This is a genomic window from Vibrio alfacsensis (assembly GCF_019670485.1).
Classification (GTDB): Bacteria; Pseudomonadota; Gammaproteobacteria; order Enterobacterales; family Vibrionaceae; genus Vibrio; species Vibrio alfacsensis.
Genome location: NZ_AP024165.1, coordinates 2,767,237 through 2,882,579, shown reverse-complemented (window position 1 = coordinate 2,882,579; position 115,343 = coordinate 2,767,237). Strand labels below are relative to the sequence as shown.

Genomic DNA, 115,343 nt, shown 5'->3' with positions numbered 1-115,343 from the left:
GGCCAAGCCGAGTACACCATCAACACCAAGCAAAGACATGAGTACGGTTCAGCGTGCGCAAGAGATTTTGATTGTTATTGATCCTGGTCACGGAGGCGAAGACCCTGGTTCAATCGGTCCATCACGACGTAAGTACGAAAAAGATGCGGTACTGAGTATTTCTCATAAGATTGCCGCTCAACTTAATGCGGTTCCGGGTATTAAGACAAAAATGACACGTAAAGGGGATTATTTCGTTAACCTCAATCGTCGAGTGGCAATCGCTCGTGAAAATGACGCGCATTTGTTGATATCGATCCATGCGGATGCCTTCACTTCTCCTCAGCCGCGTGGTGGTTCGGTATTTGTTCTTAATACTCGCCGAGCAAATACGGAGATATCTCGTTGGGTGGAAAACCATGAGAAGCAGTCTGAGTTGCTAGGTGGTTCAGGCACTGCATTCGTCAGCAATACCAGTGATCGTAACGTAAACCAAACGTTGTTGGATTTGCAATTTAGTCACTCACAAAAAGAGGGCTATAAGCTTGCCACTGAGATCCTAGGTGAAATGGGCAAGGTTGCGCGTTTGCATAACTCGAAACCAATTAATACCAGTCTCGCAGTATTGCGTTCACCACAGATCCCATCGGTGTTGGTTGAAACCGGTTTTATTTCAAACCCGACTGAAGAAAAACTGTTGTTCCAGCGTTCACACCAAGACAAATTGGCACGAGCGATCTCCAAAGCGGTGGTGAAATATTTAAAAGATAATCCACCAGAGGGAACCGTGTTCTCATCGTCAGCCAAGCCAGCGGTTCATACCGTGAAACGCGGTGAATCGCTTTCAGTTATTGCTCAAAAATATGGTACGTCAACCAAGGCGATCATGAGTGAGAACAAGCTTAAATCAAGCAGTCTAGCCGTTGGCCAGAAACTGAAAATCCCTGGTTCTGGTGCGGTTTCGGTTTCTATTCCGAATAAACCCAATACGGTTGAAACGGAGACGATCACACACACGGTTAAATCCGGTGAGTTCCTCGGTAAGATTGCTAGCCACTACAAAGTGAAAATTGCCGATATCCGCCGCCAAAATAATCTGAAGTCAGACACGCTTTGGGTCGGGCAAAAGCTTAAAATTACGGTGGCAGTGAAAGATAAGCCGATTCGTAAGCACAAAGTAGCTCGCGGAGAATATTTAGGTAAGATTGCAGCAAAATATGGCGTCAGTGTATCGAGCATCCGTAAGGCAAATAACTTACGTTCTGATGAACTTGCCGTTGGACAAGTACTGATTATTCCTAATAAGTAAGTGAGCGCTTAACTCATCATGACCATTAAGATTTTGCCAGCACGATTGGCAAACCAAATTGCGGCAGGGGAGGTCGTCGAAAGACCCGCCTCTGTCGTGAAAGAATTGGTAGAAAACAGTCTCGATTCTGGCGCTACACGTATCGATATTGATATCGAGAAAGGCGGCGCTAAGCTGATCCGCGTGCGTGATAACGGTAAAGGGATTGTGAAAGATGAGTTAGGTCTGGCGCTCAGCCGCCATGCGACTTCTAAAATACACACTTTGGATGATTTAGAAGCCATCATGAGTTTAGGTTTTCGCGGTGAAGCGTTAGCCAGTATTAGCTCTGTATCTCGCTTGACCATTACCTCTCGCCCCGCAACACAAGAGCAAGCATGGAGTGCCTATTCTGAAGGGCGTGACATGAAAGTAACATTGCAGCCGACGGCGCATCCGATTGGAACGTCGGTTGAAGTTTTAGATTTATTTTTCAACACGCCTGCGCGACGTAAGTTTTTGCGTACAGAGAAAACGGAATTTGCTCACATTGATGAGTTATTGAAGCGCATCGCGTTAAGTCGTTTTGATGTGACTATTAATGTTCGTCATAACGGGAAAATGGTCCGTCAATATCGTGCGGCAAAAAATCAGCTTCAAACCGAAAAGCGCATAGCCGCGGTATGTGGTAATGGCTTCGTACGCCATATGTTACGCATTGAGTTAGAGCATCAAGGCCTAAAACTTCACGGTTGGATCACAACACCAGAGGGCGCAAGACAACAAAGTGACTTGCAGTACTGTTATGTGAACGGACGTATGATGCGTGACAAGCTCATTAATCACGCTATCCGACAAAGCTACGAGATGAGCTTAAAGTCCGATCAATTTGCTGCGTACGTGCTGTTTATTGAACTCGATCCACATCAAGTCGATGTCAATGTGCACCCCGCTAAACATGAAGTGCGTTTCCATCAAGCGCGATTAGTGCATGACTTTATTTATCAAGCTCTAGCGGATGTGCTTGTTCAAAGCTCAGTGATTGATAAACCGCATGTGAATCAATCCGCCTTTCATCATGCAGAGACCGTCGATGATGTTGAGGATTTTGAACCCACTCCGGATCGAGTGAATGAGCCTCAATCTGTCCAACCTCCTGTGCCAGAGCAGGTTTATCAAGCCATTGACAACATTCCTGCTTATCCGGGACGTTCGGATTATGAAGCCGCACCACGCGATCGTGCAACCAGTGACTCCTCAGTGCGAGAAGCACGTGCGACGGATTCGTTCAAGCGAACGGATTGGATTGAGTCAAAACCAGCGCCTAAACCAAGTTCAAACAAAGACCAGCGTCATGCCGAGCCTGCACCGACGAAACAAGAAGTTCGAGCTTATCATGAACTGTTGCAAACTCCGGATTTTAACCCTCAAGCAGAAACGCATAAGGTTCCGGTAAGCACACGTGTAGAAACTGCCTCACCGCCAGTAATGGCATTAAGCAAAGCGTTGGTGGTGGTGGATGATCAGTTTGTGCTGATGAGTAGCGATAGCGGTGTGGCTTTGGTTTCTCTACTAAGGGCTGAATTCTATCGAACGAAAGGTCAGCTCACACCAAGAGATGAGGCCTTAAAGGCTCAGCCTCTTTTAGTTCCGTTGTCCGTAAAACTGGAGCCAGAACTGATTCAGTTTGCTCAGGATTATCAGCAAGATTTTGACCAGTTGGGTATTCAGCTAAAGGCGCGCAATGACAAAGCCTTGATGGTGATGGGGGTGCCCTCGCCACTGCGTCAACAAAACCTACAAATTTTGATCCCAGATCTGCTATCTTACGCGCAAACGCGTGTGAGAGGAGAGAGCGCAGACGCTTCGATGTTATCAGAGCTGATAAATTGGCTTGCTATGCAGGTCACTACGGTTAAGAGCCACTATACTCTCTCCGAAGCCATTCAAATTATTGCGGAACTTGAACAGCTAAGACATGGTCAATTACCACTAGAAGACCTTAAATTTGTCTCTGCTGTTGATTTCTCTGCCACAATTGCCAAATTGAAACCATGACAGACAAACTACCGTTGGCACTCTTTTTAATGGGGCCAACAGCATCAGGTAAAACAGAGCTAGCCATTCGTCTACGCCAAAAGTATCCCGTTGAGATCATCAGTGTAGATTCCGCCTTGATCTATAAAGGTATGGATATTGGAACAGCAAAACCCGATGAACGCGAACTTAGCCTTGCGCCACATCGTCTTATCGATATCTTAGATCCGAGCGAATCTTATTCTGCGGCAGATTTTCGTCGTGATGCGCTTAAGGCAATGAATGATATTGTTTCTGAGGGGAAAATTCCGCTACTTGTTGGTGGAACTATGTTGTATTACAAAGCGCTGCTAGAGGGGTTATCTCCTCTTCCTGCTGCAAATCCTGAAATTCGTCAGCAAATTGAACAAGAAGCATTGACTAAAGGTTGGTCAGTGTTGCACGATGAGCTTAAGGGGATTGATCCTGTATCGGCTGCGAGAATTCATCCTAATGATCCTCAGCGTTTGTCTCGAGCATTGGAAGTTTTTCGTATTTCAGGTCAAACTCTTACTGAACTGACTCAAACTAAAGGCGATAGCCTTCCGTTTAGAGTGAAACAGTTCGCAATTGCTCCCAAGGATAGGGCAGAACTTCACCGTCGAATTGAACTTCGCTTCGAAAAAATGATGTCTTCTGGATTTGAAGATGAAATGAAAACGCTTCACGCGAGGAAAGATCTTCATCCGGATCTGCCATCTATTCGTTGTGTTGGTTACAGACAGATGTGGGAGTATTTAGACGGAGAGTGTACACGTGACGAAGCAATATTTCGTGGCGTATGCGCAACTCGTCAATTGGCCAAGCGACAAATCACCTGGTTACGCAGCTGGAATGATTTAACTTGGTTGGATAGCGATAACATTGAACAAGCATTGGCAACCATGTCAGAAGCAATAGCATCTGATTGAGATTGCTGTGTATAATGTGATCGTTTTGGCGTGAACGCACTCTTAAAGGATCGGTTGTTGGCGGTTTTTATACTATGCTGCTAATTACTTAGAGTGCTTTTTGACTCGTTTAGCTCAGATGCAAAAAAGCAGTACCTTTTGCATTGCACCGCTAGCTAAATAATTACAACTACAAATTAAATAAGGAAAATAAAAATGGCTAAGGGGCAATCTCTACAAGACCCATTCCTAAATGCGCTACGTCGTGAGCGTATCCCGGTATCTATCTACCTTGTGAACGGTATTAAACTTCAAGGTCAGATCGAATCATTCGATCAGTTCGTGATCCTATTGAAAAACACTGTAAACCAAATGGTGTACAAGCACGCAATCTCTACAGTTGTTCCGGCTCGTCCAGTGAGCCACCACAGTGGTGATCGTCCTCAAGGTGATCGTCCACAAGAAAAATCTGAAGATTAATTCTTCATTTAGTATTTCTACAATAAGGAGTTGATTGCTTGTTTGACCGTTATGAATCCGGTGAGCGAGCCGTACTTGTTCATATCAACTTCACGCAAGAAGGTGAATGGGAAGATCTGGCTGAATTTGAAATGCTAGTTTCCTCCGCTGGGGTTGAGGCGCTGCAAGTTGTGACTGGTAGCCGTCAATCCCCACACCCGAAATACTATGTCGGAGAGGGTAAAGCACAAGAAATTGCATCGACGGTGCAATTAACGGGTGCTGAAATTGTGATTTTTAATCACTCCCTCTCTCCTGCCCAAGAACGTAACCTCGAAGCACTGTGCCAATGTCGAGTTCTCGACCGCACTGGTCTTATTCTCGATATCTTTGCTCAACGAGCTCGAACGCACGAAGGTAAGCTACAAGTAGAGTTGGCTCAACTTCGTCACATTTCTACTCGTTTGATTCGCGGTTGGACACACCTTGAAAGGCAGAAAGGCGGTATTGGTTTACGTGGTCCAGGTGAAACTCAGCTGGAAACCGACCGTCGACTATTGCGTGAGAGAATTAAATCGATACTTCGTCGTTTAGAAAAAGTAGCGAAGCAACGTGAACAGGGACGTCGTGCCCGAAATCGAGCAGAAATTCCAACGGTTTCTCTCGTAGGCTACACCAACGCGGGTAAGTCGACACTCTTCAACCGTATAACTGAAGCGGGTGTGTACGCAGCTGATCAGCTATTTGCTACTCTTGATCCTACTTTACGTAAAATAGAGTTAGCAGATGTAGGCCCTGCAATTCTCGCAGATACCGTTGGTTTTATTCGACATTTGCCACATGACTTGGTGGCAGCTTTTAAAGCGACCCTACAAGAGACGCAAGAAGCTGACATTTTGTTACATGTTGTTGATGCCAGTGATGAACGTTTTCGTGAGAATATTCAAGCTGTTCATGAAGTATTAGAAGAGATCGACGCACATGAAGTGCCAAGTCTCGTCGTCATGAATAAGATTGACAATCTAGATGAGCAGAAACCACGCATAGAGCGCGATGAAGAAGGCGTGCCTCGTGCAGTTTGGATTTCCGCCATGGATGGAATCGGTATTGATCTCCTCTTTGATGCGCTGACCGAGCGGTTGGCTTCTCAAATGGTTGAGCATCAGTTGCGAATTCCTCCACAGTATCAAGGACGATTCCGTAGTACATTCTTCCAAATGAAGTGTATTCAACGTGAGGAGTATGACCAGGATGGTAACTTGTTGATCGCGATTCGAATGCAGCAAGTAGATTGGTCTAGACTTGAAAAAAGAGAAGGGGCAGTTTTGACTGGCTTTATAGTCACTTAAAGGACTGCTACAGTATAACGTCATATCAAATGATGGAGCTTTCTAATGGCGTGGAATGAGCCTGGAAATAACAACGGCAATAATGGCCGCGATAATGACCCATGGGGTAATAATAATCGCGGTGGCCAGCGTCCTGGTGGCAGAGATCAAGGTCCGCCAGATTTAGATGAAGTGTTCAGCAAACTGAGTCAAAAGCTGGGTGGTAAGTTTGGTAAGAAAGGCGGCGGTGGTTCACCTATCGGCGGTGGTGGTAGTGCGATTGGCTTCGGTGTCATTGCAGTTATCGCGATTGCAGTTTGGTTCTTCGCTGGCTTTTACACCATCGGTGAAGCAGAGCGTGGTGTTGTACTGCGTTTAGGTAAATATGACCGTATCGTCGATCCTGGTCTGAACTGGCGTCCTCGCTTTATTGATGAAGTGACGCCTGTAAACGTACAGGCAATTCGTTCTTTGCGTGCTTCTGGCACAATGCTAACGAAAGACGAAAACGTTGTTACGGTAGCAATGGATGTACAGTACCGTGTCTCTGATCCATACAAGTACCTTTACCAAGTAACGAATGCGGATGACAGTTTGCGTCAAGCAACAGACTCTGCGCTACGTGCGGTAATTGGTGACTCGCTAATGGACAGCATCCTAACAAGTGGCCGTCAGCAAATTCGTCAAAGCACACAAGAAACACTAAACCAAATCATTGATAATTATGATATGGGTTTGATGATTGTTGACGTGAACTTCCAGTCTGCACGTCCACCTGAGCAAGTAAAAGACGCATTTGATGATGCGATTGCGGCTCGTGAGGATGAAGAGCGTTTTGAACGTGAAGCAGAAGCGTACCGTAATGACATTCTTCCTAAGGCAACAGGTCGTGCTGAACGTCTGAAGAAAGAAGCGCAAGGTTACAGCGAACGTATTACGAATGAAGCACTTGGTCAGGTTGCTCAGTTTGAAAAACTCTTACCAGAGTACCTAGCAGCGCCAGGCGTTACTCGTGACCGTTTGTACCTAGATACAATGGAAGAAGTGTATTCAAGCACATCGAAAGTGCTGATTGACTCTGAATCAAGCGGCAACCTGTTGTACCTACCGATCGACAAACTCGCAGGTCAGGAAGGCGCGACACAAACAAAACGTAAATCAAGCTCGTCTTCGACTTACGACAAAATTGAGTTGGAATCTCAAAGTACTAGCGGTACAACGGATACTCAATCTCGTTCAACTGGTACACGTCAAGGGAGATACTAAGAATGCGTAAGTTAATGATCCCTGTACTGGTCATCGCTCTAGCTTTGATGCTGATGTCACTATTCGTGATCCCTGAGGGGGAACGAGGTATTGTGATTCGCTTTGGTCGAGTACTGAAAGATAACAATGATATTGCTCGTATCTATGAACCGGGTTTGCATTTCAAAATGCCTTTGTTTGACCGTGTAAAAACACTTGATGCACGTATTCAAACAATGGATGGCCGCTCAGACCGCTTTGTAACGTCAGAGAAAAAAGACGTAATCATTGATAGCTATGTTAAATGGCGTATCGAAGATTTCGGTCAGTTCTATCTAGCAACAGGTGGTGGTAATACGCTGACGGCAGAAGCTCTATTGGAACGCAAAGTAACAGACGTTCTGCGTTCAGAAATCGGTTCTCGCGAGATCAAACAGATTGTTTCAGGCCCGCGTAATAACGATGTATTGCCAGAAAGTTCTGACAGTGAAGTCGTCACTACTGAAGCGGCGAAAGAAGCATTAGAGATCGACGGCGAACGCGATAAAATCATGGAAAACGTACTGACAGGCACTCGTGACAGTGCGATGACGGACTTAGGTGTTCAGATTGTTGACTTCCGAATGAAGAAGATCAATCTACCTGACAACATCAGTGATTCTATCTACAAACGTATGCGTGCAGAACGTGAGTCAGTGGCTCGTAAACACCGTTCTCAAGGTCGTGAGAAAGCCGAAGTTATTCGTGCTCAAGCTGAACTTGAAGTCGCGACGGTATTAGCAGAAGCCGATAAAACAGCTCGTGTAACACGAGGTGAGGCCGATGCAGAAGCCGCGAAGATTTATGCAGAAGCGTACAACAAGGATCCTGAGTTCTTCAGCTTCCTACGTTCTTTGAAAGCTTACGAGAAATCGTTCAGTTCTAAGAGCGACATTCTTGTATTGGATCCGAAGAGTGAATTCTTCCAGTACATGAATAACGCGAAAGGTGCGCCAGCACAATAAGCGTGTTGATAAATGATAAAGGCTCCGAAAGGAGCCTTTTTTGTATTTGATGGAATGGTTTCGTAAGTGTGTTAACTCATCATGATTGCAATGACGGCACCCGCAACCACTAAGCAACCCCCAATGCGACGCAGCTGATTATCGGGTTGCTGACTGAGTTGAGCGACCATGTTGCGCCATCCATTGGGCGCGATTAAGGGCCCAATCCCTTCTACAATCAATACGAGCCCGATTGCGAGCCAAATAGACTCAGACATAGTGATTCCTAACTGAATTTAGAAAAGCAAATATTATCAGTGATGTACTGATTTCGAAATGAGCAACGTTGGTGAGATTGCATTCTAGTATCAAGTCTGTGAACAAAAAATGACTGCAAGATGCGAGATTCAGTGCTAGAATCCTTTTTTAACTAGCAATCAGACTTGGAAAGATGGGAAATAACGTAGTCGTTCTAGGCACCCAATGGGGTGACGAAGGTAAAGGTAAAATTGTAGACCTTTTAACTGAAGATGCAAAATACGTGGTGCGCTACCAAGGCGGTCACAACGCAGGTCACACACTTGTAATTGACGGTGAGAAAACCGTTCTTCACTTAATTCCATCAGGTATCCTTCGCGATAACGTAAAATGCGTTATCGGTAACGGTGTTGTACTATCACCTGAAGCTCTAATTAAAGAAATGAAACCTCTTGAAGAGCGCGGTATTCCAGTACGCGAACGTCTTTTCATTTCTGAAGCATGTCCTCTAATTCTTCCTTACCACGTAGCGCTAGACCAAGCGCGTGAAATCGCACGTGGTAAAAAAGCTATCGGTACAACTGGTCGTGGTATCGGTCCTGCATACGAAGATAAAGTTGCTCGTCGCGGTCTACGCGTTGGCGACCTATTCGATATGGAAGCATTCGCTGAGAAACTAAAAGAAGTAATGGAATACCATAACTTCGCTCTAGTGAACTACTACAAAGCAGACGCAGTAAGCTACGAAGAAGTACTTGAGCAAGCTAAAGGCTACGCTGAACTGCTGACTTCTATGGTTATGGACGTAACTGACGAACTAGACGCAGCACGTAAGCGCGGCGACAAGATCATGTTCGAAGGTGCTCAAGGTACACTGCTAGATATCGATCACGGTACTTACCCGTACGTAACTTCTTCTAACACGACTGCTGGTGGTGTTGCTGCAGGTTCTGGTTTTGGTCCTCGTCACCTAGGTTACATCCTTGGTATCGCGAAAGCTTACTGTACTCGCGTTGGTGCAGGTCCATTCCCAACTGAACTATACGATGGTCTAGACAAGCAAGATCCAGTAGGTAAGCACCTTGGTACTGTTGGTCACGAGTTTGGCGCAACAACGGGTCGTCTACGTCGTACAGGTTGGTTTGATGCGGTTGCGATGCGTCGTGCAATTCAAATCAACTCAGTAACTGGCTTCTGTCTAACTAAGCTAGACGTACTAGATGGTCTTGAAGAGCTAAAAATCTGTACTGGTTACAAGATGGAAGATGGCTCTGTACTAGAAGTTTCGCCAATGGCTGCTGATGAGTACGAAAAAGTAACGCCAATCTACGAAACAATGCCTGGTTGGTCTGAAAACACATTTGGTGCTAAATCTATCGATGCGCTTCCTCAAGCAGCTCTAGATTACATCAAGCGTATTGAAGAACTGACTGGCGTACCAGTAGACATTATCTCAACTGGTCCTGACCGTAACGAGACTATCATTAAAGTTCACCCATTTGGTGCTTAATGGATATTCGTTAGAGAATATAAAAACCGGCTTTCTAGCCGGTTTTTTTGTATCTGTGATGTGCTCGTCTCTCTGAGAGATGGTATTCGCCATGGCAACTTATTGCCGTTAAGCTTAAGTGAGGGGCAAAAATTGTCTAAAGCTTAAGTAACCTTTGCCGATAAGGTTTATAAGCAGAAGAGGTCATTCGCTGACCTTTGGTCTCTCAGATACCTTAAAGAGTACATTATGAAGTTACGAACAGTGGCTGCTTCACTGTTATTGATGCTGAGTGCAACATCGGTTAAAGCGAATGTCTCCGATGTAGGTGCACCAGTGCCCATCTACACCGAAGCAGAACTTATTAAGCTTATTGAGCAGAATAAGCACTTAGAACGCGTACGCGCTGACAACTGCCAGTTGGTGGAAGATATCGTAGCTCGTGCGACACGCATTAATTTGCCATCTTATGAATTCCTATATGGCGATATGCTGGCTTGGGGCGTATGCGTTGATCAAGACGTAGAGCTTGGTCTTTACTACATGGAAAACGCGGCACACCAAGGTTTGCCAGCAGCCCTCGAGCAAATTGGTCGCTATTATTCTCGTGGCACATTAGTACAACAAGATAAAGAGCGTGCGATCCCATACTTGCGTGAAGCCGCGGCGATGGGAAATTTAAATGCACGTATTCATCTTGCAGAATTGCTTTTGCGAGATTACGGTAGCCCTCTCGATTATGAAGATGCGTACCGTTGGTTGTATAACTCTGTTACAGCTGACAAACGCCAACATAAACGTATTGCGATGCTGAGAAATGGTCTCGAGCAGCGCATGCCACAGAACATTATTGCGCGTGCAAAGCGACGCGATACATTCTGGTAATTCGTACTCTTAAAAACGGCGCGTCATGCAATCTTGTGACTTCATGATATTCTAAGAATAGACATAACAAAGCCCACATCATGTGGGCTTTGTTGTTTTTCCCGAAGAATTGTCGCGAGCGATTAAACGACTTTGTGTGGACCGAAACACTCGTAGTGGAATTGCTCTTGTGGTACACCGATTTCAAGTAGTTGTTTCGCTACGTGCTGCATAAAGCCAACTGGACCACAGAAGTACACTTGCACGTTGTCTTGTTTTAAGGCGGTTTCAATTTCGCGTAGATTCACAAGGCCCGTGAAGTGGAAGTCTTCACCTAGTCGGTCTTCAGCCATTGGTTGGTTATACCAAACCAGTGAGTTCATGTTTTCTTTTGCGCCAACAAATTGGTTTACATGGTGCTTAAATGCGTGTTGTTGACCGTTTTCTGCTGCGTGTACCCATGTGACCGGCGCTTGGTGATCTGAAAGGCTCTCAAGCATTGAAAGTGTCGGTGTTAGGCCAATACCAGCAGAAATCAGAACCACTGGTGTCTGAGTTTTCACATCCATGAAAAAGTCACCTGCTGGAGCAGCAAGTTGTACTTTATCGCCAATGTTTAGGTCATCATGTAGGAAGTTAGAAACTTTACCGCCTTGTTCTCGTTTTACAGAGATACGATAAGTGTTCTCTTGAACCGCAGAAGATAGGCTGTATTGACGAATCTCTTGGTTTTCGAACTTATTACTGTTGATGTAGATACCAAGGTATTGTCCCGGCTTGTATTCTGCAACCTTTTCACCATCAACCGGTTTGAAAACGAAGCTGTAAACATTTTCACTTTCACGTTGCTTGCCCACCAACTCAAATTCACGTAAACCACGCCAACCGCCTTGAAGTGCTTCGTTCTCTTGGTAAATCTGCTCTTCACGTTGAATGAAGACGTTTGCTAGCACGCCGTAAGCTTCAGCCCACGCATCAATGACATCTTGGCCGGGAGAAAACAACTCATCAATTGTTGCGAGTAGGTGTTTACCCACAATTTTGTACTGATCTTCGGTGATCAAAAAGCTGGTGTGTTTATGTGCGATCTTTTCTACTGCACCGAGCAGTGCTGGTAGATTATCAATGTTGGTTGCGTACGCACAAATCGCATTAAATAGTGCTTCACGTTGGTCGCCATTGCGTTGGTTACTCATATTGAAAATGTCTTTCAATTCGGGGTTATGTGCAAACATACGGTCATAAAAATGCGCAGTTAACTTTGGCCCAGTTTCCGCCAAAAGTGGGGCGGTGGCTTTCACGATATCAATGGTTTGATTGCTGAGCATAATGGCTTCCTATTTAAAGTTGTATTTATAATGCATGTTTAAAGTTGTATCTCAAATGTATCTTTCAATCAAGAAAAGATTTACACTTTTGAGATCAGAGAGGAGCGCATTATGCAGTTAACCAGTTTTACCGATTACGCACTCAGAACCTTGATTTACTTAGCGTCATTACCAAAAGATGAGCTTACCAATATCACTGAGGTAACGGATTTATTTGGTGTGTCACGCAACCACATGGTGAAAGTGATTAATCGCCTTGGGCAACTTGGCTATGTGCATACTGTGCGTGGTAAAAATGGCGGCATACGTTTGATGAAGCCAGCAAAAGCGATCACTATTGGTGGTGTTGTGCGTGATTTAGAACCATTAGATTTGGTGAACTGTTCAGTAGAATTTTGCCATATTACGCCCGCATGTCGCCTGAAAGAAAAGTTAGCTCAAGCGAAAATGGCTTTTTTAGCGGCACTCGATGATTGCACAATTGAAGATCTCATCACCGACAATTCTGATCTATTGATCTTGCTTACGCGTCCATAGTTCTTAAATCTCATTCAGATCGTTCTTTTTTCAAAGCAATTCTGTAGCTTATCAAGAGACTCGGATATACTAGCTCTATACCTTCCTTGCTAGATAGGCACGCCTATGTCAGACAACATTCCAAACGATCCTTTTGCAGATCGTGAATCCCAAAATTACGAAAACCCAATTCCAAGCCGAGAGTTTATTACTGAGTTTCTACAACAAGCCGGCGTACCGATGAATCGTAATGATTTGTTTGAAGCACTAAAGCTTGATGGTGAAGATCAGTACGAGGGTTTGCGTCGTCGACTCCGAGCGATGGAGCGTGATGGGCAATTGGTGTTTACACGACGTCAGTGCTATGCCTTACCAGAAAAGCTCGAAATGGTGAAAGGGTACGTTATTGGCCACAAAGATGGCCATGGTTGGGTACGTCCTGAGGGCAGTGTTGGCAAGGACAATGACATTGTATTACCTCACCATCAGATGAAGCATATCATTCACGGTGATTACGTGTTGGTGCAACCAACAGACAATAGCAAACGTGGTCGTCGTGAAGGGCGTTTAGTTCGAGTGCTTGAAGAGCGTAAGACACAGATTGTAGGGCGTTTCTTTCTTGAATATGGTTACTCATATGTTGTACCGGATGACTCTCGAATCAGCCAGGATATCCTGATCCCCAATGAGCACAAAGCCGGTGCTCGTATGGGTAACGTTGTTGTCATTGAAATCACAGACCGTGGCGCTCGTTCACGTGGCATGATGGGTAAAGTCATTGAAGTTCTTGGTGAAAACATGGCACCAGGAATGGAAACGCAAATTGCAATTCGTACTCATCAAATCCCTCACGATTGGCCAGAAGCGGTTGATAAGCAAATTGCTAACCTAGGCGAAGAAGTGCCAGAAGAAGCAAAAGTAGGTCGTGTTGATTTACGTGATTTACCATTGGTGACCATTGATGGTGAAGATGCACGTGACTTTGATGATGCGGTTTTCTGTGAAAAGAAAAAGAGCGGCGGTTGGCGTTTATGGGTTGCGATAGCTGACGTAAGTTACTACGTACGCACTGACACTGCTCTCGACAAAGAAGCCATCAACCGTGGTAACTCTGTGTACTTCCCATCGCAAGTTGTCCCAATGTTGCCTGAAGTGCTATCGAATGGTTTATGTTCACTAAACCCACAAGTCGATCGCTTGTGTATGGTATGTGAGATGACCATCTCTGAGACGGGTAAACTCTCGGGTTACAAACACTACGAAGCCGTGATGAACTCACACGCTCGTCTTACTTATAGCAAAGTAGGAGCAATTCTAGAGGGGGATGAAGATCTTCGTTTGCGTTATCACAAACTGGTGCCTCATCTAGAAGAATTGCACAGTATGTACAAAGTGCTGAAAGAAGCGCGTGATAATCGTGGTGCGATTGAGTTTGAAACCGTTGAAGCGAAATTCATCTTCAATGCGGATCGTAAGATTGAAAGCATTGAGCCAGTGATTCGTAATGACGCTCACAAGATCATCGAAGAGTGTATGATCCTAGCGAACATCGCTTCAGCGTCTTATGTTGAGAAAGCAAAAGAGCCGGCGTTGTACCGTGTTCACGAATCTCCGGGTGAATTGCGTCTGCAAGGCTTCCGTGATTTCCTTGGTGAGCTGGGCTTAAACTTAGGCGGTGGTTTAGAGCCATCTCCAACGGATTACGCCGATTTGGTTAAGCAAATTGCCGAGCGTCAGGATAAAGAATTGATCCAAACGATGCTGTTGCGTTCAATGAAGCAAGCAGTATACAACGCAGACAATGCCGGTCACTTTGGTTTAGCACTGAAACGCTACGCGCACTTCACGTCACCAATTCGTCGTTACCCAGACTTATTACTGCACCGTGCAATCAAATACCTGATTGCCAAAGAAGAAGGCCGTAATCAAGATCGCTGGACACCAACGGGTGGTTACCATTACTCATTTGACGATATGGACTTCTACGGTGAGCAATGTTCGATGACAGAGCGCCGTGCAGACGATGCAACGCGCGAAGTCGCTGATTGGTTGAAGTGTGAATACATGCAAGATCACGTTGGTGATGAGCTTGATGGCGTGATTGCCAACGTGACGAGCTTTGGTTTCTTTGTTCGTTTAACAGAGCTGCACATCGATGGTTTGGTACACATTTCGACACTAGCCAACGATTACTACCAATTTGATCCGATCGGTCAAAGACTTATCGGTGAAAGCTTCGGTAACATCTATCGCTTAGGCGATGCGGTGAAAGTGAAAGTGCTTGCGGTGAACTTAAATGACAAGCAAATTGACTTTGAATTGATCGAAACAAGTCGTAAGCTACGCGGCAAAGGCAAGACCGCGAAGAAGCGTGTAGCAGAAGCAAAACGCAAAGCGAAAGAGAAAAAACGTACCTCAACGCGCTCTTCAAAAGAGTCAAACGGTACGCGTGCTACACCAGCTATCGAGCCAACTAAGCGACCTGAGCCAAGTGAAAAGGCCGACAAACGCAAAGGTGGATCGAAGCGTGGTGACACTGAAAGCGCGAAAAAGCCGAAAGTGAAAAAGGCACGTAAGAAAAAGCCACACAGTAAGCCGAAGAAAACCACGCGTACTCAAAGTAACGCAGAGTAGGTGAAATCGCTGATTTAACTTGGTGTGAATACGCCAAGTTAAATTGATGTGGGCACTGACCAGAAAAACAGGTTAAATAATGAGTAACGAATTTATCTACGGCATTCACGCAGTGAAAGCGGTACTAGAACGCGAACCAGAACGTTTTATCGAAGCGTATGTTTTAAAAGGTCGTCAAGACGATCGGCTAATGCCAATTCTGAATGATCTTCAGGTTTGTGGTGTGTCTATCCAACAAATGACTCGTAAAACGCTAGACGATAAAGCGCATGGTGCTAACCACCAAGGCATCATTGCTCGTGTGAAGCCAGCGAAACAGCTGAACGAAAACGACATTGATGGCATTTTAGCGCAGCACGAATCTCCGCTGTTATTGGTATTGGATGGCGTGACGGATCCGCATAACCTAGGTGCTTGTCTACGTAACGCAGACGCAGCTGGCGTTGCGGCGATCATTGTACCGAAAGACCGCTCTGCACCAATGAACGCAACGGTAAGCAAAGTCGCTTGCGGTGCTGCTGAAGTCGTGCCATTGATCCGAGTGACCAACTTGGCGCGCACGATGCGTACACTGCAAGAGCAAGGCATTTGGTTTGTGGGCACGGCGGGTGAAGCGACACACGATATCTACCAAGCGAAACTGACCGGCCCTCTGGCTATCGTGATGGGAGCAGAAGGTGACGGCATGCGTCGTCTGACTCGCGAAACCTGTGACGATCTAATTAAGATCCCAATGGCAGGTAGCGTTTCAAGCTTGAACGTATCTGTAGCATCGGGCATCTGTTTGTTTGAAGCGGTTCGTCAGCGTATTGCTGCCAAGTAACTGATAAAAAACGTTAAGATAAATCAGTCACAGTAATAAAAACAAAGGATGGGGTGCCATCCTTTGTTGTTTTCACCGATTTATAAATAAAAATCTTCAGGGAAGTTATGACTCAACAAGACATTAAATTCATCGCCTTTGACCTTGATGGTACTTTGCTTGATAGCGTGCCAGATTTGGCGGTTGCGGCTGACCAAGCAGTACAAGCGCTTGGCTTTCCATCGGTTTCAGAAGAGCAGGTTCGAGATTACGTCGGTAACGGCGCAGATGTGCTGATTGGACGCTCACTGAGCCAAAGCCTGACCATCAATCCTGAACTGAGCGAAGAGCTTCGTGCAAAAGCGCGTGTGCTGTTTGATGATTACTACGAGCAAAGTGGTCACAAGCTAAGCCACCTTTACCCTACGGTAAAAGAGACACTGGAAGAGTTGCACAAGGCGGGTTTTGTTATGGCGTTGGTGACCAACAAACCTTCAAAGTTTGTGCCTGACGTTTTGGAAAAGCACGACATCGCAAAATACTTCGTTGATGTTCTTGGCGGTGATGCATTCCCAGAGAAAAAACCAAACCCAGTCGCACTGAACTGGCTGATGGAAAAACACCAAATCCAACCGAGTGAAATGCTGATGGTTGGCGACTCGAAAAACGACATTCTAGCCGCGAAGAACGCAGGCTGCGCCTCATTTGGTTTAACTTATGGTTACAACCATGGCGAGTCTATTTCAGTATCAAATCCAGATTTCGTTGCTGACAGTTTGGCAGAATTATTGGACGTTGTAGCGGTTTCTGCATAACGGCTATAAAAGAGCTTCCAAAATACTCGTTAATGAGTACACTGAGTAAGCCGTGCGCCTATCGCTGCACGGTTTTTTCATTTAATTAGATTAAGAAGTCAAAGGAATCATTCTAATGAGCAAACCCATTGTATTGAGTGGTGTTCAACCTTCAGGTGAACTAAGTATCGGTAACTACTTGGGTGCTCTACGTCAATGGCAGCAGATGCAAGACGATTATGATTGCCAATACTGTGTGGTAGACCTTCACGCGATTACGGTTCGTCAAGACCCTAAAGCACTGCATGAAGCGACTCTAGATGCACTGGCGATCTGTCTGGCAGTTGGTGTTGACCCTAAGAAGAGCACGCTATTTGTTCAGTCACACGTACCAGAGCATGCTCAGCTTGGTTGGCTTCTTAACTGTTACACCCAGATGGGTGAACTGGGTCGTATGACGCAGTTTAAAGATAAATCTGCACGTTACTCAAAAGACAGCTCGAGCCAGTTTGGTGATGTCAACGTAGGTCTGTTTGATTACCCAGTTCTAATGGCTGCAGACATCCTACTTTACGGTGCGCATCAAGTGCCAGTAGGAAGTGATCAGAAGCAACACCTAGAGCTCGCGCGTGATATCGCGAACCGCTTTAACAACATCTACTCGCCAGAGCAGCCAATCTTCCAAGTGCCAGAGCCTTACATTCCGACGGTAAACGCACGTGTAATGAGCCTGCAAGACGCAACGAAGAAGATGTCTAAGTCAGATGATAACCGTAAGAATGTTATCACGTTGCTGGAAGAGCCTAAGTCGATCATCAAGAAGATCAACAAAGCGCAAACAGACGCTGAAATGCCACCACGTATTGCTCACGATTGGGAAAACAAAGCAGGCATCTCTAACCTAATGGGTCTTTACTCTGCGGCGACAGGCATGAGCTTTGAAGAGATTGAAGCGAAATACAAAGGCGTTGAAATGTATGGCCCATTCAAGAAAGACGTGGGTGAAGCACTGGTTACTATGCTTGAGCCAATCCAAGCGGAATACCATCGTATCCGTGCCGATCGTGCATACATGAACGAAGTGATGAAGCAAGGTGCAGACAAAGCATCGGCTCGTGCGGCTGAAACGTTGAAGAAAGCGTACGCGGCAGTAGGCTTTGTTGCTCGCCCATAATGCAGCTTAAAGTTTGACTTTCTTTAGCCCTCGCATTTGCGGGGGTTTTTTGTATTTGAGTAAATTTATATCGCAAAACCTTGCCTTTCTGATTTTGTATAGCAAAATACCGCCTCAATGGCACTTTTGTGGCATAACCCCTGTCTGAACTGCCAAGAATGGATTGGAGCAATCTAAACACTATGTTGTTGATCATTGATAATTATGACTCGTTTACTTACAACCTTTACCAGTACTTTTGTGAGTTAGGGGCGAACGTTAAGGTTGTGCGCAATGATGAGATTGATATCCAAGGCATTGAGGCGCTCAAGCCGACCCACCTTGTCATTTCACCAGGGCCATGTACACCAAATGAGGCAGGCATTTCTCTACAAGCGATAGAGCACTTTGCTGGCAAGTTACCTATATTAGGGGTGTGTTTAGGTCACCAGGCGATTGCGCAAGTATTTGGTGGTGAAGTGGTACGCGCAAGACAAGTGATGCATGGTAAAACCTCGCCGATCCGTCACAATGGTCGCAGTGTATTTAAAAACCTCAATAACCCACTTACAGTGACTCGTTACCATTCCTTAGTGGTAAAAAATGGCACCCTACCAGACGTGTTTGAATTGACGGCATGGACGGAACTTTCAGATGGCAGCATGGATGAAATCATGGGTTATCAACATAAAACCCTGCCAATTGATGCGGTACAGTTTCATCCTGAGTCTATAAAGACAGAACAAGGTCATGAGCTTCTGGCTAACTTTCTCTCACGTGAAATGATCTGATCAGGATCACTTTTCTTAACAAATTCTTCATCTTTTTCCACTAGGGAAGAGAATGCAAAACTATGCGTTCTACTTTTCTGGCGTGCACTATTCATTTTTATCATTTCTGTTTAAGCCTTGTCATAATTGGCTTTTATTAAATTTTGCTTCTCAATTTATAATTATTGGTGCATAAATAGTCATAGGTAGTGAGTAATAGTGGTTTGCTCCCGATACGAAAAGAATAAATCACTATTGAAATGGTTAATTAAATGTAAATACAATGCCGTGATAGCTTAAATGCAAAACATTATTTGCTGGTGATGAATGCTGGCCAAATTCGCTTATCTGCTCGGCATGCGGTATCAAAAAGGAATATGCAATGACGATGGAAAATAAAGTAGAGCGCGGTTTATTTGATGAGGTCATGGTGCCTTGTTATAACCCGATGGAAATGATTCCAGTAAAAGGAAAGGGTTCACGAGTTTGGGACCAAGATGGCAATGAATACATCGATTTTGCCGGTGGCATTGCGGTGAGTTGCCTTGGACATTGTCATCCTGTCATGGTGAATGCGTTGACTGAACAAGGCAATAAGCTTTGGCACCTAAGTAATGTCATGACCAATGAGCCAGCACTACGACTTGCCAAAAAGCTAACCGAAGTCAGCTTTGCTGAGCGTGTTTTTTTCGCTAACTCTGGTGCTGAAGCGAATGAAGCTGCATTAAAACTTGCCCGTCGTTATGCCGCAGATGTTCATGGTCAAGAAAAGTCTGAAATCATTGCATTTAAACAAGGTTTCCATGGCCGTACGTTTTTTACGGTAACCGTTGGCGGTCAAGCAGCTTACTCGGATGGTTTTGGACCTAAGCCAGGTGATGTTACGCATTTGCCTTACAATGACATTGAAGCGCTGCAATCGCACATTTCAGATCGCACTTGTGCGATTATGATGGAGCCACTACAAGGTGAGGGCGGAATCATTCCACCTACACCAGAGTTTGCTCAAGCCGTCCGTGAATTGTGTGATAAGCACAATGCATTACTTATCTTTGATGAAGTTCAAACGGGTAATGGCCGTACCGGTCACTTTTACGCATATCAAGGTTTGGGTATCACACCAGATATCTTAAGTACCGCGAAATCACTTGGTGGTGGTTTCCCTATTGGTGCGATGTTAACAACTGCAAAACTGGCGGAACACATGAAAGTCGGCACTCACGGGTCTACTTACGGTGGTAACCCACTCGCTTGTGCCGTTGCTGAGGCGGTGGTTGAGGAAGTCAGCAAGCCTGAAACGTTAGCCGGTGTCCTTGAGCGTGAAGCGCTATTCCGTGAGGGGCTAGAGAAGATTAATACGAAGTACAATATCTTTTCTGAGGTGCGTGGCAAAGGTCTCCTATTAGGTGCTGCGCTGAATGATGAATGGCAGGGGCGTGCGCGAGACGTACTAGTCGCTGCTGGTAAACAAGGTCTCATGGTATTGGTTGCGGGTGCCAATGTCGTACGTTTCACTCCATCACTCGTGATCACACAACAAGAAATCGAAGAAGGCTTGGCAAAACTGGATAAAGCCATATCGACGTTAGTTTAAACGCGCCGACCAGTTTATTGTCAACGCAGACGCCCCCATCGAGGATCGCTGATGGGGGAATTGTTCCTACACTATAGTTAGGATCTTCTTGCATCTGGAGGGAGTATTGATGCTAGTTGTTCGCCCTATTGCAATGTCGGATTATGATGCGCTGCACACTTGTGCGGTGGAATCAGGTCATGGATTTACATCTCTGCCGGTTAATGAAGAGCTATTAACCAATCGAATTACACACTCAGAGTACAGCTTTGCTAAAACAGACATAAAAGAGGCGGGGGATGAGGGCTACCTTATGGTCGGCTTTGATTTTGAAACCGGAGAGGTCGCGGGCACGACGGGGATTGAAGCTTCGATCGGATGGGACGTACCGTTTTACTCTTACCACATCAGTAAAGTCGTTCACTCATCGCCAAAGCTTGGCGTTAATAACGTTGTAAAGCTACTGACGTTTGGTAACAACTACACGGGCAATAGCGAAATATGTACCTTGTTTTTGCGCGAGAAGTTCCGTGGTGGTTTGAATGGCCGTTTAATGTCCAAATGTCGTTTTTTAATGATGGCTGAGCACCCTGAACGTTTCTCTGAAACCATTTTTGCAGAGATGCGTGGTGTATCCGACGAGCAAGGTAATTCACCATTCTGGCAGTGGCTACAAGAACACTTCTTCTCTATTGATTTCACTCTGGCAGACTATTTAACGGGGATTGGTAAAAAAGGCTTTATTGCTGACTTGATGCCAAAACTGCCGATTTATGTCAATTTGTTGAGCCCAGAAGCACAAGCTGTCATCGGTAAAGTGCATGATAACACTCGCCCGGCGCTCAAGTTACTTGAAAATGAAGGGTTCACAAATCGCGGTTACGTGGACATCTTCGATGGTGGTCCAACCGTAGAATGTGATTTACGAAATATTGAGTCGGTACGCCACTCATTCCGAGCTCAAGTGAGAATTGCACCGCACACGAGCACACAAGACTTTTTGATGTGCAATTCATCGTTTTCAGATTTTCGAGCCGCAGCGGCAAAGGCGGCGTATGACGCTGAGACACATAGCGTCGTAATTGCGCCTGAATTGGCGGAAGCGCTTTTGGTTAAGGACGGAGATTTTATCCGTCTTCTTCCACAGTAACTGACGACAGATTTTAAGGATAGAAACAATGACGCATTGGATTGCAGGTGAGTGGGTACAAGGTCAAGGAGAAGCCCTAACGTCTTTATCTCCATATAATCAAGAAGTGATTTGGCAAGGCAAAGGTGCAACCGCAGAACAAGTGAATCAAGCGGTAGATGCGGCACGTGAAGCGTTTGTTGAGTGGAAAAAACGCCCATTCGCAGAGCGTGAAGCGATCGTTTTGGCTTTTGCTGAAAAAGTAAAAGAGAACAGCGAAACCATCGCCGAAGTTATCGCTAAAGAAACGGGTAAGCCGATTTGGGAAACTCGCACTGAAGCGGCGGCAATGGCCGGAAAAATCGCCATTTCTATCCGCGCCTACCATGACCGAACAGGAGAGGCGACCCGTGAAGCTGCGGGCAACCAAATTGTATTGCGTCATCGCCCACTAGGTGTGATGGCGGTATTCGGTCCTTATAACTTTCCAGGTCACCTACCAAATGGTCACATCGTGCCTGCATTGCTTGCGGGTAACACCGTTGTATTCAAGCCATCTGAACAAACCCCGTGGACAGGTGAACTCGCAATGAAACTGTGGGAAGAAGTTGGTCTACCAAAAGGTGTGATTAACCTAGTCCAAGGCGCGAAAGAAACGGGTATTGCTCTTGCCGATGCTAAAGGTATTGATGGTGTGTTGTTTACCGGGAGCGCAAACACAGGGCACGTCTTGCATCGTCAATTCGCGGGTCAGCCAGATAAGATGTTGGCGCTTGAAATGGGCGGTAACAACCCGATGGTTATCTCGGATAACTACGGTGATCTAGATGCGACAGTTTACACCATCATTCAATCGGCATTCATTAGTGCAGGCCAACGCTGTACCTGTGCACGCCGTCTGTATATCCCGTTTGGTGACAAAGGCGATGCCGTGATCACGAAGCTGGTGGAAGCGACACGCAATATTCGTGTAGACCAACCTTTTGCAGAGCCTGCGCCATTCATGGGACCACAAATTTCGGTTGCGGCAGCCAAGTTAATTTTGGATGCACAAGCGAACTTACAAGCACTGGGTGGCGAAAGCTTGATTGAAGCAAAAGCAGGTGAAGCGGCGTTTGTTTCTCCGGGGATCATCGATGTGACGAACATTGCGGAGTTACCAGATGAAGAGTACTTCGGCCCACTGCTGCAAGTTGTACGCTACGAAGGGTTAGAAAAAGCGGTTGAGTTAGCCAACGATACGCGATTTGGTCTATCCGCAGGTCTCGTTTCAACTGACGACCAAGAGTGGGACTACTTCGTTGATCATATCAGAGCTGGCATCGTGAACCGTAATCGCCAATTAACGGGAGCAAGTGGTGATGCTCCGTTTGGCGGCCCTGGTGCGTCAGGTAATCTACGTCCAAGTGCTTATTATGCAGCGGACTACTGTGCGTACCCAATGGCATCAATGGAGGGACAAGAAACGATCTTACCTGCAACATTGAGCCCGGGTGTTAGCTTGTAATCAAGTATACGAAGCGGTGACAAAGTATTACTGCTTCTATCGGCCAGAGCTATTTACCTCATTAGAATTCAGGTAAGCGCTGGCAAACGCCAAAGGTGAGCTTAAGACTTTCCAGAGCGTGTTGACTGACTGGCACTTAATGCCACACATACCGTCACAGGTTGATGACCACTCGTTCTTAATTCTGGACAGCCTTTCGGCTGTGAACGAGTGGTCAACTTCTTCTACCTATAACTGAACATTTCGTAACAAGGAGTTGTTATGACGCCCGACCTGCTATTTGAATCGCTGTGGAAAGACTATATTCAACGTCTTTGCCCATCTGCTGCTAAAGTGCATCAACTTCTACAAGAAGATGAACCTCTTATTAATGACCATATTGCGCTGCGTACGTTTAATGTCGCTCCTCTAGGCATTGAAACGTTGGCGAAGCCATTCCTAGCGGTGGGTTACAAAGCCTGTGGTGACTACGTATTTGAAAGCAAAAAGCTGGTGGCAAAACATTTTGAGCATCCAGATCCGAAACAACCAAAAGTCTTCATCAGTGAATTGAAAGTGGATGAGTGCTCACCAGAGCTACAAGGCATTGTTCATAAACTGGTAGAGCAGGTTGATGCTTCTAAACTGACCGGCAGTGACTTTTTGTACGGCGGACGTTTGTGGGACCTTAGCTATGCTGACTTCCAAATTTTAGCGAAAGAGAGTGAATACGCTTCTTGGCTAGCGGCTCATGGTTACGGAGCTAACCACTTTACAGTGAGTGTCAATCAGCTTAATCAGTATGAAGAAGTGAAGCAGGTGAATGACTATTTGCGAGAAGCAGGCTTTATCATTAACGAAAATGGTGGTGAAGTAAAAGGCACTCCAGAAGTACTTTTAGAGCAGTCTTCTACCATGGCAGATAAAGTCCCGGTCACATTCATGGATGGGGCACAAGTCATCCCTGGTGGTTTCTATGAATTTGCGAAACGTTACCCGATGGAAAGCGGCGAACTGTACTCGGGGTTTGTTGCGGCATCAGCAGACAAAATCTTTGAGAGCACGGACAGTAAATAACACGAATCCAAGTAAAGAAAAAGCCACCCGAGGGTGGCTTTATAATTTGAACGTTATTTCGATGAGAAGTTAGTTAATGAATAAACTAACTGATTAAGAAATTAACGAGTCCCGTATACAACGATAGTTTTACCGTGTGCAGAGATTAGGTTTTGTTCTTCTAGCATTTTCAAGATACGACCAACGGTTTCACGAGAACAGCCAACAATTTGACCGATTTCTTGACGAGTGATCTTGATTTGCATGCCGTCTGGGTGAGTCATCGCATCTGGTTGTTTAGCTAGGTTCAGAAGAGTCTGAGCGATACGACCAGTTACGTCTAGGAACGCTAGGTCACCTACTTTTTGGCTAGTAACTTGAAGACGACGAGCCATCTGCGCAGAAAGGCGCATAAGGATATCTGGGTTTACTTGGATAAGTTGACGGAACTTCTTGAAAGAAATTTCTGCCACTTCACAAGGAGATTTAGCACGAACCCAAGCTGTACGCTCTTGGTCTTCTTCGAATAGGCCAAGCTCACCAATGAAGTCACCTTGGTTTAGGTAAGAAAGGATCATCTCCTTACCTTCTTCGTCCTTGATAAGAACCGCAACAGAACCTTTAACGATGTAGTACAAAGTTTCTGCTTTTTCGCCCGCGTGAATTAGCGTGCTTTTTGATGGGTACTTATGAATGTGACAGTGTGAAAGAAACCATTCTAATGTTGGGTCGGTTTGAGGTTTACCTAGAACCATAATATCTCACTTCCTCTGCAGGGTACGCTTGCGCTATCCATATTTTAGCTCAGCCTGAATTGGCCTACTAGAATAAGAGCACTTTTTCTATGCTGCAAGCTCTCTTATGTTTCGGTTAGAAATAGTATCCTTTTTCTAAAACGATTTCTTGATTTTAATCGTGCCATGGCGGAGATTTTGTAAGCAAAACTGTGCACATGATCACGGTATGAAAAGTAAACACCTTAATACGGACGTTTCTACCCGATTTTTCCCGTTTCGATGAGTTGTTGCAGTATTGGCCTAACAATGAGCTCCATAGCAAAGCTCATTTTACCACCAGGCACCACAATGGTGTTATGGCGTGACATAAATGAGCCATCAATCATCGCCAATAGGTACGGGAAGTCGACATTCTTAATTCCGCGCAGGCGAATCACAACGAAACTTTCATCTAGGCTTGGGATCCCTTTTGCGTTTAGCGGGTTGGATGTGTCCACCGTCGGTACGCGCTGGAAGTTGATGTGAGTGCGAGAAAATTGTGGGGTAATGTAGTTTAAGTAGTCGTCCATAGAACGCACAATGGAGTCCATTACAGCCTCACGTGAGTGTCCGCGATCACGGGTGTCACGGACGAATTTTTGAATCCATTCCAAGTTTACGATAGGGACCATGCCAATCAAAAAATCGACATGTTGAGCAACGTCTACTTCGCCATCCACCACGCCGCCATGCAACCCCTCATAGAACAAGACGTCACTGTTTTCGGGTAAGTCTTGCCACGGTGTGAAAGTGCCAGGCATTTGATTGTAAGGCACCGCCTCATCAAAGGTGTGCAGGTATCGGCGTACGCTGCCCGTGCCCTCTGCACCAAATTGGCGGAAAAATGATTCTAGGCCGGGAAAGTCATTGGCTTGAGGACCAAAGTAGCTGATGTGCTTGCCTTGCTCTCGAGCTTTGCGGATTTCGACATCCATTTCTGGACGAGTAAAACGGTGAAAGCTATCACCCTCCACCCATGCAGGTTTGATGTTCATCATATTGAACATCTTACGGAAAGCTTCGGATGTAGTTGTAGTGCCGGCACCGGACGAACCAGTAACCGCAATGATTGGATGTTTCGCTGACATGACAAACCTTGTCGAAAAATACTTACCTGTAATGTGCAGCATACGAATATGCTGCACGGTCGAAATCCCACTATAGCATGTAACAAGCCGTTGTCATCGAGAGGGATTCAGCAAAAATGTGAGAGGTCTAAAACTTTGCTTTTAGCTGTATATCAACCGTTTCATGAAGCTCTGAAAAGACGATGACTGCTTCGCCTTTCTCTAGTTGCAGCTTCACTTGTTCGATTTTGTCTTGTAACGAAATTTCTACCGCACCATAGTCTGTCCCCTCACGGAGAACGAATTCACGGATCAGGTTTTCTAGTGTATCTGGCGCGATGTCTTGCCATGGAATGATCATAAATACCTCAAACTTTTATGACGGTTAGGGCTATTTGCCTCAGTTAGTTTACAAGGTTCGTGATGCGGATACAGCAGAAAGGTACTCGGAAGAGATGCTTTCATAATAGGCCGGCAAGGCCTCTTCTAACCAAAACTTAGGTTTTAAGGCGGTCCCAGTTAGAAAACCCACATGCCCACCATGCTCATACAGGCGATAATCAATATTGTCAGGCAGTACAAACTTTGGAATGACATCGTCGGTCATAAAGGGATCATCTTTTGCGTGAATGATCAGTGTCGGTAAAGTGATTTGTTGCAGCTTACTGAGGCCAGAGCACTGTTCATAATAATCTTGAGCATCCTTAAACCCATGCAGAGGCGCCGTGATGAGATCATCAAATTCATATAAGCGAGTGACTCGTTTGATCGAGCTGTAAGAAAGGGCAAGCTCACCTTGGATCAAATCATGCTTTTGTAGCGCATTACGTTTGAGTGAGGAAAGCAAGTAACGTTTGTAAACTTTAGAAAAGCCTTGCTCAATACGATTGGCACATGCAGCCAAATCTAACGGTGCAGATACGATGGTCGCGGCACTTAAAATTGGGTCGTCTTTGTATTGTGCCAAGTAGTTTGCCAGCATGTTGCCACCAAGAGAAATGCCAACCGCAACTTTTGGGTTGTTTGGAAACTGTTTATTTAGATATTCTAGGAAGAAGCGAGCATCCGTGACTTCGCCTGAATGGTAAGCTCGTGCTTTTTTATTCGGTTTTCCACTACAGCCACGAAAGTGCATCATGACAGACAGCCATCCTGACCGAGAAAATGCATTCATCAGCCCATTTGCATAGGGGCTATAAAAACATCCCTCTAAGCCATGGAACAAAACGAAGATAGGCTTGTTTTGGCTCATATCCATGCGTTCAGACCATGCTAAATCAAGAAAGTCCCCATCAGGCGTATCGAGAGTCTGCCAAACGGGTGTAAACAAGGCTTTTTTACGAATGAATCGTGGTAATAAGGTTTGAAGGTGTGGGTTCTTAATCCCAGCTGCTGCGAAAAATTGTGTCATACCTAACTGCTCTTATATGGTCCTTCGTATTCGCTGAAGAACTTATTAATATAATTCTTTATAGCTTTAGTATAGATATATTGCGGGGTTATGGGCGATATTATAGGGGATGGTTATCAGGAAATGGCATTGAAAACGCGTGTTGTAGGTGCTCCCCCCCAAGTTGACGGCAGTATCTTAGTGTCAGTGGTTCACCATCGTTATTCACCAGTGTAAGAGAATTAATACAATCCACAAGATCCGATTGTTGCTGCTTTTCTAGCTGTAACTCAAACTGTAATGCTTCACGATACAAAGCATCATTGACTTGTAATTTGAGGTGGCGACGTAATTCGCGATAAGAGCTGAGGAGCGTTTCACTGCGCATTATGCAGCCTTGAAGGATTGGCCAATCTTGTTCTAGGAAAATGACCTGCTGCTCATCAAGCCATTTGAGCAGCAGTAATAAGTTCACGTTACCGTGGTAGTTGTTCTGCAATGATAAGCACGCTTCTTTCACTTCGCGGACACCATAAAATTGCAGGCTGAACTGCCAAAGGTGTTCTAAGGTAAGAGTGAATTCTACGTGCTTGTTTGTCATTGATTAAACTCTAGCTCCATCTGCTCGAGTGTTTCTTGGGCAGACATCCATTCCATTTCCACTTCTTCAAGCTCTGATTTGCTCGATGCTTGAAGTGCCAATACTTCGTTAAGTCTAGCTTTATTTTCGGCTTCATACAGAGAGTTATCGACTAATTGTTCTTCTGCTCTCGCCAACGCCTCGCCTAACTTATCCATTTTATTCTCTAACTGTGTCAGCGTTTTGCGAATTGGCGCCGTTTGTTTACGGAATTCTGCTTCGCGTCGCTTTTGCTCTTTTTTTGCCGCCGCGCTATTGGCTCCATCTTTCACCGGTTGTGACGCTTGGGCTTCTTTTCGCTCGGCTTTTTGTTGCTCTGTCAGCCATTTGTAGTAATCGTTCAAATCGCCATCGAACGGGGCAACTTGACGATCGTGGACTAGGTATAAGTCATCGGTTGTCGCACGTAATAGGTAACGGTCGTGCGAAACAATCACCATCGCACCTTCAAAAGTTTGCAGTGCCATGGTCAGTGCTTGGCGCATGTCCAAGTCCAAGTGGTTGGTTGGTTCGTCGAGTAGCAATAGGTTTGGTTTTTGCCATACGATTAACGCCAGTACCAAGCGTGCTTTTTCACCTCCTGAAAACGGTGCAACTTTCTCAAGTGCTTTATCGCCTTGGAAACCAAAGCTACCTAGGTAGTCTCGCAATTGCTGTTCCGTTTGGTCTGGCGCAATTTGCATCATGTGTTGCAGCGGCGTTTCTTCTGGGTGCAAAGTTTCCAATTGATGTTGAGCAAAGTAACCGATCTTTACGCCTTGCGAGTAAGTCAGATCACCACCTTGTGCTTTAAGCTCGCCAGAAAGCAGCTTGATCAAGGTTGATTTACCAGCGCCGTTGCGGCCAAGTAGGCCGATACGACTGCCCGGTACTAAGTTAAGGCGGATCTTTTCTAGGATCAGATTATCACCGTAGCCGGCTGATACTTCATCCATCATCATGATTGGGTTTGGTAATGCCGTTGGCTCGCGGAATTCAAAGCTGAAAGGGTTATCGAATTGCGCAGGCAGCACTTTTTCCATACGTTCTAGCGCTTTTATGCGACTTTGGGCTTGGCGTGCTTTGGAAGCTTTGTAACGGAAACGGTCGATGTAGCTTTGCATGTGCGACATCTGCTTCTTCTGTTTCTCGAACATCGCTTGTTGCAATATCATCTTTTGCGCGCGCTGATTTTCGAATGATGAGTAGTTGCCGGTGTATTCGTTTAGCTGTTGATTTTCGATATGGATAATGCGGCCAACGATAGGATCTAAGAAATCACGGTCGTGCGAGATAAGGATTAGCGTACCTGGATAATTTTGTAACCAGCGCTCTAACCACATTACAGCATCCAAATCCAAGTGGTTGGTCGGTTCGTCGAGCAACAGTAGATCTGAGCGACATAATAGCGCTTGAGCTAAGTTAAGGCGCATACGCCAACCACCAGAAAACTGGGTAAGACTCCAACTCATTTGCTCTTGGCTAAAGCCCAGACCATCAAGCAGTTCGGCAGCGCGTGCGCGAATACTATAACCGCCAATGGTTTCAATCTTACCGTGGATCTCAGCAACCAGTGTGCCGTTGTCTTTCTCTTCGGCGATAGCCAGTTGAGCTTCAAGATCACGGAACTCACGATCACCATCAATCACGTATTCCAGTGCGCTGCGGTCGAGTGCTGGCGTTTCCTGTGCAACCCAAGCCAATTCCCAATGTTGAGGTTGGCTGAATGAGCCGGCATCAATGGACAGTTCATCTTTTAGTAATGCGAACAGGGTAGATTTACCGCAGCCATTTTTACCTACAAGACCCACTTTGTCGCCTGGGTGAATGGTTGCTGATGCTTGGTCTAAAAGAGGTTTACCGCCACGCAGTAACTGAATATCAGAGAAGGTAATCATAGGGTTTTAATTCACTTTGCGCAGTGCGCGTTTCTTAGTCATTTATCTCGCGATGAATAGTAGGGCTATTGGCAGGAAAAGTCGATCTCTGCGCTTTAATTGCATTATGCTATACAAAAAAGTATAACAATTTGATAACGGATAAAAATAAAGACAAGGACGACTATTTGGCTGTTTCAGCGCCTCTTCCCCCAAGAGTTCTGGTTATCTATGCTCATCCAGAGCCACAAAATTCGATTGCTAATCAAGTTATGATTAAAAAAATTCAATCGCTTGATCATGTCACGGTGCGCGATCTTTATGGTGCGTATCCCGATTTTTTTATTGATGTGAATTACGAGCATGCTCTGCTTAAGGAGCATGATGTGATCGTATTTCATCACCCTCTCTATATGTACTCTTGTCCGGCATTATTGAAAGAGTGGATGGATCGCGTATTAGGTAAAGGATTTGCATTCGGTGATGGTTGTGCATTAGAGGGCAAATATTGGCGTAGTGTCATTACCACTGGAGGCAAAGAAGATGCGTTTAGCCCTAAGGGCTACAACAAATATCCTCTTGAGCAAATTTTGCAACCGTTCGAGTTAACCGCAGCCCTGTGCCAAATGCACTGGATGGAACCTTTAGTGCTGTACTGGTCGCGCAATGTCTCGGACATCGAACGCTATCAACATGCAGAGCAATATCGTCAATGGCTGAATAATCCCTTGAGAGAGTGGGATGAGCAAGGAGGCCAGCATGGCGATAACCAGTGAGTTTCTTCAAAGTAGCGTGGTGTTTCTCTCTGCGGCGGTGATTGCTGTACCGATCGCGCAACGCCTTGGGCTTGGGTCTGTTCTTGGTTATCTGATCGCTGGAGTCCTAATTGGTCCTTGGGGGTTGGGCTTGATCAGTGATGTGGATGCCATTCTCCATTTTGCGGAACTCGGGGTCGTATTGTTGCTGTTCTTAATTGGATTGGAATTGAATCCTAAAAAACTGTGGCAAATGCGAGGGCCAATACTTGGCTTAGGCGGAGCGCAAGTCATTATAACCACCGCCGTGATTGGCAGTATTGTCAGTTTGTTTGGATTGAGCATACCAGTCAGTTTGGTTATCGGTATGGGGTTGGCGCTCTCGTCCACGGCAATTGCACTTAAAGTGATTGAAGAACAAGGGCAAACCGGTACTGAAACTGGGCAGTCTGGCTTTGCGGTATTGCTGTTTCAAGATATTGCAGTGATCCCTATGCTCGCCATGTTGCCGTTGTTGGCTGGTGGGCAAAGTGGTGGTGACTGGCTGGATGCTATTTTTGTGTTGGGCAGTGTGCTGGCTTTACTGGTCGGTGGTCATTTCCTGTTGCGTCCTCTGTTCCGATTTGTGGTGATGAGTGGTGTACGCGAGCTCTTTACTGTCGCAGCGTTGCTGGTGGTGCTTGGCATTTCTGTCGCCATGCAAAAACTCGGGCTTTCCATGGCGCTCGGCACATTTTTGGCGGGGGTGTTACTTGCTGAAAGTGAGTACCGTCATGAGCTCGAAATTGCGATTGAACCGTTCAAAGGTTTGCTGCTTGGCTTGTTTTTTATCGCCGTGGGTATGGCCGTCAACTTGGGGTTATTAGCACTTCAACCGCTGGCGATTATTGGTGCTGTAGTGGCTTTAGTCACGGTGAAAGGTTTGGTGCTGTATGTCTTAGCTCGTACTGCTCGAGTTCGTGCCAAGTCGCGCAGCCGTATGGCCGCGATTTTAAGTCAAGGGGGGGAGTTCGCTTTCGTTATCTTCACTGCAGCCAATCAAGAGGGGATCTTAAATAAAGAACAAGTGGCGTTCTTGCTGGTGGTGGTGAGTTTATCGATGGTGACCACACCGTTGTTGCTCATGGGGCAGAAGAAGTGGTTTGCACATACGCTCAATCAAGAAGAAGAGAGCGTGACTAGCAACGTGGTTGATCGCCGACCACGCGTGATCATTGCCGGTTTTGGTCGTTTTGGTCAGATTGTTGGGCGCTTGATGTACGCCAATAAGATCAAAGTGACGGTATTAGAGAGTGATGCTAGCCAGATCCACTTACTGCGTAAATACGGCTATAAAGTGTTTTATGGTGACGCGACTCAGATTGATCTTCTGCGAGCGGCGGGGGCTGACAAAGCAGAAGCGCTAGTGATCTGTACTGACTCTCCTGACGAAGTCATGGCAATCGTTGATATTTGTCGTGCTCATTTCCCAAAACTAAAGATCCTTGCACGTGCGCGTAGCCGTGTGGAAGCGTATCAATTAATGAATCATGGTGTGCAAAATTATTCGCGTGAAACCTTTTTAGGAGCGCTCGATCTTGGTCGCCAAGCGCTCGTGGAGTTAGGTATGCATCCGTATCAAGCAAAGCGGGCAGAAGCACATTTTCGAAAACTTGATAATGCTATGCTCAAGGACTTGTTGCCTCAGCATAGTGAAGATAAAGAACTCGCTCAGCGCTCAAAAGAAGCGCGTAAAGAATTAGAGGAAATTTTTGGTCGCGAAATGGAAAGCGATCAACAGTCACCCAATCATTGGAAGTAGTACCCGCAAAACATAGAGCGGGAGAGGGAATAGAGTTGAAAATTAAGAAACGTTTTATTGCAGGAGCAAATTGTCCGAAGTGCAGCCAACAAGACACATTACGTTGGTGGATCGAGAATAACATTGAGCTTGTGGAGTGTGTCGATTGTGATTATACCGAGCAGCGTAAGCCGCAATCTGTAGATAAAAATAAACACTCGCAGCAAGAAATGATCGGGATTTTTAAGCCAGAATAATTGAACTTCGATAATTGATCCCCATAATACTACCATCTTGGTACTTAACCCCATTCTGGTTAAGTCAATTAATCTCCCTGGAGTTAGCATGAAAATTGAAAAGAACGTTGTTGCAAGCCTTGCATACAAAGTAATGTTGGAAGACGGTGTTGTTGTTGACCAATCAACAGCTGACGCTCCTCTTGATTACCTACACGGCCATGACAACCTAATCACTGGTCTTGAAAAAGAGCTAGAAGGCAAAGTGGCAGGCGACAAGTTCTCTGTAACAGTATCTCCTGAAGAAGCTTACGGTGAGCACAACGACGAACTTGTTCAACGTGTTCCTGCAGACGTATTCCAAGGCGTTGACCAAATTGAAGTTGGTATGCGTTTCCTAGCAGATACTGACCAAGGCCCAATCCCTGTAGAAGTAACTGAAGTAGACGGCGATGAAGTGGTTGTAGATGGTAACCACATGCTTGCTGGTCAAACACTAACATTTGAAGTAGAAGTAATGGCTACTCGTGAAGCAACCGCTGAAGAGATCGCACACGGTCACATTCACCAAGGTGGTGGTTGCTGTGGTGGTCACGACCACGATCACGAGGGCGGCTGTTGCGGCGGCGAAGAGAAAGGCGACGACCACGAATGTTGTGGCGGCGGCGGTTGCGGTTCTCACTAATCGCACGATCTTCACTAGATAACGCTATCTAGCAAAGTTTTAAAAAGCGCAAGTTGAGGTTTCAACTTGCGCTTTTTTCTTATCTGGGTGTAGTGCAATATATACACGGAACCACGGTTACAAGTAACAACAGTTGGACAAAGCGATGACGAAACCTTTCTCGATTGCCATTCACGGCGGCGCAGGAACCATCTTGCGTGAACAGATGAGCGATGAATTGCAACTATCTATCTTGGCGGATCTTGAGGCCGCAGTAAAAGCTGGCCACCAAATCTTAGCAAAAGGTGGTGAAGCCTTAGATGCGGTCGTGATGGCAGTAAAAGTGTTGGAAGACTCTCCCAACTTTAATGCTGGTAAAGGCTCTGTTCTGACACATAACGAGATGGTGGAAATGGACGCCTCTGTGATGGATGGGAAAAGCCAAGCCGCAGGTGCGGTTGCTGGTGTTCGTCATATTAAGAATCCAATTGAACTCGCCCGTGACGTGATGCGAAACAGCAACCATGTACTGTTGGTGGGCGAGGGGGCAGAGAAGTTTGCTTTTGAACAAGGTTATGAGTACACCGAGCAGGATTATTTTTTTACAGATCGCCGGTATGAACAGCTGCAGTCTATGCGTGAGAAAGGGGTGTTTGCGTTATCTGAATCTCGTTATCCGGATGACCGCAAGCATGGTACGGTCGGCGCAGTGGCGCTGGATCAACATGGTAATTTAGCTGCCGCAACCAGTACGGGGGGCGTAACCAATAAGAAGTACGGTCGAGTTGGAGACTCTGCTCTGATTGGTTGCGGCACAGTGGCAGAGAATGGTGTCGTAGCAGTATCAACCACTGGTGTCGGTGAGTTCTTTATTCGTAAGCGCGTGGCGGAAGATGTCGCAGCTCGTATACGTTACTTACAAGAAGACGTGCATACGGCGTGTGAGCATATCATTCAAGGTGAACTCAAAGTGATGGGGGGTGAGGGCGGTTTAATTGCTATTGATGCTCAAGGAGAGCTGCACTTTGCGATGAACAGCACCGGTATGTACCGAGCAGGTATTAATACGCAAGGTGAACTCAGTGTAAGCATTTACGCTGATGAGTAGTTTGGTCTGTGGCTAAATATTTTGACCGAGGCTAAAAACAATAAAGCCCAGAATGCGTTCTGGGCTTTATGTTATTGATATCTGCATTTTAGTAATGCGGTGGTGGTGTTTCTTCAGATGGATCGGCTAAATTCGACGAATCCATATTTTTCACTTTACCTACCACGTATTTCATCTGATCGAGCATCTTGGTGATTTGCAGTTGTTGCTGCGATAAGGCGCCGTTCAGATCTTCAATAGTTTGTTCTTGGAACGCAAGCTGACATTCTAAGTCATTGATGCGTGCTTCTAATTGCTGAATGAGTTTGTCTGTCATGATCCGTTCTCTAGCTGCCAAGCTTGGGCAATGCCCGCAGATGTGGCAGTAATTACACGTTGCTTGGAATCAAAGGCTGCATCATACACGACCGCGCGAGGAGGGCGAGTATCTTTTTTCGGCTCGACTTCAAATCCATCGACTCGCTTGCCCGTTTGGGTATTCCATACCATCACTCGGCCAGATGGCATCCCAGTAACCAGTAAATCGCCATCATCAGAGAATCGTGCGGTAGAGAAAATTAACTGGCGCGACCAACTACTGAGCTGAGCCACCTCTTCCCCCGTATCTAAATCCCAAATAATGGCTTGGTTGCCCGCATCGGAAGTCATGGCTAATTTCCCATCTCGTTGCAACGCGACTCTTACCACACGTTGGTCATGCTCAAAGGTCCGCATCACTAATCCGCTTTCTGTATCCCATAGGTAAGCCTTGTAATCATTTCCCCCCGTCAGTGCAAAGCGCCCATTAGGGGAGATAGCCACAGAATTGACTTTTTCTTGGTGAGCAAGGAACTCCAATCTTCGTCCGGTGACTAAGTTGACATGTATTGCTTTTCCATTGGAAAGACCCAGTAACACTTGCTCACCATTCGCAGTAATGTCAACGTCACGAATAAGTGCATCTGAGATTGACCATAATCCCGTGGCTTGTGTCCACCCCAGATCCCAAACGGCGAAATTGACTTGGCTTGCTGTTACAGCATATCGACCGTTGTCAGAAATGCGAATATGAGAAACCACACTGGCGTCTTGATCGAGCTCCCCTAGCTTTGCAAGCTGCTTGTTTTGTTCTAAATCCCACAATACCAAATGGTGTTCTTTGGAGTAGAGTAAAGCAAAGCGGGCATCTCTACTGAGAGCAAAGCTGGTGGAGCCTTGAGGTTCAAGTGGCCATCGTTGAACATCGTGATGGGTAAAAAAGCATCCATTTAACGCAGTGATGACAACTAAATGTAGGAATAAATGAGAAATTCTTTGCATTACATCTAATAATCCAGTTTGTGTCTTGAGACATATAGCTAGTATATTGGTATAACGATTGTCTTCACTAGTCTCATAGAAGATTTGTGCACAACAACCAATGGCGTAGCCATTATTTGGAGAATTTAATGAAATCAGTTTTAAAAGTGTCGCTACTTGCTGCAACAGTAATGCTAGCGGTAGGTTGTCAAAAAGAAGAAACAAAACCAGAAGTGGCACCGCAAGCAGAACAAGTTCAAGCTGAAACTGGCAAAGCGGTTCACTTTAAAACCGACGATGACAAAGCGGCGTACGCAATTGGTGTGTCATTTGCTAACTACCTAAGTGCAAGTATCGAGAAGCCAAGCGAAATCGGTATCAACCTAAACAAAGATCTAGTGCTTAAAGGTATCGAAGACGTATTTAAAGGCAACGCGGCGCTAAACGAAGAAGAAACTCGTGCTGCTCTAGAATCTCTAGATAAGCGTGTTGCAGAAACCATGCAAAAGCAAGCGGCTGAGAAAGCGGCTGAAGCGAAGAAAGCTGGCGATGACTTCCGTGCTGAGTTCGAGAAGCAAGAAGGCGTAGTTAAGACAGAATCTGGTCTTCTATACAAAGTTGAAACGCCAGCTGAAGGCGAGAAACCAAAAGACACGGATACTGTTCAAGTACACTACAAAGGTACATTGATCGACGGTACTCAGTTCGACAGCTCTTACGATCGCGGCGAACCAGCAACGTTCCCACTAAACCGCGTAATCCCTGGTTGGACTGAAGGTGTTCAGCTAATGCCAGTAGGTTCTAAGTTCAAATTCGTTATCCCGCCAGAGCTAGCATACGGTGAGCAAGACACGCCAAGCATTCCTGCTAACTCAACGCTAGTATTTGAAGTAGAACTACTAAAAATCGAGAATGACAACGCAGCTCAATAAGCTCGTCTTTTCTATAAGTAGATGAAAAAAGGTCCGATTTTCGGGCCTTTTTTGTTCTAGGTCACTAGTTGATGAGTTTGCTAGGTTGCCTTTCAAAATTTCTGATAAACTTACACCAATTTGTTGATTTTTCGCTCGAAGACTTATGACAACTACAGAAACAATAAATGCGGAGATGTTGCTCGAAATGGAATCTGTCAACGTGATGCCATTTACAGAGCACGATAAAATCATCTTGAGATCTTATGAAGCAGTCGTAGACGGCATTGCCAGTCTAATCGGCCCATTTTGTGAGATAGTTCTTCACTCTTTAGAAGATCTCAATACCTCTGCAATCAAAATTGCTAACGGTGAGAATACCGGCCGTCAGGTTGGCTCTCCGATTACCGACCTTGCGCTAAGAATGCTGAAAGACATTGAGGGTTCTGAGCGTAACTTCTCACGCTCGTACTTTACTCGTGCGAAAGGCGGTGTACTTATGAAATCCATCACCGTTGCTATTCGTAATGGTGAAAATCGCGTGATTGGGTTGCTGTGTATCAACGTCAACCTTGATGCACCTTTTTCTCAAGTTTTGCAGTCATTTATGCCTACGCAAGAAGCCGAAGAAGCCGCTTCATCGGTTAACTTTGCGAGTGATGTAGAGGAGCTCGTTGACCAAACAGTTGAACGCACGATTGAAGAGATCAATGCTGATAAATCCGTATCGAACAATACCAAAAATCGTCAGATTGTGATGGAGCTATACGATAAAGGCATCTTCGATATCAAAGATGCAATTAACCGTGTTGCAGACCGTTTGAACATCTCAAAACATACCGTTTATCTTTATATTCGTCAGCGTAAGACTGAGGACGAATGAGCGTGAGTAAATTAACTTACACGTTGGTCGTTAATGGCCCTGTGTATGGGCGTCAATCCGCACGCAGTGCCTATCAATTCGCACAGGCGGTCATTGAACAAGGGCACACTCTGGTCAGTGTGTTCTTTTATCAAGATGGCGTCACCAATGGTACGGCATTGAGTGTACCAGCAAACGACGAATTTGATCTCACTAAAGCATGGCAGACATTGGCTCAACAGCATAATATTCGTCTTGAAACTTGTGTGGCAGCAGCGCTTCGTCGAGGCATTATTGGTGAGAGTGAAGCAAACCAACATGGCCTTACTCAAAACAACTTAGCTCATGGTTTTGAACAAGCGGGATTAGGCAGTTTGGCTGAGGCGATGCTTACCCAAGATAGAGTGGTGCAGTTTTGAGTCAGTTAACTTATCTATTTCGTAGTGCCCCCCATGGCAATAGCGCAGGACGAGAAGGGGTTGATGCCCTGTTAGCCGCATCTGCGTACTGTGAAGACATTACGGTATTATTTGTTGGGGATGGTGTTTATCAATTACTGCTAGGTCAGGAACCGAGTGGCATATTGAGTAAAGACTATGCGCCTATGCTTAAGTTGTTTGATTTGTACGATATTGAGCAAGTCTTCGTTTGTTCGGATTCACTTTCAGAGCGAGGTTTGGCTCAAGCCGATTTGGTTATCGCAGCTGAAGCATTAAGTACTGACCAACTCAAAGCTAAATTGCAACAAGCAGGTAAATTGCTGTCATTTTGAGGAAGCCATGTTACACATCATCAAATCCGTAACAGCATTAAACGACGCCACGGCGTTTTACAGCGAACAAGATGCCGTGCTGTTAGTTGAAGATGCCATCTATGCGGCAAATCCTCAACATCAAGCATTCACTTTAGTAAAAGGACCCCTGGTCTATGCTTTACAAAGTGATGTTGAAGCAAGAGGCATGAGTAATCGAATCAGCCCATCGATTGAGGTTGTGAACTACTCAGGCTTTGTTGAATTAACCGTAAAACAAGCCAAATCCTTAACTTGGGATTGACCCTTTTTTCTTGTCTAATGAGGTTTACGGACGAATTGTCTTAATTGAACAAAAAAGATCCGTATATTTCTTGACACACCTCTCACTGCTGCATAGAATTTTGCGTCCCTAACTGCCAAGAGTTGTTAGGGATAGATTTTTCACAAAGCTTACTTTCAAGTAAATCAGGAGCTAGTTAATGGCAACTATTAACCAGTTGGTACGTAAGCCTCGTGCAAAGCAAGTTGTTAAAAGCAACGTGCCTGCACTAGAAGCGTGCCCACAAAAACGTGGTGTATGTACTCGTGTTTACACTACTACACCTAAAAAACCTAACTCAGCACTTCGTAAAGTTTGTCGTGTACGTCTGACAAACGGCTTCGAAGTTACATCGTACATCGGCGGTGAAGGTCACAACCTTCAAGAGCACAGTGTTGTACTAATCCGTGGCGGTCGTGTAAAAGACCTTCCGGGTGTACGTTACCACACTGTTCGCGGTGCACTTGACTGTGCTGGCGTTAACGACCGTAAACAAGGTCGTTCTAAGTACGGTGTGAAGCGTCCTAAGTCTTAATGCCCTTCTTTCTGTAAAGAAGCGTTAAGTAAGGCCAAACACTAAAATTAAATTTTAATTTTTTGAAGAAACTGCAAAGTTTTGGATAACCTGAAGAATAAGACAACGGAGAAATTCCATGCCACGTCGTCGCGTCATTGGTCAGCGTAAGATCCTTCCAGATCCAAAGTTCAAATCTGAACTGCTGGCAAAATTCGTTAACATCCTTATGGTTGACGGTAAAAAATCTACTGCAGAAAAAATCGTTTACACTGCACTAGACACTATGGCTGAGAAATCTGGTAAAGATCACTTAGCTGTATTTGAAGAAGCTCTTGAAAATGTTCGCCCAGCGGTAGAAGTTAAATCTCGCCGTGTAGGTGGTTCAACTTACCAAGTACCAGTAGAAGTACGTCCGGTTCGCCGTAACGCACTTGCTATGCGTTGGTTGGTTGAAGCTGCGCGTAAGCGTGGTGAAAAATCTATGGCTCAACGCCTAGCTGCTGAAATGCTAGACGCGTCTGAGAACAAAGGTACTGCGGTTAAGAAACGTGAAGACGTTCACCGCATGGCTGACGCAAACAAAGCGTTCGCACATTACCGTTGGTAATACCTTTTCAGTGCTGCAAGGTTCCTTGCAGCACTTCTTTAGTTCCTATGCGCATGCTAGGAACTATTGCTATATCTAGGGGATCGCTTTCTCGACATAGCAATAGTCCCTAAGTCTCTAAGTATAAGAGGATTCAACCGTGGCTCGCAAAACTCCTATTGAGCGCTACCGTAATATCGGTATCTGTGCTCACGTTGATGCAGGTAAAACAACTACCACTGAACGTATTCTGTTCTACACTGGTCTTTCTCACAAAATCGGTGAAGTTCACGATGGTGCTGCAACCATGGACTGGATGGAACAAGAGCAAGAACGTGGTATCACAATCACTTCTGCAGCAACAACGACTTTCTGGCGTGGTATGGAAGCCCAATTCCAAGATCACCGCGTAAACATCATTGATACTCCTGGACACGTTGACTTCACGATCGAAGTAGAACGTTCTCTTCGTGTACTTGATGGCGCAGTTGTTGTGTTCTGTGGCTCATCAGGTGTTGAACCTCAGTCTGAAACAGTATGGCGTCAAGCTGACAAATACCATGTTCCACGCATCGTATTTGTAAACAAGATGGACCGCACTGGTGCAGACTTCCTACGCGTTGTAGACCAAATTAAAAACCGTCTTGGTGCGAATCCTGTTCCAATCCAACTTAATGTTGGTGCAGAAGAAGAATTCCAAGGTGTTATTGACCTTATCAAGATGAAAATGATCAACTGGAACGAAGCCGATCAAGGCATGTCTTTCACTTACGAAGACATTCCAGCTGACATGCAAGAACTTGCTGATGAATGGCGCAACAACCTAGTTGAAGCGGCAGCAGAAGCTAGCGAAGAGCTAATGGATAAGTACCTTGAAGAAGGTGAGCTAACAGAGGTTGAAATCAAACAAGCTCTGCGTGCTCGTACACTAAATAACGAAATCGTACTGGCTACTTGTGGTAGTGCGTTTAAGAACAAAGGTGTACAAGCAGTACTAGACGCTGTAATCGAATACTTACCATCACCTGTTGATGTACCTGCAATTAAAGGTATCGACGAAAATGAAAATGAAGTTGAGCGTCATGCCGACGACAACGAACCGTTTTCTGCGCTAGCGTTTAAGATTGCAACTGACCCGTTCGTAGGCACACTGACTTTCATGCGCGTTTACTCTGGTGTTGTAAACACAGGTGACTCTGTTTATAACTCTGTAAAAGAGAAGCGTGAGCGCTTTGGCCGTATTGTTCAAATGCATGCTAACAAGCGTGATGAGGTGAAAGAAATCCGTGCGGGTGATATTGCCGCTGCAATCGGTCTGAAAGACGTAACAACAGGTGACACTCTATGTGACCAGAACCACAAAGTGATTCTAGAGCGCATGGAATTCCCTGAACCAGTTATTCAGATCGCAGTAGAACCTCGCTCAAAGGCTGATCAAGATAAGATGGGCGTTGCTCTAGGTAAACTAGCAGCAGAAGATCCATCTTTCCGCGTGGAAACGGATGACGAAACAGGTCAAACACTGATCTCTGGTATGGGTGAACTTCACCTAGATATCATCGTTGACCGTATGAAGCGTGAATTCAGCGTTGATTGTAACGTTGGTAAACCTCAAGTTGCTTACCGTGAAACCATCCGTGGTACAGCGGAAGTAGAAGGCAAGTTCGTTCGCCAATCTGGCGGTCGCGGTCAGTACGGTCACGTATGGATCAAACTTGAGCCTTCTGAACTGGGTGAAGGTTTTGTCTTTGTTGACGAGATCGTGGGTGGTGCGGTTCCTAAAGAGTACATTAGCTCGGTAGCGAAAGGTATCGAAGAGCAAATGAATAGCGGTGTTCTAGCGGGTTACCCAGTACTAGATATTAAAGCAACGTTGTTCGATGGTTCTTACCACGATGTTGATTCAAGCGAAATGGCATTTAAGATTGCTGGTTCAATGGCCTTTAGAAAAGGTGCTCTTGAAGCAAACCCAGTGATTCTTGAACCAATGATGAAAGTTGAAGTAACCACTCCAGAAGATTGGATGGGTGATGTTGTTGGTGACCTTAACCGTCGCCGCGGCATGATCGAAGGTATGGACGAGGGTGTGGCAGGTCTTAAGATCATCCGTGCTCAAGTACCTCTTTCTGAAATGTTTGGTTACGCAACCGACCTACGTTCAGCAACTCAAGGCCGCGCGTCTTACTCTATGGAGTTCCATGAGTATGCTGAAGTGCCTAAGACATTTGCTGAAGCAATCATGGCTGAACGTGGTTACTAATTTGACGTTTGATCCACAAAAAGTTTAAGACTTTTTGCGTGATCAGGCCGTCCAAATATTGCGCTAACGAGCGTTGGCGCATAAAATAACAATTTCTGGCGCGTTGAGATCAATAATGATCCCAGCGAATCATAACTAGGAAGGAACACGATTGTGTCTAAAGAAAAATTTGAACGCGTAAAACCGCACGTAAACGTTGGTACTATCGGCCACGTTGACCACGGTAAAACAACTCTAACTGCAGCTATCTGTACTACACTTGCAAAAGTATACGGCGGTGCTGCTCGTGACTTCGCATCTATCGATAACGCTCCAGAAGAGCGTGAGCGCGGTATCACAATCTCTACTTCTCACGTAGAGTACGACACTCCAACTCGCCACTACGCACACGTAGACTGTCCAGGACACGCGGATTATGTTAAAAACATGATCACTGGTGCTGCACAGATGGACGGTGGTATCCTAGTTGTTGCTGCAACAGATGGCCCAATGCCACAAACTCGTGAGCACATCCTACTAGGCCGTCAGGTTGGTATCCCTTACATCATCGTATTCATGAACAAATGTGACATGGTTGACGATGAAGAGCTACTAGAACTAGTAGAAATGGAAGTTCGTGAACTTCTATCTGAGTACGATTTCCCAGGTGATGACCTACCAGTTATCCAAGGTTCTGCACTAGGCGCACTAAACGGCGAAGAGCAGTGGGAAGCGAAAATCGTTGAACTAGCAGAAGCTCTAGATACATACATCCCTGAGCCAGAGCGTGCAGTAGATATGCCATTCCTAATGCCTATCGAAGACGTATTCTCTATCCAAGGTCGTGGTACAGTAGTTACTGGTCGTATCGAGCGCGGTATCCTAAACGTAGGTGACGAAGTTGCTATCGTTGGTATCAAAGACACTACTACAACTACATGTACTGGTGTTGAAATGTTCCGTAAGCTTCTAGACGAAGGTCGTGCTGGTGAGAACGTTGGTGCACTTCTACGTGGTACTAAGCGTGATGACGTTGAACGTGGTCAAGTACTAGCTAAGCCTGGTTCAATCACTCCACACACTAAGTTCGAGTCAGAAGTATACGTACTTTCTAAAGATGAAGGTGGTCGTCACACTCCATTCTTCAAAGGCTACCGTCCACAGTTCTACTTCCGTACAACTGACGTAACTGGTGATATCTCTCTACCAGAAGGCGTAGAAATGGTAATGCCTGGCGACAACATCCAAATGATCGTTGAGCTAATCGCTCCAATCGCAATGGATGAAGGCCTACGTTTCGCTATCCGTGAAGGTGGCCGTACAGTAGGTGCTGGTGTTGTTGCTAAGATCTTCGCTTAATTCTTAACGAATTAAACGAACTCTTGCACTCTTCTTCTTTTTGAAGAAAGCGCTAGAAAAAGGGAAGCTAAGGCTTCCCTTTTTTGTACCTACTATTCCTATTCTTAATATGGTTATAAGCCATTTTTTTCTTGTGATGTTTTTTGCTATTGAAAACATCCCCTTAGTTTTACTGCCTTTCCTCTTTTTTTACATTACCTGCTAAGTCATTGAAAGTTCATTAAACGCTCAAAATTGATATAACAAAACGTTCTGTAACCCCTATTAATACAACTGGTAACAAGAACGATTATTGTTTATATTTCATTCCAAGGTAGAATTTAGGGGTTTTGAATATGTACGTTTGTCTTTGTCATGGTGTATCTGACAAGAAAATTAGGAAGTTGGCGATAGATGAGGGCATAACGGACATTCGAGGAATTAAAAGATGCACTGCTTTAGGAAGTCAATGCGGTAAGTGCATTAAACAAGCGAAAGAAATTTTAGCAGAAACAGAATATCTAGTGCTGAAACAAGTTAGCTAATGACACGCTTCATTTTTGACACCTTCTCATTTGCTTCTACAGTTATATGAAGCCAAAGAGGAGGGCTTTGTCATGAAAGGCGATCCAATCATAATTCAACATCTCAATAAAGTGCTCGGTAATGAGCTCATCGCAATAAACCAATATTTTCTTCACGCCCGCATGTATAAAGATTGGGGGTTGAAACACCTAGCTGAAAAGGAATACCACGAGTCTATCGATGAAATGAAGCATGCCGATCATTTAATTGAACGCATTCTATTTCTGGAGGGGCTTCCTAACCTTCAAGATCTTGGCAAGCTGATGATAGGTGAAGACACTCCAGAGATGCTTGAGTGTGACTTGAAGTTAGAAATGGCGGCTATCCCCGATTTAAAAGATGCGATCGCTTATGCGGAAGATATTCGTGATTATGTTTCTCGAGATTTGTTCCAAGATATTCTTGAAGATGAAGAAGAGCATGTTGATTGGTTAGAAACTCAGCTTGGCCTTATCGAGATGTCTGGCATCGAAAATTACCTCCAAGCGCAGTATGTTGATGAAGAGTAGTGGCGCTTTACTTTTGATTCATTAAATCCCCAAATGACACCTGTTTTATTAATCAGGTGTCACTTCTAAGTATCTGGTCTTATCTCTACTAGTTTGCTCTTTTTTAAAGATATAGGTCGCAATCTTGCCTATGAAGATTGATTTCTATACATTAATATTTACTCCCCCTTACCGAAACAATAACAAAAGAGAAACAGATACATGTCTGAAGAGCATCGCCAAGAACTCACCCCAGAAGAAGAACGTCGCCAACAAGCATTGGATTACCATGCCTACCCAACGCCAGGAAAAATTGCTGTAGAGCTGACTAAACCAGCGGAAACCGCTAACGATCTTGCGCTTGCATACAGTCCTGGTGTCGCGGAACCTGTACGTGAAATCGCGCAGAATGCTGACAATGTGTACAAATACACAGCGAAAGGTAACATGGTTGCTGTTATTTCCAACGGTACGGCGATTCTTGGTTTGGGTAATCTTGGCCCTCTGGCTTCTAAACCAGTAATGGAAGGTAAAGCGCTGCTGTTTAAACGTTTTGCTGGTCTAGATTCAATTGATATCGAAGTAAAGCACCGTACGATCGACGAATTTGTCGACACAGTAGCAAACATTGCTGACACTTTCGGTGGTATCAACCTTGAAGATATCAAGGCTCCAGATTGTTTTGAGATTGAAAAGCGTCTTATTGAACGTTGTGACGTACCGGTATTCCACGATGACCAACACGGTACGGCAATTGTTACCGCTGCGGGTATGTTAAATGCGATTGAACTGCAGGGTAAAAAGCTAGAAGAAGCCACGATTGTGTGCCTTGGTGCTGGTGCGGCAGCTGTGGCATGCATGGAGCTGTTGATCAAATGTGGTGCCATGCGTGAAAAAATCTACATGTTGGATCGCAAAGGGGTGATCCATACGCGTCGCGACGATTTGAATGAATACAAACAGCTATTCGCGAATAACACGGATAAACGCACGCTTGAAGATGTTATTGATGGGGCGGATCTATTTTTAGGGGTATCGGGTCCAAACTTACTACCAGCAGAAGCGTTGAAACTGATGGCCGATAAGCCAGTCGTATTCGCTTGCTCGAACCCTGATCCTGAAATCAAACCAGAGATCGCTCATGAAGTGCGTGATGACTTGATCATGGGGACTGGCCGTAGTGATTACCCGAACCAAGTAAACAACGTACTGTGTTTCCCATTCATCTTCCGAGGTGCTTTGGATGTACGTGCGAGTGAGATTAACGATGAAATGAAGTTAGCGGCGGTGGATGCAATTCGAGAGTTGGCGAAAGAACCAGTGCCAGAAGCGGTATTAAAAGCCGCAGGTGTTGATAAGCTCGAATTTGGCAACGACTACATCATTCCAAAACCAATGGATCCACGTCTATTGCCACGAGTGGCGAAAGCGGTTGCTAAAGCGGCAGTCAATTCAGGTGTTGCTCGTATTGAAATGCCAGAAAACTACATGGCTGAATAAATCGCAGAGTGATGATCTAGATAAAAAAAGGGACGCATTGGCGTCCCTTTTTGGTTTTGTTGAAGCACCCCCCCGGCGTTACTTCCAAACGATGACGAATTTGTAAGCAATTATTCTTCGTCAAACGCTTCGAATTCAATGCCCATTGCAGTCATCAGCGCTTTTGCTTCAGCCGGAATATCATCAGGGCGGTCTTTACGAAGGTCTTCATCCGTTGGCAGTGGTTGACCTGTGTAAGCATGTAGAAATGCTTCACACAGAAGTTCACTGTTAGTTGCATGGCGTAAGTTATTGATCTGGCGGCGAGTTCGCTCATCAGTCAGTACTTTTAAAACTTTTAGCGGGATAGAGACGGTAATCTTTTTTACTTGTTCGCTTTTTTTACCGTGCTCAGCATATGGGCTAATGTATTCGCCATTCCAGTCAGCCATTGCGCACCTTCATTAATGTAATAAGTTGGAAAATTAAATGTAGGTGCGATTTTAGCTGCATTTACCGCCATAAGCAAAGACATATAGACGTCTAGAAGTGTTGACGTCTTGTTTTTAGGCAAGTAAAGTGACGTTAATAGTTAGGGAAGAGTGTTAATCAATTGAGCAATATGAGTTAGATATAGCGCATTCCCGTTTAGATGTCACCACCCGTGAAAGGATACACTCATGAGCACCCGTAAGCCTGCGACCATTGCTGTACGCACAGGTATCGAATCAGACAGTCAATATCACGCTGTCGTACCACCAATTTACCTTTCAACTAACTATGGCTTCCCGGCATTTGGTGAAGTCCCTCAATACGATTACACCCGTTCAGGTAACCCAAACCGAGGCTTGTTAGAGAAAGCATTGTATGAGCTTGAATCAGGTAAAGGTGCAGTGGTGACCAACTGTGGAACGTCTGCGTTAAACCTTTGGGTTTCGGCGTTTCTTGGTCCAAACGATCTCATTGTTGCACCACACGATTGCTACGGCGGCACCTACCGTTTATTCAACACCCGAGCAAATAAAGGCGACTTTAAGGTTCAGTTTGTTGATCAATCCGATCAGCAAGCACTGGATGCTGCGATGGCGAAAAAGCCAAAGCTCATCCTGCTAGAAACGCCATCAAACCCTCTAGTTCGCGTTGTTGATATCGCGGCAGTGTGTGAGAAAGCGAAACAAGTTGGTGCGTTAGTGGCCGTGGACAATACCTTTTTGACACCCGTATATCAAAAGCCTTTAGAGCTAGGTGCCGATTTTGTTATCCACTCAACAACTAAATACATTAATGGTCATTCTGACGTGATTGGCGGTGTGGTGATCACCAAGAGCGAAGAGCACGCTGAAGAGTTGGCATGGTGGGGTAACTGTATTGGTGCAACGGGTACACCATTTGATAGTTACATGACTCTGCGAGGAATTCGCACTCTGGGTGCACGAATGCGAGTTCACGAAGAAAGTTCTCAGGAAGTGTTAGCGTATCTTCAAACGCAATCCTTAGTCGCCAAGATCTATCACCCAAGTTTGCCTGAACACCCGGGTCATGATATTGCGAAGAAACAACAATCAGGTTTCGGCTCGATGCTCAGCTTTGAGTTTGCAGGGTCATTTGAACAATTAAAAGTGTTCGTTAAAGAGCTTGACCTGTTCTCCCTTGCTGAGTCGTTAGGTGGTGTAGAAAGCTTGATTTGTCACCCAGCTTCAATGACGCATCGTGCGATGGGTGACGTTGCATTGGCAGAGGCTGGAGTATCTCAACAATTATTGCGTTTATCTGTTGGTCTGGAAGATGCACAAGATCTGATTTCTGATCTTGAACAAGCATTCACGAAAGCAGCACAGTAACGGGGAGTATAACGATCATGAGTGTACAACGTCAGCTGCATAAATTTGGTGGCAGCAGCTTAGCGAACTCCGAGTGTTACCAACGTGTGGCCAGTATTCTTAGAGAATATTCAGCAGAAAATGATCTCGTTGTGGTGTCTGCTGCGGGAAAAACGACGAATCGATTAATAGAGTTTTTGGATGGCTTAGAAAAAGATGGTCGCCTTGCTCATGAAGCTTTGCACAGCTTACGACAGTTTCAAATCGAATTGGTTGAGACTCTTCTGACGGGGGATATTAAGAGTGAATTACTCGCCTCGTTACAGGATGAATTCAGTACGCTAGCCGAATTGGTTGCCCCGTTAACAGAGCCGCAAAAGGCAGCGGTGTTAGGTCATGGTGAAGTGTGGTCTTCTCGCTTGCTGGCTGCATTGCTGTCACAGCAAGATTTACCCGCTGTTGCGCAAGATGCGCGGCTGTTTTTACGCGCAGAATCTGGGATACAACCAGAGGTCGATCGTGCCCGCTCTTACCCGTTAATTAAAGAAGTACTAGCGCAACATAATCATAAACGAGTCATTATCACAGGCTTTATGGCCCAAAACTATGCGGGCGAAACGGTGTTACTTGGCCGCAATGGATCAGATTACTCAGCGACAGTGATAGGAGCGTTAGCTGGAGTGAGCACGGTCACTATCTGGAGTGATGTCGCTGGCGTTTATAGTGCGGATCCTCGACTAGTATCGGATGCTTGTTTATTGCCATTGTTACGTTTGGATGAAGCCAGTGAGCTTGCGCGCTTGGCAGCGCCAGTGCTTCATAGCAGAACACTTCAGCCCGTGGCTCAGAGTGCGATGGATTTGAACCTCAAATGTAGCTATCAGCCAGAATCGGGATCAACTCGTATTGAACGCGTATTAGCTTCGGGTCGTGGTGCTAAAATCATTACTTCTTTAGATGACGTACTTTTAGTTCAACTGTCGTTCTTTCATGGGCATGATTTTTCACGTGCTCAAAAAGGTGTATTGCAGGCGTTAAAACGAGCGCAGTTAGAACCTCTCGCATTTGAAGTGCAAGATGATAAGCAAGTTCTGCGTTTGGCTTATACCGCTGAAATCGCAGCTGGTGCACTAGAGTATTTACAGGACCTGGCGGTTGAAGCGGAAATCAAACTAAAAGAGGGCTATTCGCTTCTTGCTGCAGTGGGTGCAGGTGTGACAAAAAATGCTCATCACTGCTTTGGTTTTTTCCAACAATTAAAGCACTCTCCGGTGGAATTTTTCTCGGAAACGGAATCAGGCTTGAGTCTCGTGGCGGTCTTGCGCCGATCAGAAGTGGAGAGCATAGTACCAAGCATTCATAATCAGTTGTTCCAAGCTCAAAAGCGTGTCGCTGTTGCGCTTTGTGGAAAAGGAAACATAGGTTCGAGTTGGTTATCACTTTTTGCTGTTCAAAAAAATGAGTTGGAAAAACGGCATGGGATGAACTTCGAATTGGTTGCGGTGATTGATAGCCAAGCCTATTGGTTTGATGATCAAGGGATTGATGTTGAGAGAGTGTTGTCGCGGTTTGATGAAGAAAGCACCGAAAATGACGGCAGTTGGTTAACCCAACTGGGCGCTCTACAAAATTATGATGAAGCCGTAGTGCTCGATGTGACAGCAAGTAAAGCACTTGCAGAGCGCTATGTGGACATTGCTCAACAAGGCATTCATCTTATTTCTGCGAATAAGGTTGCGGGTTCTGCAAGCAGTGAATACTACCATCAAGTTCAAGATGCTTTTGCTAAGATTGGACGTCACTGGTTTTATAACGCAACGGTTGGAGCCGGATTACCAATCAATCATACCGTGCGTGATTTACGTGAAAGTGGGGATGAAATTGTCGCAGTATCGGGTATTTTTTCTGGTACCTTGTCATGGTTGTTCCAACAGTTTGATGGTTCAGTACCTTTTAGCGAGTTAGTCGACTTAGCATGGCAGCAAGGTCTTACAGAGCCAGACCCTCGTTCTGATTTAGATGGCTCGGATGTGATGCGCAAGCTAGTCATCTTAGCGCGAGAGTCAGGGCTGGACATTGAACCTGAAAGCGTCAAGGTTGAGTCACTGGTCCCAGAATCGCTACGTGAATTGAGCTTAGATACTTTCTTTGACCAAGGGGACGTGCTGAGTGAGATTCTCCAAGAGCGTCTGAATAAGGCGCAGAAGAATGACCAAGTACTTCGTTATGTTGCTCGTTTAGAGCGTAATGGAAAAGCGACGGTTGGCGTAGAAGCACTGTCTCGTGAACATGCGTTGGCTAATCTTCTGCCCTGTGACAATATCTTCGCGATTGAAAGTAAATGGTATAAAGACAACCCTTTGGTGATACGTGGTCCAGGAGCGGGACGAGATGTCACCGCGGGTGCAATTCAATCCGATCTCAACCGCTTAGCTGGGCTTTTCTAGCTGTATTGTTTAACGGTTCAGTACTAAACATAGTGTTTTGAATAGACAGCGGTAAGCGGTGATGAAAACCTCGGTTCGATGCCGAGGTTTTTTATTGCTAGGTGTGCATGATATGAATGTAAAAAGAAAGCTCAGAAAGCCGTTGAATTGGAACTTGAGCTGCTCTCATTGTTAACTTGAGAAAAATTCATAGTCACGAGGTTGACATTAAATCGTATTCAATACATCCTGGAGACATATAGACGTCTAAACGTCGATTTAAGGAATTTTGATTTCGTGGTGGAGTTACCACAGGGAGAGTAAGATGGGATACACGCATGCAGGCCATATCGACGCCTTAAACCAAAATATCGCTGAACTATCAGACAATATCAACGTCTCATTTGAGTTTTTTCCACCAAGCAGCGAAAAGATGGAGGAGACACTATGGAACTCAGTACACCGTCTAAAAACGCTTAACCCTAAGTTCGTTTCAGTCACCTACGGTGCAAACTCTGGTGAACGAGATAGAACGCACTCCATCATCAAAGAAATCAAAGCAGAAACCGGTTTAGTTGCTGCGCCACACTTAACTTGCATCGATGCAACTCGTGACGAACTGATCAACATTGCAGATGATTACTGGAATAACGGGATTAAAAATATCGTTGCTCTGCGTGGTGATATCCCACCAGGTGGCGGCGCACCAGATATGTACGCATCGGACTTGGTAGAATTGCTTAAAGCACGCCATGATTTTGATATCTCTGTGGCGGCGTTCCCAGAAGTACACCCAGAAGCGAAGAGTGCGCAATCAGATTTGCTTAACCTAAAGCGTAAAGTAGATGCAGGAGCCAACCGTGCGATCACTCAGTTTTTCTTTGATGTCGAGTCTTACCTGCGTTTCCGCGACCGCTGTGTGGCGGCTGGTATCGATGTGGAAATTGTCCCAGGTATTTTGCCAGTATCGAATTTTAAACAAGCGTCACGCTTTGCCGCACAGAACAACGTGAAAGTGCCAGGCTGGATGAGTAAGCAATTCGAGGGATTGGATGATGATCCTGTGACACGTCAGCTGGTTGGGGCTAGTCAAGCGATTGATATGGTGCGTGTACTCAGTCGTGAGGGTGTGAAAGACTTCCATTTCTATACGCTCAACCGCGCAGAGATGACTTACGCACTTTGCCATACGTTAGGTGTGCGCCCACAAGTGGCGGTAGGTGCGTAATTTCCATTCCCCAAGATAAACAAAAGAAAAGGCTTACCCATCGGTAAGCCTTTTTCATTTCAATTTAAGTAATGGTGTAAATTAACCAATCACTTCAAGTTCAGTTAAAACTTCTTCAGCCCAATTGATCCATGCTTCACGCAGCATCAGGTTACGACGAAGAGTCAGGCGCTCTAGGCGAGCTTGTTTATCGAGTGTTGATGGGGTTGCGTAGTAAGCGGCTTCGATTTCTTTGTAGTGAGAAACCAATTTGCGCGATTCATCAACGAGTTCAGACAGTTGGTCGCGGAAAGGTGCTGCTGGTTGTACTGCGCAAGCAATAAGTTTTGCTGAAAATTCATCACGAACGGTTGGATGTGCCGTCGGTTGATCGAACCACTCACCTAATGCACTACGTCCAGCGTCGGTAATTGAATATACCTTACGATCAGGTTTACCTTCTTGAGGTTCTAGTACGCAAGTAACCAGCGCTTTTTCCGCCATTTTATTAAGTTCACGATAAACTTGTTGGTGGCTTGCTTTCCAGAAGTAACCGATGCTAGCTGAGAATTCTTTAGTGATGTCGTAACCGGTTGCGTCGCGAGTGCTAAGTACGGTTAAGATTACGTGTGGTAATGACATGTCTTCAATCCAAATGGTCAATAAACTTGTAAACAAACTACGTATACTTGAGTGCTCTTTTTGGCACTTAATCATTGATATGTATAGGTAGCACCGAACAATGTTAGTAATAAAACAATGTTGGTAATGTCACCTTGAAAGCCGTTTATCACCTAGAATGATGGTTGAGCCATCATCACGCTGGAGCTTATTGGGTTGGAATTATCTGCTCTCAGCGAAAGAGTAGTATATAAATAATAAGCATAAAGTGGAATAGTAGGAAAAAAAACGGGCAAAAAACTAATAAAAAACTCAATAGCCCTCGGTGGTAGTTATTTATTTTGTTAGGTGCGGTTTTTTTGCTTTTTTAATGGAGCATTAAGCTAGGGTAGTGTCGTACATAGTGAAAATGATTGTACGGTAAGGCGAGGGCGGAGCATCCGCTCAGCCCTCAGATTGAACAAGATTAACCGGTATTACGCATGCCTGCAGCGATACCTGCGATCGTTACCATCAGCGCTTCTTCTAAGTTAGCAGAAGCTTCTTCTGTTTGACGGGTACGGTATAAAAGCTCGGCTTGAAGCATATTCAAAGGCTCAACGTAGATGTTACGCAAACGAATCGATTCAAGGCCCCACGGGTCGCTTTGCATCAGGTTCTCGTTGTTCTCTACGTTCAGTACGGACTTAATGTCTTGTTGAAGTTGATCGCGCAGACGATCGCCCAATGGTTGCAGTTGCTCATCAACGAGGCGTTGATCATAGTAGCGAGAGATATCCATGTTGCACTTGGTGTAAACCATCTCAAGCATACCGAGGCGAGTCGAGAAGAACGGCCATTCGCGGCACATTTCTTCTAGCAGTGCTTGATGGCCTTTGTTTACAGAGTACTGAATAGCCTCACCCGCGCCGAGCCACGCTGGCAGTACCAAACGGTTTTGACTCCAAGAGAAGATCCAAGGAATGGCACGTAAACTTTCTACACCGCCGTTCGGGTTACGTTTTGCAGGGCGAGAACCTAGAGGCAGTTTACCTAGCTCCAACTCCGGTGTTGCTTGACGGAAGTAAGGGACGAAGTCTGGCTCCCCACGAACGATGCTACGGTAGGCTTCACAGCTGACCTCCGACAGCACATCCATTAGGTCGCGCCATTCTTGTTTTGGTTCTGGTGGTGGCAATAGGTTTGCCTCCAGAATCGCACTTGAATATAGGTTGAAGCTGTTTACTGCAACGTCTGGTAGACCAAGTTTAAAGCGAATCATTTCGCCTTGCTCTGTGACGCGCAAACCACCTTTCAAGCTCTTCGGTGGTTGAGACAGCAGTGCTGCATGAGCAGGCGCACCACCACGACCAATCGTACCACCACGGCCGTGGAATAGTGTCAGCTCAACCCCTTCTTCTTCAGCAACCTTAACCAGTGAATCCATTGCATGGTATTGGGCCCAACCCGCCGACATGACACCAGCATCTTTTGCTGAATCAGAGTAACCGATCATCACCATCTGGTGGTTTTGGATAAAGCCACGGTATAGGTCGATGCCCATTAGCTGTTTGATGACGGCTTCCGCATTGTTTAAGTCGTCTAGCGTTTCGAACAATGGACACACGTCCATGCGGTAAGGACAGCCGGCTTCTTGCAACAGTAAATGCACAGCCAGTACGTCAGACGCGGTACGCGCCATTGAGATAACGTAAGCACCAAATGCATCACGTGGTTGTGCTGCGATGATCTTACAGGTATCTAATACTTCTTTTACAGGCTCTGATGGTTCCCAGTCGCGAGGCAGAAGCGGGCGTTTAGATGCTAGTTCGTTGGTTAAGAAAGCAATCTTATCTTGCTCACTCCACTGCTCGTAATCACCAATGCCTAGGTAACGAGTTAGCTCAGAAAGGACGTCAGCGTGGCGGGTGCTTTCTTGACGGATATCCAAGCGAACAAGGTGAACACCAAACGCTTTGACACGGCGTAATGTGTCTAATAGTGAGCCATTCGCAATGACGCTCATGCCACATTCTGTTAGGGACTGGTAACACGCATAAAGAGGTTCCCAAAGTTGCTCTACTTTTTGTAGCGGCGCTTTCACTGCCAATTTTTGGCCGTTAATTTTTGCGTCGAGAATGTCTTTGGTTTCGTTTAGTAGTGAGCGTACTTGTTTTAGGATTGCACGGTATGGTTCATGCTCATCGTCCCCAGCAAGTTCACGGACTTTGTCATTACAAACCGTCATTGACAGTTCGCTGATCAACTCATTGATGTCATTTAGATACAAGTCGGCAGCTTTCCAGCGAGACAGAAGTAGTACTTCACGAGTCACGCTATGAGTCACGAACGGGTTACCGTCTCGGTCACCGCCCATCCAAGAGGAAAAATGCACCGGGCGAGCATCAATAGGCAGGCCTTCGCCTAGGTAAGATTTTAGTCGATCATTCATTTCTCGAAGGAAATCAGGCACGGCTTCCCATAGTGAATTTTCAACAACGGCAAAGCCCCATTTAGCCTCATCAAGAGGTGTTGGGCGTTGCTGGCGGATCACATCGGAATGCCAACTTTGAACGATCAATTGTTCTAGGCGACGTTCGGTTTTCTTGCGCTCTTTTAATGATAGGTCGCTAAGTTCAAGCTTGGATAGACACTCGTTGATCTTCACTAGCTTGTTGATCATAGTGCGACGGGTGATTTCAGTAGGGTGTGCGGTGAGTACCAATTCGATATTTAATTCACGAATGGCCTGTGCAGTATCTAGTTTACTGACATCGCTTTGCTCCAATTTAGAGAAAAGCGTGTTAATCGCATCAGGTTCGCAGATGTGCTCATCACAATGGCGTGAAATCGTATGGTATTGCTCAGCGATATTCGTCAGGTTTAGAAATTGGTTGAACGCACGTGTTACTGGCGTCAATTGCTCATCTGGTAGGCTTTTGATTTCTTCAATTAAGCTGTCTCTGTCACCTTGATTTCCAGCTTGAGCCGATTTGGATAATTTACGAATGGTCTCCACTTTCTCGAATATCTCTTCGCCATGGGCATCGCGAATCGTGTTGCCGAGTAAGTGGCCCAGCATGCGCACATTGCTTTTGAGTGCGGCGTATTTTTCGTTCATTGTCATCCTGCCTCGTAAAAAAACTACATCCATTGTCCTTGTTGAGACTCCAATCTAGCGAAAAGCACCAGTTGTAGTCAAATAAAGCCGAGTAACTTTGTAATTATTCCGTCTCTATCCTGATTTAGAGCAAAATTACGTTAGCTAGTTGAAGCTAAGTGAAAATAAATTACAAAATAGCGTGTAAAAAGAGGGATATAGCGTGCTAGAAAGTTGAGGTAACGAAAAGATAAATGCAGCTCGAAGGAGCTGCATGGAGAAGATTATTCAAAATGCGACTAACAACAATATTTGACCATGGCGCGGGACAACACATCAATGGTTGGGTCGATAAAGTCGAATGATAAAAACTCATCTGGCTGGTGGGCTTGATCGATAGAGCCTGGGCCAAGTACTAACGTTGGGCATAATTGCTGTAGAAAAGGCGCTTCTGTGCAGTAGTTGACGGTTTCCGAGCTTGTTTGGCAGATCTCTTCCACACCGCCGATGAATGGGTGATCATGTTGACACTCGTAACCTGGGATAGGTTCATGCAGAGGAATGATTTCGATGCGTCCAGGCCATTTCGCCTCTACTTCTTTCAATGCGTTACGCAGCATGTTCTCTAAGCCGTCAAGGCTAATACCAGGAAGAGGGCGAACATCGTAGTGCAGTTCACAGCAACCACAAATGCGGTTTGCGCTGTCGCCACCATGAATATGACCCAGGTTTAGGGTAGGGCTTGGAATGGCAAAACCCGGATGGTGATATTCTTTTACTAGCTTGTCGCGCAGTTGCATCATTGCGAACATGACTTCATGCATGATCTCAATCGCATTGACGCCTAAAGCAGGATCGGATGAGTGACCAGATTTACCCGTTACTCGAATGGCATTTGCTACGTGTCCTTTGTGACCACGAATCGGTACTAGGCTGGTGGGTTCACCAATGATGCAGTAATCCGGCTTAAAAGGCGCACTCTCAGTGAAATGACGCGCACCCAGCATGGTGGTTTCTTCATCACAGGTTGCTAATACGTAAAGTGGTTTGGTCTGTTTACTCCAATCGACTTTCTTTACCGCTTCATAAATAAACGCAAAGAAGCCTTTCATATCGGCCGTACCCAAACCGTAAAAGCGGTTGTCTTTCTCGGTCAGCTTATGTGGATCAAAACTCCAGCGTCCTTCATCAAATGGCACGGTATCGCTGTGACCTGCCAGAAGTAGACCGCCTTCACCTTCGCCCATACGTGCGATCATATTGTGTTTGCCTGGTTCCACTTCGATTACTTCAACGCTGAAGCCAAGATCTTTAAACCAAGAAGCTAGCTTCTCGATCACTTTGGCATTGCCTTGATCCCAGCTTGGATCGGTTGAGCTGATCGAAGAGGTGCTGATCAGTCCTTCATAGACCTCTAGAAAACTTGGTAATTGCATGGATTCTTCCATTCTCCTATTGACAGACAGAGCACAAAAATGTAAAACACATATTAAATCATATTTAATGAATAAAAAATCAAAATAAAGCAAAATTTAAATATGAATAGTCATTTTCAGCTTTAAGTATATGGATGTCATGTAATGCTAAAAACCACGATTATCGGAGCCAGCGGCTACACCGGCGCAGAGCTGGCTTTAATGGTCAATAAACACCCTGAACTCACGCTATCAGGTTTATACGTTTCCGCCAATAGCGTAGATGCAGGAAAGAATATTGCGCAGTTGCACGGTAAGCTGGCAGGGGTGATTGATATGCCAGTATTGCCACTGACCGACCCTAAGCAAGTCGCTCAAGGTTCTGATGTAATCTTTTTGGCAACGGCACATGAAGTGAGCCACGACTTAGCGCCCATTTTCTTAGAAGCGGGCTGTCAGGTGTTCGATTTATCGGGCGCATTTCGTGTTAAGAGCGAGCATTTCTATGACACCTTTTATGGCTTCGAACATCAATATAACAACTGGCTAGATAAAGCAGCGTACGGCTTAGCAGAGTGGAACCAAGAACCGATAAAAACCACTCCATTGATTGCAGTAGCAGGTTGCTACCCAACCGCTTCACAGCTCGCAATCAAACCTTTATTAGAACAGGCATTACTGGATACCAACCAATGGCCTGTGATCAACGCAACCAGCGGTGTATCAGGTGCTGGGCGCAAAGCCTCTATGGTTAACAGTTTCTGCGAAGTGAGCCTGCAACCTTATAGTGTCTTTAATCATCGTCATCAACCAGAGATTGCTCAGCACTTGGGGTGCGATGTGATTTTCACGCCACACCTAGGCAACTTTAAGCGCGGTATTCTTGCCACGATCACGATGAAGTTGGCACAAGGCGTGACGGAAGCACAAGTGGCACAAGCGTTTGAACAAGCTTATCAAGGCAAGCCAGCGGTTCGTCTTAAAGGCGATGGTATTCCACGTATTCAGGATGTCGAAAATACCCCTTTCTGCGATATTGGCTGGAAGGTACAAGGCGAACACATCATTGTGATTTCGGCGATCGACAACCTACTTAAAGGTGCATCGAGTCAAGCGATGCAATGTCTCAATATTCATTACGGTTACCCAGAACTGACAGCGTTGCTGTAGTCGTTGAAAGAGGGAAATGCGATGACGCAAACCAATCAAGCTCCTTTAGTCATTAAGCTCGGTGGTGCAGCTCTATCTTGCACTCAAACCTTAAGCCAACTGTTTGGTGCCATTGCGGTTTACCAAAAGTCGGCACAGCGACAAATCGCCATCGTTCATGGCGGTGGCTACCTAGTTGATGAGTTGATGGCAAAGCTTCAGCTTGAAACCGTAAAGAAAAACGGTCTTCGTGTGACGCCTTATGAGCAAATTCCTGTGATTGCAGGTGCGCTTGCAGGCACAGCAAACAAATTGCTTCAAGGTCAAGCGATTGCGGATGGTCTGAATGCAGTGGGTCTTAGTCTCGCCGATGGTGGATTATGTCATGTTGAAGAACTTGACCCAGATCTAGGCGCTGTAGGTAAAGCATCACCAGGTGATTCAACCCTTTTACAAGCGGTGCTAAACGCAGGTGCACTGCCGATCATCAGCTCAATTGGCCTGACAGATAAAGGTCAGATGATGAATGTGAATGCTGACCAAGCCGCGGTTGCAGTCGCCGGTGCGTTAGATGCGGAGTTAGTGCTTCTTTCTGATGTGAGTGGTGTACTCGATGGCAAAGGTCACTTGATCAAAACGCTATCTGAGCAAGAAGCCGATGCATTGATCAAAGGGCAAGTGATCACCGACGGTATGATCGTCAAAGTTAAAGCCGCTTTGGAGGCTGCCAATGATCTTGGTCGTCCTATCGAAGTCGCGACATGGCGTTACCCAGAGAAACTGACCCAGCTATTCGCGGGTGAAAGTATCGGAACGCAATTTCTGCCGCAATAGAGCAGAAGCAAACCAGTTAAAGAATTGAACATTAGGAAGTGGTTGGCACTGACCGCCGAGCGCAGCGCCAGATAAGTTTGGAGAATAAACATGAGCAAAGTGAACGTAAAGAAAGTAGTAGTCGCATACTCAGGCGGTCTCGATACATCAGTCATCATCCCGTGGTTAAAAGAGAACTACGATTGTGAGGTAGTCGCTTTTGTCGCCGATGTAGGTCAAGGTGCAGAAGAGCTAGAGGGCATTGAAGCAAAAGCAAAAGCTTCCGGTGCTTCTGAGTGTTACATCGCAGACCTGAAGGAAGAGATGGTCGCGGACTACATTTACCCGACATTAAAAACCGGTGCTTACTATGAGGGTAAATACCTACTGGGCACTTCTATGGCGCGTCCAATTATTGCCAAAGCGCAGGTAGAAGTCGCACGTAAAGTCGGTGCAGATGCGTTATGTCATGGCTGTACGGGTAAAGGTAACGACCAAGTACGCTTTGAAGGTGCATTTGCAGCATTAGCACCGGATCTGCATGTTATCGCTCCTTGGCGTGAGTGGGATTTGGTGAGCCGTGAAGAGTGTTTGGATTACTTAGCAGAGCGTAACATCCCTTGCTCAGCATCTTTAACTAAGATTTACTCGCGTGATGCAAACGCGTGGCACATCTCAACGGAAGGCGGGGTTCTAGAAGATACTTGGAATGCGCCAAATGAAGATTGCTGGGCGTGGACAGTCGACCCTGAACAAGCTCCGAATGAAGCCGAGTATGTCTCGCTTAAAGTTGCGAAAGGTGAAATCGTTGAAGTCGATGGTGAAGCCATGACGCCATACAACGCGCTGGTTTACCTAAACGAAAAAGGTGCTAAGCACGGCGTCGGCCGCATTGATATCGTCGAAAACCGTTTGGTTGGTATGAAGTCACGTGGTTGTTATGAAACTCCGGGCGGCACTATCATGATGGAAGCACTACGTTCGGTAGAGCAACTTGTACTGGATAAAACGTCATTTGAGTTCCGTGAAGAGCTGGGCTTAAAAGCATCTCACCTTGTGTACGACGGTCGCTGGTTTACGCCACTATGCAAATCAATTCTTGCGGCATCAGAGGAACTAGCTCAGGACGTAAATGGTGAAGTAGTTGTGAAACTCTACAAAGGCCACGCGACGGTTACGCAAAAACGTTCAGATAACAGCTTGTATTCTGAAGAGTTTGCAACTTTTGGTGCGGACGAAGTTTATGACCAAAGTCATGCAGAAGGCTTTATTCGTCTCTATTCATTATCCAGCCGTATCCGTGCTTTGAATAGTCAGAAAAAATAAATTAATTTAAAAACGTTAGAACAAAAAGACCTGTCCATGTTGGGCAGGTCTTTTTTATTTTGCTAATACGGTGCGCATAATGACAAAAGTCGTGAATAAGTATGTAAAAATAATGAATTTATACTTTATTTTTTGCTGTGATTATCGTAACGTTGAAACATAACAAAAAGTGAGCAAATGATCAGTTGTTTGGTCAACACTTAATGAATAGCACGTTAGCGTAAGCAATAGTCATCAGGAGAGACGCAATGGCATTATGGGGCGGAAGATTTACCCAAGCGGCAGACACCAGATTTAAAGACTTCAACGATTCATTGCGTTTCGATTACCGATTAGCAGAACAAGACATCGTCGGTTCCATTGCGTGGTCTAAAGCCTTACTTTCTGTTGACGTGTTATCCGCAGAAGAGCAGCAAAAACTTGAGTTAGCACTGAATGAGCTCAAACTGGAAGTGATGGAAAACCCTCAGCAAATCCTGCGTTCGGATGCGGAAGATATCCACTCTTGGGTTGAGCAGCAGTTGATTAACAAAGTCGGGGATTTGGGTAAAAAGCTACATACAGGCCGTTCTCGTAATGACCAAGTAGCAACGGACTTGAAACTTTGGTGCCGTCAGCAAGGTCAACAACTGTTGATTGCGCTTGATCGTTTACAAGCACAAATGGTAGGCGTCGCTAAGCAACATCAAGGAACGGTGTTTCCGGGCTACACGCACTTGCAACGTGCTCAGCCTGTGACGTTTGCTCACTGGTGTTTGGCTTATGTCGAAATGTTTGAACGTGACTACTCGCGTCTGAGTGATGCACTTAAGCGTTTGGATACGTGTCCACTTGGTTCTGGGGCGCTTGCGGGCACCGCTTACCCAATTGACCGTGAAGAGTTAGCTCACAATCTCGGTTTCCATCGCGCAACGCGTAACTCATTGGATTCAGTTTCCGATCGTGACCATGTGATGGAATTGATGTCTGTGGCGTCTATCTCGATGTTGCACCTTTCGCGTTTAGCAGAAGACATGATCTTCTACAATTCGGGTGAATCTAACTTCATTGAATTGGCAGACACGGTGACATCGGGCTCTTCTCTGATGCCACAGAAGAAAAACCCTGATGCACTAGAACTTATCCGTGGTAAGACAGGTCGTGTGTACGGCGCATTGGCTGGCATGATGATGACGGTTAAAGCGTTACCATTGGCTTACAACAAAGACATGCAAGAAGACAAAGAAGGTTTGTTTGATGCGCTTGATACATGGAACGACTGCATGGAAATGGCGGCACTGTGTTTTGATGGTATTAAGGTCAATGGTGAGCGTACGCTAGAAGCGGCGAAACAAGGTTACGCAAACTCTACCGAACTGGCGGATTACCTAGTGGCGAAAGGCATCCCATTCCGTGAAGCGCACCATATCGTTGGCGTTGCCGTAGTTGGTGCGATTGCGAAAGGTTGTGCGTTGGAAGAGTTGTCGATTGACGAGCTGAAAGCTTTCTCTGAAGTGATTGAAGCGGATGTGTATGACATTCTGACCATTGACTCGTGTCTAGAGAAGCGATGTGCACTTGGTGGTGTCGCGCCACAGCAAGTGGCTTACGCTGTCGATCAAGCGGACAAACGTTTGTCTCAACGTGATACTTCTTCGATTAAAGTACGTCCTGCTCGTTTAACCGATATCGAAACATTAGAGGGTATGGTGGCATACTGGGCGAACATGGGGGAAAACCTACCTCGTTCACGCAACGAATTGGTGCGTGATATTGGCTCTTTCGCTGTTGCCGAGCACCACGGAGAAGTTACTGGTTGTGCATCTTTGTATGTATACGACTCAGGGTTAGCTGAGATTCGCTCTTTGGGCATTGAGGCTGGGTGGCAAGGGCAAGGGCAGGGAAGTGCTATCGTGAACTACCTAGTTGAGAAAGCACGTCAGATGGCGATTAAGAAAGTCTTTGTGCTCACCCGTACGCCAGAGTTCTTTATGAAGCAGAGTTTCTTACCAACTTCAAAGTCATTGCTGCCAGAGAAAGTACTGAAAGATTGTGATCAGTGCCCACGTCAGCATGCATGTGATGAAGTTGCTTTGGAGATCAATTTAGTTGAGCAAGTAATCCAAAAAAGTTTTGTTGCCTAGCTCTATGATTTTTCTCGTATTGAGTTATTGATTAAAAAAATCATAAAAAAAGACGGAACCTTTGAGAAGAAGCCCGGTCTATTAAAGTACCACTGCTTTTTCTTAGAAGAATCTAAGAGAGCCCCAAAACCGATATTGGTTTTGGGGCTTTTTTCTATTGAGCGTTTTACTAGATCTTTGACACTAACCTGTTCTCTGACGCTTACTTGTCATCTGAACGATGTGTATTTTTACGTCCCTTTCGGTTGTTCGTCTTTTTTTGACGACGTTGCCATGGCAGGATGACAAAACGCATCCATAGATGTAAGAACAGTAAACCATTGAAAGCAAAACCAGCAAAGATCAGGGCGATCGACTCAATGCTATGTGGATCATCTTGAAATACAAACCACCATACGACCCAACATAGGACGGAAAGTACCGTCAGTTGATCCATACATCGCTGACAACGGCCAATCTTTTTCCAAAACCAATGTTCTTGGCAGCTACGACAAGACATAACACGCCTCTAGCTCTCTATTTGTTTCGAATTATATACCCATTAGAAAGGTAAATGCGCTTTTCCTACGTAGACGTTGATCATTGGCTTATTGTGGCTGTTATAGCGCAGCAGATACTTATAACGCCGCAGACTGTTGCAAAGCCAGAACGAGCAGAGTGATGAAATCAAAAATGGAAAATTAGCTTGGATAAACTTTTGTAGCACGTAACTGATGTATGGTTCGTTGTCAGCCTAAAATGGGAAAAAGTATAATGTCGACAGAACTTAAAGTAGCGCTTGGTCTTGCTGGTGGTTTCTTCACTATCGGGTTAACTGCAATCGTGTTAGTCAGTCGTTACGCAATGATGACTGCGTAAGCAGAGCAAGCAAAAAAGAGCCTCGTTCATGACGAGGCTCTTTTTGTTGGTCGGTGACAGGTTAAATGGAGTTCATCCAGTCGCACTCATGACACTTCACCCATCCCTGTATAGGCTGCTTATCCCAAGTACGCTTCTAGCTCTTCGCTACCGCCGATATGTTTACCACCGATAAATACTTGAGGCACTGTCGAACGGCCAGAGATAGCTCGTAAGCTGACTGTTGTTGCATCTTTACCTAGTACGACTTCTTCGTAGTTTAAACCTTTGTCGATTAGGTTTTGTTTCGCTTTCATACAGAAAGGACAGCCTGGCTTAGTGAATACAGTGATAGACTCTTGCTCTTTGTGTCCCGGTGCAATGTAATTCAACATAGTGTCGGCATCAGAGACTTTGAACGGGTCGCCTGGCTCGTTTGGCTCAATAAACATTTTTTCTACCACGCCATTTTTCACAAGCATACTGTAACGCCATGAGCGTTTGCCAAAGCCTAAGTCGTTTTTCTCAATCAGCATACCCATACCATCGGTAAAATCACCATTACCATCTGGGATAAATGTGATGTTTTCTGCTTCTTGATCGGCTTTCCATGCATTCATCACGAATGTGTCGTTGACAGATACACATAGAATTTCATCAACGCCGTGATCTTGGAATACAGAGAACAATTCATTGTAGCGAGGTAGATGGCTTGATGAACACGTCGGAGTAAATGCACCCGGCAAGCTGAATACGATAACGGTTTTATCTTTGAATAGTTCGTCCGTTGTTACGTTTACCCATGCGTCACCTTTACGTGTTGGGAAAGTGACTTGTGGAACTGCTTGACCTTCTTTTGATGCAAACATGATGATTTCCTTTTTCAATTTGTAAATAGTCCGAGTAGAGCTTATCGTTTTTTAGCGCTATGTTTCGCTTTATTGCCCTCATTATTGAAAAAAAACTTTGATAGCTCTAATCGTTTAATGCTATGGTTTTGATAGATTATTTCTATCGCCAAAAAAGAAGCGAATCGTACGTTATGAATATTCGAGATTTTGAATACTTGGTAGCGCTTGCGGAGCACAAGCATTTTCGAAAGGCAGCGGAAGCCTGTTTTGTTAGTCAACCAACTTTAAGTGGGCAAATTCGCAAGCTTGAAGATGAGTTAGGAACGGCACTTTTAGAACGAAGTAGCCGACGCGTCCTATTCACTGATTCAGGTCTTCAATTGGTGGATCAGGCCAAATGCATCTTAAGCGAAGTAAAAACCTTTAAAGATATGGCAAGCGGTCAAAGTGGTACTATGAATGGCCCAATGCACATTGGCTTTATTCCTACTGTCGGCCCTTATTTATTGCCTAAAATTGTGCCTCAATTAAAAGATGAGTTTCCTGATTTGGAGCTATTTCTACATGAAGCTCAAACGCATCAATTGGTACGTCAGTTGGAAGAGGGGAAGTTAGACTGCCTTGTTTTAGCGTCAGTACCTGAGACTGAGCCATTTAAGGAGATCGAGGTCTATAACGAGCCGCTTAGTGTCGCGGTTCCATGCGATCATGAATGGGCGACGTTAGACCATATCGATATGTTAGAGCTAAATGGGAAAACGGTGTTGTCTCTGGGAGATGGGCATTGTCTGCGTGATCAGGCATTAGGCTTTTGCTTTGCTGCTGGCGCAAAAGATGATGAACGCTTTAGAGCGACGAGCCTAGAAACATTACGCAATATGGTTGCAGCAGGTGCCGGTATCACACTTTTGCCACAGTTATCTGTTCCTCACGAGAAGCAAAAAGATGGCGTGTGTTATTTACCAGCGGTGAACCCAGTACCATCAAGAAGTATTGTTTTAGCCTATCGTCCGGGGTCGCCACTGCGAGCTCGTTTTGAAGCTTTAGCGGCTAAGATAAAGAGCATTCTTGATGAACAGCAGACATCTGTTGCTGCATAATTTGATTTGAGTTTAAGACAATTCGAATAAAAAATGGGGAGCCAATCTGGCTCCCCATTTTATTTTCCGTGTTAGAACAGCTCTTCAGTGCTGCCACCACCAGTCGAGTAAATACTGTCTTCGAGGTTATTTCCGACATACTCCGTTGGCTCTGTCCCTTTTTCGAAGTACTCAAACATCGAAGAACCATCCACTTTGTGAGTGAGAAGACCGCTATTACGATCGATACGAACACGAACAATATCATCAGGTACTTCTTTGCTGCGCTGAGGAACGCCCTCTAATGCGGCATGCATAAAGTCAATCCATGCGGGCTCCGCAGTTTTTGCACCAGACTCCGCACCGGAGATTTGCCCTTTTCCTAAGTTACTGTTTACGGTTGTGCGACCTAGTGTGCGAGAGTGGTCATCGAAACCTACCCATGAGATGGCCACAATGCCAGGTCCATACCCGTTGTACCAAGTATCTTTAGAGTCGTTAGTTGTCCCCGTCTTGCCGCCGATATCTCGACGATCCAGTTTTTGAGCTCGCCAGCCGGTACCATTCCAACCAGTACCATCACGCCAGCTACCACCACCCCAGATATTGCTGTACATCATTTCACGCATTAAGAAAGCATTCTGCTGTGAAATGACTTGTGGAGCGTAGCGTGGCTCTTCATCGTTGGAAGCTGTGTCTACATCTACGGTTTCTAAAGGAACATCTTGCTCACCAAATTCTGCAGCAAACTTGTCTTCTTCAACCGTCGGCATTTGTGGACAGTTATGCTGACAAATTGTTTTTGGATTTGCTTTAAACAACACTTCACCAAACGCGCTCTGAACGTGGTCAATGTAGTAAGGTTCAACATAGTAACCGCCATTCGCAAAGACAGAGTAACCTTGCGCCACTTTCATTGGTGTTAAGCTACCTGCACCTAATGCGATAGTTTCTGAGCGAGGAACCTCATTAATATCAAACCCGAAACGAGTTAAGAACTGACGAGTTTCATCTAGGCCTACTTCACGCAACGTACGCACAGCCATTACGTTTTTCGATTGTGCCAAGCCAATGCGAAGGCGAGTTGGACCAATGTAAGTTGGTGGAGAGTTCTTTGGACGCCATGCAGAGCCAGAACCCGCATCCCATTTGTTAATCGGTGCATCATTGACAAGTGATGCCAATGTTAGACCTTTATTTAATGCTGCTGAGTAAATGAAAGGCTTAATACTTGACCCAACCTGACGCACAGACATCGTCGCACGGTTAAACTTACTGTGAACAAAGTTGAAGCCACCAACAAGAGAGAGTACCGCACCATTTTCTGGATTCATTGCGATAAAGGCGGTGTTTGCATTCGGTACTTGGCTTAAGTTCCAGCTATGAATGGTGTGGCCGTCTTTATCGGTTGTCGTGATTTCACGTACCCAGACTTGTTGGCCCGGCTCAAGAATTTGTTTGGCCGATTTAGGCGCCGGTCCCTGACGTTCATCGGTTAAGAACTTGCGAGCCCAGTTCATGCCTGTCCATGCGATAGTTTGCTCATCGTTGTTCTTCACTAATACTTGAGCACTTTTTTCGTCGACCTTTGTGACTACTGCAGGAGAAAGTTCACCGTAAGTCGGTTGCTTTTTAAGGTGATTTTCAATCTGTTCGACATCCCAAGCTGCTTCACCTTTCTTCCATAGCACTTTCTCTGCTCCACGGTAGCCGTGACGTTCATCGTAAGCGAGTAGGTTATTGATTGCCGCCGCGTTTGCGGCATCTTGAAGTTTAGAGTTGACGGTCATGTAAATGTTCAGGCCAGAAGTGTAAGCCTGCTCCTCACCGTACTCTTTTACTGCCCATGAACGAGCGAGTTCCGCAACATACGGTGCCGAAAGTTCAATTTCAGCACTGTGGTAGCGAGCTTCAATTGGCTCTGAACGAGCTTGGTCGTATTGTTCTTGGGTGATGTATTTTTCATCGAGCATACGCATCAGAACGACATTGCGGCGGTTGGTTGCGCGTTCTAGTGAGTAGATAGGGTTCATTGTTGAAGGGGCTTTTGGCATACCCGCGAGCGTTGCAATCTCGCTCAGAGTTAACTCGTTTAAACTCTTACCAAAGTAGACTTGTGCTGCCGCGCCGAAACCGTATGAACGGTAGCCGAGGAAGATCTTATTTACGTACAGCTCCATGATTTCTTGCTTAGTCAGAAGTTGCTCGATATGAATAGCGATAAAGATCTCTTTAACCTTTCGCATGATCTTCTTTTCGTTAGATAGGAAGAAGTTACGCGCAAGTTGTTGGGTGATGGTACTCGCACCTTGCTTGGCAGAGCCCGATAGAGCAACGACAATCGCAGCACGAGTGATGCCAATAGGGTCAATACCAGGGTGCTCATAGAAACGGCTATCTTCGGTTGCGATCAGAGCATGAATCAAATCCTGTGGGATCTCATCGTAGGTAACAGGAATTCGACGCTTCTCACCGAATTGAGCAATTAACTTATTGTCTTGGCTGAAAACCTGCATAGGTGTTTGTAATTCAACATTTTTTAGTGTTGCAACATCTGGTAATTCAGGCTTTACGTATTGATAGAAGCCGAAAATCGTGATGACTCCAAGAATTATGCAAAACAATGTTAAAAATAATAAACGCTTTATGAACTTCACCGGAGAATCCCTGATTGGTTGAGGCTGTAGGATGACAAACCCTTGTACTCTTTGGTCAAAATTTAGCACATAGAGATATTAACTCTTATTTAAATGCTAATCACAACCTTTGCACGAAGAAAATTCGGAGCGAGAGTAGCAATGGACAAACTCGTCGTTACTGGCATCGACATAGGCCATAACAGTCTCAAAGCCGTGGTACTTAAGCCTAGTGGTCGCCATTACGCGGTACTGGACTACAAAGAAATAATATTGAAAGAATGTATTGTCGCTGAAAATAACACCATAAATCATCAAGAAATTGTAAAGACACTTAAAGAGATAAAAAAAGCACTGCCTTTCGGGGCTAAACGTGTCGCGATTTCGGTGCCAGAAAATGCCGTGATCAGCAAAAAACTGCAAATAGATCCAGGGTTAGATAGCAGTGAACGAGACTATGCGGTCATGCAAGTTTTCGCTCATCAATCACCTTTCCCCTTACAAGAGCTTAGTTTAGATTTTGTTTTAGATGATGTGAAGAATAAAACGGATGGACTTGAACATTATCAAGTATTTGCTACTCGTAAGGACGTTGTTGATTCTCGAGTCGATGCTTTACAACAATCAGGGTTAAAGCCTGTGTTAGTAGAGGTGGCATCACAAAGCTTAGGTCATATGTGGAAGCTCGCGACGGAGCATTTTCCAGAGAAAAGTACCTACTGCTTGCTCAATGTCGGCAACGTTAAATCATCGTTCACAATGTTTACTGAACAGGGTGAATTATTTCACAAAGAGTTCTCATCAAGTTCATGGTCTGAAAAAACGCCATCAGTATATCAGAAAGGTGCTTGTTTACAGGTGGATGAATCACACCAAGAGCAAGCTCTGATTGAGCGAGTTCAGCGTCAACTGCAGCTTTATGCTTCTTTCAATGGTTCTCTCAATATTACCGGTATCTGGATTACAGGTGACGGTTTTGTCACACCCCAATTAAAGAGAGCGTTATCGAGTCAATTGAGCATGGAATGTGAAACACTCAACCCGTTCGAGTTGTTTACATTGAAGGCGTCACTGCATAAGCATAAGGCTGTTCAATCGCACCAGTTTACTGCTGCTGCGGGCCTCGCGATTCGAGGTATTCATTGGTTGGAGCATGGCAATGTTGTATCGCATTAATTTGTTGCCATGGCGCGAGCATCAACGTAAGGCGCATCGTCACCGTTTTGTTAGCCTCGCTGTTTTTGGCGTAATGATTGCGGCGATCATTCAGTGGGGAGGAAATCAGTATTTACAGGCTCAACAAGCTGAGCAGCAAAAGCGTCTAGATTATCTCTCAAATCACATTACGCTTTTTGATCAGCGGATTGAAGCGATGAAAATTGCGGAGCAAGAGCATCGCCAAGTTCTGCAGCGATTAAATGTTGTTGACCAATTACAGCGAGGACGAAGCAAAACGACGGCGTTTATGAATCTTATCCCCTCGGTGATCCCTGAGGGGGTTTATGTCGATAAGATTAAAATCAATCACTATTACGTTGAGCTTTCTGGGATTGCAGATAGCACATCCCATCTGGCGACGATGCTCGATAATATGGAGCGATCAGCAAAGCTTTATGAAGTAGATATGCATTCTATTGTTCATGGAAAATCACGCTTTGGGAGATCATTCCAACAATTTAATGTCTCTTTTCGATTACGGGAAGCGCAAGGGGCAGGAAGTCTACATCATGGTTAATTGGCAAGACTTGGATGTGGATGAGATGTTTGAATGGCCAATACAGGCTCAGAGCGTCGCAATATTGATCTTTATTTTTGTGTTTCAGATCGTTTGCTATTGGTTTTATTTGAAACCCGAGAATCAGCGGCTTAACGATCTTGTTCAAAAGGAGCAATCCCTGCGAACAGAATTTCAAATCAAAGCGAATAGGGCTGCAGCCTTGCCTCAATTGCAATCACAAGTCGATGAGTTGACCTCGCGATATGAGCAGTTGTTACTGCAATTACCCGCAGAAAGAGAGCTAGCTACCATGTTGGCATCAATCAATCAGCTTGGTATCGACAGCAACCTTAAGTTCACTCGAATGGATTGGGGGCAAAAGCAGGTTGAGCACTTTTTTTATCGACTGCCTCTTGAACTCGAGTTAACCGGGGATTTTCATGATATTGGACGTTTTACTCAAGCGATGGCGGCATTACCCCGAATTATTGTTTTTCAGGATGTAATTTGGCAGCGAGTGAGTCAAGAAAGTGAGTCATTGCACTTTCGTATTAAAGCGAATACCTACCAACTCAAGTCTGAAGACAAGAAAAATGAAAAATAACGTAGTGGTGCTAGTCAGCGTGCTATTGCTCGGTTGTCAAGCTAACGATGAATCGTTAATTGACTTCATTCGTGATGTTGAAAGCCAGGTTCGCGATGACGTGATTAAACTTAAACCTGCCACAGCGTATCAAGTCGTACCCTATAAAGCGTCAGTGCGCCGTACGCCTTTCGCTCTACCTAAAGAGGTGCACTCGGTGACACAACCGATGGCAACGCTAGACTGTTGGCAACCGACATCAAGAGCATCGTCGGAGCAATTGGAGCATTTCCCATTAGAAAGATTGCGTTTAAAAGGTGTGATTGGGATGGGAGCACAAATGTCAGGGCTTATTCAAGTGCCGAGCGGTAAGGTATATCGAGTTCAGACTGGGGAGTATATTGGTCAAAACAATGGTTTCGTCACGTCTATCTCGAGTGATCATTTGTTAATAAATGAAACCTTGCCGGATGGATTGGGGTGCTGGAAAAAGCGCAAAGTGACATTAGCGTTGAAGTAACAACATGGGTGTTTAAACGAATAATGAAAGTGAATAAAGGATCAATACGTACACCAAGGATGGTGGTTGGTTTTTTCTCTGTGTGGCTATTTATGTTTTTTGCATCAGAGGGGAGAGCAAAGGCGTCACCACCGAATGAATTAAAATCGATAGACTTCCGTGCAGATAACAATACAGAAGCGGTGATCATGATTGAGCTAACGTCATCGTCTGTCGTGGTTGATATACAACGTGAAAGAGATGGGTTAAGTATTGAGCTGCTTAATACTTCGGTCAGTGATAACCAACTGCACCTTTTGGACGTGAGAGATTTCTCTACCGTCATTAAGCAAATTGACGTTTCTCGTTATCATTCGGCCACGCGTTTGTTGGCCTATACGACCGATGAATACCGCTATGACTATCGCCTGTCAGGACGCTGGTTAGAAGTGACAGTGGTGAAAGAAAAGTCAACTAAGCAAGCACAAAGCCAGAACATTTTGAAGAATAAAGGGCGTTTAATCTCTATCAATTTTCAAGATATTCCGGTGCGAAATGTATTGCAGTTAATTGCTGACTATAACGATTTCAATCTCGTGGTATCGGATTCTGTGTCGGGTAATCTGACGTTACGCTTAGATGACGTACCTTGGCCACAAGTGTTAGATATCATTTTGCAAGTGAAAGGATTGGATAAACGGGTTGATGGCAATGTTATTTTGATTGCCCCATTAGATGAACTGGAGCTAAGAGAAAAGCAGCGTCTTGAAAAGCAAAAGCTTGAGCAAGAAATAGGAGAGCTTTCCTCTGAGATCATCAAAGTGAATTTTGCAAAAGCCTCGGACGTTGCGGAAATGATCAATGGTGAGGGTAATATCAGCATGCTTTCTGAGCGAGGAAGTATGACCGTTGATGAGCGCACGAATTCATTGTTGGTGCGAGAATTACCAGAGAACATTGAAGTCATTCGCGAAATTATAGAAGCGTTAGACATTCCCGTGAAACAAGTACAGATTGAAGCTCGCATTGTCACCATTAATGAGGGGAACTTGGATGAGCTAGGGGTTCGTTGGGGTTTTACAAGTATAAATGGCAGTTCAACGGTTGGAGGCTCGATTGAAAATAATCTCGCCACACTCGGTTTATATGATGGTGGTGTTGGTATTGATGATTTTCTTAACGTTAACCTGGCGGCGACCAACCCAAGTGCCACTAGTCTTGCTTTTCAAGTGGCAAAACTAGGGGCAGGGACTTTGCTTGATTTAGAGTTGTCTGCCTTGCAGCAGGAGTCAAAAGCAGAAATTATCTCGAGTCCACGGTTGATCACCACCAATAAGAAACCCGCTTATATTGAGCAGGGAACGGAAATCCCGTATTTAGAATCGTCATCAAGTGGGGCGACGTCGGTGACATTTAAAAAAGCAGTATTGAGTTTAAAAGTTACGCCTCAGATAACGCCAGATAATCGCTTAGTGTTGGATTTGAGTGTGACTCAAGACCGACCTGGTCAAGTGGTGAAAACAGGCACGGGAGAAGCGGTTGCAATTGATACTCAGAGAATTGGCACTCAAGTTTTGGTCAATAATGGTGAAACGGTGGTATTGGGTGGTATTTTCCAACATAGCCTCAGTAATGCCGTTGACAAAGTCCCTTTACTTGGTGATTTACCCTTGCTTGGCGCGCTTTTTCGCCGAAGTTATGAAAAAGTAGGCAAAAGTGAGTTGTTGATTTTCGTGACGCCAAAGGTCGTAATTCAGTAGTGTTTGGCCGATGAAAATGTGAATAGATCAAAAATAAAGTTGCATTAGTGGCACCATGCTTGGATAATTTCGGGTCTTATCACGAAATATCTGTGAGGAATTGGTGCCACGAGCCTTGTATAACAGCGGTTCGGCTGTGTTTACTTGTGGCGATTTTATTGAATTAACGTTGTAAAATACCGCTGAATATGGCTGAGAAACGTAATATTTTCCTTGTTGGCCCAATGGGTGCCGGCAAAAGTACAATTGGTAGACATCTAGCACAGCAACTACACATGGAGTTTGTTGATTCAGACACTGTGATTGAAGAACGCACTGGTGCTGATATCTCTTGGGTTTTTGATGTAGAGGGTGAAGAGGGTTTCCGCAAACGCGAAGAAGCTGTACTTGAAGATCTCACTCAAGAGCAAGGCATCGTGCTAGCTACAGGTGGCGGCTCTGTCATGAGCAAAGAAAACCGCAATCACCTTTCAGCCCGTGGTGTCGTTGTTTACTTAGAAACAACTATCGAAAAGCAACTTGCACGCACAAACCGTGACAAGAAGCGTCCACTACTTCAAACAGATAAACCTCGCGAAGTATTGGAGCAATTGGCAGGCGAACGTAACCCGTTATACGAAGAAGTAGCGGATTACACGGTTCGTACTGACGATCAGAGTGCAAAAGTGGTAGCCAACCAGATCGTAAAAATGCTAGAAGAGAGATAAGCAATTATCTTTTGAATGGAGCACACCGATGGAACGGATTACGGTCAATCTAGCTGAACGTAGCTACCCAATCTCTATTGGCGCCGGGTTGTTTGATAACCCGGCGTACCTTTCCCAAATTCTTTCAAACAAAAACGCCAATCAGAAAGTCGTCGTGATCAGTAATGTCACGGTTGCTCCTCTGTATGCGGACAAAATTCTTAGCCAGCTAAAACAGCTTGGTTGTGATGCCTCATTGCTTGAGCTGCCCGATGGTGAGCAATACAAAAGCTTAGACACATTTAATCAAGTCATGAACTTCCTGCTAGAGGGGAGCTATGCTCGTGACGTAGTGATTATTGCGTTAGGTGGTGGTGTGATTGGGGATCTTGTTGGCTTTGCGTCCGCATGTTACCAACGTGGTGTGGATTTCATCCAGATCCCAACGACCTTGTTGTCCCAAGTCGATTCATCCGTAGGGGGGAAAACCGCGGTTAATCATCCCTTGGGTAAAAATATGATTGGAGCTTTCTACCAACCGAAAGCGGTCATCATCGATACCAGTTGTTTATCGACATTACCTGAGCGTGAATTTGCTGCTGGGATGGCTGAGGTTATTAAATACGGCATTATTTATGATGGTGTATTTTTCGAATGGCTTGAAGAAAACCTTGAGCGTTTGTACGCTCTGGAAGAAGAAGCATTGACTTACGCCATTGCACGTTGTTGTGAAATTAAAGCGGAAGTTGTTGCTCAGGATGAAAAAGAATCAGGCATTCGAGCGTTGCTTAATCTTGGTCATACTTTCGGCCATGCCATTGAAGCAGAGTTAGGTTACGGTAATTGGTTGCATGGTGAGGCGGTCGCTTCAGGAACGGTCATGGCAGCGAAAACATCGCACCTTCGTGGTTTGATTTCTCAAGAGCAATTAGCCCGCATTATTGCGATTTTACGTCGCGCTAACCTTCCAGTACATACACCTGAAACCATGAGTTTTGACGACTTTATGACTCACATGATGCGCGACAAAAAAGTGTTATCTGGTCAACTTCGCCTGGTTCTGCCAACAGGCATTGGTAGTGCAGACGTTATCGCCGACACACCGCAAGACGTAATCAAACAAGCCATCGACTTCGGTCGTGATATTTAACTTTGAATGACGTATTTACGTATCATGTATGTTGTTTATTAAGGTAATAAGATGAGTTTCGCTCACGTCCTAGAACTGGATTCGCAAACTGAGCTATTAGACAGGTTAGGGTTATTGACTAACTTTGGTTCTAATTTGATCGCAATAAACGGTTCTATGGGGTATGGAAAAACCTGGTTGGCGCAGAGGTATCTTGAATTAGGTGCTAGCAATAAAAACCAATGCTTATTACTTTGTCGAGCCAACCAAGATGACGTGCAGCATCGAACGCTTATTTTGAGTCAGCTGGTGTCAGATGCGCTTTTCAATCAGCAAGATACGATAACGGATAGTCTAGAGCGTATTTTAGGCAACGATCCTTGCGATATCGCCATCGTCATTGATGATGCGCATAGGTTGAGCGATATTTTGATTTCTGAGCTTTGGATGTTGGTACTTGCTGCGCAAACCAACCCTAAGTGGAAAGTCAACATCTTATTATTTACGCAGACCGGACTGCTCGAGCCCGTGCTGTCACGTTTGAGTTATGGACAGGAATATAAGCCTGTGGAGCTCGATATTGAGGTGTTGTCGGAAGTCGAAGCACGTCGTTTTTTTGAATCTCTTGTTATTCGATATGTTGATGATGAAAACGAAAAACGTGTTCGAGATGCATTTAAAAAAGTTGACCCGGTACCGGGCGACATCATGGCGTTAGGAGAGATGAAAGTGGAAAAAAGGATTATTATCCGCTCAATTGTTGGCTCACCCTTGAATATTGCACTCATTGTACTGGCTTTACTCTTGTTGGCGGCTGGTGGTTATTGGTGGATGTACAACCAACCTACACCAGAAGAAAAGGCACAACAAATTACCGGCAGTGTAGAGCAAACGGCAATTCCAACGCTTACCGAACCGGATAACGAGCAAGATGCAGAAGAGCTTGTAGAAACACCAAGTGATACAGGAGGTCGTTCATTCGATTCGTTGCAAGCGACGGATGATTCTGACGCATTGCCGCCTGTGGTGACCGATGAGGTCGCTAGTGTTGGTTCTGATGATACTCAACAACGTGTCGTCATTGATTCTGATGTTGTTGACGCTTTGCTCGAGGGGGCACCTGCACCAGAAAAACACAACCAATTGAATTCAGATAGCATGGAGTCGATTGAAAGTGAACTCCCAGAACAAAGTCGTGCTAGCTCATCTTTGATAAAAGTGATTGAAGCGAATGATAGTGACGCTTCTCACCGTCCAACAGAGTCGAACGCACCAGTTGTAAAATTTTCCTTTGCTCGTGAAGAACTAAAAGCGTTGTCACCAAGAGCTTACACGTTGCAACTTGCGGCGATGACATCCATGAGTGACGTTCAAGCTTTTCTAGATGAACATCAACTTAGTCATCAGGTGCGCATTTATCCAACTACCCGTGATGGCGTAGAGTGGTATATCATTACGTATAGCGATTACCCAACGATTCAGGCAGCCCGAGACGCAGTCGAAAGCCTACCAAACTCACTGAAATCTATTGGCCCTTGGGCGAAATCTTTAGGTCAGGTTCAGCGAGAGATAGAGCGAGTGAAATAATCCTGAGCTTCGCTGAAAAATATGTTACATTCCGCAGCCTTAATTTTCGGTCGATAGATAGAGCAGTAGATGAAAAAGCAACGAGCCTTTCTTAAATGGGCAGGAGGAAAATACGGTCTGGTTGAAGACATAAAACGTCATTTACCACCCGCTCGGAAGCTAGTTGAACCTTTTGTTGGTGCTGGTTCAGTTTTTCTAAATACTGACTACGAGCATTATCTTCTTGCGGATATCAACCCTGACCTGATTAATCTCTACAACTTATTGAAAGAGCGACCTGAAGATTACATCTCTGAAGCGAAGCGTTGGTTTATTGCAGAGAATAATCGTAAAGAAGCTTACTTGAGTATTCGCGCTGAATTTAATAAAACTGATGATGTCATGTATCGCTCTCTAGCGTTTCTGTACATGAACCGTTTTGGTTTTAATGGTTTGTGCCGTTACAACAAGAAAGGTGGCTTCAACGTGCCATTTGGTTCTTACAAGAAGCCGTATTTCCCAGAAGCTGAGATGGAATTCTTTGCTGAAAAAGCCAAGAAAGCTACCTTTGTGTGTGAGGGATATCCAGAAACATTCAGTAGAGCGCGTAAAGGCAGTGTGGTTTATTGCGATCCTCCATACGCACCACTTTCGAACACGGCGAACTTTACCTCTTATGCCGGAAACGGCTTTACGCTTGATGACCAAGCGGCATTGGCTGATATTGCTGAGCGAGCTGCAACCGAACGTGGTATTCCTGTGTTGATTTCGAATCACGATACTACGTTGACGCGTCGTCTGTACCATGGTGCAGAGCTTAACGTCGTGAAAGTGAAGCGCACTATTAGTCGTAACGGTAGCGGTCGTAATAAAGTTGATGAGTTGCTTGCTCTATTTCGAGCGCCAGATAGCGATAAATCCGACTCCTAATTCTCACACTATTGCATCTAAATAGTGGATCTCCCCACTGGCTTCGGTAGAATTGCGCGCAAATTGTTTGCTGTTTGCTCGCCACTACTGAGGTCAGGTATGAAAGATTTTCTAATTGCTCCATCCATTTTATCGGCTGATTTTGCTCGTCTCGGTGAAGACGTAGAGAAAGTACTCGCAGCGGGTGCGGATGTGGTGCACTTCGACGTTATGGATAACCACTATGTACCAAACCTGACTTTTGGTGCGCCAGTGTGTAAGGCATTACGTGATTACGGCATCACGGCACCCATCGATGTCCACCTAATGGTCAAGCCTGTTGATCGTATCATCCCTGACTTTGCCAAGGCTGGAGCGTCGATGATTACATTCCACATTGAAGCATCTGAGCATGTAGACCGTACTCTCCAACTTATCAAAGAGCACGGTTGTAAAGCTGGCGTGGTACTTAACCCAGCAACGCCACTTGCACACCTTGAGTTCATCATGGACAAAGTTGATTTAATTCTACTGATGTCAGTTAACCCTGGTTTTGGTGGTCAATCATTCATTCCTCACACGCTAGATAAGCTACGTGCAGTACGTAAGATGATTGATGAGTCTGGTCGTGATATTCGCCTAGAAATCGATGGTGGTGTGAAAGTAGAGAACATCCGTGAAATTGCAGAAGCGGGCGCAGACATGTTTGTAGCGGGTTCGGCTATTTTCAGCGAGCCAGATTACAAACAAGTGATTGACAAAATGCGCACTGAACTTGCTCAAGTAAAATAGACGCTAAAATTAAATGTTGTAGTCCCCTGATTTATAAGGCTGTCACTTTACTGGCAGCCTTTATTCTCTCTGCCTCCATCCCTATAAAAATATCCATCGAGCGGTGTAAATAATCACTTGCCTATTTTGCAGCCTTTCTGTACTATTCGTGCTCCTTAAACTCAGTCAATTTTCTTTAGTTCCTTGCTTCCTCTGGACGACTGAGCCATTTGTGGAAGCTGAATAATCCGTAAGGAGCAACCCATGCGTCATTACGAAATCGTATTCATGGTGCACCCAGATCAAAGCGAGCAAGTTGCTGGCATGATCGAGCGTTACACTGGTTCTATCACTGAAACTGGCGGTACAATCCACCGTCTAGAAGATTGGGGTCGTCGTCAACTGGCTTACCCAATCAACAAGCTTCACAAAGCTCACTACGTTCTAATGAACGTTGAAGCTGACCAAGCTGTTATCGATGAGCTAGAAACTGCTTTCCGTTTCAACGATGCAGTTCTACGTAACATGATCATGCGTACTAAAGCGGCTATCACTGAGCAATCTATCATGCTTAAGCAGAAAGAAGAGCGTGCTCCTCGTCGCGAAGAGCGTGCTGAAGCTAAGCCAGAAGCAGCTGCTGAGTAATCTTTCTTATGACCAATCGAATGGAGCTGAGTGGCACCATTGCCAAGCCGCCCATTCGTAGTAAAAGCCCTAGTGGCATAGAACACTGTCGGTTTTGGTTAGAGCATCGCTCTACTGTTATCGAAGCTGACCTACCTCGACAAGTTTATTGTCGAATGCCGGTAGTCGTCAGTGGGCTTAGGTCACAAGCATTAACTCAGAATTTAGTACAAGGCAGTAGCATTAAGGTAGGTGGCTTTGTCGCTTATCAAACCGGCCGAAATGGTGTGGGAAAATTAGTGTTACATGCCGACAATATTACTCAAATTTAAGATCAGGAGATAGCCCATGGCTCGTTTCTTCCGTCGTCGTAAATTCTGCCGTTTCACAGCAGAAGGCGTACAAGAGATTGATTACAAAGACGTAGCAACTCTTAAAAACTACATCACTGAAGCTGGTAAAATCGTTCCTAGCCGTATCACTGGTACAAGCGCTAAATACCAACGTCAACTAGCTCGCGCTATCAAGCGTTCACGCTACCTAGCTCTACTACCGTACACTGACAAGCATCAGTAATCGGTCGTTTTATTAAGAAAGAGGATTAAGCAATGCAAGTTATTCTACTTGATAAAATCGGTAACCTAGGTGGTCTTGGCGATACTGTAAACGTTAAATCTGGCTACGCTCGTAACTTCCTTATCCCTCAAGGTAAAGCAGTTATGGCTACTAAAGCTAACGTTGAAATGTTTGAAGCTCGTCGCGCTGAACTAGAAGCTAAAGTTGCTGAGCAACTAGTAGCTGCTGAAGCACGTGCTGAGAAAGTTAACGCTCTAGAAGCAGTTGTTATTGCATCTAAAGCTGGTGACGAAGGCAAACTATTCGGTTCTATCGGTACTCGTGACATCGCTGAAGCTATTACAGCTGCTGGCGTTGAAGTTGTTAAGAGCGAAGTTCGTCTTCCAGAAGGCGCACTACGTACAACTGGTGAGTTCGAAATTAGCATCCAACTTCACTCTGAAGTTTTCGCTACTGCGAAAGTACAAGTTGTTGCTGCTGACTAATTCAGTATCAAGACGTATTTTAAAAGCACCTCTCAGGAGGTGCTTTTTTTATGTCTGAGATTTAATGGGGAAAGTAAAAAGCGAGAACGAAAAGGTAAGAATTAAAAAACGAAAAGGAGGTTTACAGAGAAAACACTGTCCGCTTTTTCAAGGTTATTGGGCACCTTGTCGTGGTATTGGCGAGAGTGAGTAAGCTTTAACGCAATGTCCTCCGTTATCTTGTTGATAACATTAAGATCACTATCGAAACGGGTGTTACTCCTACCACTAACTACGGTGACATCAACCCCTAAGCTCAAATTGTCGAGAGCTTGCCACGTTGAGTTAACATTTCCACGAAAAATACCCTCTTGAACAATATCTGGAAAGATAATGTCATCGTCATCGATCTCATCTAAGTTTGGTTCTTGATAACGAAAACCAGGGCCAACTTCGACTTCCAACGTAAATTGTTCAGTGTAAGCAAACTGATAACCTAAACCACCTGAAAGAGTGTAGTCCTTAAAATAAGCGGTATAGCGAGAGTCAACGCCTTTAAAACTGCCGTATAGGTATGTTTTCGGGCCTAACTTGTAGTCACTTTGAACAGTGTAAGTTGAAGAGCGCTTATCCTCTTCCCCATCTTTATAAAGATTGTAATATTTCCATTCCCCCATTGAACGGTGACGTCCAGCGGTATACTCCGCACTTAAACGGGAGTTTAGGGAGCGAGAGTCGGTATTCCCTGTATGAGCTTGATAGCCAAATTCAACTTCGGTCTTGAGTGGACTTGGCTCATCAATTTCTTGCTCTGATTTTACTGATTCTTCAGCGTGCACAAGACCTGTGCAAAGTATGCTAAAGCTAAGTAACCAGTATCGGGACACGTATACCTCGAATCGAATGAAAAATGAGGGCCTGATCCTGATACAGATATTGGAATCGGTCAATAAGTGGATGAATTTTATTTGATGTAAAATAAGACAAAAATTGAAAGCATGAATTCTTAACAAGTAATTGTCGCATCAAAGAAGCATCTTAGTCTTCTTTGAGGTTATAATCTCGGGTCAATAGTAGTTATCGAGCAGAGTCATGGCGGAAAATAGAAATCGCAAACCTTTAGACAGTCAGGTAGACGCAATAAAAGTCCCTCCTCACTCACTGGAAGCAGAACAATCAGTGATTGGCGGTCTTTTATTAGACAACGAGCGTTGGGATACGGTTGCAGAGCGTGTTGTTAGCAGTGATTTCTATAGCCGTCCACATCGTCTTATTTTTGATGGCGTGAAGTCCATTCTTGAAGCGGGCAAGCCTCTCGACTTGATTACCTTGTCTGAACACTTGGAGCGCCATGAGCTAATTGAAGATGTGGGTGGCTTTGCTTACCTTGCTGACTTAGCTAAGAACACGCCGAGTGCCGCAAACATTAATGCGTACGCAGATATCGTTGCAGAGCGTGCGATTGTTCGTGGGCTTATTGGTGTCGCAAATGAGATTGCTGATGCTGGTTATGATCCTCAAGGTCGTAGCTCTGAAGATTTGATCGACTTGGCTGAAAGTAAAGTTTTTGCCATTGCTGAATCTCGTACTAGTGAAAATGAAGGTCCGCAGAATGTCGATAACATTCTTGAAAAAACGTTAGAGCGTATTGAGCTGTTATATAAGACACCGCAAGACGGTGTGACAGGTGTTGATACTGGGTTTACTGATCTGAATAAGAAAACCGCGGGTCTGCAAGGTTCTGATTTAGTCATCGTTGCGGCTCGTCCCTCGATGGGTAAAACCACGTTTGCGATGAACTTGTGTGAAAACGCGGCAATGCAGCAAGAAAAACCGGTACTGATTTTCTCTCTAGAGATGCCCGCTGAACAGCTAATGATGCGTATGTTGGCCTCTTTATCTCGCGTTGATCAAACTAAGATTCGTACAGGTCAGTTGGACGATGAAGATTGGGCACGTATTTCTTCTACGATGGGAATCCTCATGCAGAAGAAAAACATGTACATTGATGACAGTTCAGGTCTAACACCGACAGAAGTTCGTTCCCGTGCTCGTCGAGTGGCTCGTGAACACGGAGGTCTATCGATGATCATGGTCGATTACCTTCAATTGATGCGTGTTCCTGCAATGTCGGATAACCGTACCCTTGAAATCGCAGAAATATCTCGCTCACTAAAAGCATTGGCGAAAGAGCTGAACGTGCCGGTGGTTGCACTATCACAGTTAAACCGTTCACTAGAGCAACGTGCAGATAAGCGCCCTGTTAACTCGGACTTGCGTGAATCGGGTTCCATTGAGCAGGATGCTGACTTGATCATGTTCATTTACCGTGACGAGGTTTATCACCCTGATAGCCCATATAAAGGCACGGCAGAAATTATTCTTGGTAAGCAGCGTAACGGCCCAATTGGCTCTGTTCGCTTAACATTCCAAGGTCAACACTCTCGCTTTGATAATTACGCGGGACCAGCATTTGATATCGATGATGAGTAATGTAATGAGCTACATGAAAGCGGCGAAGGCATGCATTGACTTGTCAGCATTGCAGCACAACTTACAACGTGTAAAACAACAAGCGCCAACAAGCAAAGTTATGGCGGTAGTGAAAGCGAATGGTTATGGACACGGTTTACGTCATGTTGCTAAGAATGCTACTCACGCTGATGCTTTTGGCGTTGCTCGTATTGAAGAGGCGCTTCAATTACGAGCATGTGGTGTCGTAAAACCCATTCTTCTATTAGAGGGGTTCTACTCGCAAGGCGATCTTCCCGTGCTTGTCACCAATAACATTCAAACCGTGATTCATTGTGAAGAGCAACTGGAAGCTCTAGAGCAAGCGGAGCTTGAAACGCCTGTTGTTGTTTGGCTGAAAATCGACAGTGGAATGCATCGACTAGGCGTTCGTCCTGAGCAATATGAGGAATTTATCTCTCGCTTAAAAGAGTGCTCGAATGTCGCAAAACCACTTCGCTATATGAGCCATTTTGGCTGTGCAGATGAACTCGATAGCAACATTACTCTGGAACAACTAGAGTTATTTATGACGTTGACTTCAGGGTGTCAAGGGGAGCGCTCTTTGGCGGCTTCTGCCGGTATGCTTGCATGGCCGCAAAGTCATTTGGATTGGGTTCGTCCTGGTATCATCATGTATGGGGTGTCTCCATTTAGTGACAAAACTGCACAAGACATGGGGTACCAACCTGTTATGACGCTCAAATCTCACCTGATTGCGGTGCGTGAAGTGAAGAAAGGCGAGAGTGTCGGTTATGGCGGTATGTGGACGAGTGAGCGTGACACTAAAGTGGGCGTGATTGCTGTGGGTTACGGTGATGGTTATCCACGCACGGCACCTAATGGCACACCAGTTCTGGTTAACGGTCGTAAAGTGCCGATTGCAGGCCGCGTCTCTATGGACATGTTGACGGTGGATTTAGGACCAGATGCCACCGATAAAGTCAGTGACGAAGCAATTTTATGGGGTAAAGACTTGCCAGTAGAAGAAGTCGCAAGCCATATTGGTACCATTGCTTACGAACTGGTGACGAAATTGACTTCTCGCGTTGAAATGGAATATTCAAAGTAACTCATGAAGAAAAGATTACTTTCTGTGCTGGCATTTAGTGCCAGCCTTTTTTTATCTTCGCCAGTTATCGCAAAAGAGAAAGACTCCGCATTTGTACCGTTCTATTTCAGTACTGAAACACTGGGTAGCACTGTCGGTATTGCTGGTGTCGCAAAGGGAGTAGGGCAACCTCAAGCAGCACTGTTTGGCATGGGACTCTATTCTGAAAAAGACAGTTACGTCGGTTTTCTTTCTGCATTCAATTATGCGTTGTCTTCGAATTTATTGTTTAGCGCGCAGATGTACCAAGCACGCTATAACGATAACCCCTATTATTTGGGGGACCAAGGTTCCAATGACTCCATCACCGATGACAAAACCATTACTAATGGGGATGAAGAAAACTATCAGTTAGAGTTTAAATACTTACTTGATTGGGGCAACGTACGTGAACATGGGTTACTTGGTGCATTCCAACCGATTCGCGATGTGAGTTATGCTTCTCCAGTTGAATCGGGTGTTAGCTCCATTATCTTCACGCCATTTTACTCCTCTCGTGAGTTGGATATTTATAATGACAAAAAAGAAGAGGCCACAGGCTTTAGCCTGACGTTTGATTGGGATAACCGAGATAGTGTGCGTAACACCACACGTGGTTCCCATACCTCATTTAACCTTACGACGGGGGCAGAAAGCTTACAGTCGGAAGATTTATGGCTGAAGTGGGAATTCCAAAACAGTCAGTACTACTCGTTAGGGCCATTAGGGGATTGGTTTGATCAGCAAGTATTGGCGTTTGATTTTTATACGGCAGATACACCGACATGGAATCAGTGTGATGGTGCTGTGTGCAGCCGCCCACCAGAGCAAGAGCAAGTTCGCTTAGGTGGTTTATATCGGTTACGTGGTTATACCGCAGGTCGTTATCATGGGCGTAGCGCGATTCACTATTCCGCGGAATACCGTGTATTACCAGATTGGCAACCGCTAGATGATATTCCTGTTATTAATTACTATGACTTGCCTTGGTGGCAGTGGGTTGCATTTGTAGAGGTTGGCCGAGTTGCTGACGATTACGATTTTAAAACGCTGCATGAAGATATGAAGTGGAATATTGGTGGCGCAGTACGTTTCCAAGTCGAGGGAATTGTGGTTCGAGCGGAAATGGCAAAAGGGGCTGATGAAGGTCTTTTTAGAGTGATGATTAATCAACCCTTTTAATTGAATATGATGACGAGAGGCTAACGAAGAGGTTGGCCTTTTGCTTATTTGCCTTACTCTCCGTTAATGGTGCAGATAATGCGACGACGACCACCGTCGTCTCGATGTTCACCTAGGTAAATTCCCTGCCATGTACCTAAAGCTAATTGGCCGTTTTGAATAGGAATTGTCACACTATTACCAAGTAACGATGCTTTTATATGAGCGGGCATATCATCATCACCTTCATAAGTGTGTTGGTAGTATGGTGCTCGTTCAGGCACAAATTTATTAAAATGGGCTTCCATATCCATGCGAACAGTCGGATCGGCATTTTCATTTAAGGTCAAACTAGCAGAAGTATGCTGAATGAATAGATGTAACAAACCTACTGAGAGTGATTGGATTTGAGGTAATTGTTGTTCAATTTCATCAGTGATGAGATGAAAGCCCCGGCTACGCGCTTTTAATTGAAGTGTTTTTTGTGCCCACATTTGCATTCCTTTGGAAAAATTTGCTTTGGCGTCTATCCTAATCCAATTAGAGCCAGTTATTACTAAATGATATGATTTCCTACAGCATAAATGAATTGTTTAAATTCGAAACAGGGAACGTGACCTAACTCAATGTGAGTGCAATGACACTCCGTCATAATTGATGACTGAAAAAAAACTACAAAGACTTGTTTTGTGGCAATTTGCCCAAACATCTATTTTATACTTTTTGCTAAATCGGGGATTCCACAGTTTTCGCTAGACTGTAAGGAATGGAACCTACTGTAACATCGGGATAATGACCATGTTGAAAAATATCAATCCAACGCAAACACAAGCTTGGAAAGCGTTAACTGCGCATTTCGAATCAGCACAAGATATGGACCTGAAAGAGTTATTTGCTCAAGACGCTGCACGTTTTGATAAATACTCTGCTCGTTTCGGTTCAGACATCCTCGTCGATTACTCAAAAAACCTAATCAATGAGGAAACGCTAAAGCATTTGTTTGCACTTGCTAATGAGACTGAGCTTAAGTCAGCAATTGAAGCGATGTTCAGTGGTGAAGCGATCAACAAAACTGAAGATCGCGCTGTTCTTCACACAGCACTACGCAACCGTGCTAACACGCCAGTAATGGTGGATGGCGAAGACGTAATGCCAGCGGTAAACGCGGTTCTTGAAAAAATTAAGTCATTCACAGAGCGTGTAATTGGCGGTGAGTGGAAAGGCTATACAGGTAAAGCAATCACAGATATCGTAAACATCGGTATCGGCGGTTCTGACCTTGGTCCTTACATGGTGACAGAAGCACTCGCGCCATACAAAAACCACCTAAACCTACACTTCGTTTCTAACGTTGATGGTACTCACATCGTTGAGACTCTGAAGCAAGTCGATCCAGAGACAACGCTATTCTTGATTGCGTCTAAGACGTTCACGACTCAAGAAACCATGACTAACGCGCACTCTGCACGTGATTGGTTCCTAGCAACAGCTGGCGATCAAGCACACGTTGCTAAGCACTTCGCTGCGCTTTCTACTAATGCTCCTGCGGTATCTGAATTTGGTATCGACACAGACAACATGTTTGAGTTCTGGGACTGGGTTGGTGGTCGTTACTCACTATGGTCTGCAATTGGTCTTTCAATTGCATTAGCTGTAGGTTACGACAACTTCATCGAGCTTCTAGACGGTGCTCACGAGATGGATAACCACTTCGTGTCGACAGATCTAGAAAGTAACATCCCTGTGATTCTTGCTCTGATTGGTATTTGGTACAACAACTTCCATGGTGCTGAGTCTGAAGCAATCTTACCTTACGACCAGTACATGCACCGTTTCGCGGCGTACTTCCAGCAAGGTAACATGGAATCTAACGGTAAGTACGTTGACCGTGATGGTAACGCAGTGACTTACCAAACCGGCCCTATCATTTGGGGTGAACCAGGTACTAACGGTCAGCACGCTTTCTACCAGTTGATTCACCAAGGCACTAAGCTGATCCCATGTGACTTCATTGCTCCTGCAATCAGCCACAACCCTGCAAGCGACCACCACCAAAAACTGATGTCTAACTTCTTTGCACAAACAGAAGCATTGGCATTTGGTAAGTCAGCAGAAACTGTAAAAGCAGAATTTGCGAAAGCAGGTAAGAGCGAAGAAGAAATGGCGTCTCTAGTACCGTTCAAAGTATTTGAAGGTAACCGCCCAACAAACTCTATCCTAGTTAAGCAAATCACACCTCGCACGCTAGGTAACCTGATCGCAATGTACGAACACAAGATCTTCGTTCAAGGTGTTATCTGGAATATCTTCAGTTTCGACCAATGGGGTGTTGAGTTAGGTAAACAACTAGCGAATCAAATCCTACCTGAGCTAGCTGATGAGTCTGAAATCAACTCACACGATAGCTCGACAAACGGTCTAATCAATGCATTTAAAGCGTTCAAAGCTTAATGTCTGAATAGAAGAAGAAAAGGTCAGCAAGCGCTGACCTTTTTTATTGCCTTAGGCAGAAACAAAATAGGTTGGCACTGACCAACCTATTTTTTCTCATTTACTCGAAGCAAATCTCGATGAATGCATTTCCCCATTGTGAAGAGAAAGGCATGATGATGATTGAGCCTTCACACTTGTGGCGAATAGTGTGACCTTTACCTGATACGACGATAGGTGTTGCCATATCAAAATCAAAACCGCTCTCTGCTAGAATGCGCTTCGCACCACCAGTTACCATGTTTGTGATCTCGCCAACCATATCGGTGACTTCTTCATTCACACCGTTAGGGCGTTCACCAAGCATGTTTTGCATGATTTCTAATGCCAACGCTTCATCAAAGGTAATTGACATTGAGCCACGTGTTTGTGGACCAACCATACCAATAAGTCCAGAAACGTCCCCTCGTGCGATCTCATCTTTCTTGATTCGCGGTTTTTGTGGCTTCAACTCAAGTGAAGCCATGGTTTTTAGCACATTCATGAGAGAAGCTAAAAACGGGTTTACAAATTCAGCGCGCATAACGTTCTTCTATCTTTCTTTTTTCATCTCCGAGGAACAAGTTTGGCATTCACCATGGGTTTCAATAACGTGATTCGTCAATTTGAAACCGTGTTTCTCGGCGTTATTGGCTAATAAGGATATCAGCGTCTCGTCTTCAAGTTCAACGACATCACCACATTTATCGCAAATTAGTAGTTGAAAAAAGTGCTGTTGAGTATTGAATGAGCAGCAAGTAATAAAGCTATTGGTTGATTCTACTCGATGAATAAAGCCCTGTTCGAGAAGAAAGTCTAATGCTCGGTATACTGTTGGTGGTTTTGCTTGTGGCTCACTTTGTTTCAGTAGATCCAATAGCTCATACGCACTCGATGCGCGGCGATTTGAACAAATTAGCTCAAACACACGTCGGCGTTGCGGAGTTAATCTTACTCCACGCTGTGCGCAGATACGTTCAATTTGTTCAATGATTGTTGGGTCCAAACCTTTCACCATAACTATCGGATATGTTTGTGATAAACCATTTGCAATGGCTATGCCTGCAAAAGAGGCTTATTTTACCTGCTATCTGCACGAAAATCATGAACTAAAGCAAGTGAGGATTAATAGGGAAGTCGCGGTTATCACAGAACGAGACACCTGTGCATAAATACACGCCCGAGTATGTGGGTTCACAATGCTCGCATCCACTGCACAGTGAGTATACAATACCCGACTTAATTTTTTTGAGCGCCTTGCCGCGCTCTATCTTGGTAACGTAAACGGGTGTTTTAATCATGACTCATTCTTGCAGGCTCTCTGTTGCACCAATGTTGGATTGGACTGATCGTCATTGTCGCTACTTCCATCGCTTGATGACCAAGGAAACCTTGTTGTACACCGAAATGGTGACGACTGGTGCGATCATTCATGGAAAAGGAGATTTTCTTGCTTATAACGAAGAAGAGCATCCGTTAGCACTACAACTTGGTGGTTCCAACCCGGTTGATTTGGCTAAGTGTGCGAAGTTAGCTCAAGAGCGTGGTTATGATGAGATCAACTTAAACGTAGGTTGCCCATCTGATCGTGTTCAAAATGGTCGCTTTGGTGCATGTCTAATGGGCGAGCCACAATTGGTGGCCGACTGTGTGGCTGCGATGAAAGATGTCGTTGATGTACCGGTAACAGTAAAAACGCGTATTGGTATCGATGATCAAGACTCTTACGAATTTCTGACGGACTTTATCTCAACTGTGTCTGAGAAAGGTGGTTGTGAGCAGTTTACTATCCATGCGCGAAAAGCATGGCTAAGTGGCCTGAGCCCGAAAGAGAATCGTGAAATCCCACCACTGGATTACCCACGCGCTTACCAATTGAAAAAAGACTTTTCGCACCTGACTATCGCTGTTAATGGGGGCGTAAAATCGCTAGAAGAAGCAAAAGAGCATTTATTGCATCTTGATGGTGTAATGATTGGTCGTGAAGCCTACCAAAGCCCGTATTTATTAGCGTCAGTGGACCAAGAGTTGTTTGGTTCTAGCGCTCCTGTGAAAAAACGCAGTGAAATCGTTGAAGAGATGTACCCATACATTGAAGCGCAGTTAGCAAAAGGTGCCTACATTGGCCACATTACGCGCCATATGTTAGGACTATTCCAAAACATGCCAGGCGCACGTCAATGGCGTCGTCATATTAGTGAAAATGCGCATAAGCCGGGTTCTGGTCTGGAAGTGCTGCAAGACGCATTAGCGAAGATTCCAAAAGAACTAAATGTGTAAATTTCACCAGGGGTTGGTAAAAAATACCAACCTATAAATGGAAAAGCCAGGCTGTAGAAATGCGTCTGGCTTTATTTTTATCTGTAAATCATGGGTTTAAGGCGTTTTTTTATAAGTTGGTACAGAATCTGCTCTAGTCATATTAAAACAAAGGAGAAGTGATTATGTTGGAGCTTATCTTTATATTAGTCTTTGCCGCGACCTTACTTGTTACAGGTATCACAATGATGACCGTATTTGCCGCAACAGGTATTGCATTAGTGGTGATGTTTTTACTTGGTATGGTGGGGGTTGTTTTGAAATTGCTACCATGGCTGATTGTGATTGCATTGGGTATTTGGTTTTTTAAGAACTGTGTTGGTCAGCCTCGTTATAAGTAACGGATTGTAGAGATTTAGTTGATTGAGGGCTGTAAGAGTATGGTAGTATTTCTTGCATGCCCTTAATGTTGAAATTAGCTATCTCGGAGTAAACACTACATGACAAATAAAGCGACATTCGCTTTAGCGACACTATCTTTGGCGGCGTCTTTTTCTGTTTTTGCGCAAGAGTCTTCTTTTAAGACGACGGTTGGTGCGGAAGTTTGGGCTGCGGACACCAAAGTTAATGAAGTAAGAAGAGATAGCAGTACGTCAGGGTCATATTATGTAGCGGTTGAGCATGATGTAAAATACGTACCAAATGCGCGTCTTCGTTACTCCAGTATTGATGCTGATTACATGGGCTTTGATAAGCTAGATCTCACTCTTTACTACCAAATTCTTGAGCACGACCTTTTGCATTTCGATGCGGGTCTGACTTTTAGTAATTTGAGTGATACAAAGTACATTGATGCAGGGACGAATGCCCGTACGGAAGAATTCGATGAGTTGATTTGGGCTTGGTACGGCTATGCTGAAATCACGGTTCCAAAGACCAATTTCGATGTGATTGGTGAAATGAACTTTGGTGATAATAAAGGCATCAAGAGTACAGACCTAATGGCAGGTGTTCAGTATCGTATTCCTTTTCAAGAATCTCAGCTAGCGTTGCGAGCAGGCTATCGAGTGATTGATCTTGAATCAGAAGTTTTTCTCTCTGATTTAGGCAAAGAGTTTATTTTTGCTAACGGCTTCTTTGCTACGGCAGAATTCTCTTTCTAAGTAAGACCGTGAAACACTATTTTTAAAACGTCGCTTTATAAGCGGCGTTTTTTTATACCACTTCATTATATCCATTCGAAATTCATCCCTAATGCAGGAGAGTTGGGCCATGCTTATGAAAAGTGAGAAGCAGGGAGCAGGGCCTAACGATGACCATCAATGAATTAAGACATCTGTTTCGTGAAAAGCAGCTTGTAGAAGCCATTATCGAACCGTCGATACAAGAAGGGGGGTGGGTTGTAGAGTTTCGTCACGCCCATGGTGGTTTTGTTTTTTTAACCGATACACACGGAGAAGAGTGTCTGTACGATGATCTCGATACGGCATCGAAGTCAGCGATGGCTGTCGGTTTTCAGCAAGTTCGTATTGAAGACCGATAAGTGTTTATCAAGTTTATACTTCCAAAAAGTTATAAAACATTCACTTCTATTCTTTCTTGTTATTAAGGAGAGTGGTTAATCTATCGTCACGCAATGAATAGGGATGTCGTGACAATGTCTTTTCAAAAGAATGAGTATTCACACAAGAATGTGATGGAAGATAATAATGGGCAAGGTGGTAAGCCACCAATCTCAGGCCCTCTCAACGATCAACAATTTAGTTCACTCCAGCAAACGGTCTCAGAGCTCTCTTCGCAGCAACTTGCTTGGGTTAGTGGCTACTTTTGGGGTTTAGCACAAAACCAACCAGGTTCAGTAGCTGCGACACCAATTACCCATGGGGCGGCAGCAGTCGCGGTTAAACCAACAGGCAAATTAAGCATCATCTTTGCATCTCAGACTGGTAACGCTAAAGGGGTTGCTGAAGCACTAGAGCAAGAAGCCAGAGCTGAGGGTATTGCTGTAGAGCTGTTTGATGCCAGTGATTACAAAGGCAAGAACTTAGCAAAAGAGACGCATGTGATCATCGTAGCGTCGACTAATGGCGAGGGCGAGGCTCCAGATAATGCCATTGAACTGCATGAGTTCCTTCAATCTAAGAAAGCCCCTAAGTTACCAAACCTGCAATACGCTGTAATTGCATTGGGTGATTCAAGCTACGAGTTCTTCTGCCAAACGGGAAAAGACTTCGATGCTTACTTATCTAAATTAGGTGCAAAACCCTTTATCGAACGCATTGATTGCGATGTGGATTATGAAGCATCTGCCGCAGAATGGCGTAAGCAAGCGCTTGAACAAGTAAAAGAGGCCCTTTCTTCAGGTAATGAAGCAGAAGTAGTTCAACTACCCGTTGGGCAAACGGCTCCAGGACATTCTGTTTATAACAAGCAAAATCCATATACAGCAACGCTTCTGACAAGTCAGAAAATCACAGGTCGTGATTCAGGCAAAGATGTTCGCCACGTAGAGATTGATCTTGAAGAGTCAGGTTTGACTTATCAGCCAGGAGATGCCCTAGGTGTGTGGTTCGACAACAGCTCTGAGCTTGCTAATGCCATCTTAGCGAAAGCAGGTTTATCCGGCGTAGAGAGTGTTGAAGTGGATGGTGAGAGCTTATCTATTCACAGCGCTTTAGTTAGTAAATATGAAATTACCGCTTCTAATCCTCAGCTCGTCACCAAGTTTGCAGAGCTTTCTGGTAGCAAGAAGCTACAAAAGCTGGTGGAAGATAAAGACAAACTTCGTGAATACGCCGTAAATACACAAATCGTGGATGTGCTTGCCGAGAAGAAGACCAAGCTAAGCGCAGAAGAATTGGTTGGTTTACTTCGTCGATTAACTCCGCGTCTATATTCTATCGCTTCGAGTCAAACTGAAGTGGATGAAGAAGTACACCTAACTGTCGGTTTAGTTGAATACGACAAAGGTGATGAAAAGCGCTATGGCGGAGCATCTAGCTTCCTCGCTCAACGTCTAGAAGAAAGTGGTGAAGTGAAAGTATTTGTTGAGCACAACAATAACTTCAAACTGCCACAAGATGACAACACTCCAATCATCATGGTTGGTCCTGGTACAGGCATCGCACCTTTCCGTAGTTTTATTCAAGAGCGTGATAATCGTGACGCACAAGGTAAGAACTGGTTGTTCTTTGGTGACCGTACCTTTACTCAAGATTTCCTTTACCAAGTTGAATGGCAAAAGTATCTCAAGTCCGGTTTGTTGACTCGCCTTGATGTCGCGTTTAGCCGTGACCAAGCAGAGAAAGTCTATGTTCAACATCGTATCCTAGAAAACGCTGAACAAGTGTGGCAATGGATTCAAGATGGTGCCTACATCTATGTATGTGGTGATGCCACTCGTATGGCAAAAGATGTTCACGATGCGCTGGTATTTGTAGCCGAGCAACAAGGAAAGCTCTCTCGTGAAGAAGCAGAAGCATTTATCAACGATCTACGTAAAGCGAAACGTTACCAAAGGGATGTGTACTAATGAGCGCGAATCAACAATCAAACAGCCAAGAAGTATTAGGTGAGGTGCTTGGACCACTCTCGGATAACGAGCGCCTTAAAAGAGAAAGTAATTTACTACGTGGAACGATTGAACAAGATCTGCAAGACCGCATTACGGGTGGTTTTACTGCAGACAACTTCCAATTGATTCGCTTCCACGGAATGTACCAGCAAGATGACCGCGATATCCGTAACGAACGTGCTAAGCAAAAGCTGGAGCCGTTGCACAACGTCATGCTTCGTGCACGTATGCCGGGCGGCATCATTACGCCAAAACAATGGCTGGCAATCGACAAGTTTGCAACTGAGCACTCTTTATATGGAAGTATTCGTCTTACGACTCGCCAAACGTTCCAGTTCCATGGAGTGCTAAAACCAAATATCAAGTTGATGCACCAAACGCTAAACAGCATTGGTATTGATTCGATTGCTACCGCGGGTGATGTTAACCGTAACGTGTTGTGTACCACTAACCCAGTGGAGTCGGAGCTACACCAAGAAGCTTACGAATGGGCGAAGAAGATCAGTGAGCATCTATTACCGAAGACACGAGCTTATGCAGAGATTTGGTTAGACGGTGAAAAAGTAGAAAGCACGGAAGAAGACGAGCCGATTTTAGGTAAGAACTATCTACCACGTAAGTTTAAAACCACAGTGGTTATCCCACCGCAAAATGACGTAGACGTACACGCTAACGATCTTAACTTCGTAGCGATTGCAGATAACGGCAAACTGGTTGGTTTTAACGTGCTCGTTGGTGGTGGTCTCGCGATGACGCATGGCGATACATCAACTTATCCACGCAGAGCAGATGACTTTGGCTTTATCCCATTAGAGAAAACACTTGATGTTGCCGCTGCTGTAGTGACGACGCAACGTGATTGGGGTAATCGTTCAAACCGTAAGAATGCAAAAACGAAGTACACATTAGATCGTGTTGGTAGTGATGTGTTTAAAGCGGAAGTAGAAAAACGTGCTGGTGTTAAGTTTGAGCAAAGCCGTCCTTACGAATTCACAGAACGTGGTGACCGTATTGGTTGGGTTGAAGGGATTGATGGTAAGCATCATTTAGCGCTCTTCATCGAAAACGGTCGTCTGTTGGATTTCCCGGGTAAACCACTTAAGACAGGTGTTGCTGAAATTGCCAAAATCCACAAAGGCGATTTCCGCATGACGGCAAACCAAAATCTGATTGTTGCTGGTGTACCAAAAAGCCAAAAAGCGAAGATCGAGAAGATTGCTCGTGAACATGGCTTAATGGATGACGGCGTAAGTGAACAGCGTAAGAACTCGATGGCGTGTGTGGCGTTTCCAACATGTCCATTAGCCATGGCAGAAGCAGAGCGCTTCCTTCCTCAATTTGTAACCGATGTAGAAGATATTCTAGAAAAGCATGGTCTGCCTGAAGAAGACAATATCATTCTTCGTGTAACAGGGTGTCCAAATGGTTGTGGGCGAGCAATGCTGGCAGAAATCGGCTTAGTGGGTAAAGCGCCGGGTCGATACAACTTACACCTAGGTGGTAACCGAGGCGGTACTCGAGTACCGAAGATGTATAAAGAGAACATTACGGATAAGCAAATCTTAGAAGAGATTGATCAGCTGGTGGCTCGTTGGGCTGCTGAACGTGAAGAAGGCGAAGCATTTGGCGATTTCACGATTCGAGCTGGCATTATCCAAGAAGTGTTAGTATCAAAGAGGGACTTCCATGCTTGATTCTGTAGCGTCCAAACCGGAGCTAGCAGAGTTACTGACATTAACTAAGACGGAGCAAATCCTCCGTCTTGCTCAAATCAATGTCGAGCTCGAACAGCTTTCGGCGCAAGAGAGAGTAAAGTGGGCATTGGAGAATTTGGAAGGGGAGTTCGCTGTCTCATCCAGTTTCGGTATCCAAGCCGCCGTGATGCTCCATCTTGTGACACAACAAAAGCCGGATATTCCAATTATCCTAACGGACACCGGATATCTATTTGCAGAGACATATCAATTCATCGATCAGTTGAAAACGCAACTGAACCTCAACCTTAAAGTGTATCGAGCAAAAGAAAGTGCCCATTGGCAAGAAGCGCGTTATGGAAAACTTTGGGAACAAGGCGTCGAGGGAATAGAAAAATACAACAAGATAAATAAGGTTGAACCAATGCGACGAGCTTTGCGAGAGCAAAACATTGGAACTTGGTTCTCAGGGCTGCGCCGAGAGCAAAGCAAATCACGTGCTGGATTACCTATCTTGTCGATTCAAAATGGAGTCTTCAAGTTTTTGCCCGTGATCGACTGGACGAATAGAGACGTGCACTACTATTTAGAAGAGTATGGTTTGAGTTATCACCCACTATGGGATCAAGGCTATCTCTCTGTAGGAGATACTCATACGACAAGAAAGTGGGAGCCAGGAATGTCAGAAGAAGAAACGCGTTTCTTTGGATTAAAACGCGAGTGTGGGTTACATGAGGACGATGGTACCGAGCAACATGGCTCTGGTATTTAGCTGTTACGCTCATGGCCCGGTGTTCAGACGAAACAAAGAAAGCTGCAGTGAGGCAGCTTTATTTGTTTATAAGAGTTGAAAGTGAGCTTTAAAAGAATAACTTTGTGGATAAGTTGTTTGCTTTCTTTGGGTAAAGTTGAATAAATAAGGCTTTGATCGAAAAGTCAGCGTTTAACCATTATTTTTGCAAATTTTGCAAAATAGGACTTGCCAATGTGACCTCGATCTCTATAATGCGTCCTTGTCGACAGGGCAGAGCTCACAAGGGTTCAAGGCTAGGTCGGCAGGGTCAGAAAGAACGCCAAGCAGCGAATTGCCTTTACTTTTGAAAAGTAAAATAAAAGCAAGAAAGTGTTTGACATAGAGAATTATCTCGTTAGAATGGCCGCCTCTTCCGAAGTGATGTGAGTCACAAAGAAGAACGCTCTTTAAAAATAAGAACCTATCAATCTGTGTGGGCACTCGTTGATGATAATCCAATTAGAAACTTCGGTTTCAAATTAGGTTTCAATGAACTGAGTGACCAAACGAGTCGAAAGACTTGGCACAGTCAATTCATTATCGTTCTGTTGGAACGATAATAGCTTTAAAATTACTTCTTACTTTCGAGTAAGAGCAGTTTTGAAGTCAGTATTCATTAAGCCGAACAAAATCTTAAATTGAAGAGTTTGATCATGGCTCAGATTGAACGCTGGCGGCAGGCCTAACACATGCAAGTCGAGCGGCAGCGACAACATTGAATCTTCGGAGGATTTGTTGGGCGGCGAGCGGCGGACGGGTGAGTAATGCCTAGGAAATTGCCCTGATGTGGGGGATAACCATTGGAAACGATGGCTAATACCGCATGATGCCTACGGGCCAAAGAGGGGGACCTTCGGGCCTCTCGCGTCAGGATATGCCTAGGTGGGATTAGCTAGTTGGTGAGGTAAGGGCTCACCAAGGCGACGATCCCTAGCTGGTCTGAGAGGATGATCAGCCACACTGGAACTGAGACACGGTCCAGACTCCTACGGGAGGCAGCAGTGGGGAATATTGCACAATGGGCGCAAGCCTGATGCAGCCATGCCGCGTGTGTGAAGAAGGCCTTCGGGTTGTAAAGCACTTTCAGTAGGGAGGAAGGTTCATGCGTTAATAGCGTATGGATTTGACGTTACCTACAGAAGAAGCACCGGCTAACTCCGTGCCAGCAGCCGCGGTAATACGGAGGGTGCGAGCGTTAATCGGAATTACTGGGCGTAAAGCGCATGCAGGTGGTTTGTTAAGTCAGATGTGAAAGCCCGGGGCTCAACCTCGGAATTGCATTTGAAACTGGCAGACTAGAGTACTGTAGAGGGGGGTAGAATTTCAGGTGTAGCGGTGAAATGCGTAGAGATCTGAAGGAATACCGGTGGCGAAGGCGGCCCCCTGGACAGATACTGACACTCAGATGCGAAAGCGTGGGGAGCAAACAGGATTAGATACCCTGGTAGTCCACGCCGTAAACGATGTCTACTTGGAGGTTGTGGCCTTGAGCCGTGGCTTTCGGAGCTAACGCGTTAAGTAGACCGCCTGGGGAGTACGGTCGCAAGATTAAAACTCAAATGAATTGACGGGGGCCCGCACAAGCGGTGGAGCATGTGGTTTAATTCGATGCAACGCGAAGAACCTTACCTACTCTTGACATCCAGAGAAGCCAGCAGAGATGCAGGTGTGCCTTCGGGAACTCTGAGACAGGTGCTGCATGGCTGTCGTCAGCTCGTGTTGTGAAATGTTGGGTTAAGTCCCGCAACGAGCGCAACCCTTATCCTTGTTTGCCAGCGAGTAATGTCGGGAACTCCAGGGAGACTGCCGGTGATAAACCGGAGGAAGGTGGGGACGACGTCAAGTCATCATGGCCCTTACGAGTAGGGCTACACACGTGCTACAATGGCGCATACAGAGGGCAGCCAACTTGCGAAAGTGAGCGAATCCCAAAAAGTGCGTCGTAGTCCGGATTGGAGTCTGCAACTCGACTCCATGAAGTCGGAATCGCTAGTAATCGTGGATCAGAATGCCACGGTGAATACGTTCCCGGGCCTTGTACACACCGCCCGTCACACCATGGGAGTGGGCTGCAAAAGAAGTAGGTAGTTTAACCTTTCGGGGAGGACGCTTACCACTTTGTGGTTCATGACTGGGGTGAAGTCGTAACAAGGTAGCGCTAGGGGAACCTGGCGCTGGATCACCTCCTTATACGAAACGGATAGTTTGCTTTCACTTTTTAAAAGTGAAGACAAATGAGTCTCGATGAGTGTCCACACAGATTGATGGTTTTGAAGCGAAAGCTTCGAGCTATTATTGCTCTTTAACAATTTGGAAAGCTGACAAAACAAATCTTGTCTTAAATAGATAAGCATTTGTTTGTAAAGTTCTCAAAGTATTCATTTCGATGAATACACAAAAACACATTCAAGTGTTCTTGGGTTTTGCGAAAGCAAAACATATTTGAGTCCGGCAAAATCGATAGCTATCTCGCTCATTCAAATAATGAGATAGCAACTTTGGTTGTTTAAACAACAAACTCAAGATTTCTTCTGAAACTCTTTGGGGTTGTATGGTTAAGTGACTAAGCGTACACGGTGGATGCCTTGGCAGTCAGAGGCGATGAAAGACGTAGTAACTTGCGATAAGCCCAGATTAGGTAGTAACAACCATTTGAGTCTGGGATTTCTGAATGGGGAAACCCACTAGCATAAGCTAGTATCATTAACTGAATTCATAGGTTAATGAGGCGAACCGGGGGAACTGAAACATCTAAGTACCCCGAGGAAAAGAAATCAACCGAGATTCCGAAAGTAGCGGCGAGCGAAATTGGACTAGCCCTTAAGCTTTATATGCGTTAGACGAACGGTCTGGAAAGTCCGGCGATACAGGGTGATAGCCCCGTAGTCGACAACGCACATTCAGTGAAATCGAGTAGGGCGGGACACGTGATATCCTGTCTGAATATGGGGGGACCATCCTCCAAGGCTAAATACTACTGACTGACCGATAGTGAACCAGTACCGTGAGGGAAAGGCGAAAAGAACCCCTGTGAGGGGAGTGAAATAGAACCTGAAACCGTGTACGTACAAGCAGTAGGAGCAGGCATTACGTCCTGTGACTGCGTACCTTTTGTATAATGGGTCAGCGACTTATATTCAGTGGCAAGGTTAACCATCTAGGGGAGCCGTAGGGAAACCGAGTCTTAACTGGGCGTTCAGTCTCTGGATATAGACCCGAAACCAGGTGATCTAGCCATGGGCAGGTTGAAGATTGAGTAACATCAATTGGAGGACCGAACCGACTAATGTTGAAAAATTAGCGGATGACTTGTGGCTAGGGGTGAAAGGCCAATCAAACCTGGAGATAGCTGGTTCTCCCCGAAAGCTATTTAGGTAGCGCCTCGGACGAATACTACTGGGGGTAGAGCACTGTTAAGGCTAGGGGGTCATCCCGACTTACCAACCCTTTGCAAACTCCGAATACCAGTAAGTACTATCCGGGAGACACACGGCGGGTGCTAACGTCCGTCGTGGAGAGGGAAACAACCCAGACCGCCAGCTAAGGTCCCAAATTATTACTAAGTGGGAAACGATGTGGGAAGGCTCAGACAGCCAGGATGTTGGCTTAGAAGCAGCCATCATTTAAAGAAAGCGTAATAGCTCACTGGTCGAGTCGGCCTGCGCGGAAGATGTAACGGGGCTAAGTAATAAACCGAAGCTGCGGCAATGAAGTTTACTTCATTGGGTAGGGGAGCGTTCTGTAAGCCGTTGAAGGTGTGTTGTAAAGCATGCTGGAGGTATCAGAAGTGCGAATGCTGACATGAGTAACGATAAAGGGGGTGAAAAACCTCCTCGCCGGAAGACCAAGGGTTCCTGTCCAACGTTAATCGGGGCAGGGTAAGTCGACCCCTAAGGCGAGGCCGAAAGGCGTAGTCGATGGGAAACGGGTTAATATTCCCGTACTTCTTACAATTGCGATGGGGGGACGGAGAAGGCTAGGTGGGCCTGGCGACGGTTGTCCAGGTTCAAGTGCGTAGGCTTAAGAGTTAGGTAAATCCGGCTCTTTCTAAGGCTGAGACACGACGTCGAGCTACTACGGTAGTGAAGTCATTGATGCCATGCTTCCAGGAAAAGCCTCTAAGCTTCAGATTGTAAGGAATCGTACCCCAAACCGACACAGGTGGTCGGGTAGAGAATACCAAGGCGCTTGAGAGAACTCGGGTGAAGGAACTAGGCAAAATGGTACCGTAACTTCGGGAGAAGGTACGCTCTTGATGGTGAAGTCCCTTGCGGATGGAGCTGACGAGAGTCGCAGATACCAGGTGGCTGCAACTGTTTATTAAAAACACAGCACTGTGCAAAATCGTAAGATGACGTATACGGTGTGACGCCTGCCCGGTGCCGGAAGGTTAATTGATGGGGTTAGACTTCGGTCGAAGCTCTTGATCGAAGCCCCGGTAAACGGCGGCCGTAACTATAACGGTCCTAAGGTAGCGAAATTCCTTGTCGGGTAAGTTCCGACCTGCACGAATGGCGTAATGATGGCCACGCTGTCTCCACCCGAGACTCAGTGAAATTGAAATCGCTGTGAAGATGCAGTGTACCCGCGGCTAGACGGAAAGACCCCGTGAACCTTTACTACAGCTTGGCACTGAACATTGACCCTACATGTGTAGGATAGGTGGGAGGCTTTGAAGCAGGTACGCTAGTATCTGTGGAGCCGTCCTTGAAATACCACCCTTGTAGTGTTGATGTTCTAACGTCGACCCCTTATCGGGGTTGCGGACAGTGCCTGGTGGGTAGTTTGACTGGGGCGGTCTCCTCCCAAAGAGTAACGGAGGAGCACGAAGGTGGGCTAATCACGGTTGGACATCGTGAGGTTAGTGCAATGGCATAAGCCCGCTTGACTGCGAGAATGACAATTCGAGCAGGTGCGAAAGCAGGTCATAGTGATCCGGTGGTTCTGAATGGAAGGGCCATCGCTCAACGGATAAAAGGTACTCCGGGGATAACAGGCTGATACCGCCCAAGAGTTCATATCGACGGCGGTGTTTGGCACCTCGATGTCGGCTCATCACATCCTGGGGCTGAAGTCGGTCCCAAGGGTATGGCTGTTCGCCATTTAAAGTGGTACGCGAGCTGGGTTTAGAACGTCGTGAGACAGTTCGGTCCCTATCTGCCGTGGGCGTTGGAGAATTGAAAGGGGCTGCTCCTAGTACGAGAGGACCGGAGTGGACGAACCTCTGGTGTTCGGGTTGTGTCGCCAGACGCATTGCCCGGTAGCTAAGTTCGGAATCGATAACCGCTGAAAGCATCTAAGCGGGAAGCGAGCCTTGAGATGAGTTCTCCCTGATACTTTAAGTATCCTAAAGGGTTGTCGGAGACTACGACGTTGATAGGTCAGGTGTGTAAGTGCTGTGAGGCATTGAGCTAACTGATACTAATTGCCCGTGAGGCTTAACCATACAACACCCAAAGGGTTTTGATGGACTCAAAGCAAGAACAAGACTTGATTGTGTAGAGAACACAGAAACAGCTTTCCAGATTAAAGAATTTGCTTGGCGACCATAGCATTTTGGACCCACCTGACTTCCATTCCGAACTCAGAAGTGAAACGAAATAGCGCCGATGGTAGTGTGGGGTTTCCCCATGTGAGAGTAGGACATCGCCAGGCTTTAATTTTGCACTTGCTTAATATTTAAGCAAGTCACCATAAAGTTCTGAAGTTTTTTAGAGTTTTATGTTGACTTTCAAAGTGAAAGGCGTATTATACGCACCTCGCTTAAGTGCTAAGGCACTGAAAGCCAAGCTCTTTAACAATATAGACCTATCAATCTGTGTGGGCACTCGTTGATGATAATCCAATTAGATACCTCGGTATCAAATTAGGTTTCAATGAACTGAGTGACCAAACGAGTCGAAAGACTTGGCACAGTCAATTCATTATCGTTCTGTTGGAACGATAATAGCTTTAAAATTACTTCTTACTTTCGAGTAAGAGCAGTTTTGAAGTCAGTATTCATTGAGCCGAACAAAATCTTAAATTGAAGAGTTTGATCATGGCTCAGATTGAACGCTGGCGGCAGGCCTAACACATGCAAGTCGAGCGGCAGCGACAACATTGAATCTTCGGAGGATTTGTTGGGCGGCGAGCGGCGGACGGGTGAGTAATGCCTAGGAAATTGCCCTGATGTGGGGGATAACCATTGGAAACGATGGCTAATACCGCATGATGCCTACGGGCCAAAGAGGGGGACCTTCGGGCCTCTCGCGTCAGGATATGCCTAGGTGGGATTAGCTAGTTGGTGAGGTAAGGGCTCACCAAGGCGACGATCCCTAGCTGGTCTGAGAGGATGATCAGCCACACTGGAACTGAGACACGGTCCAGACTCCTACGGGAGGCAGCAGTGGGGAATATTGCACAATGGGCGCAAGCCTGATGCAGCCATGCCGCGTGTGTGAAGAAGGCCTTCGGGTTGTAAAGCACTTTCAGTAGGGAGGAAGGTTCATGCGTTAATAGCGTATGGATTTGACGTTACCTACAGAAGAAGCACCGGCTAACTCCGTGCCAGCAGCCGCGGTAATACGGAGGGTGCGAGCGTTAATCGGAATTACTGGGCGTAAAGCGCATGCAGGTGGTTTGTTAAGTCAGATGTGAAAGCCCGGGGCTCAACCTCGGAATTGCATTTGAAACTGGCAGACTAGAGTACTGTAGAGGGGGGTAGAATTTCAGGTGTAGCGGTGAAATGCGTAGAGATCTGAAGGAATACCGGTGGCGAAGGCGGCCCCCTGGACAGATACTGACACTCAGATGCGAAAGCGTGGGGAGCAAACAGGATTAGATACCCTGGTAGTCCACGCCGTAAACGATGTCTACTTGGAGGTTGTGGCCTTGAGCCGTGGCTTTCGGAGCTAACGCGTTAAGTAGACCGCCTGGGGAGTACGGTCGCAAGATTAAAACTCAAATGAATTGACGGGGGCCCGCACAAGCGGTGGAGCATGTGGTTTAATTCGATGCAACGCGAAGAACCTTACCTACTCTTGACATCCAGAGAAGCCAGCAGAGATGCAGGTGTGCCTTCGGGAACTCTGAGACAGGTGCTGCATGGCTGTCGTCAGCTCGTGTTGTGAAATGTTGGGTTAAGTCCCGCAACGAGCGCAACCCTTATCCTTGTTTGCCAGCGAGTAATGTCGGGAACTCCAGGGAGACTGCCGGTGATAAACCGGAGGAAGGTGGGGACGACGTCAAGTCATCATGGCCCTTACGAGTAGGGCTACACACGTGCTACAATGGCGCATACAGAGGGCAGCCAACTTGCGAAAGTGAGCGAATCCCAAAAAGTGCGTCGTAGTCCGGATTGGAGTCTGCAACTCGACTCCATGAAGTCGGAATCGCTAGTAATCGTGGATCAGAATGCCACGGTGAATACGTTCCCGGGCCTTGTACACACCGCCCGTCACACCATGGGAGTGGGCTGCAAAAGAAGTAGGTAGTTTAACCTTCGGGAGGACGCTTACCACTTTGTGGTTCATGACTGGGGTGAAGTCGTAACAAGGTAGCGCTAGGGGAACCTGGCGCTGGATCACCTCCTTATACGATGATTACTCACGATGAGTGTCCACACAGATTGATACGGTTTATAAGTAAAAGAGACGATACTGGGTCTGTAGCTCAGGTGGTTAGAGCGTTCGCCTGATAAGCGAGAGGTCGGTGGTTCGAGTCCACTCAGACCCACCACTTCCTTTTAGGAATTGGTATGCAGTATCGACACCTAGATGGGGCTATAGCTCAGCTGGGAGAGCGCCTGCCTTGCACGCAGGAGGTCTGCGGTTCGATCCCGCATAGCTCCACCATCTTTAAGCACTCTTACGAGAGTTTTTAAAAATGGTTACTTCATGAGAAGTGATTAGCTCTTTAACAATTTGGAAAGCTGACAAAACAAATCTTGTCTTAAATAGATAAGCGTTTGTTTGTAAAGTTCTCAAAGTATTCATTTCGATGAATACACAAAAACACATTCAAGTGTTCTTGGGTTTTGCGAAAGCAAAACATATTTGAGTCCGGCAAAATCGATAGCTATCTCGCTCATTCAAATAATGAGATAGCAACTTTGGTTGTTTAAACAACAAACTCAAGATTTCTTCTGAAACTCTTTGGGGTTGTATGGTTAAGTGACTAAGCGTACACGGTGGATGCCTTGGCAGTCAGAGGCGATGAAAGACGTAGTAACTTGCGATAAGCCCAGATTAGGTAGTAACAACCATTTGAGTCTGGGATTTCTGAATGGGGAAACCCACTAGCATAAGCTAGTATCATTAACTGAATTCATAGGTTAATGAGGCGAACCGGGGGAACTGAAACATCTAAGTACCCCGAGGAAAAGAAATCAACCGAGATTCCGAAAGTAGCGGCGAGCGAAATTGGACTAGCCCTTAAGCTTTATATGCGTTAGACGAACGGTCTGGAAAGTCCGGCGATACAGGGTGATAGCCCCGTAGTCGACAACGCACATTCAGTGAAATCGAGTAGGGCGGGACACGTGATATCCTGTCTGAATATGGGGGGACCATCCTCCAAGGCTAAATACTACTGACTGACCGATAGTGAACCAGTACCGTGAGGGAAAGGCGAAAAGAACCCCTGTGAGGGGAGTGAAATAGAACCTGAAACCGTGTACGTACAAGCAGTAGGAGCAGGCATTGCGTCCTGTGACTGCGTACCTTTTGTATAATGGGTCAGCGACTTATATTCAGTGGCAAGGTTAACCATCTAGGGGAGCCGTAGGGAAACCGAGTCTTAACTGGGCGTTCAGTCTCTGGATATAGACCCGAAACCAGGTGATCTAGCCATGGGCAGGTTGAAGATTGAGTAACATCAATTGGAGGACCGAACCGACTAATGTTGAAAAATTAGCGGATGACTTGTGGCTAGGGGTGAAAGGCCAATCAAACCTGGAGATAGCTGGTTCTCCCCGAAAGCTATTTAGGTAGCGCCTCGGACGAATACTACTGGGGGTAGAGCACTGTTAAGGCTAGGGGGTCATCCCGACTTACCAACCCTTTGCAAACTCCGAATACCAGTAAGTACTATCCGGGAGACACACGGCGGGTGCTAACGTCCGTCGTGGAGAGGGAAACAACCCAGACCGCCAGCTAAGGTCCCAAATTATTACTAAGTGGGAAACGATGTGGGAAGGCTCAGACAGCCAGGATGTTGGCTTAGAAGCAGCCATCATTTAAAGAAAGCGTAATAGCTCACTGGTCGAGTCGGCCTGCGCGGAAGATGTAACGGGGCTAAGTAATAAACCGAAGCTGCGGCAATGAAGTTTACTTCATTGGGTAGGGGAGCGTTCTGTAAGCCGTTGAAGGTGTGTTGTAAAGCATGCTGGAGGTATCAGAAGTGCGAATGCTGACATGAGTAACGATAAAGGGGGTGAAAAACCTCCTCGCCGGAAGACCAAGGGTTCCTGTCCAACGTTAATCGGGGCAGGGTAAGTCGACCCCTAAGGCGAGGCCGAAAGGCGTAGTCGATGGGAAACGGGTTAATATTCCCGTACTTCTTACAATTGCGATGGGGGGACGGAGAAGGCTAGGTGGGCCTGGCGACGGTTGTCCAGGTTCAAGTGCGTAGGCTTAAGAGTTAGGTAAATCCGGCTCTTTCTAAGGCTGAGACACGACGTCGAGCTACTACGGTAGTGAAGTCATTGATGCCATGCTTCCAGGAAAAGCCTCTAAGCTTCAGATTGTAAGGAATCGTACCCCAAACCGACACAGGTGGTCGGGTAGAGAATACCAAGGCGCTTGAGAGAACTCGGGTGAAGGAACTAGGCAAAATGGTACCGTAACTTCGGGAGAAGGTACGCTCTTGATGGTGAAGTCCCTTGCGGATGGAGCTGACGAGAGTCGCAGATACCAGGTGGCTGCAACTGTTTATTAAAAACACAGCACTGTGCAAAATCGTAAGATGACGTATACGGTGTGACGCCTGCCCGGTGCCGGAAGGTTAATTGATGGGGTTAGACTTCGGTCGAAGCTCTTGATCGAAGCCCCGGTAAACGGCGGCCGTAACTATAACGGTCCTAAGGTAGCGAAATTCCTTGTCGGGTAAGTTCCGACCTGCACGAATGGCGTAATGATGGCCACGCTGTCTCCACCCGAGACTCAGTGAAATTGAAATCGCTGTGAAGATGCAGTGTACCCGCGGCTAGACGGAAAGACCCCGTGAACCTTTACTACAGCTTGGCACTGAACATTGACCCTACATGTGTAGGATAGGTGGGAGGCTTTGAAGCAGGTACGCTAGTATCTGTGGAGCCGTCCTTGAAATACCACCCTTGTAGTGTTGATGTTCTAACGTCGACCCCTTATCGGGGTTGCGGACAGTGCCTGGTGGGTAGTTTGACTGGGGCGGTCTCCTCCCAAAGAGTAACGGAGGAGCACGAAGGTGGGCTAATCACGGTTGGACATCGTGAGGTTAGTGCAATGGCATAAGCCCGCTTGACTGCGAGAATGACAATTCGAGCAGGTGCGAAAGCAGGTCATAGTGATCCGGTGGTTCTGAATGGAAGGGCCATCGCTCAACGGATAAAAGGTACTCCGGGGATAACAGGCTGATACCGCCCAAGAGTTCATATCGACGGCGGTGTTTGGCACCTCGATGTCGGCTCATCACATCCTGGGGCTGAAGTCGGTCCCAAGGGTATGGCTGTTCGCCATTTAAAGTGGTACGCGAGCTGGGTTTAGAACGTCGTGAGACAGTTCGGTCCCTATCTGCCGTGGGCGTTGGAGAATTGAAAGGGGCTGCTCCTAGTACGAGAGGACCGGAGTGGACGAACCTCTGGTGTTCGGGTTGTGTCGCCAGACGCATTGCCCGGTAGCTAAGTTCGGAATCGATAACCGCTGAAAGCATCTAAGCGGGAAGCGAGCCTTGAGATGAGTTCTCCCTGATACTTTAAGTATCCTAAAGGGTTGTCGGAGACTACGACGTTGATAGGTCAGGTGTGTAAGTGCTGTGAGGCATTGAGCTAACTGATACTAATTGCCCGTGAGGCTTAACCATACAACACCCAAAGGGTTTTGATGGACTCAAAGCAAGAACAGACTTGATTGTGTAGAGAACACAGAAACAGCTTTCCAGATTAAAGAATTTGCTTGGCGACCATAGCATTTTGGACCCACCTGATTTCCATTCCGAACTCAGAAGTGAAACGAAATAGCGCCGATGGTAGTGTGGGGCTTCCCCATGTGAGAGTAGGACATCGCCAGGCTTTAATTTTGCACTTGCTTAATATTTAAGCAAGTCACCATAAAGTTCTGAATTTTTTTAGAGTTTTATGTTGACTTTCAAAGTGAAAAGCGTATTATACGCACCTCGCTTAAGTGCTAAGGCACTGAAAGCCAAGCTCTTTAACAATATAGACCTATCAATCTGTGTGGGCACTCGTTGATGATAATCCAATTAGAAACTTCGGTTTCAAATTAGGTTTCAATGAACTGAGTGACCAAACGAGTCGAAAGACTTGGCACAGTCAATTCATTATCGTTCTGTTGGAACGATAATAGCTTTAAAATTACTTCTTACTTTCGAGTAAGAGCAGTTTTGAAGTCAGTATTCATTGAGCCGAACAAAATCTTAAATTGAAGAGTTTGATCATGGCTCAGATTGAACGCTGGCGGCAGGCCTAACACATGCAAGTCGAGCGGCAGCGACAACATTGAATCTTCGGAGGATTTGTTGGGCGGCGAGCGGCGGACGGGTGAGTAATGCCTAGGAAATTGCCCTGATGTGGGGGATAACCATTGGAAACGATGGCTAATACCGCATGATGCCTACGGGCCAAAGAGGGGGACCTTCGGGCCTCTCGCGTCAGGATATGCCTAGGTGGGATTAGCTAGTTGGTGAGGTAAGGGCTCACCAAGGCGACGATCCCTAGCTGGTCTGAGAGGATGATCAGCCACACTGGAACTGAGACACGGTCCAGACTCCTACGGGAGGCAGCAGTGGGGAATATTGCACAATGGGCGCAAGCCTGATGCAGCCATGCCGCGTGTGTGAAGAAGGCCTTCGGGTTGTAAAGCACTTTCAGTAGGGAGGAAGGTTCATGCGTTAATAGCGTATGGATTTGACGTTACCTACAGAAGAAGCACCGGCTAACTCCGTGCCAGCAGCCGCGGTAATACGGAGGGTGCGAGCGTTAATCGGAATTACTGGGCGTAAAGCGCATGCAGGTGGTTTGTTAAGTCAGATGTGAAAGCCCGGGGCTCAACCTCGGAATTGCATTTGAAACTGGCAGACTAGAGTACTGTAGAGGGGGGTAGAATTTCAGGTGTAGCGGTGAAATGCGTAGAGATCTGAAGGAATACCGGTGGCGAAGGCGGCCCCCTGGACAGATACTGACACTCAGATGCGAAAGCGTGGGGAGCAAACAGGATTAGATACCCTGGTAGTCCACGCCGTAAACGATGTCTACTTGGAGGTTGTGGCCTTGAGCCGTGGCTTTCGGAGCTAACGCGTTAAGTAGACCGCCTGGGGAGTACGGTCGCAAGATTAAAACTCAAATGAATTGACGGGGGCCCGCACAAGCGGTGGAGCATGTGGTTTAATTCGATGCAACGCGAAGAACCTTACCTACTCTTGACATCCAGAGAAGCCAGCAGAGATGCAGGTGTGCCTTCGGGAACTCTGAGACAGGTGCTGCATGGCTGTCGTCAGCTCGTGTTGTGAAATGTTGGGTTAAGTCCCGCAACGAGCGCAACCCTTATCCTTGTTTGCCAGCGAGTAATGTCGGGAACTCCAGGGAGACTGCCGGTGATAAACCGGAGGAAGGTGGGGACGACGTCAAGTCATCATGGCCCTTACGAGTAGGGCTACACACGTGCTACAATGGCGCATACAGAGGGCAGCCAACTTGCGAAAGTGAGCGAATCCCAAAAAGTGCGTCGTAGTCCGGATTGGAGTCTGCAACTCGACTCCATGAAGTCGGAATCGCTAGTAATCGTGGATCAGAATGCCACGGTGAATACGTTCCCGGGCCTTGTACACACCGCCCGTCACACCATGGGAGTGGGCTGCAAAAGAAGTAGGTAGTTTAACCTTCGGGAGGACGCTTACCACTTTGTGGTTCATGACTGGGGTGAAGTCGTAACAAGGTAGCGCTAGGGGAACCTGGCGCTGGATCACCTCCTTATACGATGATTACTCACGATGAGTGTCCACACAGATTGATACGGTTTATAAGTAAAAGAGACGATACTGGGTCTGTAGCTCAGGTGGTTAGAGCGTTCGCCTGATAAGCGAGAGGTCGGTGGTTCGAGTCCACTCAGACCCACCACTTCCTTTTAGGAATTGGTATGCAGTATCGACACCTAGATGGGGCTATAGCTCAGCTGGGAGAGCGCCTGCCTTGCACGCAGGAGGTCTGCGGTTCGATCCCGCATAGCTCCACCATCTTTAAGCACTCTTACGAGAGTTTTTAAAAATGGTTACTTCATGAGAAGTGATTAGCTCTTTAACAATTTGGAAAGCTGACAAAACAAATCTTGTCTTAAATAGATAAGCGTTTGTTTGTAAAGTTCTCAAAGTATTCATTTCGATGAATACACAAAAACACATTCAAGTGTTCTTGGGTTTTGCGAAAGCAAAACATATTTGAGTCCGGCAAAATCGATAGCTATCTCGCTCATTCAAATAATGAGATAGCAACTTTGGTTGTTTAAACAACAATCTCAAGATTTCTTCTGAAACTCTTTGGGGTTGTATGGTTAAGTGACTAAGCGTACACGGTGGATGCCTTGGCAGTCAGAGGCGATGAAAGACGTAGTAACTTGCGATAAGCCCAGATTAGGTAGTAACAACCATTTGAGTCTGGGATTTCTGAATGGGGAAACCCACTAGCACAAGCTAGTATCATTAACTGAATTCATAGGTTAATGAGGCGAACCGGGGGAACTGAAACATCTAAGTACCCCGAGGAAAAGAAATCAACCGAGATTCCGAAAGTAGCGGCGAGCGAAATTGGACTAGCCCTTAAGCTTTATATGCGTTAGACGAACGGTCTGGAAAGTCCGGCGATACAGGGTGATAGCCCCGTAGTCGACAACGCACATTCAGTGAAATCGAGTAGGGCGGGACACGTGATATCCTGTCTGAATATGGGGGGACCATCCTCCAAGGCTAAATACTACTGACTGACCGATAGTGAACCAGTACCGTGAGGGAAAGGCGAAAAGAACCCCTGTGAGGGGAGTGAAATAGAACCTGAAACCGTGTACGTACAAGCAGTAGGAGCAGGCATTGCGTCCTGTGACTGCGTACCTTTTGTATAATGGGTCAGCGACTTATATTCAGTGGCAAGGTTAACCATCTAGGGGAGCCGTAGGGAAACCGAGTCTTAACTGGGCGTTCAGTCTCTGGATATAGACCCGAAACCAGGTGATCTAGCCATGGGCAGGTTGAAGATTGAGTAACATCAATTGGAGGACCGAACCGACTAATGTTGAAAAATTAGCGGATGACTTGTGGCTAGGGGTGAAAGGCCAATCAAACCTGGAGATAGCTGGTTCTCCCCGAAAGCTATTTAGGTAGCGCCTCGGACGAATACTACTGGGGGTAGAGCACTGTTAAGGCTAGGGGGTCATCCCGACTTACCAACCCTTTGCAAACTCCGAATACCAGTAAGTACTATCCGGGAGACACACGGCGGGTGCTAACGTCCGTCGTGGAGAGGGAAACAACCCAGACCGCCAGCTAAGGTCCCAAATTATTACTAAGTGGGAAACGATGTGGGAAGGCTCAGACAGCCAGGATGTTGGCTTAGAAGCAGCCATCATTTAAAGAAAGCGTAATAGCTCACTGGTCGAGTCGGCCTGCGCGGAAGATGTAACGGGGCTAAGTAATAAACCGAAGCTGCGGCAATGAAGTTTACTTCATTGGGTAGGGGAGCGTTCTGTAAGCCGTTGAAGGTGTGTTGTAAAGCATGCTGGAGGTATCAGAAGTGCGAATGCTGACATGAGTAACGATAAAGGGGGTGAAAAACCTCCTCGCCGGAAGACCAAGGGTTCCTGTCCAACGTTAATCGGGGCAGGGTAAGTCGACCCCTAAGGCGAGGCCGAAAGGCGTAGTCGATGGGAAACGGGTTAATATTCCCGTACTTCTTACAATTGCGATGGGGGGACGGAGAAGGCTAGGTGGGCCTGGCGACGGTTGTCCAGGTTCAAGTGCGTAGGCTTAAGAGTTAGGTAAATCCGGCTCTTTTTAAGGCTGAGACACGACGTCGAGCTACTACGGTAGTGAAGTCATTGATGCCATGCTTCCAGGAAAAGCCTCTAAGCTTCAGATTGTAAGGAATCGTACCCCAAACCGACACAGGTGGTCGGGTAGAGAATACCAAGGCGCTTGAGAGAACTCGGGTGAAGGAACTAGGCAAAATGGTACCGTAACTTCGGGAGAAGGTACGCTCTTGATGGTGAAGTCCCTTGCGGATGGAGCTGACGAGAGTCGCAGATACCAGGTGGCTGCAACTGTTTATTAAAAACACAGCACTGTGCAAAATCGTAAGATGACGTATACGGTGTGACGCCTGCCCGGTGCCGGAAGGTTAATTGATGGGGTTAGACTTCGGTCGAAGCTCTTGATCGAAGCCCCGGTAAACGGCGGCCGTAACTATAACGGTCCTAAGGTAGCGAAATTCCTTGTCGGGTAAGTTCCGACCTGCACGAATGGCGTAATGATGGCCACGCTGTCTCCACCCGAGACTCAGTGAAATTGAAATCGCTGTGAAGATGCAGTGTACCCGCGGCTAGACGGAAAGACCCCGTGAACCTTTACTACAGCTTGGCACTGAACATTGACCCTACATGTGTAGGATAGGTGGGAGGCTTTGAAGCAGGTACGCTAGTATCTGTGGAGCCGTCCTTGAAATACCACCCTTGTAGTGTTGATGTTCTAACGTCGACCCCTTATCGGGGTTGCGGACAGTGCCTGGTGGGTAGTTTGACTGGGGCGGTCTCCTCCCAAAGAGTAACGGAGGAGCACGAAGGTGGGCTAATCACGGTTGGACATCGTGAGGTTAGTGCAATGGCATAAGCCCGCTTGACTGCGAGAATGACAATTCGAGCAGGTGCGAAAGCAGGTCATAGTGATCCGGTGGTTCTGAATGGAAGGGCCATCGCTCAACGGATAAAAGGTACTCCGGGGATAACAGGCTGATACCGCCCAAGAGTTCATATCGACGGCGGTGTTTGGCACCTCGATGTCGGCTCATCACATCCTGGGGCTGAAGTCGGTCCCAAGGGTATGGCTGTTCGCCATTTAAAGTGGTACGCGAGCTGGGTTTAGAACGTCGTGAGACAGTTCGGTCCCTATCTGCCGTGGGCGTTGGAGAATTGAAAGGGGCTGCTCCTAGTACGAGAGGACCGGAGTGGACGAACCTCTGGTGTTCGGGTTGTGTCGCCAGACGCATTGCCCGGTAGCTAAGTTCGGAATCGATAACCGCTGAAAGCATCTAAGCGGGAAGCGAGCCTTGAGATGAGTTCTCCCTGATACTTTAAGTATCCTAAAGGGTTGTCGGAGACTACGACGTTGATAGGTCAGGTGTGTAAGTGCTGTGAGGCATTGAGCTAACTGATACTAATTGCCCGTGAGGCTTAACCATACAACACCCAAAGGGTTTTGATGGACTCAAAGCAAGAACAGACTTGATTGTGTAGAGAACACAGAAACAGCTTTCCAGATTAAAGAATTTGCTTGGCGACCATAGCATTTTGGACCCACCTGATTTCCATTCCGAACTCAGAAGTGAAACGAAATAGCGCCGATGGTAGTGTGGGGCTTCCCCATGTGAGAGTAGGACATCGCCAGGCTTTAATTTTAAGGTAAACGCGTTGAACGGCGATTACCGGATAGAGAGAAATCTCTGTCACCGTGTGGAGCGGTAGTTCAGTTGGTTAGAATACCGGCCTGTCACGCCGGGGGTCGCGGGTTCGAGTCCCGTCCGCTCCGCCATTTATTCAGATGAAGCCCCAGCAGAAATGCTGGGGCTTTTTCGTATATGCATAAACTTGGTCTTCGAGCAACGAGTCCCGCTTGAACGCAAGCTCGGCCGCTTCGTTGTTTATTCGGAAAGCCTAACTATACGTAGTAAGGTTTTTGTCGCTTTAAAATACAGTAATACCAATCTGGAAAATTAACTGTTCAGGTTAATCCAGTCTCTTGTGCACATTTTGGTAACTCTATCAGCGTTCTCCAAGAATCGATTCCACGCAGTGCAAACTTTCGCCACAATATCCCGATAATCGTCAAAGTTTTGGTTGGTAAGATAGTGCTGCCTGAGCCAACTCCAAACTTGCTCAATCGGGTTTAGCTCTGGTGAGTAGGGGAGGAATTTGATGATACTGAGATTATGGAATGCTTGTGCAATGTCATTTGTGTGCCAGCCTGCACCATCCATAATGACCACTCTGTTACGACCCTTTCGGTGACTGCGGAGATCTGCTTAAGGTGTTCAACTATGATCTCCTTGTTAACCCAAGGAACAACCATTGCTTCTCCGATCCCTCTAGTAGGGCATATTGAGCCAAACAAATAAGCATACTTAAATTGCTGTTGTTTTACCGCTCTCGGCCTTGAACCACGTTCAGCCCAAAGTCGAGTGGTCGTATTTTGCTGGCCAAATCTCGCTTCATCTTGAAACCAGACATCAACGCTCTCAAGTCATATATGGCCTGGAATCTTAAGTATCATTCCGATGAGGAATTTTTTCAAAGCTTGTTGCGCTTGGAGTGACAGCTTTGCTTAGGGAGTTTAGAGCGAGCAATCGTATTTTTCTTTAACTGGTATGTACCTGGATATTTAGATGAAATAAAAAAGGCAGCCATTTGGCTGCCTAATCGTTATATTTCTCTGATCCTAATATTTGGAATGTCGCTTAAAAAGCGTTTATTCCAACTCCCTTTCGGCCTGTTTCGCTTTCTCAATCATTGGTGTGATGGTTGAGCCTTGAATAAGAATTGAGAAAACAACCACAGAGTAAGTCATGACCATGATGATTTCTTTCACGTCGATTAGCTTATCAGGAATGACTAAGATCCCCGATGGAATCGAAAGAGCCATGGCTAAAGCAAGACCACCTCGTAAGCCTCCCCACGTTAGAATTCTGATCGACCAAGGGTTATACGTTCTGTAGCGTTTAAAACCAATGTAAGAGATGAAAACACTTAGATAGCGACCTGACAACACTAATGGAATCGATACTGCCATGAGAATCCAGTCTTCTTTGTGGAATTCGAACAGCAGCATAGACATTCCGATCAAGAGGAAAAGGACACCGTTTAGAAACTCATCAACCAACTCCCAGAAGTGGTCTAGGTGATCTTCACTCTCTTTCGAGAAGCCAATAAAGCGCGTCCAGTTTCCAATCATAATTCCTGAGACTACCATCGCTAATGGACCTGATACATGTAGGTATTCTGCCAAGGCATAACCAGCGGTTGGAATGCCAATTGTTAGTAGCAATTCCATTGAATGATCATCGGTCGCACAAATTAAGTAGTGGAATAGAAGACCAAGTAAGAAACCATAAACAATTCCGCCCATCGCTTCTTGAATAAACAGTAATGTTACACTGCCAACCGTTGGTGTTTCGTTTCCGAATGCGATAGTAAAAATAGTGACAAAAATAACAAGGCCAAAACCATCATTAAAGAGTGATTCTCCTTCTATTTGTGTAGAGATGCGTTTTGGGGCATGTAATTTTTTGACGATAGCTAATACTGCGATGGGATCCGTTGGTGAGATTAATGCGCCAAAGAGTAAGCAATATACTAAATCGAATTGAATGCCGATAAGTAAACAAAATCCATAGAGAGCAAAACCGATGAAAAATGTCGAGAATAGTGTCGCTCCCAGAGCAAGAACAGTTATCTCCCACTTTTGATCTTTTAAATTGGGTAGTTTTATACCAAGACCACCTGCAAATAAAAGAAATCCGAGAATCCCCTTAAGTAAAAAATCTTCAAAATTAATGCTAGTGATGGTTTCTGTCGCTATTTCAGTTAGTTGAAACCAACCATTTTGACCTGCAATTAGAATAAGAAGAGAAAGTATCATTGAGCCTGCAGTGATTGCTATGGTGGTCTGCATTTTTCCTATCTTGCTGTTTATAAAAGCAATTAGCATTGCAGCGGCAGATAAGAAACATAAAGTATGATATACCGACATGAGATTCTCTATTTGTAACAATTTATGAATGGAATTCTCGGACTATGTTGACTAAATAGCAAACATTTTTTCGAGATTATTTTGTTACTAGAAAGGATACAAAAAAATCACAATTCGCATTTTGGACGTCTAGACTCCTCTGAATTGTGTGATAGGATGGTTAGATAATTAAGGGAATGAGGCTGTACTGTGGGAAGTAATGTAAGACAACAGATTGAAGCTCTATTGATGGAACGTATTCTGCTGATCGATGGTGGTATGGGTACCATGATTCAAGGATACAAACTTGAAGAGCAAGATTATAGAGGAGAGCGCTTTGCTGATTGGCATTGCGACCTAAAAGGCAACAACGACTTGTTGGTGCTGACTCAGCCTCACTTGATTAAAGAAATTCATTGCGCTTATCTGGAAGCTGGCGCAGATATTCTTGAAACGAACACGTTTAACGCAACGACTATTGCGATGGCTGACTATGAGATGGAGCGTTTGAGCGAAGAGATAAATTTCGCAGCCGCTAAACTCGCTCGTGAAGCCGCTGATGAATGGACCCTTAAAACCCCTGATCGTCCGCGATATGTTGCCGGTGTTCTTGGTCCTACCAATCGAACTTGTTCTATTTCTCCTGATGTGAACGATCCTGGCTATCGAAATGTTTCCTTTGATGAGTTAGTAAAAGCATACTCTGAATCTACTCGCGCCCTGATAAAAGGTGGCTCTGATCTTATCTTAATCGAAACCATCTTTGATACCCTGAATGCCAAAGCGTGTGCATTTGCTGTTGATAGTGTTTTTGAAGAGCTATCGATTGATCTACCTGTCATGATCTCAGGGACGATTACCGATGCTTCTGGTCGTACTCTTTCTGGCCAAACGACAGAGGCTTTCTATAATTCTCTACGTCATGTTAAACCGCTTTGTTTTGGTTTGAACTGTGCTCTAGGACCAGATGAACTGCGTCCTTATGTAGAAGAGCTTTCCCGTATTTCAGAGTCTTTTGTTTCTACTCACCCAAACGCTGGATTGCCAAATGCTTTCGGTGAATATGATTTGTCGCCAGAAGATATGGCAGTGCATGTTAGAGAGTGGGCAGAAAGTGGCTTTTTAAATCTTATAGGTGGCTGTTGTGGTACGACACCAGAACATATCCGCCAAATGTCGATAGCTGTTGAGGGGATTTCTCCGCGTAAATTACCCGAACTGACAGTCGCTTGTCGTCTTTCAGGGTTAGAGCCATTAACGATTGAGAAAGATTCACTCTTCATCAATGTTGGTGAGCGCACTAACGTAACGGGCTCCGCTCGCTTTAAGCGACTTATCAAAGAGGAGCTCTACGATGAGGCATTAGAAGTGGCTCGTCAGCAAGTTGAAAACGGTGCGCAGATCATTGATATCAACATGGATGAAGGCATGCTCGATGCAGAAGCATGCATGGTGCGCTTTTTAAATCTTTGTGCTTCTGAGCCTGAAATTTCTAAAGTGCCTGTTATGGTGGACTCTTCTAAATGGGAAGTTATCGAGGCTGGTTTAAAGTGCATTCAAGGAAAAGGGATCGTGAATTCTATTTCCTTGAAAGAGGGAAAAGAAAAGTTTATCGAGCAAGCTAAGCTGATACGTCGTTATGGTGCCGCAGTGATTGTGATGGCGTTCGATGAGCTTGGCCAAGCGGAAACTCGCGAGCGCAAGCTTGAAATCTGTACAAACGCTTATCGAATCTTAGTCGATGAAGTTGGCTTTCCCCCGGAAGATATCATTTTCGATCCCAATATCTTTGCGGTGGCTACAGGTATTGAAGAGCACAATAACTATGCGGTGGATTTTATTGAAGCCGTTGCCGATATCAAACGTGACCTACCACATGCCATGATCTCTGGCGGTGTTTCTAATGTTTCTTTCTCTTTCCGAGGCAATAATTACGTTCGTGAGGCGATTCATGCCGTGTTCCTGTATCACTGTTTTAAAAACGGTATGGATATGGGAATCGTAAATGCGGGACAGTTAGAAATTTACGATAACGTACCTGATAAATTGCGTGAAGCGGTAGAAGATGTAGTGCTTAATCGTCGAAATGACTCTACTGAGCGATTACTCGATATTGCAGCAGAATTTGCTGGAAAAGGGGTAGGTAAAGAAGAGGATGCCTCCGCGTTAGAATGGCGAACATGGTCTGTCGAAAAGCGCTTAGAGCATGCTCTAGTCAAAGG

General features: G+C 45.6%; 91 protein-coding genes, 5 tRNA genes, 9 rRNA genes and 3 pseudogenes (2 of these 108 only partly in view). 85 read left to right on the top strand and 23 right to left on the bottom strand.

Annotated elements, in window-relative coordinates:
• From VA249_RS13275 to hflC, 7 genes are all read left to right on the top strand, one after another.
• Window positions 1-1,288 carry the 3' portion of a LysM peptidoglycan-binding domain-containing protein gene (locus VA249_RS13275; protein WP_221068248.1) on the top strand. It extends 440 nt beyond the left edge of the window, so the window shows 1,288 of its 1,728 coding nt (coding positions 441-1,728); the start codon falls outside the window, past its left edge; the stop codon is at window positions 1,286-1,288.
• An 18-nt stretch (window positions 1,289-1,306) separates the two neighbouring features.
• A complete protein-coding gene (mutL, locus tag VA249_RS13270; protein ID WP_221068247.1) occupies window positions 1,307-3,325 on the top strand; it encodes a DNA mismatch repair endonuclease MutL in 2,019 nt (672 codons plus the stop codon).
• Window positions 3,322-4,254 (top strand): tRNA (adenosine(37)-N6)-dimethylallyltransferase MiaA, encoded by a 933-nt coding sequence (gene miaA / locus VA249_RS13265; RefSeq protein WP_211915827.1) that lies wholly within the window; start codon window positions 3,322-3,324, stop codon window positions 4,252-4,254. The genes mutL and miaA overlap by 4 nt, the downstream gene beginning before the upstream one ends.
• 195 nt (window positions 4,255-4,449) lie before the next feature.
• Complete coding sequence (gene hfq / locus VA249_RS13260) at window positions 4,450-4,713, top strand: RNA chaperone Hfq (protein WP_005438329.1); 264 nt, start codon at window positions 4,450-4,452, stop codon at window positions 4,711-4,713.
• A 38-nt stretch (window positions 4,714-4,751) separates the two neighbouring features.
• Window positions 4,752-6,041, top strand: a complete 1,290-nt coding sequence (hflX, locus tag VA249_RS13255; RefSeq protein ID WP_221068246.1) for a ribosome rescue GTPase HflX — start codon at window positions 4,752-4,754, stop codon at window positions 6,039-6,041.
• A gap of 45 nt (window positions 6,042-6,086) precedes the next feature.
• Window positions 6,087-7,286, top strand: coding sequence for an FtsH protease activity modulator HflK (gene hflK, locus VA249_RS13250; RefSeq protein ID WP_128809968.1), 1,200 nt, complete (start codon window positions 6,087-6,089; stop codon window positions 7,284-7,286).
• A gap of 2 nt (window positions 7,287-7,288) precedes the next feature.
• Window positions 7,289-8,269, top strand: a complete 981-nt coding sequence (gene hflC, locus VA249_RS13245) for a protease modulator HflC (protein WP_221068245.1) — start codon at window positions 7,289-7,291, stop codon at window positions 8,267-8,269.
• 71 nt (window positions 8,270-8,340) lie between these two features.
• On the opposite strand, the gene VA249_RS13240 is transcribed toward hflC, so the two are convergent.
• Window positions 8,341-8,526 (bottom strand): DUF2065 domain-containing protein, encoded by a 186-nt coding sequence (locus VA249_RS13240; RefSeq protein WP_128809970.1) that lies wholly within the window; start codon window positions 8,524-8,526, stop codon window positions 8,341-8,343.
• Between the two features lie 173 nt (window positions 8,527-8,699).
• On the opposite strand from VA249_RS13240, the gene VA249_RS13235 reads away from it, so the two are divergent.
• Window positions 8,700-10,016, top strand: a complete 1,317-nt coding sequence (locus VA249_RS13235) for an adenylosuccinate synthase (protein WP_128809971.1) — start codon at window positions 8,700-8,702, stop codon at window positions 10,014-10,016.
• A 228-nt stretch (window positions 10,017-10,244) separates the two neighbouring features.
• Complete coding sequence (motX, locus tag VA249_RS13230; RefSeq protein ID WP_221068244.1) at window positions 10,245-10,880, top strand: flagellar protein MotX; 636 nt, start codon at window positions 10,245-10,247, stop codon at window positions 10,878-10,880.
• Between the two features lie 122 nt (window positions 10,881-11,002).
• Here motX and hmpA read toward each other — a convergent pair whose 3' ends face one another.
• Window positions 11,003-12,187 carry an NO-inducible flavohemoprotein gene (hmpA, locus tag VA249_RS13225; protein WP_221068243.1) on the bottom strand — a complete coding sequence of 395 codons (1,185 nt, stop codon included), beginning with the start codon at window positions 12,185-12,187 and terminating at the stop codon, window positions 11,003-11,005.
• Between the two features lie 111 nt (window positions 12,188-12,298).
• On the opposite strand from hmpA, the gene nsrR reads away from it, so the two are divergent.
• The 10 genes from nsrR (at window position 12,299) to VA249_RS13175 (ending at window position 24,121) form a co-directional block, all read left to right on the top strand.
• The gene (nsrR, locus tag VA249_RS13220) at window positions 12,299-12,724 is read left to right on the top strand and encodes a nitric oxide-sensing transcriptional repressor NsrR (protein WP_128809974.1); all 426 of its coding nucleotides are present in this window, start codon (window positions 12,299-12,301) and stop codon (window positions 12,722-12,724) included.
• Between the two features lie 105 nt (window positions 12,725-12,829).
• Complete coding sequence (rnr, locus tag VA249_RS13215; protein ID WP_221068242.1) at window positions 12,830-15,337, top strand: ribonuclease R; 2,508 nt, start codon at window positions 12,830-12,832, stop codon at window positions 15,335-15,337.
• Window positions 15,338-15,416: 79 nt separating this feature from the next.
• Window positions 15,417-16,160, top strand: coding sequence for a 23S rRNA (guanosine(2251)-2'-O)-methyltransferase RlmB (gene rlmB / locus VA249_RS13210; RefSeq protein WP_128809976.1), 744 nt, complete (start codon window positions 15,417-15,419; stop codon window positions 16,158-16,160).
• A 107-nt stretch (window positions 16,161-16,267) separates the two neighbouring features.
• Entirely contained in the window at window positions 16,268-16,954 is a 687-nt protein-coding gene (locus VA249_RS13205; protein ID WP_221068241.1) for a phosphoglycolate phosphatase, read from the top strand.
• A 115-nt stretch (window positions 16,955-17,069) separates the two neighbouring features.
• Window positions 17,070-18,107 carry a tryptophan--tRNA ligase gene (trpS, locus tag VA249_RS13200; protein ID WP_128809978.1) on the top strand — a complete coding sequence of 346 codons (1,038 nt, stop codon included), beginning with the start codon at window positions 17,070-17,072 and terminating at the stop codon, window positions 18,105-18,107.
• Between the two features lie 182 nt (window positions 18,108-18,289).
• Window positions 18,290-18,877: an aminodeoxychorismate/anthranilate synthase component II gene (locus VA249_RS13195; RefSeq protein WP_211916528.1), complete on the top strand. Its 588-nt coding sequence runs from the start codon at window positions 18,290-18,292 to the stop codon at window positions 18,875-18,877.
• Between the two features lie 361 nt (window positions 18,878-19,238).
• Window positions 19,239-20,450 carry an aspartate aminotransferase family protein gene (locus VA249_RS13190; protein WP_128809980.1) on the top strand — a complete coding sequence of 404 codons (1,212 nt, stop codon included), beginning with the start codon at window positions 19,239-19,241 and terminating at the stop codon, window positions 20,448-20,450.
• Between the two features lie 109 nt (window positions 20,451-20,559).
• The gene (gene astA / locus VA249_RS13185; protein WP_221068240.1) at window positions 20,560-21,579 is read left to right on the top strand and encodes an arginine N-succinyltransferase; all 1,020 of its coding nucleotides are present in this window, start codon (window positions 20,560-20,562) and stop codon (window positions 21,577-21,579) included.
• Between the two features lie 28 nt (window positions 21,580-21,607).
• Window positions 21,608-23,065, top strand: coding sequence for a succinylglutamate-semialdehyde dehydrogenase (astD, locus tag VA249_RS13180; RefSeq protein WP_221068239.1), 1,458 nt, complete (start codon window positions 21,608-21,610; stop codon window positions 23,063-23,065).
• A gap of 261 nt (window positions 23,066-23,326) precedes the next feature.
• Window positions 23,327-24,121 carry a DUF1338 domain-containing protein gene (locus VA249_RS13175; protein ID WP_221068238.1) on the top strand — a complete coding sequence of 265 codons (795 nt, stop codon included), beginning with the start codon at window positions 23,327-23,329 and terminating at the stop codon, window positions 24,119-24,121.
• A gap of 101 nt (window positions 24,122-24,222) precedes the next feature.
• Here the strand turns inward: VA249_RS13175 and crp are convergent, their stop codons facing one another.
• From crp to VA249_RS13145, 6 genes are all read right to left on the bottom strand, one after another.
• Complete coding sequence (gene crp / locus VA249_RS13170; protein WP_005381432.1) at window positions 24,223-24,855, bottom strand: cAMP-activated global transcriptional regulator CRP; 633 nt, start codon at window positions 24,853-24,855, stop codon at window positions 24,223-24,225.
• A 239-nt stretch (window positions 24,856-25,094) separates the two neighbouring features.
• Window positions 25,095-25,964, bottom strand: coding sequence for a phosphoribulokinase (locus VA249_RS13165; RefSeq protein WP_128812224.1), 870 nt, complete (start codon window positions 25,962-25,964; stop codon window positions 25,095-25,097).
• 127 nt (window positions 25,965-26,091) lie between these two features.
• Complete coding sequence (locus VA249_RS13160) at window positions 26,092-26,304, bottom strand: YheU family protein (RefSeq protein WP_128809983.1); 213 nt, start codon at window positions 26,302-26,304, stop codon at window positions 26,092-26,094.
• A gap of 48 nt (window positions 26,305-26,352) precedes the next feature.
• Window positions 26,353-27,354 (bottom strand): hydrolase, encoded by a 1,002-nt coding sequence (locus VA249_RS13155; RefSeq protein ID WP_128809984.1) that lies wholly within the window; start codon window positions 27,352-27,354, stop codon window positions 26,353-26,355.
• 100 nt (window positions 27,355-27,454) lie between these two features.
• Entirely contained in the window at window positions 27,455-27,934 is a 480-nt protein-coding gene (locus tag VA249_RS13150) for a TIGR02444 family protein (RefSeq protein ID WP_128809985.1), read from the bottom strand.
• On the bottom strand, window positions 27,931-29,850 hold the full coding sequence (locus VA249_RS13145) for an ABC transporter ATP-binding protein (RefSeq protein ID WP_211915837.1): 1,920 nt from the start codon (window positions 29,848-29,850) through the stop codon (window positions 27,931-27,933). Before VA249_RS13145 ends, VA249_RS13150 begins: the two co-directional genes overlap by 4 nt.
• A 167-nt stretch (window positions 29,851-30,017) precedes the next feature.
• On the opposite strand from VA249_RS13145, the gene kefG reads away from it, so the two are divergent.
• The 5 genes from kefG (at window position 30,018) to VA249_RS13120 (ending at window position 34,372) form a co-directional block, all read left to right on the top strand.
• Window positions 30,018-30,605: a glutathione-regulated potassium-efflux system ancillary protein KefG gene (gene kefG, locus VA249_RS13140; protein WP_221069954.1), complete on the top strand. Its 588-nt coding sequence runs from the start codon at window positions 30,018-30,020 to the stop codon at window positions 30,603-30,605.
• The gene (kefB, locus tag VA249_RS13135) at window positions 30,589-32,385 is read left to right on the top strand and encodes a glutathione-regulated potassium-efflux system protein KefB (protein ID WP_221068237.1); all 1,797 of its coding nucleotides are present in this window, start codon (window positions 30,589-30,591) and stop codon (window positions 32,383-32,385) included. Before kefG ends, kefB begins: the two co-directional genes overlap by 17 nt.
• Window positions 32,386-32,420: 35 nt before the next feature.
• Window positions 32,421-32,621 (top strand): YheV family putative zinc ribbon protein, encoded by a 201-nt coding sequence (locus VA249_RS13130; protein ID WP_128809989.1) that lies wholly within the window; start codon window positions 32,421-32,423, stop codon window positions 32,619-32,621.
• An 88-nt stretch (window positions 32,622-32,709) separates the two neighbouring features.
• Complete coding sequence (slyD, locus tag VA249_RS13125) at window positions 32,710-33,285, top strand: peptidylprolyl isomerase (RefSeq protein ID WP_211915840.1); 576 nt, start codon at window positions 32,710-32,712, stop codon at window positions 33,283-33,285.
• A 145-nt stretch (window positions 33,286-33,430) separates the two neighbouring features.
• Window positions 33,431-34,372, top strand: a complete 942-nt coding sequence (locus VA249_RS13120) for an isoaspartyl peptidase/L-asparaginase family protein (protein WP_221068236.1) — start codon at window positions 33,431-33,433, stop codon at window positions 34,370-34,372.
• A gap of 88 nt (window positions 34,373-34,460) precedes the next feature.
• On the opposite strand, the gene VA249_RS13115 is transcribed toward VA249_RS13120, so the two are convergent.
• Entirely contained in the window at window positions 34,461-34,688 is a 228-nt protein-coding gene (locus VA249_RS13115) for a SlyX family protein (RefSeq protein ID WP_128809992.1), read from the bottom strand.
• Window positions 34,685-35,671, bottom strand: coding sequence for a WD40 repeat domain-containing protein (locus VA249_RS13110; RefSeq protein WP_221068235.1), 987 nt, complete (start codon window positions 35,669-35,671; stop codon window positions 34,685-34,687). The genes VA249_RS13115 and VA249_RS13110 overlap by 4 nt, the downstream gene beginning before the upstream one ends.
• A 128-nt stretch (window positions 35,672-35,799) precedes the next feature.
• On the opposite strand from VA249_RS13110, the gene fkpA reads away from it, so the two are divergent.
• From fkpA to VA249_RS13050, 12 genes are all read left to right on the top strand, one after another.
• Window positions 35,800-36,582: an FKBP-type peptidyl-prolyl cis-trans isomerase gene (gene fkpA / locus VA249_RS13105; protein WP_221068234.1), complete on the top strand. Its 783-nt coding sequence runs from the start codon at window positions 35,800-35,802 to the stop codon at window positions 36,580-36,582.
• Window positions 36,583-36,727: 145 nt separating this feature from the next.
• Entirely contained in the window at window positions 36,728-37,444 is a 717-nt protein-coding gene (locus tag VA249_RS13100; RefSeq protein ID WP_128809995.1) for a helix-turn-helix transcriptional regulator, read from the top strand.
• Between the two features lie 2 nt (window positions 37,445-37,446).
• Entirely contained in the window at window positions 37,447-37,842 is a 396-nt protein-coding gene (gene tusD, locus VA249_RS13095; RefSeq protein WP_221068233.1) for a sulfurtransferase complex subunit TusD, read from the top strand.
• Window positions 37,839-38,195, top strand: a complete 357-nt coding sequence (gene tusC, locus VA249_RS13090) for a sulfurtransferase complex subunit TusC (protein WP_128809997.1) — start codon at window positions 37,839-37,841, stop codon at window positions 38,193-38,195. Before tusD ends, tusC begins: the two co-directional genes overlap by 4 nt.
• Before the next feature lie 7 nt (window positions 38,196-38,202).
• Entirely contained in the window at window positions 38,203-38,478 is a 276-nt protein-coding gene (gene tusB / locus VA249_RS13085; RefSeq protein WP_221068232.1) for a sulfurtransferase complex subunit TusB, read from the top strand.
• 178 nt (window positions 38,479-38,656) lie between these two features.
• Window positions 38,657-39,031: a 30S ribosomal protein S12 gene (gene rpsL, locus VA249_RS13080; protein WP_004399892.1), complete on the top strand. Its 375-nt coding sequence runs from the start codon at window positions 38,657-38,659 to the stop codon at window positions 39,029-39,031.
• Window positions 39,032-39,149: 118 nt separating this feature from the next.
• Window positions 39,150-39,620, top strand: a complete 471-nt coding sequence (rpsG, locus tag VA249_RS13075; protein WP_045957025.1) for a 30S ribosomal protein S7 — start codon at window positions 39,150-39,152, stop codon at window positions 39,618-39,620.
• Window positions 39,621-39,759: 139 nt separating this feature from the next.
• A complete protein-coding gene (gene fusA / locus VA249_RS13070) occupies window positions 39,760-41,859 on the top strand; it encodes an elongation factor G (protein ID WP_211915843.1) in 2,100 nt (699 codons plus the stop codon).
• Between the two features lie 153 nt (window positions 41,860-42,012).
• The gene (tuf, locus tag VA249_RS13065; RefSeq protein WP_221068231.1) at window positions 42,013-43,197 is read left to right on the top strand and encodes an elongation factor Tu; all 1,185 of its coding nucleotides are present in this window, start codon (window positions 42,013-42,015) and stop codon (window positions 43,195-43,197) included.
• Window positions 43,198-43,532: 335 nt separating this feature from the next.
• Window positions 43,533-43,721 carry a (2Fe-2S)-binding protein gene (locus VA249_RS13060; protein WP_211915844.1) on the top strand — a complete coding sequence of 63 codons (189 nt, stop codon included), beginning with the start codon at window positions 43,533-43,535 and terminating at the stop codon, window positions 43,719-43,721.
• A 72-nt stretch (window positions 43,722-43,793) separates the two neighbouring features.
• A complete protein-coding gene (bfr, locus tag VA249_RS13055) occupies window positions 43,794-44,270 on the top strand; it encodes a bacterioferritin (RefSeq protein ID WP_128810001.1) in 477 nt (158 codons plus the stop codon).
• Window positions 44,271-44,471: 201 nt separating this feature from the next.
• Window positions 44,472-45,749: a malic enzyme-like NAD(P)-binding protein gene (locus VA249_RS13050; RefSeq protein WP_211915845.1), complete on the top strand. Its 1,278-nt coding sequence runs from the start codon at window positions 44,472-44,474 to the stop codon at window positions 45,747-45,749.
• A 110-nt stretch (window positions 45,750-45,859) separates the two neighbouring features.
• Here VA249_RS13050 and metJ read toward each other — a convergent pair whose 3' ends face one another.
• Complete coding sequence (gene metJ, locus VA249_RS13045; protein ID WP_128810003.1) at window positions 45,860-46,180, bottom strand: met regulon transcriptional regulator MetJ; 321 nt, start codon at window positions 46,178-46,180, stop codon at window positions 45,860-45,862.
• A 228-nt stretch (window positions 46,181-46,408) separates the two neighbouring features.
• On the opposite strand from metJ, the gene VA249_RS13040 reads away from it, so the two are divergent.
• The 3 genes from VA249_RS13040 to metF all read left to right on the top strand — a co-directional run bounded on the left by VA249_RS13040 (window position 46,409) and on the right by metF (window position 51,202).
• Window positions 46,409-47,569, top strand: coding sequence for an O-succinylhomoserine (thiol)-lyase (locus VA249_RS13040; RefSeq protein WP_221068230.1), 1,161 nt, complete (start codon window positions 46,409-46,411; stop codon window positions 47,567-47,569).
• Between the two features lie 17 nt (window positions 47,570-47,586).
• Window positions 47,587-49,995: a bifunctional aspartate kinase/homoserine dehydrogenase II gene (locus VA249_RS13035; RefSeq protein WP_221068229.1), complete on the top strand. Its 2,409-nt coding sequence runs from the start codon at window positions 47,587-47,589 to the stop codon at window positions 49,993-49,995.
• A gap of 304 nt (window positions 49,996-50,299) precedes the next feature.
• Window positions 50,300-51,202, top strand: coding sequence for a methylenetetrahydrofolate reductase (gene metF / locus VA249_RS13030; RefSeq protein WP_221068228.1), 903 nt, complete (start codon window positions 50,300-50,302; stop codon window positions 51,200-51,202).
• 81 nt (window positions 51,203-51,283) lie between these two features.
• Here metF and VA249_RS13025 read toward each other — a convergent pair whose 3' ends face one another.
• The 3 genes from VA249_RS13025 to argE all read right to left on the bottom strand — a co-directional run bounded on the left by VA249_RS13025 (window position 51,284) and on the right by argE (window position 56,317).
• Complete coding sequence (locus VA249_RS13025) at window positions 51,284-51,823, bottom strand: PadR family transcriptional regulator (protein ID WP_128810007.1); 540 nt, start codon at window positions 51,821-51,823, stop codon at window positions 51,284-51,286.
• Window positions 51,824-52,268: 445 nt separating this feature from the next.
• On the bottom strand, window positions 52,269-54,902 hold the full coding sequence (gene ppc / locus VA249_RS13020) for a phosphoenolpyruvate carboxylase (RefSeq protein WP_128812228.1): 2,634 nt from the start codon (window positions 54,900-54,902) through the stop codon (window positions 52,269-52,271).
• Window positions 54,903-55,180: 278 nt separating this feature from the next.
• Window positions 55,181-56,317 carry an acetylornithine deacetylase gene (gene argE / locus VA249_RS13015; protein WP_128810008.1) on the bottom strand — a complete coding sequence of 379 codons (1,137 nt, stop codon included), beginning with the start codon at window positions 56,315-56,317 and terminating at the stop codon, window positions 55,181-55,183.
• Between the two features lie 144 nt (window positions 56,318-56,461).
• Between argE and argC the strand changes: the two genes are divergently transcribed.
• From argC to argH, 4 genes are all read left to right on the top strand, one after another.
• Entirely contained in the window at window positions 56,462-57,466 is a 1,005-nt protein-coding gene (gene argC / locus VA249_RS13010) for an N-acetyl-gamma-glutamyl-phosphate reductase (protein WP_221068227.1), read from the top strand.
• A 21-nt stretch (window positions 57,467-57,487) separates the two neighbouring features.
• Window positions 57,488-58,279, top strand: a complete 792-nt coding sequence (gene argB / locus VA249_RS13005; RefSeq protein ID WP_221068226.1) for an acetylglutamate kinase — start codon at window positions 57,488-57,490, stop codon at window positions 58,277-58,279.
• 90 nt (window positions 58,280-58,369) lie between these two features.
• Window positions 58,370-59,584, top strand: coding sequence for an argininosuccinate synthase (locus VA249_RS13000; protein WP_221068225.1), 1,215 nt, complete (start codon window positions 58,370-58,372; stop codon window positions 59,582-59,584).
• 248 nt (window positions 59,585-59,832) lie between these two features.
• Window positions 59,833-61,707, top strand: coding sequence for an argininosuccinate lyase (gene argH, locus VA249_RS12995; protein WP_221068224.1), 1,875 nt, complete (start codon window positions 59,833-59,835; stop codon window positions 61,705-61,707).
• Window positions 61,708-61,909: 202 nt separating this feature from the next.
• Here the strand turns inward: argH and VA249_RS12990 are convergent, their stop codons facing one another.
• Both VA249_RS12990 and VA249_RS12985 read right to left on the bottom strand, forming a co-directional pair.
• On the bottom strand, window positions 61,910-62,206 hold the full coding sequence (locus VA249_RS12990) for a DUF3624 domain-containing protein (RefSeq protein WP_221068223.1): 297 nt from the start codon (window positions 62,204-62,206) through the stop codon (window positions 61,910-61,912).
• Window positions 62,207-62,684: 478 nt separating this feature from the next.
• The gene (locus tag VA249_RS12985; RefSeq protein WP_128810014.1) at window positions 62,685-63,413 is read right to left on the bottom strand and encodes a glutathione peroxidase; all 729 of its coding nucleotides are present in this window, start codon (window positions 63,411-63,413) and stop codon (window positions 62,685-62,687) included.
• A gap of 173 nt (window positions 63,414-63,586) precedes the next feature.
• Here VA249_RS12985 and oxyR point away from each other — a divergent pair, with 173 nt between their 5' ends.
• Complete coding sequence (gene oxyR, locus VA249_RS12980) at window positions 63,587-64,495, top strand: DNA-binding transcriptional regulator OxyR (RefSeq protein WP_221068222.1); 909 nt, start codon at window positions 63,587-63,589, stop codon at window positions 64,493-64,495.
• 71 nt (window positions 64,496-64,566) lie between these two features.
• Here oxyR and VA249_RS12975 read toward each other — a convergent pair whose 3' ends face one another.
• Entirely contained in the window at window positions 64,567-67,131 is a 2,565-nt protein-coding gene (locus VA249_RS12975) for a penicillin-binding protein 1A (protein ID WP_221068221.1), read from the bottom strand.
• A gap of 141 nt (window positions 67,132-67,272) precedes the next feature.
• Between VA249_RS12975 and pilM the strand changes: the two genes are divergently transcribed.
• The 15 genes and pseudogenes from pilM to rplI all read left to right on the top strand — a co-directional run bounded on the left by pilM (window position 67,273) and on the right by rplI (window position 78,415).
• Window positions 67,273-68,286, top strand: coding sequence for a type IV pilus biogenesis protein PilM (gene pilM / locus VA249_RS12970; protein ID WP_221068220.1), 1,014 nt, complete (start codon window positions 67,273-67,275; stop codon window positions 68,284-68,286).
• A complete protein-coding gene (locus tag VA249_RS12965) occupies window positions 68,270-68,845 on the top strand; it encodes a PilN domain-containing protein (protein WP_221068219.1) in 576 nt (191 codons plus the stop codon). The genes pilM and VA249_RS12965 overlap by 17 nt, the downstream gene beginning before the upstream one ends.
• Complete coding sequence (locus VA249_RS12960) at window positions 68,838-69,431, top strand: type IV pilus inner membrane component PilO (protein ID WP_221068218.1); 594 nt, start codon at window positions 68,838-68,840, stop codon at window positions 69,429-69,431. The genes VA249_RS12965 and VA249_RS12960 overlap by 8 nt, the downstream gene beginning before the upstream one ends.
• Entirely contained in the window at window positions 69,421-69,930 is a 510-nt protein-coding gene (locus tag VA249_RS12955; RefSeq protein ID WP_221068217.1) for a pilus assembly protein PilP, read from the top strand. The genes VA249_RS12960 and VA249_RS12955 overlap by 11 nt, the downstream gene beginning before the upstream one ends.
• A gap of 59 nt (window positions 69,931-69,989) precedes the next feature.
• Window positions 69,990-71,669: a type IV pilus secretin PilQ gene (locus VA249_RS12950; protein ID WP_420864276.1), complete on the top strand. Its 1,680-nt coding sequence runs from the start codon at window positions 69,990-69,992 to the stop codon at window positions 71,667-71,669.
• Between the two features lie 188 nt (window positions 71,670-71,857).
• Window positions 71,858-72,376, top strand: a complete 519-nt coding sequence (aroK, locus tag VA249_RS12945; protein ID WP_099080818.1) for a shikimate kinase AroK — start codon at window positions 71,858-71,860, stop codon at window positions 72,374-72,376.
• A gap of 28 nt (window positions 72,377-72,404) precedes the next feature.
• The gene (aroB, locus tag VA249_RS12940; protein ID WP_221068216.1) at window positions 72,405-73,505 is read left to right on the top strand and encodes a 3-dehydroquinate synthase; all 1,101 of its coding nucleotides are present in this window, start codon (window positions 72,405-72,407) and stop codon (window positions 73,503-73,505) included.
• A 51-nt stretch (window positions 73,506-73,556) separates the two neighbouring features.
• Window positions 73,557-74,600 (top strand): annotated as a pseudogene (locus VA249_RS12935) (ATP-binding protein); the annotation flags it as partial.
• Window positions 74,601-74,681: 81 nt separating this feature from the next.
• Window positions 74,682-75,071 (top strand): annotated as a pseudogene (locus VA249_RS24335) (SPOR domain-containing protein); the annotation flags it as partial.
• 69 nt (window positions 75,072-75,140) lie between these two features.
• Window positions 75,141-75,980: a Dam family site-specific DNA-(adenine-N6)-methyltransferase gene (locus tag VA249_RS12930; RefSeq protein ID WP_221068214.1), complete on the top strand. Its 840-nt coding sequence runs from the start codon at window positions 75,141-75,143 to the stop codon at window positions 75,978-75,980.
• A 99-nt stretch (window positions 75,981-76,079) separates the two neighbouring features.
• A complete protein-coding gene (rpe, locus tag VA249_RS12925; protein ID WP_128810022.1) occupies window positions 76,080-76,751 on the top strand; it encodes a ribulose-phosphate 3-epimerase in 672 nt (223 codons plus the stop codon).
• Between the two features lie 243 nt (window positions 76,752-76,994).
• Window positions 76,995-77,375, top strand: coding sequence for a 30S ribosomal protein S6 (rpsF, locus tag VA249_RS12920; RefSeq protein ID WP_128810023.1), 381 nt, complete (start codon window positions 76,995-76,997; stop codon window positions 77,373-77,375).
• Window positions 77,376-77,383: 8 nt separating this feature from the next.
• Window positions 77,384-77,686, top strand: coding sequence for a primosomal replication protein N (gene priB / locus VA249_RS12915; protein WP_128810024.1), 303 nt, complete (start codon window positions 77,384-77,386; stop codon window positions 77,684-77,686).
• Between the two features lie 16 nt (window positions 77,687-77,702).
• Window positions 77,703-77,930 (top strand): 30S ribosomal protein S18, encoded by a 228-nt coding sequence (gene rpsR / locus VA249_RS12910; protein ID WP_000090472.1) that lies wholly within the window; start codon window positions 77,703-77,705, stop codon window positions 77,928-77,930.
• A gap of 32 nt (window positions 77,931-77,962) precedes the next feature.
• Window positions 77,963-78,415 (top strand): 50S ribosomal protein L9, encoded by a 453-nt coding sequence (gene rplI, locus VA249_RS12905; RefSeq protein WP_128810025.1) that lies wholly within the window; start codon window positions 77,963-77,965, stop codon window positions 78,413-78,415.
• Window positions 78,416-78,516: 101 nt separating this feature from the next.
• On the opposite strand, the gene VA249_RS12900 is transcribed toward rplI, so the two are convergent.
• On the bottom strand, window positions 78,517-79,281 hold the full coding sequence (locus VA249_RS12900; protein ID WP_221068213.1) for a DUF481 domain-containing protein: 765 nt from the start codon (window positions 79,279-79,281) through the stop codon (window positions 78,517-78,519).
• A 205-nt stretch (window positions 79,282-79,486) separates the two neighbouring features.
• Between VA249_RS12900 and VA249_RS12895 the strand changes: the two genes are divergently transcribed.
• Genes VA249_RS12895 through VA249_RS12885 form a run of 3 tightly spaced genes read left to right on the top strand, consistent with a single transcriptional unit; the run spans window position 79,487 to window position 83,177 of the window.
• Window positions 79,487-80,887 carry a replicative DNA helicase gene (locus tag VA249_RS12895; protein WP_221068212.1) on the top strand — a complete coding sequence of 467 codons (1,401 nt, stop codon included), beginning with the start codon at window positions 79,487-79,489 and terminating at the stop codon, window positions 80,885-80,887.
• A gap of 13 nt (window positions 80,888-80,900) precedes the next feature.
• Window positions 80,901-81,977, top strand: coding sequence for an alanine racemase (alr, locus tag VA249_RS12890; protein ID WP_221069951.1), 1,077 nt, complete (start codon window positions 80,901-80,903; stop codon window positions 81,975-81,977).
• Window positions 81,978-81,980: 3 nt separating this feature from the next.
• Window positions 81,981-83,177 (top strand): BamA/TamA family outer membrane protein, encoded by a 1,197-nt coding sequence (locus VA249_RS12885; protein ID WP_221068211.1) that lies wholly within the window; start codon window positions 81,981-81,983, stop codon window positions 83,175-83,177.
• Window positions 83,178-83,230: 53 nt separating this feature from the next.
• Here VA249_RS12885 and VA249_RS12880 read toward each other — a convergent pair whose 3' ends face one another.
• Window positions 83,231-83,650 (bottom strand): secondary thiamine-phosphate synthase enzyme YjbQ, encoded by a 420-nt coding sequence (locus VA249_RS12880; protein ID WP_221068210.1) that lies wholly within the window; start codon window positions 83,648-83,650, stop codon window positions 83,231-83,233.
• A 304-nt stretch (window positions 83,651-83,954) separates the two neighbouring features.
• Between VA249_RS12880 and pgi the strand changes: the two genes are divergently transcribed.
• Entirely contained in the window at window positions 83,955-85,607 is a 1,653-nt protein-coding gene (pgi, locus tag VA249_RS12875) for a glucose-6-phosphate isomerase (protein WP_221068209.1), read from the top strand.
• 100 nt (window positions 85,608-85,707) lie between these two features.
• Here pgi and VA249_RS12870 read toward each other — a convergent pair whose 3' ends face one another.
• Complete coding sequence (locus VA249_RS12870) at window positions 85,708-86,169, bottom strand: chemotaxis protein CheX (RefSeq protein ID WP_099080830.1); 462 nt, start codon at window positions 86,167-86,169, stop codon at window positions 85,708-85,710.
• Window positions 86,170-86,178: 9 nt separating this feature from the next.
• The gene (gene zur, locus VA249_RS12865) at window positions 86,179-86,643 is read right to left on the bottom strand and encodes a zinc uptake transcriptional repressor Zur (protein ID WP_128810031.1); all 465 of its coding nucleotides are present in this window, start codon (window positions 86,641-86,643) and stop codon (window positions 86,179-86,181) included.
• Window positions 86,644-86,924: 281 nt separating this feature from the next.
• Between zur and dusA the strand changes: the two genes are divergently transcribed.
• From dusA to VA249_RS12760, 21 genes are all read left to right on the top strand, one after another.
• Complete coding sequence (gene dusA / locus VA249_RS12860) at window positions 86,925-87,905, top strand: tRNA dihydrouridine(20/20a) synthase DusA (RefSeq protein ID WP_221068208.1); 981 nt, start codon at window positions 86,925-86,927, stop codon at window positions 87,903-87,905.
• Between the two features lie 164 nt (window positions 87,906-88,069).
• Window positions 88,070-88,285, top strand: a complete 216-nt coding sequence (gene pspG / locus VA249_RS12855) for an envelope stress response protein PspG (RefSeq protein WP_211915868.1) — start codon at window positions 88,070-88,072, stop codon at window positions 88,283-88,285.
• A gap of 99 nt (window positions 88,286-88,384) precedes the next feature.
• Window positions 88,385-89,047 carry a TIGR04219 family outer membrane beta-barrel protein gene (locus VA249_RS12850; RefSeq protein ID WP_128810034.1) on the top strand — a complete coding sequence of 221 codons (663 nt, stop codon included), beginning with the start codon at window positions 88,385-88,387 and terminating at the stop codon, window positions 89,045-89,047.
• A 149-nt stretch (window positions 89,048-89,196) separates the two neighbouring features.
• Complete coding sequence (locus VA249_RS12845; protein WP_128810035.1) at window positions 89,197-89,427, top strand: hypothetical protein; 231 nt, start codon at window positions 89,197-89,199, stop codon at window positions 89,425-89,427.
• A gap of 114 nt (window positions 89,428-89,541) precedes the next feature.
• Complete coding sequence (locus VA249_RS12840; protein WP_221068207.1) at window positions 89,542-91,416, top strand: assimilatory sulfite reductase (NADPH) flavoprotein subunit; 1,875 nt, start codon at window positions 89,542-89,544, stop codon at window positions 91,414-91,416.
• Window positions 91,416-93,152, top strand: coding sequence for an assimilatory sulfite reductase (NADPH) hemoprotein subunit (gene cysI / locus VA249_RS12835; protein WP_221068206.1), 1,737 nt, complete (start codon window positions 91,416-91,418; stop codon window positions 93,150-93,152). Before VA249_RS12840 ends, cysI begins: the two co-directional genes overlap by 1 nt.
• Complete coding sequence (locus tag VA249_RS12830) at window positions 93,145-93,924, top strand: phosphoadenylyl-sulfate reductase (protein WP_221068205.1); 780 nt, start codon at window positions 93,145-93,147, stop codon at window positions 93,922-93,924. The genes cysI and VA249_RS12830 overlap by 8 nt, the downstream gene beginning before the upstream one ends.
• Window positions 93,925-94,580: 656 nt before the next feature.
• Window positions 94,581-96,135: ribosomal RNA gene (locus VA249_RS12825) — 16S ribosomal RNA — on the top strand.
• Between the two features lie 363 nt (window positions 96,136-96,498).
• A 23S ribosomal RNA gene (locus VA249_RS12820) occupies window positions 96,499-99,391 on the top strand.
• Window positions 99,392-99,483: 92 nt separating this feature from the next.
• A 5S ribosomal RNA gene (rrf, locus tag VA249_RS12815) occupies window positions 99,484-99,600 on the top strand.
• A 367-nt stretch (window positions 99,601-99,967) separates the two neighbouring features.
• Window positions 99,968-101,520: ribosomal RNA gene (locus VA249_RS12810) — 16S ribosomal RNA — on the top strand.
• 67 nt (window positions 101,521-101,587) lie between these two features.
• Window positions 101,588-101,664 (top strand) — tRNA-Ile (locus VA249_RS12805).
• Between the two features lie 40 nt (window positions 101,665-101,704).
• Window positions 101,705-101,780, top strand: a tRNA-Ala gene (locus VA249_RS12800).
• Window positions 101,781-102,092: 312 nt separating this feature from the next.
• A 23S ribosomal RNA gene (locus VA249_RS12795) occupies window positions 102,093-104,985 on the top strand.
• Between the two features lie 91 nt (window positions 104,986-105,076).
• A 5S ribosomal RNA gene (gene rrf, locus VA249_RS12790) occupies window positions 105,077-105,193 on the top strand.
• A gap of 367 nt (window positions 105,194-105,560) precedes the next feature.
• Window positions 105,561-107,113: ribosomal RNA gene (locus tag VA249_RS12785) — 16S ribosomal RNA — on the top strand.
• Between the two features lie 67 nt (window positions 107,114-107,180).
• Window positions 107,181-107,257: transfer RNA gene (locus tag VA249_RS12780), tRNA-Ile, on the top strand.
• A 40-nt stretch (window positions 107,258-107,297) separates the two neighbouring features.
• Window positions 107,298-107,373 (top strand) — tRNA-Ala (locus VA249_RS12775).
• A 312-nt stretch (window positions 107,374-107,685) separates the two neighbouring features.
• Window positions 107,686-110,578: ribosomal RNA gene (locus tag VA249_RS12770) — 23S ribosomal RNA — on the top strand.
• A gap of 91 nt (window positions 110,579-110,669) precedes the next feature.
• A 5S ribosomal RNA gene (gene rrf / locus VA249_RS12765) occupies window positions 110,670-110,786 on the top strand.
• Together the 16S, 23S and 5S rRNA genes with 5 tRNA genes alongside form the textbook arrangement of a ribosomal RNA operon.
• A 65-nt stretch (window positions 110,787-110,851) precedes the next feature.
• Window positions 110,852-110,928 (top strand) — tRNA-Asp (locus VA249_RS12760).
• A gap of 181 nt (window positions 110,929-111,109) precedes the next feature.
• On the opposite strand, the pseudogene VA249_RS24330 reads toward VA249_RS12760, so the two are convergent.
• A pseudogene (locus tag VA249_RS24330) lies at window positions 111,110-111,564 on the bottom strand (IS630 family transposase); the annotation flags it as partial.
• 297 nt (window positions 111,565-111,861) lie between these two features.
• The gene (locus VA249_RS12745) at window positions 111,862-113,142 is read right to left on the bottom strand and encodes a cation:proton antiporter (protein WP_221068203.1); all 1,281 of its coding nucleotides are present in this window, start codon (window positions 113,140-113,142) and stop codon (window positions 111,862-111,864) included.
• Window positions 113,143-113,331: 189 nt separating this feature from the next.
• Here VA249_RS12745 and metH point away from each other — a divergent pair, with 189 nt between their 5' ends.
• Window positions 113,332-115,343: the 5' portion of a methionine synthase gene (metH, locus tag VA249_RS12740; protein WP_221068202.1), read on the top strand. It continues 1,669 nt past the right edge of the window; only the first 2,012 of its 3,681 coding nucleotides appear in the window; its start codon is at window positions 113,332-113,334; the stop codon falls past the right edge of the window.

Coding starts and splice junctions, on each gene's coding strand:
- VA249_RS12830 (WP_221068205.1), top strand. CDS start 93,145: ATGCTTGATTCTGTAGCGTCCAAACCGGAGCTAGCAGAGTTACTGACA.
- slyD (WP_211915840.1), top strand. CDS start 32,710: ATGAAAATTGAAAAGAACGTTGTTGCAAGCCTTGCATACAAAGTAATG.
- trpS (WP_128809978.1), top strand. CDS start 17,070: ATGAGCAAACCCATTGTATTGAGTGGTGTTCAACCTTCAGGTGAACTA.
- rpsG (WP_045957025.1), top strand. CDS start 39,150: ATGCCACGTCGTCGCGTCATTGGTCAGCGTAAGATCCTTCCAGATCCA.
- VA249_RS12745 (WP_221068203.1), bottom strand. CDS start 113,142: ATGTCGGTATATCATACTTTATGTTTCTTATCTGCCGCTGCAATGCTA.
- VA249_RS12870 (WP_099080830.1), bottom strand. CDS start 86,169: ATGCGCGCTGAATTTGTAAACCCGTTTTTAGCTTCTCTCATGAATGTG.
- VA249_RS13050 (WP_211915845.1), top strand. CDS start 44,472: ATGTCTGAAGAGCATCGCCAAGAACTCACCCCAGAAGAAGAACGTCGC.
- rpsL (WP_004399892.1), top strand. CDS start 38,657: ATGGCAACTATTAACCAGTTGGTACGTAAGCCTCGTGCAAAGCAAGTT.
- VA249_RS13160 (WP_128809983.1), bottom strand. CDS start 26,304: ATGATCATTCCATGGCAAGACATCGCGCCAGATACACTAGAAAACCTG.
- rplI (WP_128810025.1), top strand. CDS start 77,963: ATGCAAGTTATTCTACTTGATAAAATCGGTAACCTAGGTGGTCTTGGC.
- argH (WP_221068224.1), top strand. CDS start 59,833: ATGGCATTATGGGGCGGAAGATTTACCCAAGCGGCAGACACCAGATTT.
- VA249_RS12850 (WP_128810034.1), top strand. CDS start 88,385: ATGACAAATAAAGCGACATTCGCTTTAGCGACACTATCTTTGGCGGCG.
- VA249_RS13240 (WP_128809970.1), bottom strand. CDS start 8,526: ATGTCTGAGTCTATTTGGCTCGCAATCGGGCTCGTATTGATTGTAGAA.
- metF (WP_221068228.1), top strand. CDS start 50,300: ATGGGATACACGCATGCAGGCCATATCGACGCCTTAAACCAAAATATC.
- dusA (WP_221068208.1), top strand. CDS start 86,925: ATGACTCATTCTTGCAGGCTCTCTGTTGCACCAATGTTGGATTGGACT.
- VA249_RS12930 (WP_221068214.1), top strand. CDS start 75,141: ATGAAAAAGCAACGAGCCTTTCTTAAATGGGCAGGAGGAAAATACGGT.
- argC (WP_221068227.1), top strand. CDS start 56,462: ATGCTAAAAACCACGATTATCGGAGCCAGCGGCTACACCGGCGCAGAG.
- VA249_RS12985 (WP_128810014.1), bottom strand. CDS start 63,413: ATGTTTGCATCAAAAGAAGGTCAAGCAGTTCCACAAGTCACTTTCCCA.
- aroB (WP_221068216.1), top strand. CDS start 72,405: ATGGAACGGATTACGGTCAATCTAGCTGAACGTAGCTACCCAATCTCT.
- VA249_RS12965 (WP_221068219.1), top strand. CDS start 68,270: ATGTTGTATCGCATTAATTTGTTGCCATGGCGCGAGCATCAACGTAAG.
- VA249_RS13165 (WP_128812224.1), bottom strand. CDS start 25,964: ATGTCAGCGAAACATCCAATCATTGCGGTTACTGGTTCGTCCGGTGCC.
- VA249_RS12960 (WP_221068218.1), top strand. CDS start 68,838: ATGGTTAATTGGCAAGACTTGGATGTGGATGAGATGTTTGAATGGCCA.
- metJ (WP_128810003.1), bottom strand. CDS start 46,180: ATGGCTGACTGGAATGGCGAATACATTAGCCCATATGCTGAGCACGGT.
- priB (WP_128810024.1), top strand. CDS start 77,384: ATGACCAATCGAATGGAGCTGAGTGGCACCATTGCCAAGCCGCCCATT.
- fkpA (WP_221068234.1), top strand. CDS start 35,800: ATGAAATCAGTTTTAAAAGTGTCGCTACTTGCTGCAACAGTAATGCTA.
- zur (WP_128810031.1), bottom strand. CDS start 86,643: ATGGTGAAAGGTTTGGACCCAACAATCATTGAACAAATTGAACGTATC.
- VA249_RS13155 (WP_128809984.1), bottom strand. CDS start 27,354: ATGACACAATTTTTCGCAGCAGCTGGGATTAAGAACCCACACCTTCAA.
- crp (WP_005381432.1), bottom strand. CDS start 24,855: ATGGTTCTAGGTAAACCTCAAACCGACCCAACATTAGAATGGTTTCTT.
- motX (WP_221068244.1), top strand. CDS start 10,245: ATGAAGTTACGAACAGTGGCTGCTTCACTGTTATTGATGCTGAGTGCA.
- VA249_RS13235 (WP_128809971.1), top strand. CDS start 8,700: ATGGGAAATAACGTAGTCGTTCTAGGCACCCAATGGGGTGACGAAGGT.
- cysI (WP_221068206.1), top strand. CDS start 91,416: ATGAGCGCGAATCAACAATCAAACAGCCAAGAAGTATTAGGTGAGGTG.
- VA249_RS12880 (WP_221068210.1), bottom strand. CDS start 83,650: ATGTGGGCACAAAAAACACTTCAATTAAAAGCGCGTAGCCGGGGCTTT.
- VA249_RS13025 (WP_128810007.1), bottom strand. CDS start 51,823: ATGTCATTACCACACGTAATCTTAACCGTACTTAGCACTCGCGACGCA.
- rnr (WP_221068242.1), top strand. CDS start 12,830: ATGTCAGACAACATTCCAAACGATCCTTTTGCAGATCGTGAATCCCAA.
- VA249_RS13040 (WP_221068230.1), top strand. CDS start 46,409: ATGAGCACCCGTAAGCCTGCGACCATTGCTGTACGCACAGGTATCGAA.
- astA (WP_221068240.1), top strand. CDS start 20,560: ATGCTAGTTGTTCGCCCTATTGCAATGTCGGATTATGATGCGCTGCAC.
- argB (WP_221068226.1), top strand. CDS start 57,488: ATGACGCAAACCAATCAAGCTCCTTTAGTCATTAAGCTCGGTGGTGCA.
- alr (WP_221069951.1), top strand. CDS start 80,901: ATGAAAGCGGCGAAGGCATGCATTGACTTGTCAGCATTGCAGCACAAC.
- VA249_RS13115 (WP_128809992.1), bottom strand. CDS start 34,688: ATGACAGACAAACTCATTCAGCAATTAGAAGCACGCATCAATGACTTA.
- VA249_RS12990 (WP_221068223.1), bottom strand. CDS start 62,206: ATGTCTTGTCGTAGCTGCCAAGAACATTGGTTTTGGAAAAAGATTGGC.
- VA249_RS13145 (WP_211915837.1), bottom strand. CDS start 29,850: ATGATTACCTTCTCTGATATTCAGTTACTGCGTGGCGGTAAACCTCTT.
- VA249_RS13205 (WP_221068241.1), top strand. CDS start 16,268: ATGACTCAACAAGACATTAAATTCATCGCCTTTGACCTTGATGGTACT.
- VA249_RS12885 (WP_221068211.1), top strand. CDS start 81,981: ATGAAGAAAAGATTACTTTCTGTGCTGGCATTTAGTGCCAGCCTTTTT.
- VA249_RS13190 (WP_128809980.1), top strand. CDS start 19,239: ATGACGATGGAAAATAAAGTAGAGCGCGGTTTATTTGATGAGGTCATG.
- mutL (WP_221068247.1), top strand. CDS start 1,307: ATGACCATTAAGATTTTGCCAGCACGATTGGCAAACCAAATTGCGGCA.
- pilM (WP_221068220.1), top strand. CDS start 67,273: ATGGACAAACTCGTCGTTACTGGCATCGACATAGGCCATAACAGTCTC.
- VA249_RS12840 (WP_221068207.1), top strand. CDS start 89,542: ATGTCTTTTCAAAAGAATGAGTATTCACACAAGAATGTGATGGAAGAT.
- nsrR (WP_128809974.1), top strand. CDS start 12,299: ATGCAGTTAACCAGTTTTACCGATTACGCACTCAGAACCTTGATTTAC.
- pspG (WP_211915868.1), top strand. CDS start 88,070: ATGTTGGAGCTTATCTTTATATTAGTCTTTGCCGCGACCTTACTTGTT.
- astD (WP_221068239.1), top strand. CDS start 21,608: ATGACGCATTGGATTGCAGGTGAGTGGGTACAAGGTCAAGGAGAAGCC.
- kefB (WP_221068237.1), top strand. CDS start 30,589: ATGGCGATAACCAGTGAGTTTCTTCAAAGTAGCGTGGTGTTTCTCTCT.
- rlmB (WP_128809976.1), top strand. CDS start 15,417: ATGAGTAACGAATTTATCTACGGCATTCACGCAGTGAAAGCGGTACTA.
- VA249_RS12845 (WP_128810035.1), top strand. CDS start 89,197: ATGACCATCAATGAATTAAGACATCTGTTTCGTGAAAAGCAGCTTGTA.
- ppc (WP_128812228.1), bottom strand. CDS start 54,902: ATGAACGAAAAATACGCCGCACTCAAAAGCAATGTGCGCATGCTGGGC.
- miaA (WP_211915827.1), top strand. CDS start 3,322: ATGACAGACAAACTACCGTTGGCACTCTTTTTAATGGGGCCAACAGCA.
- VA249_RS12895 (WP_221068212.1), top strand. CDS start 79,487: ATGGCGGAAAATAGAAATCGCAAACCTTTAGACAGTCAGGTAGACGCA.
- hfq (WP_005438329.1), top strand. CDS start 4,450: ATGGCTAAGGGGCAATCTCTACAAGACCCATTCCTAAATGCGCTACGT.
- pgi (WP_221068209.1), top strand. CDS start 83,955: ATGTTGAAAAATATCAATCCAACGCAAACACAAGCTTGGAAAGCGTTA.
- hmpA (WP_221068243.1), bottom strand. CDS start 12,187: ATGCTCAGCAATCAAACCATTGATATCGTGAAAGCCACCGCCCCACTT.
- VA249_RS12950 (WP_420864276.1), top strand. CDS start 69,990: ATGGTGGTTGGTTTTTTCTCTGTGTGGCTATTTATGTTTTTTGCATCA.
- rpe (WP_128810022.1), top strand. CDS start 76,080: ATGAAAGATTTTCTAATTGCTCCATCCATTTTATCGGCTGATTTTGCT.
- VA249_RS13120 (WP_221068236.1), top strand. CDS start 33,431: ATGACGAAACCTTTCTCGATTGCCATTCACGGCGGCGCAGGAACCATC.
- hflC (WP_221068245.1), top strand. CDS start 7,289: ATGCGTAAGTTAATGATCCCTGTACTGGTCATCGCTCTAGCTTTGATG.
- aroK (WP_099080818.1), top strand. CDS start 71,858: ATGGCTGAGAAACGTAATATTTTCCTTGTTGGCCCAATGGGTGCCGGC.
- VA249_RS12955 (WP_221068217.1), top strand. CDS start 69,421: ATGAAAAATAACGTAGTGGTGCTAGTCAGCGTGCTATTGCTCGGTTGT.
- VA249_RS13195 (WP_211916528.1), top strand. CDS start 18,290: ATGTTGTTGATCATTGATAATTATGACTCGTTTACTTACAACCTTTAC.
- VA249_RS13150 (WP_128809985.1), bottom strand. CDS start 27,934: ATGACAAACAAGCACGTAGAATTCACTCTTACCTTAGAACACCTTTGG.
- argE (WP_128810008.1), bottom strand. CDS start 56,317: ATGCAATTACCAAGTTTTCTAGAGGTCTATGAAGGACTGATCAGCACC.
- VA249_RS13100 (WP_128809995.1), top strand. CDS start 36,728: ATGACAACTACAGAAACAATAAATGCGGAGATGTTGCTCGAAATGGAA.
- rpsF (WP_128810023.1), top strand. CDS start 76,995: ATGCGTCATTACGAAATCGTATTCATGGTGCACCCAGATCAAAGCGAG.
- oxyR (WP_221068222.1), top strand. CDS start 63,587: ATGAATATTCGAGATTTTGAATACTTGGTAGCGCTTGCGGAGCACAAG.
- tusB (WP_221068232.1), top strand. CDS start 38,203: ATGTTACACATCATCAAATCCGTAACAGCATTAAACGACGCCACGGCG.
- rpsR (WP_000090472.1), top strand. CDS start 77,703: ATGGCTCGTTTCTTCCGTCGTCGTAAATTCTGCCGTTTCACAGCAGAA.
- VA249_RS13060 (WP_211915844.1), top strand. CDS start 43,533: ATGTACGTTTGTCTTTGTCATGGTGTATCTGACAAGAAAATTAGGAAG.
- VA249_RS13175 (WP_221068238.1), top strand. CDS start 23,327: ATGACGCCCGACCTGCTATTTGAATCGCTGTGGAAAGACTATATTCAA.
- VA249_RS13000 (WP_221068225.1), top strand. CDS start 58,370: ATGAGCAAAGTGAACGTAAAGAAAGTAGTAGTCGCATACTCAGGCGGT.
- VA249_RS13035 (WP_221068229.1), top strand. CDS start 47,587: ATGAGTGTACAACGTCAGCTGCATAAATTTGGTGGCAGCAGCTTAGCG.
- bfr (WP_128810001.1), top strand. CDS start 43,794: ATGAAAGGCGATCCAATCATAATTCAACATCTCAATAAAGTGCTCGGT.
- VA249_RS13110 (WP_221068235.1), bottom strand. CDS start 35,671: ATGCAAAGAATTTCTCATTTATTCCTACATTTAGTTGTCATCACTGCG.
- hflK (WP_128809968.1), top strand. CDS start 6,087: ATGGCGTGGAATGAGCCTGGAAATAACAACGGCAATAATGGCCGCGAT.